The organism is Phycicoccus avicenniae (assembly GCF_018139485.1).
In the GTDB taxonomy this organism is placed as follows: domain Bacteria; phylum Actinomycetota; class Actinomycetes; order Actinomycetales; family Dermatophilaceae; genus Phycicoccus; species Phycicoccus avicenniae.
Map to the genome: position 1 here is coordinate 113,041 of NZ_JAGSNF010000004.1, position 115,343 is coordinate 228,383.

A 115,343-nucleotide genomic window follows, 5' to 3' on the forward strand; every position below is an offset into this window, starting at 1 on the left:
TTCGTGCGGCCGGCGTCGTCCTGGTACTCCTGCTCGCCGGTGGCGAGGCCGGTGAAGTTCTTCACCGTCTTGGGCGCCTCGTTGGGGAAGAGCTCGACGACGATCGGGCCGTGGTTCGTGTGCAGCGTTGCCTTCATGTCCCGATCCTCTCACGCAGGGCTGGACGGTCCCTGTGGAGCCCGCGCGCGGGACACACCGTGGACGGATGCCGCCCCGACGTGTGCCCAGCAGGCAAAACAGGGCAGGATGGGGTGAGACGACCAGCCAAGGAGGACACGTGTTCCGCAACAAGAGCAGGACCGACCAGGCGAAGGACGCCGTCGTCGACGCCCGTTCCCGCGTCAGCGATGCCTCGCACGGGGCGGCCGCCGAGGCTCGTGGGCGGGCCAAGGACCTGCGGAAGCAGAGCGACGACCTGCGCAAGCAGAGCCGCAAGCAGGCCAAGCACCTGCGCAAGCAGGCGGAGTCCGAGTACGCCCACGCCCGCAAGTCCGGCAAGAAGCTGTCGAAGCAGGCGCAGTCGGAGTACGACGACGTCCGCAAGCAGGCCGCCGGGTACGCCGGTGCCGCGAAGGGCGCCGCCCAGGACTACGCCGACGTCGCCCGCAAGAAGGCGCACGAGGCCGCCGACGAGATCACCCCGCGCGTCGAGCACGCCCGGGACGCGTTCATGGAGGACGTCGTCCCGAAGATCGCCGCCGCCGTCGCGACCGCCGTCGCCGGTGCCGCGACGATGCGCGACCAGGCCACCGAGGCCGCCGAGCGCGCCCCCGACGCCTACGCCGTCCTCAAGGGCGATGCCACCGTGAAGCAGAAGAAGGGCAAGGGCCGCTGGGTCCTCGTCCTCGGGGCCGTCGCCGCGGGTGCCGCCGTCTACGCCTACCGCAAGAGCACCGAGCGTCCCGACCCGTGGGCGAGCGCTGGCTCCTACTCCCCGCCGTCCTCGGCGTCGACGCGGGTCAGCGAGACCGTCGACTCCGCGAAGGCCAAGGCCGGGGAGCTCAAGGACAAGGCCGCCGAGGCCGCGACCTCCGCCAAGGAGACCGCGTCGGCCAAGGCGACCGAGGCCAAGGCCGCCGCGTCGACGAAGGTCGAGGAGGCCAAGGGCGCCGCGGGCGCGGAGACCGACAAGGGCACCGCGACGTGGACCGACGCCACCGACAAGGCCGACGAGGTCCCGTCGACCTCCGGAACCTCGGAGGGCTCGGACCTGTCGACGCCGTCGATCGACGAGGGCTCGAACACCGCTGTCGACGAGAGCGACAAGCCCCAGAACTGACCGGTCGCCTTCCGGGCTTCCTGTCGAGCAGCGAACGCCGGTCGTCCTTCGGGACGGCCGGCGTTCGTGTGTCCGGGCTGCCGGGTGGGGCGGCCCGGAGCGGTGGCTGCTCCTACTCCTCGAAGCCCTTCGTCGGGTTGCACGCGTCACCGGGGGAGGGCAGGATCGCGCCCTTGACCTCCTGGGGACCCACCCCGAGCTGCTTCTTGATGAGGACGAGGAAGGTACCGTGGGACTGGGTCCTCGTCGGCTCCTCCTCGGTGATCTCGTCGTTGAGACCGGAGTACTTGCAGATGGAGCTGCCCTTGAGCGGCAGCTCCTGCCCGTTGCCGTTGACCTCGCCCGCCGAGGCGGGTGCGGCGGCGGCGACCGCGAGGGCACCCGCGGCGGCGAGTGCCGCCAGGGCGCGATGTGCTGACATGATCCACTCCTTCTGCGACCCCTGCTCGGAGTGGTTTCGGGACCGCGAGCGAAATCTAGGGCCGGTGGGTCGCGGGTGACCATGGCCCGATCGAGCCATCCGCGAACGGCTCGTGGGGCGAGTGGGACGGGGGTCAGCCGGTGAGCGTCACGAGAAGGACGAGGACGACGACGTTGACGACCGCCGTGAGCCAGAAGACGGTGCGGAACGGCTGCTTCGTCGTCTTGTGGCGGAAGAGCGGGCGGGCGACGAGGCCACCCGGCCAGCCGCCGAGCAGGTCGACGAGGTGCAGCCCGGACTCGGGGATGCGCCGGGTGCGGTCGCGGGCGGCGCGCTTGTCGACGCGATAGAGAGCGAAGGAGACGAGGCCGAGGACGAGGTAGACCGGCGCGACCCACGGGGTGACGCTGCCGGTCGCGACGAGGACGACGAGCACGACGAGGAAGACGCCGGCGACGACGAGCGCCGCCGTGAGACCCGCGCGGTTCCGCCGGCTGCGGCCGAGGAGGCGGGCGTCGGCGGCCTGCGGGCGTCCGCGCTCGTCCGTCGCGGTGAGGAAGGAGATGCGGTTCCCGTCACGCGGGCGCCGGCCGCGGGGGAGGGCGCTGATGTGGACGAAGACCCACTGGCTCCCGTCGTCCGGGACGATGAAGCCGAAGCCACGATCGTCGTTCCACTCCGTGACGACGCCCTCGGTGCGCATGACCCTCCAGTTCGCTGACCTGGGTAGAGGCTAACCCCCTGCACCCTCACCCGCGCCTCGTCAGGTGGTCACGGGTCGGGGTCGTCGTTCGCCCCGGACAGCGGCGCCTCGTGTGCGAAGCTGACGCGTGTCCTCCATGCCGCCCCCACCGCGAGCGTGGTTGCTCATGGCGGCGGGGGACGACCGCGGCCACGGGGGGAACGCCGGGTACGACGACCAGATCGACGCGTACTACTCGTGGGACAGCAACGTCCCGAACCACACGAAGCTCACGGTCGGTGACCCCGTCGCCGTCTGGGACAAACGACGACTTCTCGGCATCTCGGTCATCGAGCAGATCGACCGCCGCCCGGGCATCAAGGCCCTCAGCCGGTGTCCTCGCTGTGGCACGACGCGGATCAGCATCCGCAAGTCGGCCCGGCCGCTGCACCGGTGCATGAAGTGCCATCGGGAGTTCGACGTTCCCGACGTCGAGAGTGTGGAGGTCACCGAGTACGTCGCCCGGTACGACGCGGCGTGGACCTGGCTCACGGGTGTGCTGGGTGCGGACGAGATCAAGGCCGTCGCGGTGAACCCGAAGGAGTTCAACGCCATGCGCCTCCTCGACTGGACGGCCCTCGAGCGCGCGCTGTTGGATCGCGACGTCCCCCGGGCCGTCGGCCGGGTCACCTCCAGGGTCGACATCGCCCACGCCACGGACGACGGCATCGTCGTCGACCTGCCGCATGGACACACGACGGCGTTGGTCCGGGTTCGACGCGGTCAGAGTCGCTTCCGTGAGCAGACGCTGAGGCGGCAGGGCAGCGTCTGCGCGTTCACCGGTGATGCTCCCGACCGCGTTCTCGAGGCCGGCCACCTGTACAGCTACGCCCGACTCGGTGAGCACCACGAACACGGCGGTCTCATGCTGCGGCGGGACGTCCACCGTCTGTTCGACGACGGTCTGCTGTCGGTCGACCCCGACCGTCTCCGGGTGGACGTCGGTGACGATCTGCAGCGATACCCGCAGTACGCGGAGCTGCACCAGCGGACCCTCACGGTCCCCGTGCACGACCGTCAGATCGAGTGGCTCGCTCAACACTGGGCGGAGCATCGCACCTAGGCCGTCCGCGTGGAGCTGACGACACGACGAGGGCCCGGCACACGGCCGGGCCTGATCGATGGTGGAGCCAAGGGGACTCGAACCCCTAACCCCCTGCTTGCAAAGCAGGTGCGCTACCAATTGCGCCATGGCCCCTGGGTGGCCGGCGGGGCATCCTGCCGGCGGTGAAGCGAGGGGAGTCGTCAGCTCCGGGGGGTGTCGGTCGCCTCTGCCCAGAGCCGGTTCTCGGACTGCTTGTCCTTGATCTGCTTCGTCACCGCGAACGCACCCGCGGCCGACGCGACGAGGAGGAGGAGCTTCTTCACGCGGTCACCACCTGGGACGAGGAAAGGGTCGGTTGGTGGGCCTAACAGGACTTGAACCTGTGGCCTCTTCCTTATCAGGGAAGCGCTCTAACCGTCTGAGCTATAGGCCCGTCGCCGACCGGCGTCGCGCCCCCTGTGAGGAGGGCGCGGTGACCGAGGTTACCCGATCCCCGCCCGGCGCCCCAAAACGGCGGCCACACGGCTCCTGGCACCGATCGTGGAGTGCGTGCTGGTGGCGGAACGAGTGCGATCATCCCGGTTGTGGGACCAGAAACCGCACCTGGTGGCAGAAGGGGGGTCGGGTGGCGCCACACGCAGCGGCACGGCATCCGACGGGTACTGCGGGGGCGCCAGGAAGGCCGCGGGGGCTGCCGCAGAGGGACACGCCGCAAGGAGGCCGGGTGGAGGGCTGCCGCAGAAGGAGCGGCGACGGATCAGTCGTCGGTGAGGGTGAGGTGCAGCCCGCCGACGAGGGCGCTCGAGACGTTGTAGAGGAACGCCGCGAGCGTCGCGATCGCCGTGAAGAGGATGACGTCGATGACCCCGATGACGATCGACAGCGACACGACCCGCGTGAAGCCGATGAAGTCGAGGATGTCGAAGCCCTCGCCGCCGTCCTGGATGACGGAGCCGATGACGCCGTTGACCTGGTCGAAGACGCCCATCGCGTCGAGGACGGTCCACAGCACGACCGTCATGACGACCAGCGCGATGCCGAGCGCCACCGACAGCAGGAACGAGACCTTCATCGCCGACCACGGGTCGATCCGCGACACGATGAGTCGCACCCGGCGCGGGGCCGCCTGACGCGGCGCCTGCGGACGGGGAGCCCCGCCGCCCTGACGGGCCGGCGCCGACTCGGGCCGGCGCACCGGGGCGGTCCCACCGGCCTGACGGGCGGGCACGGGGCGCGTCGCGTCCTGGCCCTCCTGCCGTGCCGCGGGGCGCCGGTCCTCGCGCGACGGCTGGGTGGCGGTGCGGGCGGCGCCCTGCGGGGCGTCGGCGCGACCGCCGGAGGACGACCCGGTGCGGGCGGACGGACGCAGGGGGCGGCCGGCGCTGTCAGCGGTGCTCACGGGGTCCTCCTCGGTCAGACATCGTCATCCGACGGTACGGCATCCCCGGCGTCCGCTGCGACATCGCCACCACCGGTCTCGGTGTCCCCGCCCGTCACGCCGCCGTCCGCGTCGACCGCGGTGCCGGCGATCGCGTCGGGGTCGACCCCGGCCTCGACGAGCGCCTCGTCGACCGCCTCCTCGACGGCCTTCTCGGGGTTGCGGGCGACGGCCTTGACCTTGTCGCCCTTGCCCGGCTTGACGAGGATGACGCCCTGAGTGTTGCGGCCCTTGGGGGCGATCTCCTCGGTCGAGGACCGCACGATGTTGCCCTTCTCGAAGACGACGAGCAGCTCGTCGCCACCGAGGGTCGTCAGCGCCCCGGCGAGGTCGCCGTTCCGCTCGGTGATCTTCGCGACGGCGACACCGAGCGTCGCCCGCCCCTTGGCGTTCCACTCCGAGGCGTTGGTGCGCTTGGCCATGCCGTTCTCGAAGACGACGAAGACGTCCGGCTCGGTGCCGTCGCGCAGCACCGACATCGACAGCAGCTCGTCGTCGCCGCGGAACTTCATCCCGGTGACGCCGCTCGTCCCCCGTCCCATCGGCCGCAGCTGCGCGTCGTCGGCGTGGAAGCGCACCGACATCCCCTTCCGGGACACGAGCAGCAGGTCGTCCTCGGCCGCGACGAGCCCGACGCCGACGAGCTCGTCCTCGTCGCGGAGGTTGATCGCGATGAGGCCGCCCGTGCGAGGGCTGTCGTACTCGGTGAGGCGGGTCTTCTTCACGAGTCCGCCGCGGGTGGCGAGCACGAGGTACGGCGCGTCCTCGTAGGTGCGCAGCGCGAGGACCTGGGCGATCTCCTCGCCCGGCTGGAACGCCATGATGTTCGCGACGTGCTGGCCCTTGGAGTCGCGGCCGGCGTCCGGCAGCTCGTAGGCCTTCGCACGGTAGACCCGCCCGAGGGTGGTGAAGAACAGCAGCCAGTGGTGCGAGGTCGTCGCGAAGAAGTGCTCGACCATGTCCTCGCCCCGCAGCGTCGCCCCGCGCACCCCCTTGCCGCCCGGCTTCTGCGCCCGGTACAGGTCGACCCGGGTGCGCTTGGCGTACCCGCCCCGGGTGATCGTCACGACGACGTCCTCCTCGGGGATGAGGTCCTCCATCGACATGTCGCCGTCGCCCGGCATGATCGTCGTCCGCCGCTCGTCGCCGTACTTGTCGACGATGGCGCCGAGCTCGGAGGAGACGAGGTCCCGCTGGCGCTGCGGCGTCGCGAGGATGTCCTGATAGTCCTCGATCTGCGCCTGCAGCTCGTCGTGGTCGTCGATGATCTTCTGCCGCTCCAGGGCCGCGAGCCGCCGCAGCTGCATGTCGAGGATGGCCTGCGCCTGGATCTCGTCGATCTCGAGCAGGTCCATGAGGCCGGTGCGGGCCTCGTCGACGGTCGGGGACCGGCGGATGAGCGCGATGACCTCGTCGAGCGCGTCGAGCGCCTTGAGCAGGCCGCGCAGGATGTGGATGCGCTCCTCGGCCTTGCGCAGCCGGTACTCGGTGCGCCGGCGGATGACCTCGATCTGGTGCTCGACCCAGTACTTGACGAACGCGTCGATCGGCAGGGTGCGCGGCACCCCGTCGACGAGAGCGAGCATGTTCGCGCCGAACGTCGTCTGCAGCTGGGTGTGCTTGTAGAGGTTGTTGAGGACGACCTTGGCGATCGCGTCGCGCTTGAGGACGATGACGAGCCGCTGGCCGGTGCGGCCCGAGGTCTCGTCCCGGATGTCGGCGATGCCGGCGAGCCGGCCGTCCTTGACGTGCTCGGCGATCTTCTGCGCCAGCGAGTCCGGGTTGACCTGGTACGGCAGCTCCGTGACGACGAGGCACTGCCGGCCCTGGATCTCCTCGACCTCGACGACCGAGCGCATCATGATCGAGCCGCGGCCCGTGCGGTAGGCGTCCTCGATCCCCTGATGGCCCATGACGAGGGCGCCCGTCGGGAAGTCGGGGCCCTTGATCCGCTGCATCACCGCGGTGAGGGTCTCCTCGCGGGAGGCGTCGGGGTTGCGCAGCACCCACTCGGCGGCCTCGGCGACCTCGCGCAGGTTGTGCGGCGGGATCTGGGTCGCCATGCCGACGGCGATGCCGGCGCTGCCGTTGACGAGGAGGTTCGGGAACCGGGCCGGCAGGACCGTCGGCTCGAGGGTCTTGCCGTCGTAGTTCGGGGCGAAGTCGACGGTCTCCTCGTCGATGTCCCGGACCATCTCCATCGACAGCGGGGCCATCCGGCACTCGGTGTACCGGGGGGCCGCGGCCGGGTCGTCACCGGGGGAGCCGAAGTTCCCCTGGCCCTGGACGAGCGGGTAGCGCATCGACCAGTCCTGGACGAGCCGGACGAGGGCGTCGTAGATCGCCGTGTCGCCGTGCGGGTGGTACTGGCCCATGACGTCACCGACGACGCGGGAGCACTTGTTGAAGCCGCGGTCGGGCCGGTAGCCGCCGTCGTACATCGCGTAGAGGACACGGCGGTGCACGGGCTTGAGGCCGTCCCGGACGTCCGGCAGCGCGCGGGAGACGATGACGGACATCGCGTACTCGATGTACGAGCGCTGCATCTCGGCGTTGAGGTCGATCGGCTCCGAGCGGTCGGTCTCGACGGGCTGGTCAGTCATGCGGGTCCTTGCCGGGAGGGATGGTCAGGAGGTCGGGGGCGACGCGGACGACGTCGGGCGTCGACGTCAGATGTCGAGGAACCGGACGTCGCGGGCGTTGCGCTGGATGAACCCGCGCCGGGACTCGACGTCCTCGCCCATGAGGACGCTGAAGATCTCGTCGGCGGCGGCGGCGTCGTCGAGGGTGACCTGGAGGAGCACCCGCTGGTCGGGGTCCATCGTCGTCTCCCAGAGCTCGGAGTAGTCCATCTCTCCGAGGCCCTTGTAGCGCTGCACCGGGTTGTCCTTCGGCAGCCGCCAGCCCTTGCTCTGCCCCTCGGCGACGAGCGCGTCCCGTTCCCGGTCGGTGAAGGCGAACTCGTGCGGGTTGTTGCTCCACTTGATCCGGTACAGCGGCGGCTGGGCGAGGTAGACGTACCCGGCCTCGATCATCGGCTTCATGAACCGGAAGAGCAGCGTGAGCAGCAGGGTCCGGATGTGCATGCCGTCGACGTCGGCGTCGGCCATGAGGACGATCTTGTGGTAGCGGGCCTTCTCGATGTCGAAGTCCTCACCGATGCCGGTGCCGAAGGCCGAGATGAGCGCCTGGACCTCGGTGTTGGCGAGCGCCTTGTCCAGGCGGGCCCGCTCGACGTTGAGGATCTTGCCGCGGATCGGGAGGATCGCCTGGGTGTAGGGGTTGCGCCCCCGCACCGCCGACCCACCGGCCGAGTCGCCCTCGACGATGAAGACCTCGGAGACCGCCGGGTCCTTGGCCTGGCAGTCGCGCAGCTTGCCGGGCAGGCCGCCGGACTCGAGCACCCGCTTGCGGGTGGCCTCGCGGGCCTTGCGGGCGGCCAGCCGAGCGGTCGCCGCCTGGATCGCCTTGCGGACGATCTCCTTGCCCTCGGTGGGGTGGCTGTCGAGCCACCCGCCGAACTCCTCGGTCATCGCCCGCTGGACGAACCCCTTGACCTCGGAGTTGCCGAGCTTGGTCTTGGTCTGCCCCTCGAACTGCGGCTCGCCGAGCTTGACCGAGATGACGGCGGTGAGGCCCTCGCGGACGTCGTCGCCGGTGAGGTTGTCGTCCTTGTCCTTGAGGAGGTTGTTCTTGCGCGCGAAGTCGTTGACGAGCTTGGTCAGCGCCGCGCGGAAGCCCTCCTCGTGGGTGCCGCCCTCGTGGGTGTTGATCGTGTTGGCGTAGGTGTGCACCGACTCGCTGTACGAGGTGGTCCACTGCATCGCCAGCTCGAGCGAGAGCGCCCGCTCGACGTCCTCGGTGTCGATCGAGATGACCTCGGCGTGGACGGGGTCCGAGCGCTTGGAGGTGTTGAGGTGGTTGACGTAGTCGACGAGCCCGTCGTCGTAGCGGTAGCTGACCTTCTTCGCCGTCGTCGTCCGGGTCTCGCCCGAGGTGTCGTCGGTCGCCTCGACCTGCTCGGTCTGGTCGACGTCGTCGAGGTCGATCTCGTCCGCGTCGGTCTGCGGCACCCGCTCGTCGACGAGGGTGATCGTCAGGCCCTTGTTGAGGAAGGCGTACTGCTGGAAGCGCGAACGGAGCGTCTCGTAGTCGTAGGACGTCGTCTCGAAGATGTCCGGGCTGGCCCAGAACGTGATCGTCGTACCCGTCTCCTCGGTCGCCTCCTCCCGGGTGAGCGGACCGGTGGGGACACCGCCGGCGAACCCCATCCGGTGGGCGTGGCCCTTCTGCCGGACGCACACGTCGAGCCGGGTGGACAGGGCGTTGACGACGGAGGAGCCGACACCGTGCAGCCCGCCGGACACCTTGTACCCGCCGCCGCCGAACTTCCCGCCGGCGTGCAGCTGGGTGAGGACGAGCTCGACGGCGCTCACGCCCTCGGTCGGGTGGATGTCCGTGGGGATGCCGCGCCCGTTGTCCTTGACCCGCACGGCGCCGTCGGCCATGAGCGTGACGTCGATGGTGTCGGCGTAGCCGGCGAGTGCCTCGTCCACCGCGTTGTCGACGATCTCCCAGACGAGGTGGTGCAGGCCGCGCTCACCGGTCGAGCCGATGTACATGCCCGGTCGCTTGCGCACGGCCTCCAGGCCCTCGAGCACCGTGATCGACCCGGCGTCGTACTCGGGCCCGGCCGCCGGGGGGACCGGCACCTGTGCGGGCACGTCGGGGGTCTGGTCGGGCTGGTCCGCCACGGGTCTCCTTCGATGGGCAGGCCGACGGTCCTCGGGGGACGGACGGCGCACGGCACATGTCTGCGGGCGACGACGCCCACGCGCATGGTGACCCGTGCATCCTATCTCCCCGGGACGACACCAGACACGCTGGGAGGCCCGTGGCGGCCGTTTTCCGGGCTGATCTCGTCCGTCCACGGGCCCCCTCACGCACCAGGGCCCGTCAGCGGCCCAGAACGGCGATGAGCGGGTCGCCGAGGAGCCGGTCAGCCCTAGGCGGTCGCCGGCCCGGCGACCGCGGCCGTGACGAGCGCGCCGACGGCGTCCGCGAGGACCCCGGTGCGCTCCGGACCGACGTCCGCCCGGCCGAGGAGCATCGCGACGACGTGCAGCGCCCGCAGCGCGTCCGCGGCGCCGACGGCGTCCGGCACGGCCAGCAGCCGCGCGACCGCCGGGTGGAGCGCGTTGAGGACGAGGCCGGAGGTCGTGCCGTCGGCGGCCGGCTCGTGCGGCCACCACAGCGCCGGCCGGGTCTCCGGCCGGAAGGAGGCGACCTCCACGGCGACCCCGGGCAGGTGGGCGGAGGCGACCTCGACGAGGCGCCGCGCGCCGGCGGCGTCCTCGACGGGCGTGGGGTCGGCGATGCCTACGACGTCGGCCGGCCCCAGGGCCCGGAAGACCCGCCCGTCGGGGTCGAGCGCCGCGACGATCGCGGCGTCGTGCGGTCCGCTCGCGTCGAGGACGAGGCGGCCCGCGTGCACCGCGACGTCGACCATCGCGGCGTAGAGGTCGGCGTCGGTGACGTAGGGGACGGGGTCGCCGGCCGCGACGAGGGCGTCGAGCGTGCGGTCCCCCTGCGTCGTGCGGAACGGCATCGTCGAGCGCAGCAGGTCGCGCATGTCCTCGCCCTGGGCGGCCAGCGCCTTGAGGCCGTCGGCGTGCAGGCGCATCACCGCCTCGTAGGCGTCGGGTCGCAGGCCCTGGACCATGATGAGCTCGCCGAGCAGCACCTTCCCGAGCCGCTCGCGGACGATGTCGAGCGACCCGGTCTCCTGGAACGCCTCGCGGGAGGCGGTGAGCGGCAGGTCCCCACCGTCGATGACCGCCCGGCAGAAGAAGGCCCAGCCGGGCAGGACGTGGCTGTCGCTGTCCGCGACGAGCATCCCGCGCGAGTAGAGCCGGTCACCCGTCCGGTGCCCCGGCATCGCCGTGTACGGCAGGACGAAGCCGATGCCGCGCACGTCGAGGAGGGAGGAGTCGAGGGGGACGATGCCGAGCGGCTCGAAGCCGAGACGCTCGCGGCACCAGCGCAGCTGGTCCTCGACCGGCAGGTCCCACGGCGGGGTGACGCGCGAGACGAGCCGGTCGTCGACGAGGACGTCGACCGGCAGGTGCTCGACGAACGCCGCGGCGAGGTCGTGGACCGTCGGTGCGAGGCACCAGCCGGCACCCTCGGGACGGGGGTGGACGCGGACCTCGGTGCCGGGCCCCTCGAGCGGGGTGCTCGCCTCGCTGATCGAGAAGGTGCCGTCGGAGCGACCGACCCACGCGATCGTCGGGGCGTGCGGGTCCTTCGCCGAGCGGGACCGCAGCTCGACGGTGTCGCCGACGAGGAAGCAGGAGAGCAGCCCGATGCCGAACTGGCCGAGCAGCTGGCGCCGCGCGCCGGCGAAGTCGCCCCGCTTGCTCGAGCCGCCGATCGTCGCGAGCAGGTCGCGCATCTCGTCGGCGGTGAGCCCGACGCCGTCGTCGTGGACGACGAGCGGCTCGGCGCCCCGGGCCGAGGTGACCCGGACGGCGCCGGCGAACCCCGGCTCGAGGCGGGCCCGCGCCTCGAGGGCGTCGGTCGCGTTCTGGAGCAGCTCGCGCAGGAAGACGCGGGGGCTGCTGTAGAGGTGGTGGCTCAGGACGTCGACGATGCCGCGCAGGTCGACGTGGAACTGCTCGCGGGCCGCGGCGTCGGCGGCCGGCGCGGGGTCCGGTCCGCCCGCGGCGACCGGCCTGCCGGCACCACGGTCGGCACCGCGGCGTGCCGACGGCAGGAGCGCCTCGGGTTCGGGCCCCGGCTCGGTCGTTCGGTCCGCGTTGCGCTGTCGCACGGTGAGCCTCCGTGGTCGCTGTCTAGCCTCGTGCCATGGCCTGGTGGAGAACGACCGACGAGCCCGCCCGTCCGGCGGACGAGGTCCCCGGCGACGGCGAGTGGGCCGCCGGAGGCGGTCCCGAGCCTGCCGCAGGGGTGCAGGCGCCCGCTCCCGGACGGCCGGAGGTCGGCCCTTCGACGGGCGACGACGGTCCGAACGGGCGATCCGTCGAGGGGAGCGCGACGGCGACCCGCTTCGAGCGGGTGCTCGCGTCCGCCCTCGAGGCGGCGACGGCGATCGAGGGCGCACTCGGCGCCGCGGTCGTCGACAGCAGCCTCGGGATGGCGCTCGCGACGGCGGGCGACCCCCCGGGGATCGACCTCGACGTCGCCGCGGCCGGTAACTCCGCACTCGTCGCGGCCAAGCAGCGGACGATGGCCGACCTCGGACTCACGGACCGGATCGAGGACGTCCTCGTGACGCTCGGGACGCAGTACCACGTGATCCGGATGTCGGACGCCCATCCCGGGCTGTTCCTCTACCTCGTCCTCGACCGCTCCCGCGCCAACCTCGCGGCCGCGCGCTTCGAGCTCGGTCGGATCGAGCGCCGGATCCTCTCCCGGCCCTGATCCCGCCGGTCGGCTCAGTCCCGGCGCACCGTGCGGTCGAGGAGGCCGCGCACCTCGGGGGTGAGGCCCGACTCGGGCAGGTCGACCGCGAGGGGTGGGGCGTCGCACGCGACGGTCCAGCAGAAGCCGTCCCGCACGGGGTCCGGGGTCCGGGCGGCCTCGGCGATGCGCCGCAGCCGGCCGGCCGCGAGGAGCGAGCGCCAGTGGTGGGCGTCGTCGACCGGCAGCTCGGTGAGGTCGACCGTGCGCTCGCGGACCGTCCCGGCGACGCCCCCGGTGCGCCGGACACGCACCGTCGTCGGGTCGGCGTCGCCGGGCTCCTCGTCCGCGACCGGCGGGTCGGCCTGCGCCCCGTCGGCGGCAGCCCCGCCGTCCTCGTCGCCCGGGAGCACGCCGACCCCGGTCCACGCGGAGCGCACCGCCGCGACGACGGGGGAGTCCTCGCCGTACCGGGCGGAGGCCGCGGCGAGCGTGAGCCCCGCGAAGGTGGCGAAGTCGCAGTCGGCGCGGATGTCCCCGACGACGGTGTCGTACCAGACCTGGCCCGCGACCTCCCAGGCGTTGCCGCCGAGCGCGACGGCGAGGTCGTGGAACGCCTTGTTCGGGATCCCCGAGTTGATGTGCACGCCGCCGTTGTCCGCGGTCGTCGCGACGTAGTCGCGCATGTGCGCCGGCTGCGGGTCGGTGCCGAGCCGCGGGTCGTCGTAGGCCGTCCCGGGGGCCTTCATCGAGCGCAGCGCCACGCCCTGCACCCCCGGGGCGAGCAGGTCGGCCCCGACGAGCCAGTCCGCCTCGTCGGCGGACTGCCCCAGGTGGTGCTGGACGACGAGCACGCCGAACACGTCCGACACCGACTCGTTGAGGGCCCCGGACTGGCCCTGGTAGTTCAGCCCCGACGTGTACTGCGTGACGCCGTGCGCGAGCTCGTGGGCGATGACGTCGAGGCTGCGGGTGAAGGGGAGGAAGACGACGCCGTCCCCGTCGCCGAAGACCATCTGCCGGCCGTCCCAGAACGCGTTGTCGTAGTCCTGCCCGTAGTGCACGGTCGCGAGGAGCGGCAGGCCCTTGCCGTCGAGGGACGTGCGCGCGTACTCCTCCTGCCACATCGCCCACGTGGCACCGAGCCCGTCGTAGGCCTGGTCGACCTGCTCGTCCCCGCTCGGTCCGTCGCCCTCGGCCCGCACCCCGGTCCCCGGGAGGTCGGTCCCGCCGCCGGCGTCGTGCACCGAGCGCACGGGGCCCGCAGCGGTTCCCGGTGCGAGGTCCGGCACCGCCCCCGCCCGAGCGTCGACCGTCGGGTCCGGACGGACCTCGGCGGTGACCCGACCCCGGCGCAGCAGCTCGTCGACGCGTAGGGTCTCGCGCGCCGACCCGGCGGCCCGGGGCTCGTCCGACGCCGCGAGCGCGGAGAGCAGGTACGGCGGGACGATCGAGCAGTGCGGCGAGGACGTCATGACCCCACGATGCCCGCCGCCACCGACACCGGCGACCGGAGCGGCGGACGTCAGCGCACGATCTGCGCCGGCTGCTCGCCCGTGTCGGCGAGCGCCGCGAGGCCGACGGCCAGGGCGGCCCGGTCCTCCTCCGACATCCGGTCCAGGGCGGTCTGTAGTGCCTGCTCGCGGTGGTCCATGAGCATCCGCATCATCCGGCAGCCCTGGTCCGTCAGCGCCAGCTCGACCCGTCTCCGGTCCCCCGAGGACGGGACCCGCCGCACGAGACCGGCGCCGATGATCCGGTCGACCGTGCGGCTCGCGGAGGACACCGCCACCCCGGAGCTGCGCGCGATGGTGGACACCGTCGACCCGGGAGTGCTCGCGACGACGATGAGGGCCCGCAGCTGCATCCAGGTCACCCCGTCGGACCGCACGACGTCGCTGAACCCCTGGGCCGCCAGCGCCGTGAACCAGCTCATCCCCCGCAGGACGGTGCCGAGCTCGTCGTCCGCGTCTCCCACCACCGCCGCCATGGGGCCATCGTCCTGGGAATAGGCGTCGAAGGGCAACCGTTGCCTCCGTGCAACTTGTTCAGTGGACCCGTGAGGAGCAGGGATGTCCGACGTCGTCGTCGTGACCGAAGACCACGGGGGGTGGGCCGCAGGGTGTGCACGTGCCTTCGCGGACCAGGGGGACGTCGTCGTCGTGCTCGGGTCGGACCCGGGCAGACTGGCGGCGCTGACCGAGCCGAGCGTCACCGGGACACCCGTGGTGGTGCTCAGGTGCGACATCACCGACCCCGACGACCTCGAGCAGGTCGTCGACCAGATCGAGACCGAGCACGGCCCCATCGCCGTGTGGGTCAACGCGGCGCGGCACCCCGTGCCGCTGCCGTTCGACGACCTCGCGCCGCACGACGTGCGCCGCGCCACCGAGGTCGGTTACCTGTCGGCCGTCTACGGCACGATGTCGGCGGTGGAGCGGATGCGTGAGCGCGACCATGGCGTCGTCGTCCACCTCGTCCTCGACGGGGACGGGACGGGGGTCCCCGCCGCGACGGCCGGTGTCGACCTGGCGCTGCGCGGCTTCCACGCGTCCTTGATCGGCGAGCTCGCCGCCGACGGCTGCGGGGTCCGGTCGGCGGTGGTCGGCCTGTCCGGGACCGAGACCGTCACGGACCTCTCCGGCGTCGTCACCGCGGCGCACCTGCGGTCCGCCTGAGGCGCCCCGCGTCGGTGGCTCCGTCCCCGCTCAGCGGCGCAGCGCCGCAGCCATCCGCTGCTGCGCGAGCGGGGAGTGGAAGAGGTCGCCGCTGATCCGGGCCATGACGTCCCCGTCGGACTCGAGGTCGGCGAGCAGGCCGGCGGTGAGGATCCCCTTCGCGACGACGAGGCCCTGACGGGCCCCCGCCCGCAGGTCCTCGAGCACCGCGTGGACGGCACCGTCCATCCCCGCCTCGTCGACGACATGGGTCACGAGCCCGGCCTCGCGCGCCTCGGCGCTCGTCACGGTCCGGCCGCTGAGGAACCAGTCCGCGACGGCCCGGGGGGCGAGCCGGTGCCGCAGCGTGATGCCCACGGCCGCGGCGGCCAGCCCGAGCCGGACCTCGGTGAGGGCGAACGAGACGTCGTCGCGGCAGACGACGACGTCGGCGCTCGCGACGAGGCCGAGTCCGCCGGCGCGCACGGGTCCGTCGAGCCGCACGACGACCGGGACCGGCAGCGCGACGAGCCGGCGCTGGACGTCGATGATGCGGCGCGCCGTCTCGGTCATGTCGACCCGGGCCGCCTCCTTGAGGTCGGCGCCCGCGCAGAACACCCGCTGCGAGGAGCGGAGCAGGACGGCCTGGACGGTGTCGTCCTCGGCGAGCTCCTCGAGCCGCGTCGTGAGGTCGGCGAGCAGCCGCCGGGACAGCGCGTTGCGGTTGGCCGGGGAGTCGAGCACGAGGACGGCGACCCGGTCCTCGTCGTGCCGGGTGACGAGGGGGGCGTCGGGCTCGGGGGTCGGTACGTCGTCGCTCACGCCGGCGACCCTAGTCCGCGCGGCCCAGCGCCGACAGCGCGGCGCCGGCGGCCTGCGCGACGAGCCGGTCGTCCGCCTCGTCGCCGGCGTCCACGCGGTGCGACAGGACGGCGAGGACCACGGGGTCGCCCCCCTCGGGCCACACGACGCCGATGTCGTTGCGGACGCCGTGGCTGCCGGTCCCGGACCTCGTCGCGGCCTGCCAGCCGCCCGGCAGCCCGGCGCGGATGAGGGTGTCGCCCGTCCGCGAGGCGGCGAGCCACGCCATGAGCCGGTCGCGCTCCGGGGCCTCGAGGGCCTCGCCGACGGTGTACGAGGCGACGGTCGTCGCGAGCGCCCGCGGGGTGCTGGTGTCCCGCTCCTCGTCGGGGTCCCAGTCGGCGAGCGCCGGCTCGGGGCGGGAGACGTCGGTCGTCTCGTCCCCGACGGCCGCGAGCGTCTCCTCGAGGCCGTCCGGTCCGCCGACCACCTCGAGGAGGATGTTGGCGGCGGTGTTGTCGCCCTCGACGAGGCTCGCCTCGATGACGTCGCCGAGGGGCATCGTCCGGCCGGCCCGGGGACCGGTGACGGGGGCGTGGTCGAGCACGTCGGAGTAGGCGACACGGACCTCGCTGCGCAGTCCGGTGACCTTGAGCAGGTCCAGGGCGGCCGCGGCCAGCGGCGCCTTGATCGTCGACGCGTGGGCGAACCGCTCGTCGGCCCGCCACACCACCTCCCGGCCGGTGGCGGTGTCGAGGGCGTAGAGGCCGAGCCGGGCGTCGAACTCCTCCTCCAGTCCCTCCCACGCCGCGGTGTCCGCGGGCACCGGGTCGGCGTCCGCTGCCTCGGGGAACGGCGCGGTCGTCGCCGGTGCGCTGCTCGCCGCGGACCCCAGGACGGCCGGTGCCGGTGCGGCGGCGTCCGACCCGGCGCCGCAGCCGGCGACGGCCAGCGTGACGGCGCAGCAGGCGACGAGGGCTCGCGGGCGGAGCGACGGTCGCGGCATCGGAGGTCCTGGGGTGGGTCGGCGGCAGGGACGTCGAGGGGTGTCGATCCTGCCCTGTCCGCCCGCCGGCCGGTGCATCGGGTCCCGGTCGGCGCCGTCAGTCCCGCGGCGAGACGCGGAAGACCGGGAAACCGGGTGCGGCGACGGCGAGGTCGGCGTCGGAGGCGTCCTTCGTCAGCCCGTCGACGAACCGGCCGACCTCCCAGCCCCATCGCCGCAGGTAGACCCGCAGGACCGGCGGACGGGACGAGGTCTCGACCTCGGTGAGACGGACCCGCTCGACCCGACGTCCGACCCGCAGCTCGGCGGCGCCGTCCGCGGCCCGGACGTTGCGGACCCACTCGGTCTCCCCGCGGGGGGAGACGAGGTAGCGCTGGCCGTCGAGGTCGAGGAGGTTGACGGGGGTGCTGCGCGGGACCCCCGACCGCCGACCGACCACGGTGAGGACCCGGGATCCGGCGAGGCTCACCCCGGCCTCGGTGAGCCGGCGGACGGCGGCGTTGAACCGTCGGTCCATCGCGGCGGGACGGACGTAGCGGGTGGTGGCCATCGGCGCTCCTCGGTTTGTGAGAGCAGTGCTCTCTTTCCTGGTGGGACGAGTGTGCGCCCGGGTCGTCCGCATGTCAAGAGCACTGCTCTCGTTTCGTGCGAGGATGGTCGCGTGAGCCCCACCCGAGCCGAGCACCGCGCCGCCGTCGAGCGGCGGATCCTCGAGGTGTCGCGGAGGCACCTCGTCACCGACGGACCCGCCGCACTGTCGCTGCGCGCGGTCGCCCGCGACCTGGGGATGGTCTCCTCCGCGGTCTACCGGTACGTCGCGAGCCGCGACGACCTGCTGACCCTCCTCCTCGTCGACGCCTACACCGACCTCGGCGACGTCGTGGACGCCGCCCTCGCCGACGCCGCCGACCGGCCATGGGACGAGCGGGTCGTCGTCGCGGCGGTGGCCTTCCACGGGTGGGGCCACCGGGACCCGTCGCGGTACGCCCTGCTCCACGGCAGTCCGGTCCCGGGCTACGCGGCTCCGCCGGAGCGCACGATGCAGCCGGGTACCCGAGTGCCGTTGGCGCTGAGCCGGCTCGTCGCGGAGGGGGTCGCCACCGGCGAGGTCACGGAGGACGGGGGACCGGCCGTCAGCGACCCCGGTCTCGCGGCCGAGCTCGGTCGAGCCGCCGACGAGCTGGGGCTCGACGCGGGGCCGGGTGTCGTCGCCCGCGCCCTGCTCCTGTGGGCCGGGGTCGTCGGCTCGACGAGCCTCGAGGTCTTCGGCCAGTACGGACCGGACGCATTCGCCCGGCCGGGTGCGCTCGTCGAGCACCAGGTGCGCGTCCTCCTCGACGTCGTCCGGGACCGCCCGGGCCGGACGTCATGACCTGGCGGCCCCGCCCGGCGTGAGGTGTCGGGCGGTCCGGATCAGCCGTAGGTGTCGCGCGGGCCGCGGCCGTCCTGGGCCCGGTGCCGGCCGCGGGACCAGCTCGGGGCGCTCGGCCCGACGACCTTCAGCTGCTGGACCGTGCCCTCGCCCACCTCCTCCGCGAGCCGGCCCATGAGGCTGGACTCGAGCAGGCGCAGCTGGGTCGCCCACGCCGTCGAGTCGGCACGGACGGTGAGGACGCCGTCGACGAAGTCGGTCGGGTGGGAGTGCGACGCGATGTCCGGGCCGACGATGGCCGGCCACCGGCCGATGACCGAGCCGACGGCGACGTCCGCGGCCCAGCCCCGCTCGGTGACGAACCGGTCGATCTGGTCGCCGAGGAGCTGGGGGTCCCGTCCGCCCCGGGCTGCGCCTCGACGTCCGTCCGGGAGGTCCTTCGTCCGCCGCCGGGGCTTGAGCCCGGGCCGCAGCCCCTTGGCCTTCGCGGCCGCGCGGGCCCGGGCGAGCGCCTCGGCCGGTGCGAGGGTGCCGTCCTCGCCGTCACCCGTCGGCACGTCGTCACCGACCGGGGCGCCGTCACCCGTCGACGACGTGTCCTCGCCCGGGTCCTCGGCGTCAGACGGAGGCATCGTCGGGCTCCGTGCCCTGGTCGGGCTCCGCGCTCGCGTCCGGCGGACCGCCGACGGCCCCGAGCGTCACCGGGACCGTCCGACCGGTGAGGGACTCCGGGACGTCCTCGGGGACCGCAGCGGTGACGAGCACCTGCTCGCAGTCGGCGACCATCGCCGCGAGCCGCTCGCGGCGGCCGGAGTCGAGCTCGGCGAACACGTCGTCGAGGACGAGCACGGGGTCGTCACCGAGGTCGGTCCGCAGCAGCTGGAAGGCCGCGATCCGCATCCCGAGGGCGAACGACCACGACTCGCCGTGGCTCGCGTAGCCCTTGGCCGGGAGGTCGCCGAGGGAGAGGACGACGTCGTCGCGGTGCGGCCCGACGAGACACTGCCCGCGCTCGACCTCCTGGTCCCGGACCTCGCCGAGCGAGGTGATGACCTCCTCGTGCAGCTCGGCGACCTCGGGGACCTCGGCGGCGGCGATCCGGGCGCTCGTCGCCTCGCGCAGCGATGACCGGTAGGCGACCCGGGCGTCGGACTGACCGGCGCTCACCGCGTCGTAGGCGCTCGTGAGGAACGGCGCGAGGTCGCGCAGCAACCGCAGCCGGGCGTAGAGGAGCTGGGACCCGACCCCGGCGAGCTGGGCGTCCCACACCTCGAGGGTGTGCAGCGCCGAGGCCGTCTCGGCCGCGGGGTCGACGGCGTCGGCGCCGGGTCGACGGCGACCACGACCCCGCCGGGAGAGGTAGGGCTGGGCCGACTTCAGGAGGGCGGAGCGCTGCTTGACGATCCGGTCGTACTCCTGCCGGACCCCGGCCCAGCGGGGCTGCCGCGCGACGAGCAGGTCGTCGAGGAACCGTCGCCGCTCGCCGGGGTCGCCCTTGACGAGGGCGAGGTCCTCCGGCGCGAAGAGCACGGTCCGCAGCGACCCGAGGACCTCACGGGGCCGGACGGGGGAGCGGTTGAGGCGGGCCCGGTTCGCCCGCCCCGGCGTGATCTCCAGCTCGACGAGGGTCTCGCGGCCCTCCCGGACGACGGCTCCGCGCACGACGGCCCGTTCCGCCCCGAAGCGCACGAGCGGCGCGTCGGTCGCGACCCGGTGGCTGGAGAGCGACGCGAGGTAGCCGATCGCCTCGACGAGGTTGGTCTTGCCCTGCCCGTTGAGGCCGACGAGCGTCGTCACCCCGGGCTCGAGCGGCAGCTCGGCGGTCGGGTAGCTGCGGAAGTCGGCGACCGACAGGTGCCGGACGTGCACCCCGGGTGTCAGCCCTTCTTCGTCGTGCGCTTCGCGGCGGCCTTCGTGCCACCGGTCTTCTTCGCACCGCCGCTGCGGGTCGCCGCCTTCTTCGTCGTGCCCGAGCCCGTGCGGCCGGGGGAGGCCGGGCCCGCCGTGCTCGCCTGCGCCGACTTCTTCGCGGCGGTCCTCTTCGACGGGGCCTTCTCCTTGCGGGCGGCCTTCTTCGTCGCCGCGTCGGCGCTCGCGACACCGGCCTTGGCCTCGGCGCGCAGCTTCTGCCCCTCGGCGACGGTCATCACCTGGTGGCCGCCGAAGCCGCCGCGCAGCGCCGCGACGGCCTGCATCGTCGGCGAGACCTCCTGACGGGAGGCGAACCGGGAGAAGAGCGAGGCGGTGATGACGGGCATCGGCACCGCGAGCTCGATGGCCTCCTCGACGGTCCACCGACCCTCGCCGGAGTCGGAGGTGTAGTCCGAGACGTCGTCGAGGGTGGGGTTCTCCTCGAGGGCGTCGACCATGAGGTCGAGCAGCCAGGAGCGCACGACGGTGCCGCGGCTCCACGCCTTGAAGGCGCCCGGGACGTCGTCGACGATGTCCTTCTTCATGAGGAGCTCGAAGCCCTCGGCGTACGCGGCCATGAGGCCGTACTCGATGCCGTTGTGGACCATCTTCGTGTAGTGGCCGGCGCCGACCTTGCCGGCGTGGACGAAGCCCTCGTCCCGCGGGCCCTCGGGGCGCAGCGCGTCGAAGATCGGCATCGCCTTGCGGACGTTGGTCTTCGTGCCGCCGGCCATGAGGCCGTAGCCGTTCTCGAGGCCCCAGATGCCGCCGGAGACGCCGCAGTCGACGTAGCCGACGCCCTGCTCCTTGAGGATCCGCTCGTTCTCCGCGTCGTCGGTCCACTTGCTGTTGCCGCCGTCGATGACGAGGTCACCCGTGTCGAGGAGGTCGGCGAGGGCGGCGACGGTGTCCCGGGTCGGCTTGCCGTGCGGCACCATGACCCAGACGACGCGGGGGCCGCTCAGCTGCTTCACCATGTCGGCGAGGCTGCTCGCGTCCGAGACCTGTGCGTTGCGGTCGTACCCGACGACCTCGTGTCCCGCGCGGCGGAGCCGCTCGCGCATGTTGCCGCCCATCTTCCCCAGGCCGACGAGTCCCAGCTGCATCCGATGCTCCTTGGTGTGCGTGTGGCGTGCGTCTCGCTCACCGGCAGGCTATCGGTGCCACCGGGGGCCGGCGCCAGGGCCGCCCGTCGGGGAGGGCGCCCGGCGCCGGGTCAGGAGGCGTAACGGACCGGCATGATGACGTAGCGGTACGAGGTGTCGGCCTCGCCGTCCTGCTCCTTCTGACCGGAGAGCACCGCCGGCCGCGAGGCCTGGGTGAAGGAGATCCGCGACCAGTCCGTGCCCACCTGGCCCAGCCCGTCGAGCAGGTAGGTCGGGTTGAAGGCGATCTCGATCTCGGGACCGGTGAGCGCGCACTCGACGGCCTCGGAGGCCTGGGCGTCGTCACCGGTGCCCGCCTCGATGGCGACCTGGCCGTCGCCGAACCGCAGCCGCACCGGAGTGTTGCGCTCGGCGACGAGCGCGACGCGCTTGACCGCCTCGACGAGCTCGTCGGTGCGCACCACGGCCTCGGTGTCGGACGTCGTCGGGAAGATCGAGGCGACCTTCGGGTACTCGCCGTCGAGCAGCCGGGTCGTCGTGCGGCGCCGCCCGGCCTCGAACCCGGCGAGGCCGTCGCCCCCGGCCGTGGCCCCCAGCGCGACGTCGATCGAGCCGCTCGCGCCGAGGCTGCGGGCGGTCTCGGAGAGGGTGCGGGCCGGCACGAGGACGACGTGGCTCGCGTCGGTGGCGGTCGGGCTCCACGTGATCTCGCGCATCGCGAGCCGGTACCGGTCGGTGGCGAGGAGGGTCATCTTGTCGCCGTCGACCTCGACCCGGACGCCGGTGAGGATGGGGAGGGTGTCCCCGCGGTCGGCCGCGACCGAGACCTGCGCGACGGCCTGCGTGAAGACGTGGCCGTCGACCGAGCCGGTGGGCTCGGGGGCGGTCGGCAGGGTGGGGTAGTCGTCGGCGGGCATCCGCAGGAGGCTGAAGCGGGAGGCGCCGCACGTGACCTGGACCTTGGACCCGTCGGCGACGACGTCGATCGGGCGGTTCGGCAGGTTGCGCGAGATGTCGGCGAGCAGGCGTCCGAGCACGAGGACGGTGCCGGCCTCGGTGACGTCGGCGGCGACGGTGACGCGTGCGGAGACCTCGTAGTCGAAGGCGCTGAGGGTGAGGGTGCCGTCGTCGGACGCCTCGAGGAGGATCCCGGCGAGGACCGGGACGGGCGGGCGCGCCGGCAGACCACGGGCCACCCAGGTGACGGCCTCGGCGAGGACGTCGCGCTCGACGCGGAACTTCACGGCTGACCGCCTTTTCCGGCGCGGCCCGTCCGCGCCTCACGTGTGGTGCTGGTGCTCCCCCGCCGCGGGCCGACCGGCCCGGCACAGGGAGGAATGACATTAGTGCACGCCGGGACGCGGCGACACCTGACCGGGAGCACTCCTCGGGGAGGTCTGTCGGTGGCCGGTGACAGGGTCGGAAGGCGGTCGGGGTCAGGGGGCTCCACAGGGTCGTGGTCGGGGTGGATCGATGCCGGGAGAGGACTCATCGCAGTGGTAGGAGCTGTGGAGACTGTGGACGACGGGACGTCCGCGCAGGTCGCGGGCCGCACGAGGGCTGTGGGTGGAGCGTGGGGCAGCCGGTGGAGGAGGGAGCGACGGTGTTGACGGCCATCGGCGGTTCACATCGCGTCCACCGCGGGTCCGTCGGTCGTCCACGTGTCGGGGCGGGTTGTCCACAGTCGTCCACAGGGGGTTGTGGACAGCGGTCTCGTGGGCCGGCCGTCGACGCGGAGGGACGGGGGTTTTCCACAGGGTCCGTACCCAGGGGTGGACGACGGGGGCCCGGACGCTCGTCGGGGGTCCCGGAGGGCGGGGTCCAGGGAGGACGCAGCCTCGTCGCTGTCGAAGGTTCGACGGAGGTTGTACACCGGGTGGGGACAACCTGTGGACGACGGCGTGGACGAGGACGGTGCTCCTGGGGAGGAGGTCAGCTCGACTGCTGCTTGATCCGGTTCGTCAGCTCGGTCACCTGGTTGTAGATCGCGCGGCGCTCGGCCATGAGCTGGCGGATCTTCTTCTCGGCGTGCATGACGGTCGTGTGGTCCCGTCCGCCGAACTGCTGCCCGATCTTCGGCAGCGACATCTCGGTGAGCTCGCGACACAGGTACATCGCGATCTGGCGCGCCGTGACGAGCACCCGGGAGCGGGACTGGCCCTGGAGGTCCTCGATCGTCAGCCCGAAGTAGGCCGCGGTCTGGGCGATGATCGTCGCCGGCGTCACCTGGCTGCCGGCGTCGTCGGGGATGAGGTCGCGCAGGACGATCTCGGCGAGGCTCATGTCGACCGGCTGACGGTTGAGGCTCGCGAACGCCGTGACCCGGATGAGGGCGCCCTCGAGCTCGCGGATGTTCGTCGAGATCCGCGAGGCGATGAACTCGTGGACGTCCTCGGGGACCGACAGCCGCTCCTGGATCGCCTTCTTGCGCAGGATCGCGATCCGGGTCTCGAGGTCCGGCGGCTGGACGTCGGTGAGCAGGCCCATCTCGAACCGGCTGCGCATCCGGGCCTCGAAGCCGGTGAGCAGCTTCGGCGGCACGTCGCTCGTGATGACGACCTGCTTGCCGGCGTTGTGCAGGGTGTTGAAGGTGTGGAAGAACTCCTCCTGCGTCTGCACCTTGCCCTGCAGGAACTGGATGTCGTCGATGAGCAGGACGTCGACGTCGCGGTACCGCCGCTGGAAGTTCGCCGCCTTGTCGTCGCGGATGCTGTTGATGAAGTCGTTCGTGAACTCCTCCGAGTTCACGTACCGCACCTTGACCCCGCCGAACAGCGCGCGGGCGTAGTGGCCGATCGCGTGGAGCAGGTGGGTCTTGCCGAGCCCGGAGTCCCCGTAGACGAAGAGCGGGTTGTAGGCCTTCGCGGGTGCCTCGGCGACGGCGACGGCGGCCGCGTGGGCGAACCGGTTGGACGCGCCGATGACGAAGGTGTCGAAGGTGTACTTCGGGTTGAGCCGGGTCAGCTCGACCTGCTCGGGGACGACCGCCCCCGGGCGGGGGCGCCGCATGCCCGGGACCTCGACGAGGTCGGGTCCCCCGGTGTCGTCCTGGTCCGTCGGGGGCGGTGGTGCCGACGAGGACGCGGGCTGCGCCACCACGGTGAGGTCGGGGATGCCGGTGTCGCCGTCGTCGTCGAGGGCGAGGTCGTGGATGGCCTGGCGCCGGTCGGCGGCGCGCTCGGCGTGACCGTCGTCCGGCAGGGGGCCGCCGGTCGTCGGGGCGGGGAGGTCGGCGGTGGCCTGGGCGTCGGCGAGCGTCGGGTCGACGGTGACCGCCAGCCGGACCTCCCGCCCGACCCGGGCACTGAGGCTCTGCGTCACCCGGTCCCGCAGGCGGGTCTCGACCTGGTCCTTCGTGAAGTCGTTGGGGACCGCGATGAGGGCGGTGTCGTCGAGCAGGCCGACGAGCCGGGCGAGCGAGAGGAACGCGCGCTGCTGCGCCTGGATCCCGTCGTCGTCGAGCGCCTCGAGCGTCGTCTGCCACAGCTCGGCCATGGTGCGGTCCGGCACGTCGTCCCCGTTCCTCGTCTCGGTGTGGTCTCGTCCTCCGGCGACTCCGGCGCGAGCCGTCCACACCGTTGTCCACAGGCTGTGGGTACGTGACGGTAGCCCGGACGGGGGGTCGGCGTCGACCGCGGCCCCCCGGCGTGGCGTTCCCACCATCGACGACGTCCCGTGCGATGGTAGAGGGTCGTGCGCGTCGGCGGGCGGGGACCGTCGGGTTTGGCCGCCGTGCTCACGCTCGGGTACCTTTGTGCGGTCGTCGGCTGTTTTCGCCTGCCCTTGACGCGCCGTTCCTCCCGCGGCCGCGGCACGGGCCCTCGATGACAGCCGACGAGGCTCCCCGACCACCGGGTCCATCAGGGCCCATCAGTGCGAAAGAGACGACTGTGAGCAAGCGGACCTTCCAGCCGAACAACCGCAAGCGTGCCAAGGTGCACGGCTTCCGTCTGCGGATGCGCACCCGTGCGGGCCGCGCGATCCTCGCCGGCCGCCGCCGCAAGGGTCGCGCCAAGCTCTCGGCCTGAGGGCGGTCGTGCTGCCGGCGCCGCACCGGCTCCGGGACCGCGCCGACTTCGCCACCACCGTGCGGGGTCGGAACGGGGCTCGAGCCGGGTCGCGCCTGCTCGTCGTCCACGCGGCTCGAACCGACGCGCGTGCGGGATGCCCGCCGCGCGTCGGTTTTGTCGTGTCCCGGGCGGTCGGTGGTGCCGTCGTCCGCAACCGGGTCAAGCGGCGGCTGCGGGCTCTCGCTGCTGCGAGGGTGCGGGCCCTGCCGTCCGGGGTCGACCTCGTCGTCCGCGCGAACCCCGCCGCGGCCGACGCCGTCTCGTCCCAGCTCGAGGCCGTCCTGGATCCGTTGTGGCACAAGGTGATCGGTCGGCTGGAGCCGGGGACGTGAGCGTCGGCCGGCTCGTGGCCCTCCCGCTGCTCTGGCTCGTGCGCGGGTACCAGCGCTTCGTCAGCCCGCTGCGTCCCCCGACGTGCCGATACTACCCGTCGTGCAGCAACTACGCGGTCACCGCGATCGAGCGCTTCGGTCCCCTGCGGGGTCCGTGGATGGCGCTCCGGCGACTGTTCCGGTGCCACCCGTGGACCCCGGGGGGTGTGGACCACGTGCCGGACCGTGACCCCACGACCGGTCGACCGGTCCCGGGGACGACCGGACCCAAGCCCTACCGAGGAACTCCCACCGACGCCGAGACGTCGCACCACTGACCCGCCCCGTCACCGCCGGTGACATCCCGAGGCCGGCCCCACCGGCGCAGCGAAGGACATCATGGTCGACCTGTTCAACAGCATCATGGCCCCGATCGAGTGGCTCGTGGCCACGATCATGTACGGCTTCCACGCCGTCCTCACGGAGCTCGGGATGCCCGAGGCCAGCGGGTGGACCTGGACGCTGTCGATCGTCGGGCTCGTGCTCGTCATGCGCGCGGCGATGATCCCGCTGTTCGTCCGGCAGATCAACGCCTCGCGCAAGCTGCAAATGATCCAGCCCGAGATCCAGAAGATCCAGAAGAAGTACAAGGGCAAGTCGGATCCGGAGTCCCGCCAGGCGATGACCCAGGAGACGATGGAGCTGTACAAGAAGGAGGGCACCAACCCCTTCTCCTCGTGCCTCCCCATCCTCGTGCAGTCGCCGTTCTTCTTCGGCCTGTTCCGGGTGCTCAACGGCCTCGACGAGATGGCGAGCGGTCAGCGCGAGGCGATCGGCCCGCTGAGCCGTGAGCTCGCGGCGCAGGCCGAGTCCGCGGACATCTTCGGGGCCCAGCTCTCCGACACGTTCATGGGCACGTTCGACGCGGGGTTCCCCGGGAACAGCATCTGGCAGGTGCGCGTCGTCACCGTCGTCCTGGTCATCCTCATGTCGGCGACGACCTTCCTCACCCAGCGCCAGCTGATGACGAAGAACATGCCGCAGTCGGCCCTCGACAGCCCCTTCGCCAAGCAGCAGAAGATGCTGCTCTACGTCTTCCCGATCATCTTCGCCGTGTCCGGCGTCAACTTCCCGATCGGTGTCCTCATCTACTGGTTCACGACGAACGTGTGGTCGATGACCCAGCAGTTCTACGTCATCCGCCGGATGCCGGCCCCCGGGTCCGCGGCCGAGAAGGCCTACCACGAGCGGCTCCGTCGCAAGGGCAAGCCCGTCCCCGGCGAGGCCGAGAAGGCCGAGGCGGAGGCCGAGGAGGCCGCGCGCCCCACGGGCCAGCGAGTCCAGCCGAAGTCGAAGAAGCGGGCCAAGAACAGCGCAGCCAAGCCGGCGGCGACCGGTGACGCCCCCGCTGCAGAGGCTGTGGCGTCGGACGAGCCCTCCTCGGGGGCGACGACCGCAGCCGACGACGCCTCCGCGGCCGGTGGTGGTTCCGCGAACGGCACGCGTCCGGCGGCCACCGGGACGAACGGGTCCGGACCCGGCCGGCAGACGCCGAAGAAGAAGTCCAAGAAGCAGAACCAGCGGTCCCGCCGCTGAGCGGTGACCGATCGACCTCCAGGACCCCGAGACAGGGAGTGGCATGACCGACCAGCGCAGTGACGAGCAGACGACGACGGACCGCGAGGAGGTTCTCGCGCAGACGGGCGCCGCACAGACGCCCGCCGCCGTGGGGAGCGACGAAGGCACCTCGACCACCCCCGGCGGCGCGGCGGACGCGACCGAGGAGGTCATGTCCGGCGCCGCATCCGGCGCGGGCGAGGAGAGGCGGAGCGAGGAGACCGAGGGCCTCACGGCGGGTACCGCCGACGCCGACCGGGCGGCCGGGTCCGGCACCCGTCGCGCGCAGCTCGAGCGCGAGGGTGAGATCGCCGCGGACTTCATCGAGACGCTCCTCGACATCTGCGACCTCGACGGGGACCTGGACGTCGACATCGACGGGGACCGGGCGGCTGTCTCCCTTGTCGACAGCGACGAGGGTCGCGTCCCGCGCCGTCTCGTCGGTGGGGACGGAGAGGTGCTCGACGCGCTCCAGGAGCTCACCCGTCTGGCGGTGAAGTCCCAGACCGGGGAGCGCAGCCGGCTCATGCTCGACATCGCCGGTCACCGCGCCGATGTCCGGGCCGGCCTCGTCAAGCTGGCCAAGGACGCGATCTCGGAGGTGCGATCGTCCGGCAGCGCGACGTCGCTGTCGCCGATGACCGCCTTCGAGCGCAAGGTCGTCCACGACGAGGTGCTCGCCGCCGGACTCGTGTCGGAGTCCGAGGGCAGCGAGCCCCGGCGGTACGTCGTCATCAGCCCCGCCTGACGTTTCACGTGGAACACGACGGGCCGGACGGCCCCGACTCTCGGCCCGCGGCCGCACCTCCGGGTGCGGCCGCGGTCTTCGGTGTGCGCCTGCCCCTGGCGGAGGCGTTCGTCGACGTCCTCGTCGACACCGGCGTGAGCCACGGGCTCATCGGGCCTCGTGAGGTGCCGAGGATCTGGGAGCGGCACGTCCTGAACTGCGCCGTCGTCCAGGACGCGTTCCCCGCGGGAGCCCGGGTCGTCGACGTCGGGTCGGGTGCGGGGCTCCCCGGTCTCGCGCTCGCGGTCGCACGACCGGACCTCGAGATGCACTTGGTCGAGCCCATGCTGCGGCGGACATCCTGGTTGCAGACCACCGTGGAACGGCTCGGACTCCAGGAGCAGGTCACGGTGCACCGGGGCCGCGCCGAGGACCTCGCCGGGGTGGTGTCTGCGCCGTGGGTCACGGCACGTGCGGTGGCCCGGCTCGACAAACTCGCCCGGTGGTGCGTGCCGCTCGTGTCGCCCGGGGGGACGATGGTGGCGATGAAGGGCCGGTCCGCCGAGGAGGAGCTCGCCGAGTGCCGCACGGCCCTCGGCCGTGTCGGGGTCGTCGACGCGCGGGTCACCGGGCACGGGGCCGGAATCCTCGAGGAAGCCGTCCTGACGGTCGACCTCACGGTCGGCGACCGGTCATCGCAGTCGAGGGGCGGAAGCGCGTCCGACCGCCGCCCGGGTCGACGTCGACGCGGCTGAGCGCTGTTCTCGGGACGCGGTGACGAGGCCGGGCTCACCCGCTCGCGCCGGCCGCCATCCTCCCCGGCTCTCCGCGGAGGCGATCTCGGTCGCGGGGCCGCGCAGGTGCCAACGGTGGCGGCGACGGTGTGGGCTCTGTCAGCACTGTGCCGTGTTTCACGTGAAACACGGGGCCCGAGCGTTTCACGTGAAACGGTCGTCCATTGCGGTAGCGCTCGTCGATGGCTGGGTGGCTGGTCCGCTCGTTGTCGCTCCTCGCCGTGCCCCCGAGCCACCCGACCGCAGTACCGTCCTCCGCCGTGACCGGGCGTGGGTCGTGCCCTGACCGGACCGGTCCTCAGGCCACCGGTCGTGACCAACGGGGGGCGTCGAGGGTGCGCGTCTGCGGCACGGGAAGAGTGGCCTCTCGGTCGGTCAGGTCCGACGTCACCGCGCCCATGCCCCGACCGTCGGCCTGGGACGGGTGACGACGTCACCGGCCGGGTCGCCCGGCGGCCGGGACCGACGCGGACCGACTGTCGGGTGCGGCACGGTCCCGACCCTGGCGCACCGAGGAGGATTCCGAGACCAGAGCCGGGGGGCGGGCCCGAGCCGCCGGCGTCGGCCCGGGGGGCGTCGGTCGACGGCCCGGCCGAACCGGTGCGCCGGGACGTCATCAACGAGCCGGGTCGGCGGCCTGCACTCGAGGGCGCCCGGCTCGATGCAGCCGGCATGGGACCGCGGCGTCGAAGCGTCGAGCACCGGGACGTCGTACTCGGACCAGGGCCACCCAGGGGGACATCACGCGCGGGGACAGCGGGTTCGGGGACGCCAGACCGGGGGACGCCGGAACCAGGGTGACGTGAGGGGCCCTGACCCGGGCACTGTCCTCCGGGCGGGGTGCAGGCTGTCCCGATCTCGTCGATGGCGACGACGCCGAGCTCGGGGCAGACGCTGCGGACGGCGAGCCGCACTCGTCCAAGGCCACGGTGCTGGACGCGCCAGGACCCGAAGGCCCCCGGTTGGACGCCACCGACGGACGCGACCGACCGACGCCACCGACGAGAGCACCGACCGCGACGGAGAGGAGGACGGGTCTCTCCTGACGACCCCGACGGAGGACCGGCCGGGGTAGCCGGCGTCCTCGCTCGGCGGCCTGCCCACGTCGAGGGGTGCGGCGTTGTCCACAGGTTGTCCACCGATCACCACGGCGCGATCACATGACCGGCGTCACCCCTCACACCGCATGACGGCGCGGAAGTCCACACCGGTAGCGCCGCGTCGACGTCGCCTCGGCCGTGCGTCGTCCACCGCCTGTCCACAGGGGCACGGCCCGCTTTGGCGTGTCGGTCTCTCGTGATGTTGGATGGGCGCGGTCGTGAAGAGGAGGTCCCTGTGGGTGGACGACTGACGGACGGGAGCGCCCCTCCGGTGGCGGACGGGTTGGGCTTCCCCCGGCCTCCGGGTCGCACGGACGAGACGCTGGGATGGCCACGGTCCGTTTCACGTGAAACGGGTCCCGCGCCGGACGAGTCCACGCCGACCCCCACGGCGGACGCGGTGGCAGCAGGCCCGTCGCCCGCGACGGCCGCCGACGTCGCCGCGGACGTCATCGACCCCCATGACCCCCTTTCCGCGGATGCCCGGGTCGCTCGCGCCCCGGACGTGGCGCAGGGCGCCCCTGTTTCACGTGAAACGACCCCTGAGGTCACCGCAGAGGCCCTGCGGCGTAGCCTGTCCGAGGCGGCCCGGGAGGAGTCGCCGACGCACGACGACACCGAGGAGCGAGCCGCCATCGCCGCATCCATCCCGGGAGCAGACGACCTCACGCCGCTCGCCCAGGCGGTCGCCGCCGACGCGCGCAAGCGGATCACGCTTGCCGGACGCGTCGTCCCCCGCCCCCCGTCGACCCGCGTGCTCACCGTGGCGAACCAGAAGGGTGGCGTCGGCAAGACGACGACGACGGTCAACATCGCCGCGGCGCTCGCCCAGGCCGGCTCGACCGTCCTCGTCATCGACCTCGACCCGCAGGGCAACGCGAGTACCGCCCTCGGCATCGAGCACCACTCCGAGGTCCCGAGCATCTACGACGTCCTCGTCGACGGTGATGCCCTGTCGGAGGTCGTCCAGGCGTGCCCCGACATCGACGGTCTCTGGTGCGCGCCGGCGACCATCGACCTCGCCGGCGCCGAGATCGAGCTCGTCTCCCTCGTGGCGCGGGAGACCCGCCTGCAGAAGGCGGTCGACGCCTACGTGTCCGAGCGTCGGGCGGCCGGTGAGCCGGTCGACTACATCCTCCTCGACTGTCCGCCGAGCCTCGGGCTGCTCACCGTCAACGCCTTCGTCGCTGCGAGTGAGGTGTTCATCCCGATCCAGTGCGAGTACTACGCCCTCGAGGGCCTCTCGCAGCTGCTCAAGAACATCGAGCTCATCCGCAGCCACCTCAACCCGCGGCTGCACGTCTCGACGATCCTGCTCACGATGCACGACGCCCGGACGCGGTTGTCCGCACAGGTCGCGGAAGAGGTCCGCACCCACTTCTCGGAGCAGACCCTCGACGCGACCGTCCCCCGGTCGGTCCGGATCTCCGAGGCGCCGAGCCACGGCCAGACCGTCATGACCTACGACCCGAACAGCAGTGGAGCCCTGTCCTACCTCGCGGCGGCGGTCGAGATGGCCGAGCGCGGGGCGGCGACAGCGCAGGAGGAGAGCTGATGGCGGAGAAGCGCCGCGCCCTGGGACGGGGGCTCGGAGCCCTCATCCCCGCCCAGCCGACGACCGACCGTCCGGTCGACGTCTTCTTCAAGGACCGGGACGTCCCGACGGTCGACCCGGGCCAGGTACCGTCCGCACCCGGCGACGGCCCGGGACGCGACGGGGCGGCGGTCCCCGCGGAGGCCTCCGACGAGGGCGCGGCCGACGAGCAGCTGCAGCCCGTCCCCGGCGCCGCCTTCGCGGAGCTCCCGCTCGACGCGATCCGCCCGAACCCGCGCCAGCCGCGCACGGTGTTCGACGAGGACGAGCTCGCCGAGCTCGTCCACTCGATCCGCGAGATCGGTGTGCTCCAGCCGATCGTCGTCCGCCCGGCGCCCGGTGCGGGACCGGACGACACGGTCCGCTACGAGCTCATCATGGGTGAGCGCCGGTGGCGCGCCAGCCGCGAGGCCGGCAAGGAGCGCGTGCCGGCCATCGTGCGCTCGACGGACGAGGACGACCTGCTCCGGGACGCCCTCCTGGAGAACCTCCACCGCAGCCAGCTGAACCCCCTCGAGGAGGCGGCCGCCTACCAGCAGCTGCTCGACGACTTCGGCTGCACCCAGGAAGAGCTCGCCGGCCGGATCGGACGCTCGCGGCCGCAGATCTCCAACACCCTCCGCCTGCTCCGGCTGCCGCCCGTCGTGGCCCGACGGGTCGCCGCGGGCGTCCTGAGCGCCGGGCACGCCCGTGCGCTCCTCGGCCTGTCCGATCCGGCGGCGATGGAGCGGATGGCGCAGCGGATCGTCGCCGAGGGCCTCTCCGTGCGCTCGGTCGAGGAGCTCGTCACCCTCGGGGAGGGCGACGGACCCGGCACCCGGCGACCGGCACCCCGGGCCGGGGGCCGGCGGCCGCAGCTGGACGACCTCGCCGCCGACCTCTCCGACCGGCTCGAGACCCGGGTGCGCATCGCCCTCGGGCAGCGCAAGGGACGCCTCACCGTGGAGTTCGCCTCGGTCGAGGACCTCAACCGGATCCTCGACGCGATGCACCTGCGGGGGGACGCACCCGCCGAGTGACCGGCGACGGTTCCCGTCACGTCCGGGCGTGCACGAGCCCCGGAGACCGCAGCACACGGAACGGCCCGGGCCCCTCGAGGGGCCCGGGCCGTCCGGCGTCGGTGCGGCTCAGCCGATGAAGGGCTCGAGCTCGCGGAGCAGCTTCGGCTTCGGCTGGGCGCCCATGATCGTCTTGACGATCTCGCCGCCCTGGTAGACGTGCATCGTCGGGATGCTCGTGATGCCGAACTTGCCCGTCGTGCCCGGGTTCTCGTCGGTGTTGAGCTTGACGATCGTCAGCTTGTCACCGTGGTCGCGGTTGATCTCCTCGAGCACGGGGGCGACGGCGCGGCACGGACCGCACCACTCGGCCCAGAAGTCGACGAGGACCGGCTTGTCGCTCTGGAGGACGTCGGCGTCGAACGTCGCGTCGGTCGTGCTCGTGATGTCTGCCATGGGGGGTTCCTTTCGGTGGGGCTGGGGAGGAGGGACGGGGGAGGGGACCGGCGGGAGGGCCGGGGTCAGTGCGCGAGGAAGCGCTCGGCGTCGAGCGCCGCCGCGCACCCCGAGCCGGCGGCGGTGATGGCCTGGCGGTAGGTGTGGTCGACGAGGTCGCCGCAGGCGAACACGCCCGGTACGTTGGTCACCGAGGTGCGTCCCTCGGTGAGGACGTACCCCTCGGCGTCGAGGTCGACGACGCCCTTGACGAGCTCGTTGCGGGGGTCGTGCCCGATCGCGATGAACAGACCGGTCACCGGAACCTCCCGTGTGTCACCGGTCACGGTGTCCCGCAACGTGATTCCCGAGATCTTCTCCTCACCGTGGATGGCGTCGACGGCGCTGTTCCACGCGAACCGGATCTTGTCGTTCGCCCGGGCGCGCTCGGCCATGATCCGGCTGGCACGCAGCTCGTCCCGGCGTACGACGACGGTGACGGACCGGGCGAACTTCGTGAGGAAGGTCGCCTCCTCCATCGCCGAGTCGCCACCGCCCACGACCGCGATGTCCTGGTCCCGGAAGAAGAACCCGTCGCACGTGGCGCACCACGAGACCCCGTGGCCGCTGAGCCGCTTCTCGTCCGGGAGCCCGAGCTCGCGGTAGGCGGACCCCATCGCGAGGATGACCGCGTGGGCACGGAACTCCTCGCCGCCCCCGGTGCGGACCAGCTTGACGTCGCCCTCGAGCTCGACGTGCTCGACGTCGTCGGTGAGGATCTCGGCGCCGAACCGCTCCGCCTGGCCGCGCATGTTCATCATGAGGTCGGGGCCCATGATGCCGTCGGTGAAGCCGGGGAAGTTCTCGACCTCGGTGGTGTTCATGAGCGCGCCGCCGGCGGTCACCGACCCCTCGATGACGAGGGGCTCGAGGTTCGCCCGGGCGGCGTACACCGCGGCGGTCCAGCCGGCGGGGCCGGAGCCGATGATGATGACGTTGCGGACGTCGGTGGTCACGAACACATCCCCTTGTGGTGCAGGTGGGTGGGAACCGCTACATGCGGTGATCTGTCGAACAGATCCTAGGGCCGCCGTGTTCCACGCGGGCAGCGGCCCGCCGACGGGCACGCCACCGTCGGGACGTCGTCGCTGGTCAGCACACCGTGACCGGCGCGGGGCCTCGGAGCAGCGGCAGGGGTCAGCGGACCGTCACCGGCCCGGCGATGACGTCCGACGCGTCGGCGTCCTCACCTCCGCACGTCGCCGGCACCGCCCAGGCCGTCCGCGTCCCGTCCTCGGCCGTCGCGACGACGAGGGCCGCGTCCCGGGTCGTGCCGACGGCGGTGAGCCGGACGACGAGGGCGTCGGAGGCCGGGACACCGAGAGCGCTCGCGCAGGCGCGGGCCCGGGCGGGGTCGGCGAGGGCGTCGCCGTCGTCCGCGTCGTCGGCCCCGGCCTCGGGGAAGGTGTCGTACGGCGGGACGGCGAGCAGCGCCACGGCCGAGGCGATCCCGTCGGACGGGACCGTTCCCTCCGAGCCGACGACCCGCACCCGCGAGGCCTCGTCGGCCGCGACGAGCCGCACGGTCGTCCCGGGGGCCACGCCCTGGGGACCCTCGTCGGGTCCGGTCCCGGCGGAGGGGTCGCCGGCCGACTCCTCGGACCGCCGGTCCCCCTCCTGGGTGCCCAGGTCCTCGGCAGAGCCCTCGTCCGCCGCGCTGTCGGCACCGCCGCTGTCGCTCATGCCGAGCGAGGCCGAGACCCCGCCGGACTGGAACGCCTGGAGGGCGACGCCGCCGACACCGACCGCGACGACCGCCGCGGCGGCGACACCGGCGACCCGCACGGCCGTCCGGCGGTGCAGTGGGACGACGGGTGCCAGGTGTCCACGACCGTCCGTCGAGGTGTCCGCGGAGGCCGGCTCGTCCGAGGTCTCCCACGGGGGGACCTGGGCGGCGACCGCGGCCTCGATCCGCGCGACGAGGTCGTCGGGCATGGGGCCGGGGTCGGGAAGCCCCCCGAGCAGGGCACGCATCCCCGTGGGGTCGTGCTCGATCGGGTCGCCGTCGTCGTGGCGCTGGCTCACGAGATGCTCCGGGGCGGGTCAGGAGGGGTGGTCGGGGACAGCAGGTAGGACGTCACGGCACGTCCTGGGGTTCCGTCGCGGCCGGGCCGTCGCCCGCCTCCGCTGAGGGTGGTCTCAGGACGGCGGCGAGGGCCTCGCGGCCCCGGAAGCAGCGGGACTTGACCGTCCCCTCGGCGACCCCGAGGACGACGGCGGCCTCGGCGACGGGCAGCCCGTGCATGTCGACGAGGACGAGCGCGGTCCGCTGGGCCTCGGGCAGCCGCGCGAGGGCCTCGCGGACGACGATGGCGGTCTCGGTCGACCCGTGGTGGTCGTGCCGGTCCGGCAGGTCGACCTCGCCGAGGTCGCCCGCGCGGCGGACCTTCGTCTTCTCCCGGCGGAGCCGGTCCAGACACGCGTTGACGACGATCCGGTGCAGCCACGTGGTGACCGCGGCGTCGCCGCGGTAGGCGTCGGCCCGGCGGAACGCGGAGACGAAGGCCTCCTGGACCGCGTCCGCCGCGAGCTCGCGGTCCCCGCACGTGCGCACGGCCACGGCGTACATCCGGTCCCGGTGCCGACGGAAGAGCTCGCCGAAGGCCACCCCGTCGTCGCCGGCGACGTGCTGGGCGAGCAGCGCCCGGTCGTCGAGCTCCGCGAGCCCGGCGGAGTCGGTCACGGCGGCACCCATCAGCCGGTGACGACGACCTCGTCGAGCCAGGCGCGTCGGTCACCCTCGGAGTCCGGGTAGAGCCCGGTGTACCAGACGATGACGTACTGGCCGCTCACGTCGTCGGGCACCTCGAAGGACACCTCGCCGTCGACCTCGGTCTGCTCCTCACCGACCTGGGTGGCTCCCTCGAGGTCGGGGTCGGCCGCGACGTACACCTCGACGTCGACCGGCTGGGGGATCGTGAGGCGGACCTCCTGCGGCTTGCGGTTGGGCCCGAGGTCGACGATGAGGCCGAGCCCGTCCTTGAGGCCGCCGAAGTTCTCGGCCCGGTAGTTCTCGGAGTACCAGCCGTCGGAGGTGTCGCCGTCGTACGTGCTGGCGGTGAGGTTGTTGTTCTCGGCGCCGTCGCCCTGCGGGTCGTAGGCCGTGACCTTGAGGATGGCGAGCGGCTCCGGGGCCGCCTCGCCACCGTCTCCCTCTCCCTCGCCGGAGGCGTCCTCGGACGGCTCACCGGTGGGGCTCTGGGAGGCGGACGGCGTCGGGTCCCCGACGCCGTCGAACCCGGCGAGGTCGGTGCGGGAACCGATCTGCCGGACGCCGTAGAAGCCGATGACGAGGGCGAGGACGAGGAACGCGGCGACGATGCCCAGCGCCAGCCGGGAGTCGTCGCGGCTCAGCCGCTCGGCGGGCACGAGCGGCGCGAGGTCCTCGTCGTCCTCGTAGGGGTCGTAGTCCGGGTCGTCCGGGCGTGCGGGCGCGGTGGCGGGGCGGCCGGTGGGCTCCCGGACGGTGTCGGGGGAGAGGTCGGAGACCCGGTCGACGGCGCGCTTCGCGGCGTGGCTGACCCGCGTGCCGACCGTCCCGAGGGCGGTGACGAGCGCGGTGCCGGCCGCCTCGGCGCGCTCGGAGGCGCCCGCGAGGGTCGCGCCGACCCCGGCCGACGCCGTCCCCCGGGCCAGGGCGTCGCCGGGCCCGTCGTCGTCACGGCGGGCGACGTCGCGCCCGCCGACGGGGACGAGCTCACGGGTCCCGGAGTCGTGCTCGTCGGGACTCCCGGAAGCGCCGTCCTGGTCGGAGCGGTCGTCCCCGGGCGCAGCGTCGCCGGGCGCGGTGGACCCGTCGGCGGAGGCGTCCACCGCGGGGTCGTTGCGTTCCGAATCGTCGTGTTCCGGGTCGTCGTGCTCGGGGTCCTGCTGGTCGGTGTCCTCGTCCCAGCCGGGACCGGAGGCGAGCCAGGCCGGTGGCTCGGGCCGCTCGGCGTCGTCCGGGCCGGCCTCGTGCGTGGGGGCGTCCGCCCGCGGGTCGCCGGCCGAGGCGGGACGGTAGGGCTCCTCGTCCTGGGGGGTCGCACCCGACGGCTCGGCCGGGGAGAACGCCGGCGAGGGGTCCGCGTCGGACCCACGACCGGACCGGCCCCGGTCCGTGGTGGCAGCAGAGCCCGCGGCAGCAGCAGCGCCACCAACAGCACCGGCAGCCGCGGCACCTGCCGCACCTCCGGCGGCGCCCGCGGCGCCCGCGGCGCCACCACCTGCGCCGGCAGCCCGGGCCCCACGGGCGGACGAGCCGTCACGGACGGGTCCGTCCGGACCCACCGGCTCGGCGGTCGGCCCGGGCGGCGCGGCGCGCTGCGGGACGACCGGCTTGCCGACGACCTGGCGGGACGGCCACGGCGCGACCTGACGGGCGTAGTCACCCGGGCTCGTCGGTCCCTGGTCGTCGTTGAGGGTGAGGCGGCAGATCGCGTCGAGGTCGCGCGGGACGCCCGATCCGATCTCGGACGGCGACGCGACGCCACCGGGCACCCGCGGGGCGGGGCCGAGCCCGGACCCGCCCGCACCGAGCGGCCACAGGCCGGTGAGCCCGGCGTAGGCGAGGGCCACGACGCCCACGGCGTCCCGTCGGGAGGCCTCGTCGGGGTCGAGCCCGTCCTCGCCCGCGCGCACGCCGGCGACCTCGAGGCCACGGAGGCGGATCTCGCCGTCGGGGGTGCGCAGCACGTCCGAGGGGGTGAGGTCGAGGTGGTGCATGCCCCGCCGCCGGGCGGAGTCGAGCGCGGTCGCGACCTCGCCGGTGATGCGGCGGACCTCGTCGCCGGGGACCCCGCCGGTCTCGACGAGCTCGGTGAGGGTGCGGGCCTCGCCGAGCTCCTCCTCGACGACGTAGGCGACGTCGTCGTCGCGACCGACGTCGAGGATGCGGACGAGGACCGGGTGGCCGACCGAGGCGGCACGGCGGGCGGCGTCGAGGAAGGAGTCGGCGCGGTGGTCGTCGGTGCCGATCGCCAGGAGCGAGACCGAGCGGCCGAGGGTGGAGTCGTCCGCGCTCCACCGTTCGACGCCGTGGTCGTCGGTGAGGCGGCGGCGCACGGCGTACCGTCCGCCGAGGACGGTGCCGGGTCCCACACCCTTCACCGCGGCTCCTTCCGGTCGAGGTCGCGGGCTCCCGGGCACGAGGACGCCCGGGACGTCCCATCGTAGACCGGGCGGGAGGGCCCCGCCCTCCGCGGCTCAGCCGCGTCGGGCCAGGTGCAGGCGACGTGCCACGGGGCGCACGAACTCGCCCACCTCGCGGACGCCGAGCAGGTGGGCGGCCGTCCACGTGACCGCGAGCTGGAGCACCCCGGCGGCGCCGAGGAGCAGCCCGCCGCCGAGGAGCGCCGACCACCCGCGGTCGGCGACGAGGACCGGGAAGAGGGCGTGGACGGCGAGCCCGATGAGGACCGCGCCGACGACCGCCGGCACCCCGACCCGCACGTAGACCGACGCCGCCCCGCGAAGCCCGAGGTGGCCGTGCTGGCGCTGGAGGACGAGGAACCCGACGAGCGCCCCGACGGCGTAGGCCAGCGTCTGGCCGAAGGCGAGCACCGTCGCCGTCCGGGTCGGCGGGAGGGTGGCCGCGACGAGCGCGACGACCGTCGAGGTCCCGGTGACGACGCACTGCGTCCGGAAGGACCAGAAGGTCTGTTGCTGGGCGTAGAAGACGCGGTCGTTGAGGTAGAGCCAGCCGAGCGGGACGACCCCGCCGAAGAGCCCGACGAGGACCGTCGCGACGGCCCGGGTCTGGTCGAGGGAGTTGTCGAAGAAGAACGTCGCGGTGACGACGGGGACCGTCGCGAGGACGAGCGCGACGACGGGCAGGAGGATGACCGACGGCAGCCGCAGCCCCTGGCGGTGGTAGCGGACGACGGTCGCGTGGTCGCCGTCGCTCGCCGCCTGGGACAGCCGGGTGTAGAGCGCCGTGACGAGCGAGACGGTGACGAGGCCGTGCGGCAGCATCGTCATGAGCAGGGCCGGCGCGAAGGACGCCATGCCGGCGGTCGTGACCCCCGCCTCGGCGCCGAGGTCGGAGGCCCGGGTCAGCACCCGGTTCGTCACGACGAAGCCGAGCTGGATGACGACGACCGACCCGAAGCTCCACCGCGCGACCTTCGAGACCTCGCCGAAGCCGTGACCCCGCAGGCCCCACCGGGGGCGGTACCGGAAGCCCATCCGGCGCAGCGGGACGACGAGGGCGACGGCCTGGACCGCGATCGAGAGGGTCGCCGTCCCCGCGAGGATCGCGATCATCTCGGGGGTCCACGCCCCGGGGTCGGCCTGGAGCGGCAGGCCCGCCTCGCGGAACCACAGCAGACCGGCGAGCGCGATGACGTTGGCGAGCGCGGGCGCCCACGTGAAGGCGGCGAACCGGCCGTGGGCGTTGAGCACCTGGCCGAAGATCGTGAAGAGGCCGTAGAAGAGGACCTGGGGGATGCAGACGAACGCGAAGATCGTCGCGAGCCGGGTCGCGACGGCGTCGTCGGTGTCGAAGTAGACCCGGACCCACACGGGTGCGAGGACGGTGAGGACGACCGTCGCGACGACGAACAGGGCGATGGCGACGGTGATGAGCCGGTTGACGAAGTCCTCGCCGCCGTCCGGCCGGGCGCGGGCCCGGACGATCTGGGGGACGAGGACGGCGTTGAGGGTGCCGCCGGCGAGGAGGAGGTAGAAGGAGTTCGGCAGGGTGTTCGCGACGGTGAACGCGTCCGCGGCGAGCCCGGCCGTGCCGATGACCGAGCCGAGGAGGGCGGCCCGCAGCAGCCCGGCGACACGGCTGACGAGCGTCCCCGCCGCCATCACCGCCCCGGAGCGCCCGACGCTCTGGGCCGGCGCGCTCACCCGGCGTCCCCGGCGAGACGCTGCCAGGCGAGCCGGGCGATGCGGCGCTCGTTGGGGAAGGTGAGGTGTCGGTGGGCCTCGTCGAGCGCGAACCAGGCGACGTCGATGGCCTCGTGGTCGGGGTCCTTCTCGATCGTCAGGTACCCGCCGGTGGCTTCCAGGAGGTAGTGGTGCACGTACTTGTGGATCCTCCGGTCGCCCGCGGCGAACCAGTAGTCGATGGTCCCGAGCTCGATGAGGACCCGGCCCTCGATGCCGGTCTCCTCGGCGACCTCGCGGGCCGCGGTCTCGGGGAGGGTCTCGTCGCCCTCGATGTGCCCCTTCGGCAGGCACCACTCAACGCGTCCGGCCCGGTTGCGCCGGGCGATGACGGCGATCCGGGCCCGGCCCTCGTGGACGTCGACGACGACGCCGCCGGCGCTGCGCTCCTCCACGGCCGGGAGCCGCCGGGCGGGGGCCCCGGTCGGATCGGCTGCGGCGTGGCTCATCTCGACACTGTAACGACCGGGGTCGCCGGGACCGGTCCCTCCGGAGGGGCCGGCACCGGACCGTCCCGGGGTGCTCGCCCGCGCCCCTAGGCTTGTCCCTCGTGTCGACCGCTCCGCCTCCGGCCGCGCTGCTGCGCCAGGCCGTCGCCCAGCTCGCCCCCGTCCTGACCGTGCTCACCGACCTCGGCGAGCGCTTCGCGGCGGACGGGCACGACCTCGCGCTCGTCGGCGGTCCGGTGCGCGACGCCTTCCTCGGCCGGACCTCGAACGACCTCGACCTCACGACGTCCGCGCGCCCCGACGACATCGAGCCGATCCTCCAGGACTGGGGCAACGCGACGTGGGACATGGGCCGGCAGTTCGGCACCATCGGCGCCCGGCGCGGCGGGACCGTCGTCGAGGTGACGACCTACCGGGCCGACGCCTACGACGGGACGACCCGCAAGCCGGTCGTCGCCTTCGGTGACTCGCTCGAGGAGGACCTGGTCCGCCGGGACTTCGCCGTCAACGCGATGGCCCTGCGGGTCCCGGACCTCGCCTTCGTCGACCCGCACGGGGGGCTCGCCGACCTCGAGCAGCGCGTCCTGCGCACCCCGTCCTCGCCCGAGGTCTCCTTCGGCGACGACCCGCTGCGGATGATGCGGGCGGCCCGGTTCGTCGCCCAGCTGGGGTTCGTGCCGGCGCCCGAGGTGCTCGGGGCGATGACGGAGATGGCGGGCTCCATCGACATCGTCTCGGCCGAGCGGGTCCGCGACGAGCTGTCCAAGCTGCTCCTCGGCGACCACCCCCGGGCCGGCCTCGAGCTGCTCGTCGCCTCCGGCCTCGCCGATCGCGTCCTGCCCGAGCTCCCGGCGCTCCGGCTCGAGATCGACGAGCACCACCGGCACAAGGACGTCTACGACCACTCGATGATCGTCCTCGAGCAGGCGATCGACCTCGAGGGTCCGGCCGACGGCCCGCCGGAGTCGGTGCCGGGACCGGACCTCGTCCTGCGGCTCGCCGCCATCCTCCACGACGTCGGCAAGCCGGCGACCCGGCGCTTCGAGGACGGCGGCGGGGTGTCCTTCCACCACCACGAGGTCGTCGGGGCCAAGCTCGCGGCGAAGCGGATGAAGGCGCTGCGCTTCGACAAGGAGACGACGAAGCGGGTGGCCCGGCTCGTCGAGCTGCACCTGCGCTTCCACGGCTACGGCGACGGGCAGTGGACCGACTCGGCCGTGCGCCGCTACGTCACCGACGCCGGGGACCTCCTGCCCCGCCTGCACCGGCTGACCCGGGCCGACTGCACGACCCGGAACGTGCGCAAGGCGCGCCGGCTCGCCGCGGCGTACGAGGACCTCGAGGTCCGGATCGACCGCCTGCTCGCCGAGGAGGAGCTCAAGGCCGTCCGCCCGGAGCTCGACGGGAACGAGATCGCCGAGGCCCTCGGCATCCGCCCGGGTCCGGTGCTCGGCCGCGCGTACAAGCACCTGCTCGCCGTCCGACTCGACGAGGGCCCTCTCGGCAAGGACGCCGCGCGCGAGCGACTCCTCGCCTGGTGGTCGCAGCAGCCCGAGTCCCGCGACGGCTGACCCGGGCGCCGGTCGCCCGGGCCTCCGACACCGGCGTGTCGCGCACGGAACCGCGACGCGCCGACGTTCGTTAGTCTGTCCCGCGTGTCCGAGGAGCAGCCGAGGACGGACCGCCCGGTCGCGGTAGGGGGACAGGGGCACGCCGTCGCCCAGCCCAGCCGTCGGCCGGCAATCGCGTCGGCCCGCCGCTGGCCGACGAGCGCGCTCTGCCTCCTCGACGCCGCCGTCCTCGTCGTCGTCATCGTCGTCCTCGCCCTCGCGCGCTACGACCTCGAGACGGCCGAGATCAACCGGCAGGGCCTGGGCACCGCCCTCGGGCTCGCCGTCGCGGTGCACGTCGTCACCTACCTCCTGCTCGTCGCCCGCCGCACCCGGTGGGGCAGCCAGGACGAGGTCGTCGGGCTCGGCGTGGTCACCGCCTTCCTCGTCGCCTCCCTCACCGCGGTGTCGGTCTCGACGACGCCCGCCCTGCTGCCCGCGACCGTGGCGCTCGCCGCGCCGCTCTGCGCCTTCTCGGGATGGCTCGCCCTGCGCTACCTCGCCCGGCAGTACCACCGCAGCCGTCGGCGCCGGGGCCGCTCGGACGCACGCCGCGCGATCGTCGTCGGCGCCGGCTGGGGCGGCCAGCGCGCCGTCGCGATGATGCTCGACGACTCCGCCAGCACCCTCATGCCGGTCGCCATCGTCGACGACGACCGCCGCAAGCAGAGCCACTCCGTGAGCGGGGTCCGGGTGCAGGGCCTCGTGCGCGACCTGCCCCGGATCGCGGCCCGCACCGAGGCCGAGGTCGTCCTCCTCGCCGTCCCCAGCGCCCCGCCCGGGTTCGTCGAGCAGGTCGTCGACCTCGCCGAGGTCGCCGAGTGCGAGCTGCTCGTCCTGCCCTCCTTCGACGAGATCGTCGGCGCCCGCGACGAGGAGCGTCGTGAGCCGGGCTCCGACCTCGACCCCCGGCCCACCTCCCGGATCGAGCTCTCGGCCCGCCAGCCGTTCCGCTCCGTCAACCTCGAGGACCTCCTCGGACGGGGCGCGGTCCACATCGACGAGGCCGGCATCGAGGGGTACCTGCGCGACCAAGTCGTCCTCGTCACCGGTGCCGGCGGCTCCATCGGCTCCCAGCTGTGCCGCGAGATCGCCGCCTTCGCGCCGGCGCGGCTCGTCGTCACCGACCGGGACGACAGCCTCCTCCACGCGACCCAGCTCTCGCTCGACGGGCGCGGGCTGCTCGACTCCGAGGACCTCGTCCTCGGCGACCTGCGCGACCGGTCCTTCGTCCGCGCCCTCGTGCGGCGGTACCGGCCGGACGTCGTCTTCCACGCGGCGGCCGTCAAGCACCTCACCCTCGCCGAGCGCTTCCCCGGCGAGGCCTTCCTCACGAACGTCGCCGCCACCTCGGACCTGCTCACCGAGTGCGTCGACGGCGGCGTCGAGCGGTTCGTCAACATCTCCACCGACAAGGCGGCCGACCCGCGCAGCGTCCTCGGCTACAGCAAGCGGATCACCGAGCGGCTCACCGCGACGCTGGGCACCGCGGCGGCGCCCGGGACGCGATACATCTCGGTCCGCTTCGGCAACGTCCTCGGCTCGCGCGGCTCCGCGCTCGCGACCTTCGCCACCCAGCTCTCGGCCGGGCTCCCGCTCACCATCACCTCGCCCGAGATGACCCGCTACTTCATGACGGTCCACGAGGCGACCCAGCTGGTGCTCCAGGCGGGGGTGCACGGACGGACCGGCGAAGGGCTCATCCTCGACATGGGCACGCCGCACAACATCGAGGACCTCGCCCGGCGCTTCGCGGCGCTCCAGGGCTACCCCGAGCCGACGATCCGCTACACGGGCGTGCGGCCGGGGGAGAAGCTCGAGGAGCGTGTGCTCGCCGAGTCCGAGCCCGACGAGCGGCCCTACCACCCGCTCGTCAGCCACGTCACGGTCCCGGTCCTGCACCCCGGGTGCCTCGACGAGATCGACCGCACCCGCGACGAGGTCCTCGCCGGGTCCGGGGAGGCGCTGGTGGCCTCGGTCCTGCCGTCGCTGGCGGCCTCGCCCGCGCCCGCGGTCCACCGCGACCGGACCGTGACCAGCGGTCGCCCGTGACGGGGGTGTTCCCGGGAGTCGTCGCGGTCGCCGTCTCGCTCGTCACCTCCGTCCTGCTCGTGCGGCTGCTGCTGCCCGTCCTCGTGCGCCGCGGGGTGCTCGACGTCCCGGTGTCCCGGTCGATGCACGCCGACCCCGTCCCCCGGGGCGGTGGGCTCGCCGTCGTCGGCGGGGCCCTGGCCGGGGTCGTCGCCGCCGTGCTCGTCGCGACGGTGACGGGGTCCCCGACGCCCGTCGCGGGGCTCGCCGCGCTGGTCCCGGTCGTCCTGCTCGCCGGTGTCGGCCTCGTCGACGACCTGCGCTCGCTCGGCACCGGGGTCCGGCTGCTCGCCCAGGTCGCCGTCGGGCTGGGGGTCGGTCTCGTCCTCGCGGCCGGCGTGCCGGCTGTCGCCTGGTCCTGGGTGCCGATCGTCGTCCTCGCGACGGTGCTCCTCGTCAACGTCACGAACTTCATGGACGGCGCGAACGGCGTCGTGAGCGGGCACGCCGTCGTCGCCGGCGGCTGGCTCGCCGTCGTCGCCGTCACGGCGGGCGTGCCCGGTGCCGCGGTCCTCACCCTCGCCGTCGCCGGAGCGGCCGCGGGGTTCCTGCCGGCGAACCTCCCCGTCGCACGGGTCTTCCTCGGTGACGTCGGCTCCTACGCCCTCGGGGCGACCTGGGCCGTCGTCGGCACCTGGCTCGTCGTCGAGGGCGCCCCCGTCGAGACGGTCCTCGCGCCCCTCGCGCTCCTCCTCGCCGACGCCGGGGTCACCCTGCTGCGCCGTCTCGCGGCGGGGGACCCGGTCACGGCCCCGCACCGGATGCACGTGTACCAGCGGCTCGTCCGGGGTGGCTGGTCGCACGCCCGGGTCGCCGCGCTCGTGGTGTCGGGGACCCTCCTGTGCTCGCTCGTCACCCTGCCGGGGGTGCTCGGCGCGGCCCCGGCGCTCCGGCTCGGGTCCGTCGCCCTCGTCCTCGTCGTGTGCGCCGCCTACCTCGCGCTCGTCGCGACCGTCGGTCCCGCGGCCCGCTGGGTCGCGGCGCGGGAGGCGAGCCGGTGAGGGTCCTGCTGCTCACGCACTACTACGCCCCCGAGGTGGGCGCCCCGCAGCACCGCTGGTCGGCGCTGGCCCGGGTGCTCACCGGCCTCGGCCACGAGCTCCACGTCCTCGCCCCGCCGCCGCACTACCCGGGGGGTCGCGTGCTGCCGGCGCACGCACACCTGCGCCCGGGGACCACGGCGACGGGGGAGCACGGGGAGACGGTGCACCGGGTCGCCTTCCGCCCCCACACCGGGGCCATCGGCGGACGGGTCGCCGACGAGGTCGTCGTCGCCGCCGACGTCGTCCGGCGTGGCCGGTCGGCCGTCTTGCCCCGGCCGGACGTCGTCGTCGCGACCGCGCCGCCGCTGCCGATGCTCGGAGCGGGCGGCCGGCTCGCGCGCCGGCTCGGGGTGCCGTTCGTCGCCGAGCTGCGCGACGCCTGGCCGGACCTGCTCGACGTCGCGGACCAGTGGTCCGGCGAGGAGCCCTCGCGGCTGCGGCGCGGCCTGCACGGCGTCTCGCGCAGGGCGCGCGGCGGCGTCGCGAGCGTCCTGACCCGCCAGCAGCGTCGGGCCGACGCCGTCGTCGTGACGACCGACACCTTCGCGGAGGTGCTCCGGGGTCGCGACGTGCCCACCGTCCACGTCGTCCGGAACGCCGCCCACGGGGTCTCCGGCTACGCCGAGCACGTCCCGCGGGTCCCGACGGCCGAGCTGCGGGTCCTGCACGCCGGGACCATGGGGCGATCGCAAGGGCTCGGCACGGCGGTGCGGGCCGCCGCGCTCGCCGCCGACCGCGGCGTCCCGGTCCGGCTGCGGCTCGTCGGCGCGGGCGCCGAGCGGGACCGGCTGGCCCGGCTCGCCGCCGAGCTGCGGGCGCCGGTCGACGTCGTCGGGCCGGTGCCGCACGCGACGATGGGGGAGCACTACGCCTGGGCCGACACCGCCCTCGTCACCCTGCGGGCGTGGCCCGCGCTGGAGTGGACCGTGCCGTCGAAGCTCTACGAGGTCATGGGCCTCGGCATCCACGTCACGGCGGCCGTCGGCGGGGAGGCCGCGGAGATCGTCGCCGGGCGCGAGGCGGGCACCGTCTCGGCCCCGGAGGACGTGGCCGGCCTGGCCGACGCGTGGGAGCGGCTGGCCGCCGACCGCGAGCTGCTGCGGGTGCCGGCCACGGGACGGGCCTGGGCCGCCGAGCACGCCGGCACCGACGCCCTCGGGCGCGCGTACGCCGACCTCCTCGAGGCGGTGGTCGCGGGTGCCCGCTGACCGCGCCGACGTCCGCGGCCTCGTCCGCAACCTCGCGATGCTCGCCTCCGTCGGGCGGGAACGGCTGCGCGACGACCCCGTGCGCTCCGGGGTCCTCGCCGTCCGCCGGGTGCCGCTCGTCGTGCGTCGCCCCCTGGCCCGCGCGCTGGTCGGCGCGGGCCGACGCAGCGGACGTCCGGCGCTGCACGCCCTCGGCCTCGTCGTCGCGGACCGGCCGGGCGAGGCCGTCCCGCTGCTCACGGGACGTCCGGTGCGAGGCCGGCTCGGGACCGAGCTCGCCGTCGAGCTCGGGCTCCCGCTGCCGGCGGACGCCGACCCCCGGCTGGCGGCCCGGCGCCGCTGGCACCTCGGGGACATGGGGGGTGCCGTCGCGCTCGCCGGGTCCTCCGACGCCCGCGCGGGGAGGCGCCAGGCCGAGCGCCTCGCGTCCGAACGGCTCGTCCACACCCCGGGTCACCGGCTCGCCGTGCCGACCCTCGAGGGATCCGCAGGGCCGCGTCCGCCCGTGACCCGGGCGCCGGGCGGCCCGTCCGTCCTCCACCTCCTGACGAACTCCCTCCCCTGGACCCAGTCCGGCTACGCGCTGCGCTCGCACGCCGTGCTGCGCGCCCAGCGGGACGTCGGCGTCGACGCCCGGGCGGTGACCCGCGTCGGGTACCCCGTGACCGTCGGTCTGCCGTGGGCGGCCGACCGGGACGTCGTCGACGGCGTGCCCTACCACCGGCTGCTGCCCCCTCGGCTCGCCCGGCTCCCGGAGCAACGGCTCGAGCAGACCGCGGCGGAGGTGGCCCGTCTGGCCCGCACGCAGCACGCCGACGTCCTCCACACGACGACGCACTTCGTCAACGGCCTCGTCGTCGAGGCCGCCGCCCACGCGCTCGGGCGTCCGTGGGTCTACGAGATGCGCGGGCAGCTCGAACGCACGTGGGTCGCGGGCCATCCGGCCGCCGAGCGGGACGACGCCGCCGCGAGCGAGCGCTACCGGTCCTGGAAGGAGCGCGAGGTCGAGATGGCCCGCGCCGCGGACCACGTCGTCGTGCTCTCGGAGGTGCTGCGCCGGCACGTCGTCGGTGCGGGGGTGGCCCCGGACCGGGTCACCGTCGTGCCGAACGCCGTCGACGCGGCGCTGCTGACCCTCCCCGACGACGGGCCGGAGGCCGCCCGACAGGCCCTCGGGCTTCCGGAGGACGGGCTGTGGGTCGGCACCGTCTCCTCGCTCGTCGGGTACGAGGGCCTCGACGTGCTCCTCGAGGCGGTCGCCCTCCTGCGGGCGGACGGGCTCGACGTGCGCTGCGCCCTCGTCGGGGACGGGGTGGCGCGGCCCGGTCTCGAGCGACTCGCCGACGACCTCGGCATCGCCGACCACGTCGTCCTCCCCGGCCGGGTCGACCGGTCGGTCGCCCCCGACTGGCACCGGGCGCTCGACGTCTTCGCGGTCCCGCGCCGTGACACCGAGGTCGCGCGCACCGTCACCCCGCTCAAGCCGGTCGAGGCGATGGCCCTCGGACGGCCGGTCGTCGCGAGCGACCTGCCGGCCCTCGCCGAGGTCGTCGGCCACGACGACGGCGCGGGACTGCTCGCACGGGCGGACGACCCGCGCGACCTGGCGGATAGACTCCGAGCGCTGTCCGCCGACCCCGCCCTGCGGGCCGACCTCGCGGGTCGCGGCCGACGGGTCGCCGCCGCCCGCACCTGGCAGGCGATGGCAGACAGGTACCTGGCCGTCTACGAGAGCGTGGGGAGCACCCGGTGAGCACCACCAAGACCCCGCCCTCCCTCCGCGTCGAGGACGTCGACATCAGCCGGATGCGTCCCGTCGGCCGCCGCCCCGGGCTCTTCTCGTACGTGCGGCAGCTGTGGGGGCGCCGGCACTTCGTGTGGGCCGACTCCCGGGCGCGGGCGTTCACGGGCACGAAGGACACGGTCCTCGGGCGCTTCTGGCTCGTCGGCCGGCCGCTCCTCGACGGGCTCACCTTCTACCTCATCTTCGGGCTGCTCCTCGGGGTCTCGCGCGGCATCGAGAACTACGTCGGCTTCCTCCTCATCGGGGTCTTCCTCTTCGGCTGGAGCTCGCAGTCGCTGAACGGCGGCGCCAACGTCCTGTCGTCCGGCAAGAACCTCATCCGCGGCTTCGCCTTCCCCCGGGCCGCGATCCCGCTCTCGCTCGCGCTCCGCGAGACGATGTCGATGGGCCCGCGGCTGCTCGTGATGGTCGCGATGATCCTCGTGATCCCGCCGCACGCGCAGGTCAGCGTCTACTGGCTGATCTTCCCGCTCGTCCTCGTCCTCCAGGGCCTGTTCAACGTGGGGGTCGTCCTCTACGCGGCGCGGCTCACGCACGCCGTGCCGGACCTGCGGCTCGTCCTCGGGTTCTTCTCCCGGTTGTGGCTCTACGGGTCGGGGGTCATGTACTCCATCGACCGTTTCGTCGAGCACCCGACCGTGCTCGCGATCGCCCAGCTCAACCCCGTCTACTGCGTCCTCGAGATCAGCCGTGACCTGCTGCTCTATGCCCGGATGCCGGACCTCACGCTGTGGATGACCCTCCTCGCCTGGGCCGTGGCCACGCCGCTGCTCGGCTTCCTCTACTTCTGGCAGGGAGAGGAGGAGTACGGCCGTGAGTGACCTCGCGCAGGACACCCCCGACACGACGTCGGCCCCCGCCGACGTGCCGGTCGGCGACCCGACGGTCAGCGTGCGCCGGCTGTCGGTGCACTACCGGGTGCCGAGCGGCGAGGACGACGGCAGCGGCCAGGCCCCCGGGCGGCTGCGCCGCCGGCTCGGGATGACCGGCACGGTGACCGTCCGGGCCGTCGACGACGTCTCGTTCGTCGCGCGCGCCGGCGAGGCCATCGGCGTCGTCGGCCAGAACGGGTCGGGCAAGTCCACCCTGCTGCGCGTCATCGCCGGGCTCGAGACCGCGACGCACGGGGACGTCCTCGCCACGTCGACGCCGATGTTCCTCGGGGTCAACGCCGCGCTCATGCCCGAGCTGTCCGGGCTGCAGAACGTCCGGCTCGGCCTCCTCGCGATGGGGCGCACGCCGGCGGAGGCCGACGAGATCGTCCCCGACGTGCTGCACGTCGCCGGTATCGGCAACGCCGTCCACCGCCCGATGAAGACGTACTCCTCCGGCATGGGCGCCCGCCTGCGGTTCGCCATCGCCGCCTCGGCCCGCCCGGAGATCCTCCTCATCGACGAGGCGCTCGCGACCGGTGACGCGGCCTCGAAGGAGCGCAGCGAGGAGCGGATGGCCCAGATCCGGCAGCAGGCGGGCACGATCTTCCTCGTCTCGCACGCCGCGCAGACCATCGAGGAGATGTGCACCCGGGCCATCTGGCTGCACGACGGCGAGCTCGTCCTCGACGGGCCCGCCGAGGAGACGGCGCGGGCCTACCGCTGGTGGGCGTGGAACGTCGCCAAGGGGGAGCACGAGATCGCCGCCGACGTCCTCGAGAGGTGCCGCGCCCGGCTGCGCGCCACCCTCGTGCGGCACGAGGACCAGACCGGCCGGCACATCGCCCGGCACTCGACCTGAAAGGCACCATGTCCCGTCGCATCATGACCATCTACGGCACCCGGCCCGAGGCGATCAAGGTCGCCCCGGTCATCCGGGGGCTCGAGGCCCACCCGGACCTCGAGTCGGTCACCGTCGTCACCGGGCAGCACCGCGAGATGCTCGACCAGGTCAACGAGATCTTCGGGATCACCCCGGACCACGACCTCGACGTCTTCGCGCACGGCCAGACCCTCAACGGGCTCATGGCGAAGGTCTTCGACCGGCTCGACCCGGTCCTCGTCGCCGAGCGGCCGGACGCCGTCGTCGTCCAGGGGGACACCTCGACGGTGGCCGCCGCGTCGATCGCGGCGTTCTACCGGCAGATCCCCGTCGTCCACGTCGAGGCGGGCCTGCGCAGCGGCGACATCCACTCCCCGTTCCCGGAGGAGGCCAACCGGAAGCTGACGTCGCAGACGACCGCGCTGCACCTCGCGCCGACCCCGACCTCGCGGGCGAACCTCGAGCGGGAGGCGGTGGACCCGGCCGGCATCGCCGTCACGGGGAACACCGTCATCGACGCCCTCCTGCACACCGTCGGTCAGGACGTGCCGCTCACGGACCCGCGGCTGCAGGCCGTCGAGGACGCCGACCGTCCCGTCCTGCTCGTCACGACCCATCGGCGGGAGAACTGGGGCGGGGCGATGGAGGGTGTCGGCCGGGCCCTCGCCCGGGTCGCGAAGACCTACCCCGAGCACGTCCTCGTCCTGCCGGCGCACCGGAACCCCATCGTGCGCGAGGCCGTGCTCCCGGCGCTCGAGGGGCTGGAGAACGTCGTCGTCACCGAGCCGCTCGCCTACGGCGAGTTCACCCGCGTCATGGCGCGCGCGAGCATCGTCCTCACCGACTCCGGCGGCGTCCAGGAGGAGGCGCCCTCGCTCGGCAAGCCGGTGCTCGTCATGCGCGAGAACACCGAGCGTCCCGAGGCCGTCGACGCCGGGACCGTCCGTCTCATCGGCACGGGCGAGGACCGTATCGTCGAGGAGATGTCCCGCCTGCTCGACGACCCCGCCGCGTACGCCGCGATGGCCAATGCCGTGAACCCGTACGGCGACGGGCGGGCCGCGGAACGCTCGGTGGCCGCGATCGCGGAGATGTTCGGGCTGGGGGAGCGGCTCCCGGACTTCGGGAGCTGACGGGCGTGCCTCTCGAGGACGGCCCGGTGAAGGTCCTCATCTACGGCAGCTGCGTCTCGCGGGACACCTTCGAGCTCCTCCCACGTGACAGGTATGCGCTCCTGGACTACGTCGCGAGACAGAGCCTGATCAGCGCCTTCTCCCCGGTCGACACGCAGGCGCTCTACCCCTTCGAGGCGGACTCCGCCTTCCAGCGCAGGATGCTCCACAACGACTGGCGCGCCAGTCTCGCGTCCACGGTCGAGTCCACGGCCGGAGACGTCGACGTGCTGCTCTGGGACCTGTGCGACGAGCGGCTGGGTGTCCGACACCTTCCATCGGGGGGTTACGTCACACGGTCGGTGGACCTGGTGTCCACCGGTGTCGACGCGCGTCTCCGGGACGAGGCCGAGCTCCTCGACCTGGGGTCGTCCCGCCACCGACGCCTCTGGTGGGAAGGGCTCGGTACCTTTCGCGACCTCCTCGAGCGCACGCACCTGCTGGAGAAGACCGTGCTCGTCGCCCCTCCGTGGGCGGCGCGGACCGTGACCGGCGAGCCGTCCCCGACCAGCTTCGGCAGGTCGGCCGACGAGGCCAACGAGCTCTTCGACGAGTACCACCGGTGGGCCGTCGAGGGACTCGGATGTCCCGTCGTCTCCCTGGCCCCCGACGACGCCCGGAGCGACTCCACACACCGTTGGGGCCTCGCGCCCTTCCACTACGCACGGGAGAACTACGTCTCCCTGGCGACGCAGATCGACGCCGTCGCGTCTGCCCGCAGCGGACGGACGTCCACGGGGGTGTGACGACGTGGCGTTCGGGAGCGCAGACGCACGGACCGGGCTCCTCCAGCCGTCGTAGGTGCCCTTCCTCTAGGGTGGTGCGTCGTCCGGGGGGTGTGCCGAGTGACGACCCCATCCACCACGAGACCCGAAGGCTGACGGGAACCCCACGTGCCCGAGACGACGACCGCGCTGGACCCTTCGCACCCTGGCTCCCCCACCCTGCTCGACTCCACGCGTGCGGCCGAGCCGTTGGGTGACACGGACGGCCGTGCCGACGTCCTGCTCGTGGCCAACACCTACCCCAGCGACCAGGCCCTGTACCGCAACGCGTTCCTCCACCGCAGGGTGCGGGCCTACCTGGAGGCGGGGATCGACGTCGAGGTGTACTACCTCCACCCACCGGTGACCGAGAGCTACCGCTACGTCTTCGACGGCGTGCGCGTCACCGTGGGCGGTCCTACGCACTACGAGGAGCGCATCGCACACCACCGCTACCGAGCGATCCTCGTGCACTTCGCGAACGAGCACATGATCCGACCCGTCGTCGAGCACCAGCCGGAGACCCCCGTCATCGTGTGGGTGCACGGCTTCGAGGCCGAGGCGTGGCACCGCCGGTGGTTCAACTTCACCGACGGCTCCACGCAGATCCGGGAGGCCCTGGCGAAGAAGGACGACTACCACGTGGCGCAGCTGCGTCTCATGGGGTGGCTGATGTCCACGACGGAGCTGGACGTCCGGGTCGTGCACGTCTCGGACTGGTTCCGTCGCACCATCGTCGAGCCGGACACCGGCATGCCGACGCGTCGTCCGTACGTCATCCCCAACATCGTGGACGGAGACTTCTTCCCCTACCGCGAGAAGGAGACGGACGACAGGTTGCACGTCCTGTCCATCCGGCCCTTCGCCTCCCACAAGTACGCCAACGACCAGACGGTGGCGGCCATCCTCGAGCTCTCCACACGCCCCTTCTTCGACCGGCTGCGCTTCACCCTGCGTGGCGAGGGACCGATGTTCGCCGAGACGGTGTCTCCGCTGAGGAACCTCCCGACGGTGTCCGTGGAGGAGGGATTCCTGCGCCAGGACGAGATCGCCGCGCTGCACGCCTCGCACGGGATCTTCCTCGCGCCGACGCGCTTCGACTCCCAGGGGGTGTCGATGTGCGAGGCGATGGCGAGCGGACTCGTGCCCGTGTCCACGGCCATCGCCGCGATCCCCGAGTTCGTCGAGGACCGGGAGAGCGGGCTGTTGGCCGCCCCTGAGGACCCAGTCGGGCTGGCCGACCGGATCGAGATGCTCTACTACAACACCGAGCTGTTCCACCGCCTGTCGGCGGCGGCCGCACGCCGGGTCCGTGATCAGTGCGGCGCGGAGGCGACGGTGGGCCGGGAGATCGAGATGATCGGACGGACCCGGTGACCGGCGAGGACTCGGTCGACTGGCGGTCGGCTTACGCGTACCTCGAGCTCGAGCTCGAGTCGGTCCTCGCGCAGGTGGCCGACCGCCTCGAGCGCCTGGAGGCCGCAGGCGACTCGGTCGTCGCGCACGTGCGTGCGGTCACGTTGAGGCAGCGCGAGTCCGGAGACCTCGAGAGTGTCGTCGTCGCCGACGGGACCGACCTCTCCTACGACTTCAGCGTCTACCGGGACGACGTCCTCGTCCGCGAGCAGCGGCGAGGGGCCTCGAACACCTTCGTGTGGGCGCCGAGCAGGTCCGGGACCTACCGCGTCCACGGCGTGGCGAGCAGCGGGGCCGGCGGGGCCGACAGTGCGACCTCGGTGGACCTGTCCGTCACGGTCGAGGGGCGGTGATCGGCGTGTCCAGCCGGCCGTTCCGGGTCCTCCTCTCCGCCCATGTCGACCTCAACGTCATCGACGGCTCCGCCTTCTTCGTCTCCGGGGTCGCGTCGCTGCTCACCAGCGCCCCCGGCATGGCGGTGCACGTCGTCACGGCGACACCGATCCGACGTCCGGTCGTCATCCACGAGATGCTGACCAACGACCGGGTCACCGTCACCGACCCCTTCAGGGACCAGACGCTCGCGGCACGGGTCCCCGAGTTCGCGGGAGCGACCCGCATGGACGAGTCGATGGCGGCGCGCGTGCTCGCGCACTACCTCGACCAGGGGCACTACGACGCCGTCGTGGTGCGGAGTACCGAGGTCGCGCACGCCCTCTCCGAGCTGAGGCAGGACCTCGGTCGGCGGCTCTGCGTCTACGTCACGGGGGTGGTGGCGTCCGACAGTGAGGTCGACCCCGTCGTCGCTCACCGGCTTATGACCCTCCTGCACCGGGACGCGACGCTGCTCTGCCAGACACCCGAGATGCGCGACCACCTCGTCCGGGTCCTCGATGTTGACGACGCCGCCGGCACGGTCGCGCTCCTGAGCCCGGCCGTGCCGGCGGAGGACGACGTCGCACTCCCGCGGTCGGGAGGACCGCTGGTCCTCGCGTACACCGGGAAGTTCGCCCCCGCCTGGCACACGGTCGAGATGCTGGCCGGTTTCAAGGAGGCATCGTCGGCGGGTGCCGACCTGCGCCTCGTCGTCGCCGGGGACCACTTCAAGCGACCCCCTGAGTGGCCGTCGTTCGGCGACGAGGTGCGCTACCTCCTCGGTTCGCACCCGGGCATCTCGTGGGTCGGCGCCGTCACCCGGTCGGACGCCCGGGCCCTCGTCGCGGGCTCCGACGTCGGGATCGGCTGGCGTCACGCATCTCTCGACTCCAGCCTCGAGCTGTCGACGAAGCTGCTCGAGCACGGTGTCCTCGGACGGCCGTGCATCATCAACCCGACGCCGATGCACCGGAGGATGTTCGGGTCCGACTATCCCCTGTTCGCCGCCTCGACCACGCAGTTCGTCGAGCTGTTGGGGCGGATGGACCGTGACCGTTCGATGGTCGAGGACGCCGCGGAGACGGCCATGGCCGTCGCGGCGGACTACACCTACGAGCGCGTCTTCCGGGCGCTCTTCCCGACCCTGCTCGCGGCGTCGGGGATCGCCGACGACCGCGGCGAAGGGCTCTCCGAGGACATCGCGGCGCTGTGCGCGTCGGACGACAGGATCATCAGGCGGGGTCACCGATCGGTCGCCTGGCTCGCCGACCGCGCCGACGGCGCCCGCATCCTGCGCGAGTTCAGCCGCGGGTCCGAGGTGCACGACGTCGAACGGCTGGGTCCCTTCGTGCGTTTCTCGCCGGGAAGCCGCGAGGGGTCACAGCATTCCGCGGACCGCGAGCACGACGCGCTCGAGCTTCTCGAGGGCCTGCTCGGCGGGGGCGGGGGAGCGGCGGATGCCGAGCTCCGGTCGGCGCACCTGACGGTCGCCCACGACATCGGCGGCAGGGTTCGGCTGGCCGAGTCGGTGCCGGCCGCGGCACCGGACGAGCCCGGTGCCGCGGCGGCCGGCATGCTGCGCCGCCGGGAGACCGAGCTTGCCCAGGTCAGTGCCCGGTACGACGCCCTCGCGAACACGCGCCTCGGGCGCCTCCAGAGAGGTTACTGGCGGCTGCGCCGACGTCTTCGCCGACGCTGAGGACGACCCTGCTCGGACGCTCGGCGCCGCGAAGATCGTCCGAACGTCCGGGACCCCCACGAGCGCGGTGTGCGGACCGGAGACCTGACATACCGTGGGCGCTTGCCGCGGTGGATCCCCTGCCCGCCGCGGACCTGCCGATATCGGAGTCCCGCATGACGGTCACCCCTGCCCGCCGTACGCTCTCGTCCCTCACCGCCCTCGTCGTCCTGCTGGTCGTCGCGTTGACCCTGCCGAGCGCGCACGCCGACGCGCCGGTCGTCACCGGCTCGGAGACCGACCTGGGGGTACAGATCCCCGGGCAGCTGACCGGCCTCCGGTCGGAGGACTCGGACCAGGGCACCGTCGACGGGCGCCATCTGACCTTCTTCGTCAACAACGGGGGCTCGGGGAACAAGGCGCGATTCTTCGCGATGGACCTCGCGGGGAAGATGGTCGCCGAGATCCACGTCCCCCAGGGGACTGACGTCAAGGCGCTCGCGTACTCACCGGGGACCAAGAGCGTCTTCCTCGCTGCGAACAGCGCGACGTACGCCTTCGTCTACGAGTGGGACGGCGAGAGGCTGACGAAGGTCGGTTCGATCGCGAACCAGGCCGTCGTCCGGATCGCCGCCGCGGCGGACGGCGCCGTCTACCTGGGGACCTACGCCCCGTCGAACGGGCGCCTCTTCCGGTACCGAGGCGGGACCCTCTCCGACCTGGGACAGCCGATGTCGGGGGAGTCCTACGTCCGCTCCCTGGCGGTCGACTCCGCCAACGTGTGGGTGTCGAACTACCGGTCGTCCGCCGCGAAGCTCGTCCGGGTCAACCGGAGCACGGGGGCGAGGACGACGATCGCGACGCCGGCCGCGTTCTCCTCCCAGTGGTCGGCCTTCCACATGACACGGGCGGGGGACTACCTGTTCCTCCGTATGGTCAACGAGCCGCGACTGTTCGCCTACGACACCGTCAGGAACAGGTTCGAGTCCTTCGACGACCAGGTGGCGAGGGACCGAGCGGTGCCGGAGACACCGAATGTCAGGCCCTACATCGACGGCATCTCCCCGTACGGCATCTCCCCACTCATGGAAGGACGCTACGTCTACTTCCAGCGGTCGGGTGCCGGCATCATGCGCGTCGACCTCGAGGACGGCCTCAAGGCGATCCGGGTGGACAAGTGGCACGGCTCGGACAACACGAACCCGTGGCCCTCGGCCTCCGTCCCCGGCCCCGTCTCGTACGCCTGGCTGTCCGGGGTCGCGGGTCGCTCCGGCCACTCGCTCGTGACCACGACGATCGACGCCAAGGTGTACGTCAACACGCCGGGCCAGTCCGCTCCCGTCGTCATGACGCTGCCGGCGCGGGACGCACCGTCGCTCATCAACCGTCTCGGCACCGACGAGCGGGGCAACGTCCTGGCCGGAGGCTTCGACCTGCCAGAGGGCGTCGGCAGCTACTCACCGTCGTCCGGGGCCACGACGATCCTGAACGGTCCGCAGATGGAGGGCTTCGGCAGCTTCGGGTCCTCCACCGTGATGGGCGGGTACACCGGCAACTCCTCGTCGTCGGCGCCGCTCTACGTCCACACCGGGACGGGCCAGCCGACGCTCAGGACGTACATCAACAACAGCCAGGAGCGCCCGGTCGCGATGGTCCAGGTCGGTCAGCGGATGGCCATCGGGACGGTGCCGATCAAGAACCAGCTCGGCGGCGCGCTCAGCCTCTGGAACCCCTCGACGAACGCCCTCACGGTGAAGCGGAACCTCATCCCGGACCACAGCATCATCTCGCTGGCATCCCAGGGAGACCTCGTCGTGGGAGGGTCGTCGAACACCGGGGGTACGGGATCCACGCCCGCCGGCACGGTCGGCAAGATCTTCACCTACGACACGGGCTCGGGTGCCCTGAAGACCTTCACGCCCCCGGGGGCCTCGTCCGCGACGTACTCGTGGGTCGCTGCGATCACACCGGACCCGACCCAGACGAACCACTACTGGGCGCTGTCCACGGGATACCTCATCCAGTTCAAGGTCTCCTCCACCGGCAGCATCACCCTGACCCGGAACCTGGGAGCGTTCCCCAACACCTCCTCACCCACGGGCAAGGAGCTCGGGATCGCCATCGTCGACGGCACGCTGTTCGCGACGGTCGGTCAGGGACTGTCCGCCATCAACCCGGTCACCGGGGAGCAGACCGTCCTCGCGTCGAAGACGGCTACGGGTCCCGTCTCGGGACTGGTCAAGGTCGGAGCGTCCTCGCTGTACTACGCGCGTGGCGCGCGACTCTACGAGTACCGCGTCGGCAGCGCCACGTCGACGGCGTCGCTCGCCGCCCCGGTCGTCACCTCCCCGGACGTCTCTGCGCCGGTGGCCCCCGGCTCGATCGCCTTCGCCGGGACCGGGACCAAGAACTCCACGGTGGAGGTGTCCGACGGGTCCCGCACACGGTCGGCCCTCGTCCGGGACGACGGGACGTGGGAGCTGGCCGGCATGGACTTCCCCAGCGGGAGCCATGACCTCACGTTCACGGCCACGATGTCCGGTTTCGCGCCGAGGACGACGACCGTAACGCTCACCGTCTCGACGACGACCGGCGACCGGTGCTCGTTCGCGAAACCCGTCCCGACGAACATCGCGGTCGGTGGGTACAACCCGCCGAACAAGGACTACGCGTTCGAAGGCACCGGAACCCCCGGGACGCTCGTGACGATGGAGAGCGGGAGCAGGACACGCACCGCGACGGTCCGTGACGACGGCACCTGGTCGATGAACCCCGTCTGGTTCGGCTGGTGGTCGGGCATGGTGCCCTTCACCGCGTCGCGCGAGGGATGTGCGAGCCGGACGAACGAGGTCACGGCGTGGTTCGTCGAGAAGCCCTCGTACCACGTCCCGACGTTGCTCATCAGTCACACGGAGAGTGACTGGTACAGCGGCGGCGACATCGCGTTCAAGGGCAAAGGCACGCCCGGCGCCCTGGTCACCTTCCTCATCGGGAACCAGACGCGTTTCGCGGCCGTGAGCAGCACCGGCCGGTGGACGATGCGTGCCGTTGCGGTGTCCGACGCTCCGGTGTCCTTCCAGCTCCTCTCGGAGCTCCCCGGGTACGCCGACCAGACGGCGTCCTTCGACGTCCACTTCGGCGAGGCACCGACGTCCGTGGCCGCACCGCTCGTGACGAGCCACAGCCAGGGCAGCACCGTCCGGGCCGGTGACGTGGTCTTCAGCGGGAAGGGCACCCCGCGGACGAAGATCTCGCTCACCACGTCGGGTCGGACCGTGACCACCTACGTCCGTGAGAGCGGGCGGTGGGACCTCCCGTCCCTGCCGCTCGGCACGGGCACCACGACGCTGCGCTTCACCGCCTCGTCGCCCAACCTCTACCCCGCCTCCAGCGCCCTGACGGTGTCGGCCACGCCGTGAGGTGACGAGCGCTCGCCACCTCCAACAGATCCGTGGCAAGTTCGTAGATGTGTAGGGTGCCGGGCGAGCGCACCAAGAAAGACTGGCGCGGACCTCCAGCGGTTCGTTCGAAATGGGATGCTGCCAAGGGTTCCGTACAGGCGCTGGTGCGAAACCTAGGAACGTAGCGCGACAGGTGAGGAGAGACGTGACTGACATGGGCACCGACGAGTCGCCGATGCGCGAAATCGATGCCTCCCCCGACCTCGCCTCCTGGCTCACCGATGCGGTGGACGGGCTTGTCGCAACAGGGCTAGCGGTACCAGCGTATGAGGTCATCAGCGAGCTCGGTGTAGCGCAGTACTTGCCGGTCGCCAGTCTGCGGCGCCTATTTTCGTTGCTTCGGCGTCAGGGCTTTCTGTACCGCGCACAGCGCTTGGCGCGGTTCCTCGACACGTATGAGGACCGATCCGGGGATTTGCTTGCTGCCATCACTGCGGAACTGGCGGTGCTGCAAGGTTCTGTGCGCCCAGAGGTCACACCATCTGCGTCCCCCTACATCGCCCGCGAGAGCCAAGTACTGAACGTTGTCGGCACGTCGCTGCCACTCGTGGACTCGACGTTCACTCGACGAACGCATGCCGTGGCGCAACAGCTGTCCAAGTTCAGCCTCGACGTTGCGGTCGTGACGCAGATGGGCAACCACCAGCCGGACGGGTACACCGTGGAGGTGTTCGACGGGGTCAGTTATCACCGTCTCCCCGGGGCCGAGCGCAAGGACCTGGCGTTCGATAAGTGGCTCGCCGCGTTCAGTCAGCGGTTGGCCGCAGTTGTCCGCAAAGTCCGACCTTCAGTGGTCGTCGCTTCGTCTGATTTCGTCAATGGGATCGCGGCTGAGGCTGTGTGTCGCACCTACGACATTCCCTTCGTCTACGACGTTCGGGGCCTATGGGAAGACTCCTGGCTTCACCGGCAGCGGGCGGAGTACGGGTGGACCGAGGAGCAAGTCCCGGCACGTTGGGGACTCCCGGAGGCGTGGACGATGCGCCGTGAGCGCGAGTTGCAGGTCGTCGACGCTTCCGACGCCATCGTTGCAGGCAGCGAAATGATCGGTCGAAAGCTTCTCGATCTCGGTGTCGACGCCGAGCGGCTCACCATCATCACGCACCCTGAGGATGACGCTCTGCGATGGCTGGAGGTTTTCGAGGCACTCGGCGCGCTGGAAGCAGGCGCTGCCGAGATTGCACAAGCGGCTCGGCAACCGGTGGATTTTGCTCCCGCCCGAGAACTGGTTCGCGAGAGCCGCCGCTTGCCCCTTGAACGGTTCGCGGAGGCGGGCGGCTTCGGAACGACCCAGAGCATCCGCGATGAGGGGTGGCAGCTGGGAAGCCTCGCCCCGGTGGTCATCACCAGTCCCTTCGACTGGTCGAACGCGTGCCTCGAAAACCGGTCCCAAGCCTTCAGCCTCCATGCCTGGGACTTCATGGTTCCATTCCTGAAGGCGTGGGATCGCGACAGGGATAAGGATTCTCTGAGGTGGTCACTCGATCGCGCCGTCGACTGGGCCAAGACCTTCAATATCGGCGACGGCAGCGGCACCATGGTGTGGTACGACATGGCGATCGGACTCCGTGCACCGCGCTTGGCCTACCTCCTGCAAGAGGCGATCATCGAAGGCGAGCCAGACGACGTGGTTGAGCCGCTGGTCAACGCCGTGGCTAGGCACCAACAGGAGATTTTTGCCGGGAGAGCCTTCAACGCCCGAACCAATCACGGGTTCTACACCGCAGCGGGACAGCTCGCTTTCGCGCGCCGCTTGTCCGTCCTACCAGCGATGGACGTGCTGACTCGCCAAGGGCAAGCACGTCTAGGCACCGTTCTGGCCACGCAGTTCGCAGACGATGGTGGCCACCTTGAGCACTCTCCCGGCTACCACCGGATGCTTTTGGGTTCGTTTCGGGATGCCTCGGAGGACGGTCTCCTCACGGATGTCGAGACGGAGAAGCGTCTCGCGCGCGCGGAGGAGGTGATGGGATGGTTCATTCAGCCGAACGGGCGGATGGTTCAGATCGGCGACACGGCAGCCAAGACCGTCGTGGGTAGCGATCGCGCTGCACGGGCAGCTCACACCCAGTTCCTTGCCAGTGGTGGACGCGCCGGCAAGCCCAATGAGGAGGAGTTGGTGGTTCTCCCTACGTCTGGGTATGCAGTTGTCCGGTCACCCCAGCCGAAAGGGCGGGACGATCATCGTCGATCCGGTTATCTCACCCTCGTTGCGGCCTTTCACTCCCGAGCCCACAAACATTGCGACGACCTGTCACTTACCTGGTTCGACGAAGAACAGGAACTCGTCATCGACTCCGGACGCTACGGCTACCTCGACCCTCTTCCCGCGGACTCGCCGGATCGCAAGAGAGGCTTCTTCTACGGCCGTCCGGAGCGGCAATACGTAGAGGGGACCGTCGCGCATAACACCGTCCAGAGGGACAACGCCGATCACGAGCGCCGCGAGCGGCAGCCGTATGGCTCGGGGATCTTGTCTGGGTCGGAGAGGGACGGCTACTTCCGGTTGCACGGCAAGGTCCCGCATCACGGGTGGACACATGAGCGCGTTGTGACGTTTCTCCCCGGTCAGTGGCTGCATGTGGAGGACAGCGTCGTGGGTCAAGAACAACACGACTTCACCCTCTGGTGGAACTTCGCCGAGACGCTAGAGGATGGACGCCTCGCCGACGAGGTCTTGTCCTTCACTACGGCGGCCTCCGGACGTGCACTTCACGTCCGGTCGCTGAGCGATAACGAGATTGTGCCGCTCGTCCAGGGCCAGCAGGATCCCTGGCGGGGCTGGCGGGCGGCGATGGACTACGAGTTCACGCCAGTCTGGTCGCTCGGATACCGAGTGCGGCAGGCGACTACCCACACGTTCCGTACGCTCATGAGCCTAGGACGGCCCTTGGACGCCAAGCCACGTTCGCCCTTCGACTCCTGAGGTGCTCCGTCCAGCCGAGGGGCTCGATGCGCTGGCTGCTCCTGCATCGCGCACCGGCCCACTCACAGATCAACGTGGTGCGCGCGCCTCGGATTGGCAGGGCGCGCGAGACCAATAATGGGGGTCAAGCACGGAGCGTGCGCCCAGTACTCGCGACCGCGAGGTCCCGCTCGCACGCTTCGGCCGCCCGTGTCACGTCATCCAGGTACGCGTCGAAGGTCGACTCCCACAAGAACCTCTGAAGGAGAATCTCCTGCCGCGCAGTGCCTTCCCCCCGTTCCACCAGGGTGAGTGCTTCTTGTATAGCGGAGCCATCGAAGGATTCGGAAAATTCCAGCCGCCCCGCCACGTGCTCTCTGACAGGTCGCCAATCTAGATTTTGCCACATATAAGGTATCGCCCGGCGCGCAGCGCTCGGCTTGTAAAATGGGACTTCTGCCCATTTCGGCATTGCATACCGCAGAATTCGACGGTGCGCTTCCCCGTACTCAAGAGGGTTTCCTAGGCGGTGAGCGGCAAATGCGAGAACACTCGGTGAGAAGAAGGGCGCGATGGTATTGGGCGTCGCGTAGGTGACGGACCAATTCGGCATTTTGTCGAAATTGTAGATCAGGTCCAGCACCTGTGGCGCCGTCTTAAGACCGAGGTCCTGTGCCCGCGGAAAGTATGAAAGCAGATCATCTTTTACACGCTCCTTGGCGATGCTAGAGGCTCCCAAAGCAACCGACACCATGGTTGAGAGTTTGTCCATCGCTGCTCCGGCGGGCGCGTCCCTCAAACGTTCCTGCCACGTCCCGAGCAGGTTTCCACCGGCCATAAATTCGCCCCCTAACCCATTGAAGACGGGAGATCTGCGAGCAGAGAATCCACGGAAGTCACCAGCTCGGTAACCGGAAGGGGCTAAGTACCGCCCCTCCCAGGCTGTGTGCTGAGACAACAGTCGCGTCGCAAATTCCGCGCCGAGACCCGAGGGATCCTTCCGGGGCTGGACCTCATGGCCCACCGGGACGTCGAGCAAGGACACCAGGATGTTCGCTGTTTCCACTTCGCCGTGATCCGTAGCGACGGTTCGCAACTGTCGCACCGCTCCGCTACGGATCCCGACAGCCGCGACCACGCGAGAGTCCTTCCCTCCGCTCAAGTCGGCGGTAGCCGACAGGGGCCAGCGCTGCGCCGTCCTCATAAACGATTCCATGTCCAGAACGTTGGCCTCGGGTGTCGGTTCCGGCGTGGATATCACGTGGTCGAACCATTGTGCGGCGCGAGTCTCTACGCGGCTTCGCCCGCGCAGTCCGCGCGATTGCGCGTATACATGCGATCCGCCCGGCAATTGGCGACCCTGACCTAGCTGTGTGTGACCAGTAGTGGCCCAACCCAAGGTAGCCATACCGCTCCATGCCATCAGATTCTTTTCTGGGCGCTTTCCCATGAAGATGTGAGCCAACCCCGGACGAGTCGACCACACCTCAGCTTCCGGGAAATCGAAGTGAAAGAGACGAACGAGCCCAAGAACGTCATTGATGATTTGAAGTTCTCCTGCACGCCAACGGGCAACTGCAAAGGGCGCCCCCACGTTCGAGGCGTTCAGTGTCCCCGAGAAGAGCCCTTCACCGAGACTCCACTCGTCGACGCCACTGTCCGACTCCGCCGCAAGGCTTGGAACGTGCAGCCACGCAATCCCAGAGGATTCGCGTTGCAGATATGGAGTCCAAGCCACAGCGTGGTCTTCCGGTTGCCACCCTATGAAACCAGTGACCCGGTCCCCGACCTCAGTTCGGGTGTAGCCCTTGGGGTAAAGGGCGCGAAGATGATTTTCTGCGTGCTCAACACGAGTAGAGAATCTGTCCTGCGTCTCGGCTTCACGGAAGGCATAAGCAATGAAAGCGGCAGAATTTGACATGATTCCTTCCGAGATTGGTCTGTCAGTGATTCGCTGGCGTGGTCTGTTAATGTGGTCGGCAAATGCCGGTTGGCCCAACATTGTTGGCCGTGTCGTTTGGGTACGAGACATTGTCGTACGACAGGCTTGTCGCCAATCGATGCCCGATGGTCTGGTTAGCGATCCGTACTCGGGTTCGTGCTGCTCGCTGAGTGCGAAGGGTGAGGGATGTCGAGTCCTAGGGAGCGGTACACATCGACGTATGCCGAGGCGTTCTTGTCCCAGGTGCGTTCACGGCGTGTCCACGCCGCACCCTTGTTGGACAATTCGGCCATGCGGGCAGGGTCTGCCAGTAGGGCCGCGATAGTCGTCGCTAGGTGTCGTACGTCGTCGGCTCGGAAGAGCTCTGCCGCGCCACTCGCGTTCGCGATTTCAGCAAGGGCCGAGACATCCGAGAAGACACAAGCCCGACCGCTGGACATGGCTTCGTAGGGCTTGAGGGGTGTCACCAGCTCTGTCACAGCCGCACGCTTGCGCGGGACGACAAAAAGATCGATAGCGCCGTAGTACTCAAGCACTTGGTCATGCGGAACCCGGCCGGTGAAGGTGACATTGGTCAGACCGAGGGTTTGAGAAAGGACGCGCAGGTTGGGCAGCTCCGCTCCGTCGCCGACGATCAGTAGTTGAACGGGACTCTCAGGCATGCAATGGACGTGGCGCGAGAGCTCGTCGGCGTAGTGGGTGAGGGCATCGTCGTCGAGTTCAGGATGGTTGAGTCCTAGCCGCTCCGCCAACGTGTGTGAAGATTCAGGCGCGTCATCCTCCCCGTCTGATCCCCTGAGGACGGCAGCGACCACCTCGACGTCCGACATCGCGCGAACGAGGGTGTCGATTCCTTCGTACTCCACAATCGAGGAAATGTATCCGACCACGCGCGCGCTTGACGAGAATCCGAGCGCCTCACGCAGGGCGGGATTCGCTTCAAGGACAGGAAAGTCGTCCACGTCTACGGCATTGGGCACGATTGCGATTTCCGGCAATGAAAGATCAAAGCGGTCGGCAACATCTAACATGTGTGAACGCATCACCTGCGCCAATGTGACGACCGCTGAGGAGGCGCTCCGCATGCGCGCCTCCTGCTCAAGGCGCAGCCGGTAGACATCGGGCAGACCGAATCGCTCCTCGACAACGCCGAGATCCCCCCAGCCCTCCGCCTTGGCTGTACGTGAGAGCCAACTTTCTTCCCAAAACCCTCGGGTCTCATTGATCATCGGGATGCCGTAGTGAGTGGCCACTGGGTGTGCAATCACGGCGTTGATGAAGTCCGAGTGGACGTGCAGGGCAGCTGGTCGCACCATTGAGACCACTTCGGCCAAGGCGATGACGTTGGCCTCAACCCACGCGTTCCAGGTTACGGCGCCTCGCACGGGGCCCCGGAGAGAGAAGTAACGGACTCCGCTGTGCACATACGTCTCCGTGCGTTCGCTTGCTCGCCCGGACGCCCCGGCCTGAGCTACAACAACGGGTGTGACTCCTGTTCTTGCCTGTGCCTCGACGGTGTACTGCGTACGCAGCGTGTACCCGGACTGTCGATCGGGCAGGGCACTGCCGACGACGTGCATGACCGTGCTCGAATTGCTTGCGCCCTCAAGAGCCGGCATCGAGACGTCCGGCCGCACGCGCCCGTGGTAGAGCTCAAGCTCCGAGGCCATCAGCGCGGCTGTGTGGACGTCATCGGGCTTGCCGAAGCGGTCCGCGATGCTTTGCATGACCTGTGCCGACACGCTGAGGTAGCCGAGCTGCCGCAACCGCTTCATCAACTGGCGCGACTCGGTGAGGCTGAGGCCGTCGACGAGATCGGGGTGCGCTCGCAGATGCCGGATCGTGTCTAGAGGGGAACTGCGGGCCACCGCACCGCGCACCTGGTTCAGTGCCTGCCGCTGGCTGACTAGGTTGTTCAGGGGGAGCCCGAGGTGTTCACCGATGTCCGCGAACGACTCGGTCAGCTCATGCACATCATCACTCAGGCCGGGGTGGGGCTCGCGCGCTGTTCGCTCGAGATCACTGAGTCGGGTAGTGAGCTGTTCTATGCGTTGTTCGCCGACAGGGCGCTGAACCATCTCGGCGAGCTGGACGTCGACCAAGTCCAGACGCCTACCGAGCTCATAGAGGTGGGGGTCCGCGGGCGGATGCAGGGCGTAGTCGGTGAATTGGCTGTCAAGCACAGCGAGCGTCGCGTCCATTTCGGCGAGGCGGGCGTCGAGAAGCTCCAGCGCATCAGCTGACGCGGCAGTCGCGGTCAGGGTGGCGAGGCGTCGTTGCACGTTCGCGACCCGCGTAGCCTGGCCGTTCGCCCGCCGTCGGTAGTCCCGCGCGAGCACCCAAAGGATCACCGCAGTCGCGGTAAGGGCGATGAGCGCGGCAACACCGAGAGCCGCGAAGTCATTGCCCCGCTCGACTCCGATGGAGAGAAGGAGCACTACGATCGCTCCGTAGCTGGAGGCTGTGGCCGCGCACGCGATTGCAAACAATTTTCGCTGCCTCGTTGTCATGCCTCTTCTCCTATGAGGAAGGGGAGCACGTGGAGTTTTGGTAACGGTGGCGTGGCGGGCCAGTACACGATTTGTTCGTGGTCGTGTGAAGTCAGCCGAATCAGCGCCAGACGCCGCGGGTGTCGATGACAGCCTTCTCGGCCAGCCGCTCGCGGGGCACGTTCTTGAACTCCTTGTGGTCGACGAGGAGCACAACGATGTCGGCTTCGCGCAGGGCCTCCTCGACCGTCGCGAGCCGGACGTTGTCGAAGGCCGACAGGGACGCGGGCAGCGCCTCGACGTTCGGCTCGACGGCGAGGACGCGGGCGTCGCCGTGGCGCTGGGCCAGCTTGACGGTGATGTCGAGGGCCGGCGACTCACGCAGGTCGTCGATGTCCGGCTTGAACGCGAGGCCGAGCGCGGCGATGACCGGCTCCTTGAACCGGTCGGCGCGCTCGGCGACCTTGGTGAGGACGACCTCGGGCTTGTGGTCGTTCACCTCGCGGGCCGTGCGGATGAGCCGCGCCTCGTCGGGCACGGCGCTCACGATGAACCACGGGTCGACGGCGATGCAGTGCCCGCCGACGCCCGGGCCGGGCTGGAGGATGTTGACGCGGGGGTGCTTGTTCGCGAGCTCGATGAGCTCGAAGACGTCGATGCCGAGCTTCTCGGCGATGATCGACAGCTCGTTGGCGAAGGCGATGTTGACGTCCCGGAACGAGTTCTCGGTGAGCTTGGCCATCTCGGCCGTCGTCGCGTCCGTGAGGTGCAGCGCGGCCCGGCAGAACACCTGGTAGAGGTCGCGGGCGTGCTCGGCCGCCTCGGGGGTGAGGCCGCCGATGATGCGGTCGTTCGTGACGAGCTCGATCATGACCCGACCCGGCAGCACCCGCTCCGGGCAGTGTGCGACGTGGACGACGGGTCGGTTGCCCGAGCCGTCGAGCGACAGGTCCGGACGGGCCTCCATGACCCGGGCGGCCATGTGCTCGGTCGTGCCCGGGGGCGAGGTCGACTCGAGGATGAGCAGCTCGCCGCCGCGCAGCTGCGGGATGATCGCGTCGGTCGCGGCGTCGATGTACGACAGGTCGGCGGCGTGGCCGTCCTTGAACGGCGTCGGCACGGCGACGATGTAGACGTCGGCGTGCGGGGTGTCCTTGCGCGCCGAGAGCCGGCCCTGGCTCACCGCGCCGGCGACGTGGGTCGCGAGGTCCGGCTCGACGAAGGGCACCTCGCCCCGGTTCACCGCGTCGACGTGGCGGTCGCTGACGTCCACGCCGGTCACCGTCACCCCGTTCGTCGCGAGGATGGCCGCCGTCGGCAGCCCGATGTACCCGAGCCCGATGACGGCGACGGTGTCGATCTCCATGTGGTGTGTTCCCCTTGCTCAGCTCATGACGTGGCTCTCGAGGAGCCCGAACCCGACGACCCTGGAGTTCGCCAACAGCTCGGCGGCCCCTGCCTCCCAGGTGTGCGACCCCGCAGTATGCCGCATCTGGACGAACCCGAAGCGGTCCGCCGCGTACACCCTGCCACCCCCGTCGACGACGTCCCGGAGGAACCCCGTGTCCTCGCCGCGGGACACCGCGTCGAACGGGTGCGCCCGGGCGACCTCCCGCGCGGTGACCATCGTCGGTCCCATGACGAGGTCGGTGTAGCGGTGCTCGCGCTCCGGGAAGCGCAGCACGGTCGCGTCGTGGGACTCCAGGTACATGTGGTGCGCCTGCTTCCCGACGACGTCGGCGCCGGAGTAGTCCAGCGCGTACAGCTGGTCGGACAGGTAGTGCGGCCCGTAGAGGTCGTCGTCGTCGACCTTCGCGACGACCTCGCCGTCGGCGGCGTCGACGAGGGCGTTGAGGCACGTCCCGAGCGGGTCCGACGCGGGGGCGTGCAGCCGCACGAGGTCGATCCCGAGGTCCGCGGCGAGGTCCGCGACGTCGTCGCCGACCTCGAAGCCGTGGCCGAGGAGCAGCACCTGGAGGTCGACGTCCTCCTGCCGGCCCAGCTGGCGCAGGACGTGCTCGACCTGGTGCGGGCGGTTCGTCGAGACGAGGGCGCTCACCGACGGCCGGCGCACGCGGGCCGCGTCGAGCCCGGCGGCGGAGAGCACCGTGTCGACCCGGTGGCCATAGGTGTGGCCGGACCAGATGCGTCGTTGGGCGCGGTGGACGGTGCGGTCCCGCAGCTCGGCGCTGCGCACGAGCGCCCGGAGCGTCCACTCCGCCTCGTCGGGGGCGGCGACCTGGAGCACCTCGTCCTCGGCGAAGAACCCACCGATGGCCTCGCTCGGCGTCGACACGACCGGCGTCCCGCAGGCACTCGCCTCGAAGATCCGACGGGCGCACATGCTCGGCGACCCGACGACCGAGTTGACGTTGAGGACGACCTTGTAGGCCCGCTGCGCCGTGAGCATCCGTGCGTAGTCGAGGGAACCGACGACGCGGTCGTCGAGCGGCGCCGGGAACTGGTAGCGCTCGTCCCCGCCGAGGTAGCGCGAGTAGATCTCGAGCCCGGTGTCCATCCGCCCGGACACCCGGTCCGCGGCCCCGAGCAGCAGGTCCATCTGCTCGCGCCGCTCCGGATGGCGGTGCGCGAAGTACATCCCGGCGAAGACGACGTCCCGGCTCTGGTGGTCGGCGGTCGGCAGCCGCACCGGGTTGTGGACCGCCGGCTGCGCCGCGAAGGGCAGCACCCCGACGCGGTCGTGCCCGAGGTCCCGGCGGTAGTCCTCGAGCCGGTTCTCGTCGGTCGTGAAGACGTGGTCGAACAGCCGCGCGGTGTCGAGGAAGTCCCCGTAGTGGACCGGGTCCTCCTTGTTCCAGAAGACCGTCGGGACGCCGGCCTCGCGGCACCACGCCACGAGGTCCCGCAGCTCCCCGTCCGGCGCGGACGGTCCGGTCAGCCGGTACTGCCAGGCGTCGCCGTTGCCGTGCCACGCCGACTCGACGAAGAGGAGGTCGAGCGGGCGCGGCTGCTCCACCTGGTCCCGCCAGCGCGACGGCACGAGCCGCACCTGGTCCCACTCGAACCGGTAGGCGAGCGTCGAGAAGTCGTCGAGGACCACGCCGACCCGCAGGTCGGGGCGCCGGGGGGCCCGGTCCGGCAGCGGCCAGGGGTCGACCTCGACCCCGTCCGGTCCCACGCGCACCGTCCCCGCGGGGCGGTCCAGGCCCCGTCGTCGGAGGTGCCGACGGACCTGTCCGACACCGCCGTGCCGCAGGTGCCACAGCGCACGGCGCAGGTCTCGGGTCCGGCTGCCCGTCCCGGGCACGACGCTCACCTCGCTCGACGTGGGTCGGCGGGTGTCCCCCACCGCGGCTGCCGGTCAACGTACCCGACCCCGGGGGTGACCCGTCGGCGTCGACCGGCGTGGCCCGCCCGCGGCCCGTCGCACCACCGAGGAACTCCTGAGAGGTGTCCGTCCGGTCCGACCGACCCGTGACGGCGGTCTTTGGCACAATGACGCCCGTGCATCGGTTCCGGGGGACAGACGTCGGTCTCGGCGTCCTCGTCATGGCGATCAACATCGCGTTGGTCGTCGGCGTCGTGTACTTCACGACCGCCCGCACTCCGGACGAGACCCAGGCAGCCCCGTCACCCTCCCCCTCGTCGACCCCCAGCGGGAGCGCGTCGACGAGCCCCTCGCCCAGCCCCACGCCCACACCGAGCGACGTCGACGTCGCGGGGCTGTTCGCCGAGGACGAGCCCCTGACGATGGCGGTGCTCGGGGACCAGACCGGCGACGGTCCGGGCGAGTGGGTCGGCCAGCTCGCGGGCCTCCTGGCCCAGGAGCGGGAGGTCGAGCTCTCGGTGCTCTCCCCCGCCGACCCCACGATCTACGAGGACCCGGTGACGACCGGCTCCGGTGGCGGCACGGTCACGATCCGCAACGGCAGCCGCGCCGGCACCACCGCGCGCTACGCCGCGAGCCGGGTGCAGTTCCTCGTCCGCGACGAGCCCGACGTCGTCGTCCTCAACTACGGCCGCAACGACGACGCCGACTCCGTCGCCGAGGGCCTGGACCGCACGGCGGAGGCGGTCCGGGACGAGTGGCCGGACGCGACCGTGCTCGTCACCGTGCAGCCGCCCACGTTCGACGACGCCAACGAGGCCGTCCGCGAGGCGACGGCCGACTGGGCCGAGGCGGAGGACCTCCCGACGCTCGACATCGCCGCGGTCTTCGAGGGGACCGGCGCGCCGAACGCCTACATCTCCTCCCGCGACCCGTCCGTCATGTCGACGACCGGGGACCAGCTGTGGGGGCAGGCGGCCTACGCCCTCCTCACCGGCGGCGACCTGCCCGTCGTCGAGCAGGAGGCCCCGGCGCCGGAGCCCGAGGTCGCCCCGGAAACCGGGACGACGACGGGTCAGGACACGACCGGCGGCACGACCGGTGGCGGAGGGACCACCGGCGGCGGCACGACCGGTGGTGGTGGGGGGACCGATCCCGACCCCGAGCCCACGACCGCCGAGCCGACGCCCGAGCCCACCGCGCCGCGGCCGGACCCGACCCCGCCGCCGACGACGGAGCCGCCGACCCCGCCCCAGGAGTGCCTCATCGACCCAGAGAGCTGCGACTGACCGGACCTCGTCCGGACGCCCGGCGGGTGCCGGGGGGTGCCGGATCGCCGGGTCAGCCCTCGCGCTTGACCGCGGAGATCTCGAACTCGAGGGTGATGCGCTCCGAGACGAGGACCCCGCCGGAGTCCAGCGGCATGTTCCACTCGAGACCGAAGTCGCGCCGGTTCACCTTGCGGGTGCCCTCGAAGCCGGCGCGCAGCACGCCGAACGCGTCCTTCTCGACGCCCGCCAAGGCGATCGGGATGGACAGCGTCTGGGTGACGTCCTTGATCGTGAGGTCGCCGGTGACGAGGTAGGCGTCGTCCTCGATCTCCTCCACGCGGGTGCTGTGGAAGGTGATGTCCGGGTACTTCTCGACGTCGAAGAAGTCCGGGCTGCGCAGGTGCTCGTCGCGCTGCGGGGTGCGGGTGTCGACGCTGGCCGCCTTGAGCACGATCTCGACCGTCGACTTCTCCATCGTGTCGAGGTCGGCGTGCAGGTGTCCGCTGATGTCGTTGAAGGACCCGCGCACCGTCGTGATCATCGCGTGCCGGGCGGAGAACCCGATCCGCGTGTGGGTGGGGTCGAGGTCCCAGTCACCGCTGAGGGTGGGTGCCGTGTCGGCCATGCCTGTCTCCGATCGGTCCTGGCACACGGCGGATGCGCGCCGGGCACTCTGACGAGCGAGTGTGGCAGAGCCCGACTGCGGCGGACGAGGGTTTCGCGCACATCGCACCCGACCGGACGACGCCCCCGACGGACTCCGTGCCGCTCCGGGACGACCCCCGGGGAGCGCTCCCCATCGTGGCGGGCGGCTCGGCGGGTCTAGGCTCCGGGGACCACCGTCGTCGCTCCAGGGGGAACCCCGTCGTGCCCGTCCTCGCCCATCCCGGACCGAGCTCGCCGCCGCCGCCGCGGGTCCGGCTGGACGCCGACGACACGTGGAGCGCCCTCCCGGCCGAGGACGGCCTGCTGCGCGCCGAGGCCCCGGGTAGCGCGAGCGACCCGGTGGCCGTCGCCGTCCGGCACCACGTCGGACCCGCCGCCCTGGGCTCGGACGACCTGGCGGGGACCCTCGCGGGGCGCGCCGCCTCCGGAGCAGGGCGGGAGGACGGCCAGGTCGAGGAGCCGTTCGTCGTCGAGCTCGGCGGTCGGGACTGGCACGCCCGCAACGTGTCCTGGGTCGATGCCGGCACCGATGTCGTCGAGGTCGTCCTCGTCACGAGCCTCGGCGGCGACGACGTCGCGAGCCGTCACCTCGTCGCGATCGGACGGGTGCGCGGCGCGGGGCTGGACGCGGACTACGACGTCCTCCAGTCGGTGCTCGAGACGCTCGTCGTGGAGACGGACGGATGACCCGCTCGGGCCGGGTGCTCCGCGGGAGCTCCCTCCTCGTGCAGTCCGGCGCCGCCACCGACGTGGGGCGGGTGCGCGACCACAACGAGGACTCCCTCCTCGCGGGCGCGCGGGTGTTCGCGGTGGCGGACGGCATGGGCGGTCACGCCGGCGGTGAGGTCGCCTCACGGCTGGTGGTCGAGGCGCTGCAGCGGCTCGAGGACGCCCCGGCGACGCGACCCGAGGACGTCACGGCGGCCCTCCACGCGGCCAACCGGTCGATCCAGGACGCCGTGCGGGCCGATCCCGCCCTCCGCGGGATGGGGACGACGGCCACCGGGGTGACCCTCGTGGAGACCGGCGGCAGCGAGCACTGGGTCGTCTTCAACGTCGGGGACTCGCGGGTCTACCGGCTCGCCGGGAACCGGATGCAGCAGATCACCCGTGACCACTCCGAGGTGCGAGAGCTCGTCGACGCCGGCCTGCTCGACCCGGCGGACGCGGCGTCGCACCCGCTGCGCAACGTCATCACGAGGTCGCTCGGCACCGACCCGGCTCCCGACCCCGACGTCTGGGTCCTCGCCCCGACGCCGGGGGAGCGGTTCGTCGTGTGCAGCGACGGCCTGTCGGGCGAGCTCGACGACCGCGACGTCATGCTGCTGGCCCGGCGTCACGCCGACCCCCAGGAGGCGGCCGACGAGCTCGTCGCGGCGGCCGTGCGGGCCGGGGGGCGCGACAACGTGTCGGTCGTCGTCGTGGCGGTCTCCGCTGACGGCGAGGTGGACGAGGACACCGAGCCGCGGTCCGGGCTGCGACCCTGACCTCGCGGGCGGGCGTCGCGGCTCAGGCCGTCGGGACGGAGTCGAGCACCTCGTAGCCCCCCGAGCCGTCGTCCCGCCAGGTCCGCACGAGGACGTCGACGGCGTCGAGCACCCACGGCCGCCCCTCGTGGGCGTCGAGGGCGGCGACGAGCCGCTCGAGGTAGGGCAGGCCGGTGCGGTCCGTGACGAGCCCGAGGGGCAGGACGGGCCGGAAGGACCGGCGGTCGACGAAGAACCCGAGCTCGGCGACGACGGGCGGCAGGGCCCGGCTCACCGCGAAGGTCCCGTCGACGTCCCCGTCGAGCCGCAGGCCCACCGTCGGGTCGTCGTTCTCGAGCGCCCACGCCCCGGCGAGCCGGACCTCGGGGGTCCCGGTGCCGACGAGACGCTCGCGCAGGTACTCGCAGAGGCCGTTCGCGCTCGGCGTCGTGAGGTTGCCCAGTCGCACCATCGGCATGACGAGCTCGTCCACCGGTGTCGCGGCCAGCTCGTCGGCGCCCCGGGGCACGCCGTCCCGCACGGCGACGGCGGCGGCGAGCACGTCGTCCGGGGGCCGGATGCCGAGCGACACGTTCATGGACACCTCCGTGGGGACCGCGGGACGCCCGATGGTCCCACGACCCCTCCCCGAGGAGCGGCGGGGATGGGCACACCGGCCCTCGCGTGTCGGACGCGCCAGTACCCTGGGCACGGACGGGCCCGGTGGTCCGGGAACCGCGACACGTGGACGACGACGGACGGGAGGGGACTCGGTGACGACGGTCCGCAGCGCGGCGCACCCCGGTTTCGTGGAGGTCACCGCCCCCGGGCTCACGGCGGTCGTCGAGGTCCCCGACCGTCATCGCGAGGCCCTGACGGCCGCGGCCCAGGACGGCCTCGTCGCCCTCCTGGACCTCCTGTGCTCCCGCGGCCTCGTCGTCATGCCGGCCTTCGCCGTCGTCGAGACGTCCGAGGGCCGGGCCCGCGCGGTCGTCCGCGGCGGCTGCCGGGTCCTCGTCGACGGCGGCGACGCCGTGACCTCGCAGGACCGGACCCCGTGGCGCGACGTGGACCTCGAGCCCGGCGGTGTGCTCACCGTCGCCGCCCCCGAGCCCGAGGTGCCGCGGGGCTGGCGCCGTCCGGCCCGTCTGCGCGGTGGCGAGTCCGCCGCCGTTGCTGCGGCGACGGGCGCGGCGGCGGTGACCGATGGCGTGGACGACGAGCCGCCGGAGCCGAGCGGGTCCCGGCCCGAGCCGGTCGAGCAGGAGCCCACTGAGGCGGAAGCCGTCACCGCGGAGCCGGAGCCCGAGGAGCTGGTGCCCGAAGAGGGGCTCGACGTGCAGCCGGACGAGGGCTCCGTCGAGCCCGTCGCCGTCGAGCCCGCTGACGCGGAGGCGCCGGTCGCCGAGGCCGCGGACGACGCCGAGGCCGCGCCGCAGCCCGACCTCACCCTCCCGCCGCCCGAGGACTCGGCCGGCGCCCCACCCGTCGAGCGGGTCCCGGCCACCCCGCCCCCGGAGCGCTCCATCATCGACTCGGTCCCTTGGCGCCGGTCCGGGGACGACGCCGAGGACCGGGCCGCCGTGCCGCCGCCGCCGACCTCCACGCCGGAGCCGGTGCGGACGGCCGCCCTGCCCGTGCTCGAGGACCCGGACGCGTCGGCCCGGCCCGGGCCCGACCCGACCCGGACCCCCCGACCGGACCCGACCCCCGAGGCCGCCCCCGAGCCGGAGCCCAGCGGGGAGGCGTCTGCCCCCGAGGTGACGACCGCCCGCGCCGACCTGCCCCGCAGTGACGAGGACCTCGACCGTCCGGTCGTCCTCGCCGTCCTGTGCCCCGCGGGGCACCACTCGCCGCCGCACGCCGGCCGGTGCCGCACGTGCGGGCGCGAGATCCCCCCGCAGCAACCCGTCCCCGTCCCCCGGCCGCCGCTCGGCGTCCTGCGGATCAGCACCGGTGGGGTCGTCCCGCTGGACCGCGGTGTCCTGCTCGGGCGGGCGCCGCGGGTCAACGAGGAGCTGCCCCCGGCGCAGCGGCCGCACCTCGTGCGCGTCGGTGGCGTCGACCGCGACATCAGCCGCAACCACGCCGAGGTCGTCATCGAGGGGTGGCACGTCCTCGTGCGCGACCTCGGCTCGACGAACGGCACGACCGTCGCGCTGCCCGGCGAGGACCCGGTGCGGCTGCGTCCCACCGAGGACCACGGGATCGAGCCCGGCACCGTCGTCACCCTCGCCGACGAGGTCTCGCTGACCTTCGAGGTCGACGGGTGAGCACCGGCGCCCCCGAGATCCCCGGGGCGGAGTTCGTCCGGCCGCTCGGCTCCGGCGGCTACGCCGACGTCTACCTCTACGAGCAGCAGTCGCCGCGGATGAACGTCGCGGTCAAGGTGCTCAAGCGCCAGGGCCTCACGACGGCGATCCGGCGACAGTTCGTCGACGAGGCGAACACGATGGCGCAGCTCGCCGACCACCCCTTCATCGTCCAGGTCTTCCGCTCGGACCAGACGGCCGACGGCGGCGCCTACCTCGTCATGAAGTACTACCCGCCGCCGAACCTCGCGCAGCGGGCCCGGGCGGAGCGGATCTCCGTCGAGGAGGTGCTGCGCACCGGCATCCAGCTCGCCTCGGCGGTCGAGACGGCGCACCGGGCGGGCATCGTCCACCGCGACATCAAGCCCGCGAACGTCCTCATGAGCCAGTACGGCCAGCCAGGCCTCACCGACTTCGGGATCGCCGGACGGGGCGGGCACGCCGAGGACGTCGACGAGGACGTCGGTGTCTCCGTCCCGTGGTCGGCCCCGGAGGTGCTGTACGGGCAGAGCAACGGGGACGCCCGCAGCGACGTGTACTCCCTCGCCGCGACGCTGTGGCACGTCCTCGTCGGCCGCTCGCCGTTCGAGCAGCCGGGCGGGGACAACTCGGCGTACGCCCTCATGCCGCGGATCCGGGCGACGCCGGTGCCCGCGACCGGTCGTGCCGACGTCCCGGTGAGCCTCGAGCGGCTGCTCGCGCACGCGATGGCGAAGAACCCCGACGCCCGTCCGCAGACCGCGCTGGACCTGGCCCGCGCCCTCCAGGCCGTCGAGCAGGAGCAGCGCTTCGCCCGCACCTCGGTCGTCGTCCTCGACGAGGGCGGCAACGCCGCGGTGTCGGCGCTGCCCGGGGCGGGAGGGAGCGAGGACCACGACCGCACGAGCGTGCGAGCCGTCGCGGTGACCCCGAGGCCGGAGGCCGAGACCCGGGATGCGGGGCCGACGGACGCGCGCCGCGACGACGAGGACGCGCCGGCGACCATCGGCGGAGGAGTCGTCCTCGCCGTCGTCGCGGGGCTCGTCGCCGTGACCGCCGGGGTCCTCGTGTGGGCGCTCGGTGGGGACGACGACACCCCCGAGGCCCCGGTGGCGAACCCCACGGTGACCCGGACGGCGCCGCCGAGCCGGGCCGTCGACTACCCGGAGCAGCCGGCCATCGACGCCAGGACGAGCGAGGGGGCGGTGACCTTCTCGTGGAACTACGTCGGGGCCGCCGACGGCGACTTCTTCCAGCTGCGGGTCGCCGGGGACGAGGCCTCCGTCGAGGAGGCCCCCGTCGTCACGGTGACCGACGAGCGCCGCTACACGGCGGCCGTCGACCCCGGGGAGACGGTGTGCGCCCAGGTCGCGGTGTCCCGGGACAGCGGCATCACCTCGCCGCCGTCGTCGGTCCGCTGCGAGGTCGCGCCGTGACGTCGTCGTCGAACGCCGTGCCCGCGCCCGCGGGCCAGGACCCCCGGGGGGACGCATGGGAGTGACCGTCGAGTTCTGTGGCGAGCCGTTCGTCGCGCCGGAGGACCGGCCGCTGACGATCGGCCGCGTCGCCGACGTCGAGATCGACGACAACCCCTACCTGCACCGGGTCTTCCTCCAGGTGCACCACGAGCACGGGCTGTGGTGGCTGACGAACGTCGGGTCCACGCTCACCGCGACGGTCGCCGACCGCAAGGGGCTCTTCCAGGCCTGGCTCTCCCCGGGGGCGCGGATCCCGTTGGCGCTCGAGGCGTTCACGGTCTGGTTCACCGCCGGCCCGACGACCTACGACTTCGACGTCCTCGTGGAGGACACCCCCTTCGTGTCGGTCGAGACGGCGGCGGACCCCGAGCCCGAGGACTCCGTCGCCGAGACGACGGTCGGCCGGGTGTCGATGACCCCGGACCAGAAGCTGCTCGTCGTGGCACTCTGCGAGTCGTTCCTGCGCACGACGTACGCCGGTGGCGGCCAGATCCCGTCGTCCGCCGACGCCGCCGGCCGGTTGGGCTGGACGACGACGAAGTTCAACCGCAAGCTCGACAACGTGTGCCAGAAGCTCGCCGACGCCGGCACCCGCGGTCTGCACGGCGGACCGGGCAAGCTCGCGTCCAACCGCAAGCAGCGGCTCGTCGAGCACGCCCTGTCGACCCGGATGGTCACCGAGGCCGACCTCGCCCTCCTCCCCGACGACTGACGCCGGACGCCGGTGCCTCGATCGAGGTGTCCCCGCGCGAGGATCCGTGCGGTGATACCTCGACCCGACGGCTGCCGATGGGGCTCGAGGTGCTGCGGCGCGGGTTCCCGTGCGCTGACACCTCGACCCACCGGCAGAAGGTCCGTCGTCCGCCGGGCGGGGCCTCCGCCGCTCTGCGGTGGGCGGGGAGTGCTCCCCTCCCGTTGCGGCCCGCAGCCCGGTGTCCCGCGGTTACCCTGATCCGGCAGGCCCGCCCGGGGAGGTTCGGCGGGCCGACACCCCTGACCCGCACCACTTCCGAGGAGACCTGACGTGCGACCGGACCCGGCTCGGCGCGGTGGCAGGGCCGCGTCCGGTGCGCGTCGCCGGGTCGCGAGCCTCGTCACCGTCGTCCTCGTCGCCTCCGGTCTCGGCTACGCCGCCGTCGCGAGCCAGGGCACGACCGTCCACGAGACCGAGCTCGACGACGCGGGTGTCTGGGTCAGCTCCGGGGTGCAGGCGAAGTTCGCCAAGGCCAACGTCCCCGTCGGCCAGCTCGACACCGGTGTCGCGACGGACGTCCCGACCGGCAGCGGGCTCGACGTCCTCCAGGACGGGGCGAGCGTCCTCGGCCTCTCGACGGGCACCGGCTCCCTCTTCCCCATCGACGTCCGCACCTCGACCGCCGCCGACGCCGTGGCGACCGTCGAGCCGGGCGCCGGCGACGACACCGTGTTCGCCCCCCGCAACGTCGACCTGCGGGGCGGCACCGTCGCGATGCTCGCGCGCGAGAGCGGCGAGCTCTTCGCCCAGCGTGTCGACCCCCGGACCGGGACGGACTCCTTCGGCGGCCTGGCCGTCGGCGCCGAGCCGGTCGCCGAGATCGGCGGCGCCGGCGCGGTGACGGTCGGGCTCGACGGTGCCGTGCGCGCGGTGTCGGGCGAGGACGGCACGGTGACGACGCTGACCCCGACGACGGCCGGCTTCGGCGCCCCCACCGTCGTCGAGACCGCGCTGCGAACCGCCGTCCCGGACATCACCGTCGTCGGCTCGACGTGGGTCGCCTACGACGCCGCGACGGACACCCTCTTCACCGAGGACCGGCCCGACGGGTTCCCGGCGCAGGCGCTCGCCGGCGACGGGGACACGCTCGCGGCGCTCCAGCAGCCGGGCCCGGACGCCGAGGCGGTCGTCCTGCAGACCGTGGGCCGGGCCGTGCCCGTCCCGCTGGGCGACGGGGACCGGGTCGGGGGCGTCGTCGTCGGCGAGCAGGTCGACCGCGTGCCGGGAGCGACCCTCGTGAGCCGCCCGGTCGTGCTCGACGGGTGCCTCCACGCGGCGTGGGCCGAGCAGGGGCAGGTCTTCTACGGCGCGAACTGCGGACGCGTCGAGCCGCAGCCGACGGCCACCCTCCCCGCGGAGGGGTCCGAGCCGACGCGCGACGGCGTGGCCTTCCGGGTCAACCGCGGCCTCGTCGTCCTCAACGACCTCGACAACGGCGGCGTCTGGGACCTCACCGACCAGCCGGTGAAGATCGACGACTGGGACGCCCTCACCCCGCCGACGCAGCAGGACGACGACAACGAGAAGGAGGACGAGAACCTCCTCGACGAGGCCGTCCTCGAGCAACCGCCGACCGCCGAGCCGGACGAGACGACCGTGCGGCCGGGCCGCACGAGCAAGCTGCACGTCCTGGACAACGACACCGATGTCGCCGGGTCGGTCCTCTCGATCGACCAGCGCGACGTGTCGGCCCCGACGATGGAGGGGGTCACCGCCACCGTCTCGGCCGACGGCCAGGCGGTCGACGTGTCGGTGCCCGAGGGCACCGAGGGGCAGTCGTTCGAGTTCCGGTACAAGGTGAACAACGGCGCGACCGTCTCGGAGCAGGACGCCCGGGTCGCGGTCCGCATCGTCCCGGACGAGGTCAACGGCCCGCCCCGGCTGCGGCCCGGCGCAGAGCTCACCGCCGCCGACTACCCCGTCATCGCCGGCAAGCGGCTGTCCGTGCCGGTCCTCGCGGACTGGCGCGACCCGGAGAACGACATCCTCGCCGCGCGCGCCGACCGCGAGGGAAGCGTCGTCGACGGTGCGGGCCGGGTCACCCTCACCGCCCCCACCGAGACCGGGCTCCAGCCGGTCGCCTACGTCGTCACCGACGGGCGGGGCGGCTCCACCGAGGGCACCGTGCGCGCCCGCGTGCTCGAGGCCGGCGGCGAGGACGACTTCGTCCCGCCGACGACGCAGCCGGACGCGGTCCGCGGGGTCGTCGGCAAGCCGCTCCAGGTCGACCCGCTCGGCAACGACATCGCCGGCGCCGACCCCGCGGAGCCCGACGCCTCGCTGGCCCTGCGCTCGGAGGTCCGGCCGGTCGGGCCGCTCCAGGTCGACACCGACCTCGCCACCGGCACCGTGACCGTGACCGGCAGCGCCCCCGGCACCTACGAGCTCGGCTACTCGGCGGTGACCGGCGCCGGCGCCGCCCCCGGCCGGATCCGGGTCGACATCGTGGAGCCGCCCGAGGGGGCCCCACCGGTCTCGGTGCCCGACAGCGCGACGCTCAACGACCAAGCTCCGGCGATGGTCGACGTCCTCGCGAACGACTACTCGCCGCGCGGTGACGTCCTCGTCACGGCGTCCGTCGAGTCCGACGGCGGCTCGGAGTGGATCCAGCCCTCGATCTACCAGGGACGCTGGGTCCGCCTCGAGGCCCGCGAGCCCACCCCGACCGGCGCGGACCGCCGGGGCACGGTCCGCTACACCGTGAGCGACGGCTCGCAGCGGGTCACCGGTGAGGTGTCGGTCCTGCAGCAGGCCGCCCTCGAGGACGCCGTCCCGATCGTCGAGGACGACGAGGCCGTCGTCCGCGAGGGCGACACGGTCTCGGTGCCCGTCCTCGACAACGACACGATGGCCGACGGCATCCCGCTGCGCCTCGACCCGGGCAGCGTGCGGGTCGTCAGCGAGGACGACGAGCAGCGGGCCTTCGCCAGCGGCAACGTCATCCGCTACGTCCCCGAGCACACCGGCCTCGTCACCGACCGGTTCGTGACGATCGAGTACGCCGCGTACGCCGAGGGGTTCAAGGAGCGCGCGCAGTCGGCCCGGGTCCGGGTCCAGGTGACGCCCCTGCCAAGCGCCCAGCGGGTCAACCAGGCCCCCGTCGCCCGCAGCTTCACCGCCACCGTCACGGCGGGCGACCCGCTGACGATGACCGTGCCGACCTTCGGGGTCGACGCCGACGGCGACTCGGTGACCGTCACCGGGGTGGTCGGCGCCGAGGGCGGGCCCGTCGACCTCACCCACGGACGGGTCGTCGGCATCGGCCCGACGACGATCCGCTACGAGGCCTTCCCGCTCGCGGCGGGCACCGAGGTCATCACGTACGAGGTGCGCGACCGGTTCGGCGCGACGAGCCGGGCCTACGTCCGGGTCGGCGTCGTCCAGCCCGGCGACCCGCAGCCCCCGGTCGCCGTGCCCGACGAGGTCTTCGCCGCGCCGGGCAAGACGGTGACGGTGCGCCCGCTCGCCAACGACCTCATCGCCCGCGGCGACGTCGTCGAGGTCGAGACCGACACCCTCAACTCGGCCGAGACGATGGAGCAGTGGGACGTCGACGAGGACCACGTCGTGACGACCGAGGTCCCCGACGACACGACGCGGTTGCACCAGATGGTCTACGGGATCGGCAACGGCCTCTTCGACCCCTCCCGCGCGAGCATCCTCGTCCGCCCGGTGCCCGGCTACGAGAACCCGCCGGTCGCGAACGACGACGTCGCCGCGTTCGAGGCCGGCGAGACCTCGGCGCTCGTCGACGTCCTCGCCAACGACACCGACGTCGACTCCGACCCCGCGACGCTGCGGGTCGTCGACGTGCTCTCGCCGGACGCCGCCCTCGACCCCGCGACGGGTCAGGTGCGCGTGCAGGTCCTGGACCGTCCGTACTCCGTGCCGTACGTCATCGAGGACGAGGACGGCCTGCGGGCGATGGCCCTCGTCCACGTGCCGACCGGGGCGGACGGACAGCCCTTCGTCGTCCCGGGGACGCTCGTCGAGATGGACCAGGACTCCAGCGAGACCGTCGCCCTCAACGACCACGTCCGCTCGCCGCGCGACCGCCCCGTCTCGGTGACGGCCGCCGACACCGTGTCGGCCTCGCCGGCCGAGAACCTCGAGGTGACCCTCACCGACAACCAGACCCTCGAGCTCACCTCGAGCAACGGGTACGTCGGCCCGGCGGCGGTCATGCTCGAGGTCACCGACCAGACCGAGCTCGACCAGACCGACGTCGGGACGGCCTACGTGTCGATCCCCATGCAGATCGGCCCGAAGGTCCCGCTCCTGCGTTGTCCCGACGGGGCCGTCACCCTCACCGCGGGCGGCCTGCCCCGGCGGGTGGACATCCCGACGTTCTGCCACGCCTGGGTCCCCGTCGGGATGACGCTCGACGACGTCGAGTTCGAGACGAGCTGGACCGAGGAGCCGGACGCCAACCTGTCCGTCGACGGTCCCGGCGGCCGGCTGCTCACCCTGTCCGCCGACGCGGGCGCCCGGTCCTCGACGGGCGCGCTCGCCGTGTCGTCCCCGGGGATGGACGAGGCGTCGGCCATCGCGGTCCGGGTCGTCGGGCGCGGGGACGAGAAGGCGGAGGACGACGGCGGGTCCGAGGACGAGGACGAGTCGCCGCTGCCGCCCGCGAGCGTCCGGCCGATCTCGGTCACCGGGCTCACCGAGGGCGACACCGTCACGGTCGACGTCCGCCCCTACCTCGACTCGCCGCTGCCCGACCCGTCGTGCACCGTCACCGGCGCCGCGGTCGAGTCCGGCGAGGGGATCACCGCGAGCGCCTCCGGGTGCGAGGTCACCCTCACCGCGGGCGAGCGGCCCTCGCTCGAGGCCCGAGTCGGCATCACCGTCGTCGACGGTCCGGACCGCCAGGCGGTGCCGGGGCGGATCGCCGTGACGCTCCTCGGTCGCCCCTCCGTGCCGCAGCAGGTCGGTGCGGTCGCCGACCGCGACGCCGGCGGCCAGGCCCGGGTCTCGTGGCTGCCTCCGGAGTACGACGGCGGGTCGGCGGTCACCGCGTACACGGTCCGCTGGACCGGGGGCGGAACCGGCACGCGACGCTGCTCGGCCTCGCCCTGCACCGTCCAGGGCCTGACGAACGGCGAGGACTACCGCTTCACCGTCGCCGCCGTCAACGGCGTCGGCGAGGGCGAGGAGTCGGCGCCGACCCCCGCCGTCCGACCGGACAAGCTGCCGGAGCGGGTCACCGGCGTCCGGATGGTCGACCGCGGCGACGGCACCCTGACGATCGGCTGGGACGAGCCGGTCAACGAGGGCAGCGCCATCTCGAAGTACGTCGTGCGGCTCATCTCCTCGGACGGGGACACCGTCACCGAGGACGTCCCCGCCTCCACCCGGCGCCGGACCGTCGGCGGCCTCGACAACATGGCCGAGCAGGAGGTCCAGGTCCAGGCGTGGAACGAGCTGGGCGCCGGACCGTTCGGGCCGGCCGTGACGATGCAGTCGGCCGGCACGCCACCGGCGCTGCCCGCCCCGGACATCGCCGCGAGCGGTCCCGGGCCGGCGCGGGACTCGGCGACGCTCACGGTGTCGTGGCAGCAGGGCTCGCCGAACGGGCCGCCGACGAGCGGGTACACCCTCTACCAGTCGGTGGACGGCGGTGGCTGGACGCGGGTGCGCGACACCGCGCCGGACGTGCGGCAGGCCCGCGTCGTCATCCCCTACGACGGCCGGACCTACCGGTACGCCGCGACCCTGACGAACGGCGCGGACATCGAGGGGCCGCGCCGGAACAGCTCGTCGTTCACCTCGGTGGGCCAGCCGTCGAACCCGTCGGTGACGGCCAGGACCCCCGACAGCAACCGCCGCATCCAGCTCGTCGTCGGGGTCGGCCAGCCCCGCGCCGGGGGGTTCACCGCGATCCGCTGGCGGGGCGGCGGCCAGTCGGGCACGTACTCCTGCGGGTGCGCGCCCGGGTCGACGGTGCGCTTCGACGTCGGGCCGTTCGACACCAGCCCGACGAACAACCGGACGATCACCGTGTGGACCGTCAACTCCGGCGGCCAGGAGAGCAACCAGCGCTCGGACAGCGCGACGCCGTACGGCAACACGCTGACGCCGACCGGCTTCAACGGCTCCCGCAGCGGGGACCGGGTCACCTGGTCGTGGAACCTGCCGACGAACGGCCGGACCATCGACCAGGTGCAGCTTCAGGGCGCGGTGTCGGGGACCTACGGCGGCAACAAGACGAGCCAGTCGATCGACCGCGGTCCCGGCACGTACCGGCTGCGGGTGCGGTCGCACTCGGCGGCGGGCTGGTCCGGCTGGACGGCCTACCGCTCGGTCACGGTGCCGAACCCGCCGCCGCCTCCCCCGTCGGACCCGATCACGAACCTGCGGCCGAACGGCCCGACGAACGACTGCGGCAACTGCCGGGACATCCTGTGGAACGCCCCCGGCGTCCCGAACGGCACGTACACGATGCGCTGCTACCGCGGCGGCCGGTCCGACCCCTTCTACACGGGCCAGGCTCGCGTCGAGGGCGGGCGACGGGCGTCCGGCTACTGCGCCCTCGACCCCAACCTCAGCGACCGCGCCCGCATCGTGCTCGCCGGTGGCGGCCGGACCTACGACTCCGGCATGCAGCGCTGGTTCCCGTAGGACGACCGTGCCCCGCCGACCACCACCCCCGAGAGGAACCCACCACCGATGACCGTCACGAGCGACCAGGCCGCCTGGTTCTCCTCCACGTTCGGCGCGATGGTCGCCAACGTCGACAAGGCCGTGCTCGGCAAGGAGCACGTCGTCCGGCTCGCGCTCACGTGCATGCTCTCCGAGGGGCACCTGCTGCTCGAGGACTTCCCCGGCACGGGCAAGACGCAGCTGGCCCGGGCGATGGCGGGCACCGTCAAGGGCAGCAACTCGCGCATCCAGTTCACCCCGGACCTGCTCCCCTCGGACGTCACCGGCGTGACGATCTACGACCCGAACAGCAAGCGGTTCGAGTTCCACGAGGGCCCGGTCTTCGCGACGATCGTCCTCGCCGACGAGATCAACCGGGCCTCGCCGAAGACCCAGTCCGCCCTGCTCGAGGTCATGGAGGAGGGGCACGTGACGGTCGACCGGACCCGGCACTCCGTCGGTGAGCCGTTCATGGTCATCGCGACCCAGAACCCCATCGAGCAGGCCGGCACCTACCGGCTGCCCGAGGCCCAGCTCGACCGGTTCCTCATGAAGACGACGCTCGGCTACCCCGACCACGACGCGACGGTGCGGGTGCTGCGCGAGGCCAAGGTCCGCGACCGGACCCGGGCGCTCGAGCCGGTCGTCACGAGCGACGTCGTCAAGGACATGGCCGACCTCGCCGACGAGGTGCACGTCGACGACGCGATCCTCGACTACGTGTCGCGGATCGCCGAGGAGACCCGGCGGCACGTGAGCATCCGGCTCGGGCTGTCGGTCCGCGGCTGCCTCGCCTACGTCCGGTGCGCCAAGACGTGGGCCATCAGCCAGGGCCGCGACCACGTCGTCCCCGACGACGTCAAGCTCCTCGCCCAGCCGATCCTCGGCCACCGGCTCCTCGTCACCGCCGAAGCCCAGTTCGCGGGCATCACCGAGGCGCAGGTCGTCGACCAGATCCTCGCCGAGGTCGCTCCGCCCACGGAGCGCGTCCCGGCATGACCCCGCACCCCGGCCCCCCCGAGGACGCCGAGTCGACCGTGCGTCGCTCGGACCTCACGCCTGCGCCCGGACGCGCAGCGGAGCGGACGGCGGGGCCTGCGGCAGCGGACGACAGGTCTGCGACGGGGGGTGACGGCAGCGGGGCAGGCGGCCGACGTGCACGGGCCGACGGGTCGGGACGGGGGTCGCGGTCCCGGCGCGGGCGGGGCGTGCGGGTACGGCTGCCGCGCCTGCCCGCCCTCCGGCGCCCCGTCCCGCTCGAGACCCGACGGGGTGACGAGCGACGCGGCACCGTCCCGCGCGGCCGGACCGCACCGGTCGGCGACACCCGCACGATCACCCTGCCCCGGGTCCAGGTGCCGAGCGCCCTCACCGACACCGGCGCCCGCATCCTCGTCCTCACCAGCGAGCGGATCCGCCCGATCGCCGGGCGCACCCGTCCGGTCTGGCACCCCGTCGTCGAGGTGCTGCGGTGGGTCTCCGCGCTCGGCTGGACGGTGCTCGGCGTCGGTGTCCTCGCCTGGTGGCTCACCGCGACCTACGCATGGACCGAGCTGGCGGCCGTCGCGGTCACCTGCGTCGTCCTCGTCGCCGCGTGCGTACTGCTCGCGGTCGGCCGGGCCCGGGTCGAGATCGTCGCCGACGTCGACCCCGCCCGGGTGACGGTCGGCGACCCCGCGACCGGCCGGATCGCCGTGACGAACGTGGCCCGCACCCCGCTCCTGCCGCTGCTCGTCGAGCTGCCGGTCGGACGGACCGCAGCGCGGTTCACCCTCCCGGCGCTCGCGGCGGGGCGCACCCACGAGGAGCTCTTCGTCGTCCCCACCCACCGGCGCGGCGTCGTCGCGGTCGGCCCGGCGACGACGGTCCACGGCGACCCGCTCGGGGTCGTGCGCCGGGTCGTGGAGTGGACCGAGCGCACCGAGCTCGTCGTCCACCCGCGCACCACCGCGCTCGAGAGCCTCGGGGCCGGGCTGCTGCGCGACCTCGAGGGCGAGGTCACGCCCGACCTGTCGATGTCCGACCTCGCCTTCCACGCGCTGCGGGAGTACCAGCCGGGGGACGACCGTCGCTACATCCACTGGCGGTCCTCCGCCAAGCACGGCCGGCTGCTCGTCCGGCAGTTCCTCGACACCCGGCGCTCGCACCTGTCCGTCACCGTCGACACCGACCCCGGCGTCTACGCCGAGGGCCTCGACGGCGTCGAGCTCGGCATCGAGTGCGCGGCCTCGCTCGCCGTGCGCTCGATCCTCGACGAGCAGGACACGACCGTCGTCTGCCACGGCGAGTCGGCGTCCCGGACCACGGTCCCGCTCACCCTCGACGCCCTCGCCCGGGCGGAGGTCGGCGCCCACGACCTCCACACGGCGGTCGGGACGGCGGCCGGTCTCGCTCCCGACGCGAGCGTCGCCGTCCTCGTCACCGGCGTGGACCGGCCCTTCATCCAGGTGCAGCGGACCCTGGACCAGTTCGAGCCCGAGGTCGTCAAGGTCGCCCTCGTCGTCGACGCCGAGGTGCCCGTCGGCGTGCGCCGGCTCGGCCCGATCGTCGTCCTCCACGTCCGCGAGCTCCTCGACCTGCGGCGCGTCCTGTTCGCGGGGGCCCTCGCATGAGCGCCGCCGACCCCACCTCGAACCGCGCGACGGACGCCCCGGGCCTCGCCGACGCCCTGCGCGGCGGCCCCGCGCGACGGCGGACCCGACGCGACCCGGACGCCCCGTCGGTCCTCGCGCGGCTCGTCCCGGACCGGGACGGCCTCGTCGACATCGGGTTCGCGGCGGCGCTCGTGAGCATCGCCCTCGTCGGGATGCGCACCGGCTTCCTCGGCGCCGAGTGGGTGGTCGCCGCGTGGGCCGGCCTCGTCCTCGGCCTGCTCGTCGGGCACGTCGCGGCGACCCTGCGCTGGGCCGCCCTCACCGGCTTCCTCGTCCTCGCCGGCGTCTACTTCCTCCTCGGCGGCCCGCTCGCCGTCCGCGACTCCCTCGTCGCCGGGGTCCTCCCGACCCCGCAGACGGTCGCCGACCTCGCCGTGTGGGGCGTCGAGGGGTGGAAGCGCTGGCTCACCCTCCTGCCCCCGGTCGACGCCCGCGGTCCGGTGCTCGCCCTGCCGTGGCTCGCCGGGCTGCTCGGCGGGGCCCTCACCCTCGGCCTCGCCCGACGGTGGACCTCCGTCCCGCTCACCGCCGTGACGCCGGTCGCCCTGCTCGCGGCGTCCATCGCGTTCGGGACGACCCGTCCGGCCGCCCTGCTCGTGCAGGGCGTCGGGTTCGCGGCGGTGCTCGTCGGGTGGCTCGTCGTCCGCTCGCACCGTCTGCGCGCCCCGCTGCAGAACGGTGCGGGGCGACGTGCTCGCCTGCTCACCGGGGCGGCGCTCGCCGGCGGGGCGCTCCTCGCCGGTGGGCTCGCGACGCCGGTGCTCCCGGGTGCCGGGGACCCGGCGGCCCGCGACGTCGTCCGCACCCGCCTCGTGCCACCGCTCGAGGTCTCGCAGTTCGCGAGCCCCCTGCCGGGCTACCGGCAGTACACCGAGCCGAACGAGGCCGACCTCTACGAGGAGGAGGTGCTGCGCGTCGCCGGGCTGCCCGAGGGTGCCATGGTGCGCTTCGCGACCCTCGACCGCTACGACGGCCTCGTGTGGGGCGCCGCCGACCGCAGCGCCGACGGCGTCCCGTTCCAGCAGGTGGGGTCCCGGATCGCCGAGTCCGGGCCGGGGACCCCGGTCGAGGTGCAGGTCTCGGTGCCCGACGGCGGCTACTCCGGGACGTGGCTGCCCACGGTCGGGGAGCCCACGCGCATCGAGTTCGACGGACCGCGCGCCGACGACCTCGCCGACGCCCTGTGGCTCAACACCGCGACCGACACCGCCGTCGTGCCGGCCGGCCTGCTCGGCGGGGAGACGTACCGGATGAGCGCGATGCTCCCGCCGGCGCCCGCCGAGGAGCTGCCCGAGGACCTCGCCGTCGCGGGCGGGGCCTCGCTCGACGTCGACACCGACTTCCTCGACGCCCGCATCGACGCCTGGACGGCCCGGGCGGAGGGCGGCGCCTGGGGCCGCCTGCGCGCGGTCGCCGCCGCGATGCGCACCGAGGGGACCTACACCGACGGCGGCACCGCCGGGTCGGTCGAGAGCGTCTACCTCCCCGGGCACGCCGTCTCCCGGCTCACCCGCTTCGTCGGCTCGACGAAGCTGGCGGGCAACGACGAGCAGTACGCAGCGACCCTCGCCCTCGTCGGGCAACGGCTCGGCATCCCGACCCGGGTCGTCATGGGCGCCGAGCCACAGGCCGACGGCGTCGTCCGCGGCAAGGACGTCCACGCGTGGGTCGAGGTCCAGCAGGACGACGGGTCGTGGTTCCCGGTCGGCTGGGAGACCTTCGTCCCGAGCCGGGACAAGGCCCCGAGCGAGCAGCAGCTGCGGACCGAGGAGCAGCAGGTGGGCGCCCAGGTGCCGCCGCCCGCCGGGGTCAGCCCGCCGTCGGTGCTCCAGGGCCCCGACCAGGCGCAGAACGCCACCGACGTCGAACGACGGGAGCGCAACCCGCTCGACCCCACGCAGTGGGCGCTGTGGCTCCAGCTCCTCGCCGGCGTCGTCCTCCTGCTGCTGCTCGCGGCCGCGTACGTCGCCGTCGTCCGGTGGCTCAAGGCCCGGCGTCGGCGCCGGCACGCGAGCACGGGTCCCGTCCCCGCGCGGGCGGCCTGGGTCTGGCGCGACCTCGTCGCCGAGGCCCGGGCCGTCGGGGTCGACGTCCCCCGCGGGGTGACGCGCCGCGAGCAGGCCGACCACCTCGACGCCGCGGTCGCGCTCGCCGGGCGTCCCCGCACCCCGGACGGGGAGGCGGCCCGGGGCGTGGCCCTGCCCGACGGCGTCGTCCCGTCGGCGCAGGTCGCCGCGGGCGTCGACGCGGTCGTCTTCGGTCCCGGCGACGGCGACCCGACCCGCACGACGACGCTGTTCGACGACGCCGAGCGGGCGCGCCGCACCCTGCGGTCCGGGACCGGCCGGTGGGCCCGGCTGCGCTCCGACGCCGACCCGCGCCCGCTCCTCGCGCGCACCGAGCGGACCGGTCGGCGCCCCCGGCCGGCGTGGCGGTCCGTCCCCGTCCTCCGGCGCACCTGATCCCAGGGACCACGGTCCGCGCCCCAGCACCCGACCCGCGCGACGACGAACCGGCGTGCGGGCGTGTGCCGCCGGGCAGGTCGTGGCAGGGTTGCCCCGACCGCGCAGGCCAGGGGAGGACCGATGGAGCAGCCGCAGCACGTCGTGCGCCAGGGGCCCAGGACGTGGGTCGTCGTCGCGTTGACCCTCGCCGCCGTGCTCGTCGTGGCGCTCTCGTTCGTCGGGGGTCTCGTCACCGGCATCGCGATCGGCGGCTCCGGCACGGCCGCGCCGGCGCCCGTGCCCGACGGCGACCCCGGCGGCGATCCCGGCGGCGGCTCCGGCGGTGACGCCGGGGGAGGGAGCGGGACGGACGGTTCGATCGACCCGTGCGTCGTCGGCACCTGGCGCACCGTCGAGCAGACCGAGAGCGCCGACACCGAGCAGGGCCGGGTGACGATCTCGGGAGTCACCCGCACGCTGGAGTTCGCCGAGGACGGCACCGAGACCGTCACGTACGACGGCACCCCCGCCACCGTGACGACCGACGCCGGGGCCGGCGAGGCGGTGTTCGAGGGCACGGTCGTCTACCGGGCCTCGACCGCCGGCAGCACGATGTCCTTCGAGCTCGTGTCGGTCGACGGCACGCTCACGGTGTCCGCCGGGGACGGGGAGCCCGAGACCCAGGAGCTCCAGCCCGGCACCGGCGACGTGTCCTACACGTGCAGCGAGGACCGGCTGACCCAGGAGTCGCCCGGCTTCCGCTCCGTCCTCGAGCGCGTCCCCTGAGACCGCCGTGACGCCCCCCGTCCTCGCTGGCCTCGGGCTGGCCCTCGGCGCGGCCCTGGCACCGGTGCTGCGCCGCGTCCTCGACCGCCGTGGGTACCGGTACCCCGACGAGGCCCACCTGCCGCATCGCGACACCCGGTGGGTCCTCCTCGTCCTCCCCGTCGCGCTCGCGCTCGTCCTCGCCGCCCGGGTCCCCACGGACGCCGCCCTCGGCGTCCTGCTCGCCGCCGCCGTCCCCTTCCTCGTCGCCGTCTCGGCCATCGACCTCGACACCCGACGCCTCCCGGACCGCTGGGTCGGGCCGGGGGTGCTCACCGGACTCCTGGGCCTCGTCGTCGTCGCGCTGATCCGCGGCACGCTCGACCCGCTCGTGGCGGGCGTCCTCGGGGCCCTGGCCCTCGGCGGCTTCTACCTCCTCAACGTCGTCGTCGGGGCGAGCATCGGCGCGGGCGACGGCATGGGGCTCGGCGACGCCAAGCTCGCCGTCCTCCTCGGTCTGCTCCTCGGGCCGCTGTCCTGGACCCACGTCGTCGTCGCCACGGTCCTCGCGTTCGTCCTCGCCGGGGTGCAGGCGCTGTGGATGGTCCTCGCCCGGGGGGCGGGACGTCGCTCCAGCCTGGCGTTCGGGCCGCACATGGCGCTCGGGACCGTCCTCGTCCTCGCGGCCCCTGGGGTCGGGGCGCTCGTGGGGGCCGGCCGATGACGGCGCCGGACCGCCCCCGCTTCGGCCCCGGACCGGCCCGCCTGCTCGTCGACGGGCGGGACGTGGCGGCCCTCGCGGTCGCCGACACCCGGGCGAGCCGGAACCGCGGACTGCTCGGGACGAGCGCGGTCGACGGCGCGCTGTGGATCACGAAGTGCCCGACCGTGCACATGGTGGGGATGCGCTACCCCATCGACGTCGCCGTGCTCGACCGCCGCGGTCGGGTGCTGAAGGTCGCCACCCTGCGGCCCTGGACCGGCATGACGTGGCCGCGGCTGCGCGCGTCGGTGACGGTCGAGGCGGCGGCGGGGTCGATGGAGGCCTGGCAGGTCCGCCGCGGGTCGGTGCTCGAGGTCGGCTGAGCGGCCCTGCGGGCGTGGGGTGCCGGGGGTGTCCTGGGGCTCGTGGGGCGCACGGAACGGGTGCGGTGGGGCCCAGGACTCTGGGCCCCACTTTTGGGACCGCAGCCCCACACCCGCGGGCGTCGGCGCGGTTAGCGTGGCCGCATGCACTGCGTGGGGTCCCGGGTCCGGCAGGGCCCGCGGACCGTCCGCGGGCCGGGTCAGCCGAGCCCGCGCCGCAGGCCCCTGGCCCTGGGGTCGAACAGGGCCGCGAGCCCGAGGAGGGCCACCCCGGCCACGACGATCGACAGCGGGTACCGCGAGGGCCCGGCGTTCGTCGGGAGCACCCAGACGACCGCGTCCTGCATGACGGGCCCGTCGCACATCACGCGGTCCGTCGACGCCGTCGGGCCGACGACGGCGACCGGCTCGAGCGAGACCTGGTCGACGACCCGGGTGCCCAGCTGCCGGGGGTCCGCCGGCGAGCGCAGCGGCGCCGACCCCTCCCGAGTGAAGCGGGTGCAGCCGAGCGCCTCCGGGGCGGGCACGGTCCCGTCGCGCAGGGCCGCCGCGAAGACGGTCGAGCCGGCGTCGAACCACGGGGTCGCGCCGACGAGCGTCGTCTCGCCGGGCAGCAGCTGCTGCGGGGTCGGGCGGTCCATCGACCACGCGACGGTCCCGACGCCGATGGCCCCGAGCCCGAGGACGGCGCACACGGCCGCCAGCACGAGCGAGATGCTGTGCGAGCGACGGCTGTTCGTGCGTCGTCGGGGCCGGTGTCTTTTCTTCGCCATTCTCGTCATCGCTGTCAGGGACTGTCGCCCCACGCTATGCTCGCGACGAGCCGCAGGAGGGCGGTTCGTCCCGGGGGAGTCTCAGGAGAGCCTACGGATGTCGCTGTCGTTGTGCGTGCTCGACCCGTCGAGAGCACCGGACTCGGTCCAGATGTGGCGCTTCGGCGAGGACGACGTCCCCGTGAGCGGCCGCCTCGGCGGGCCCGAGGTCGTGGGGCGGCTGCGGCCCTCCCTCCGGGCCGACTCCCGGATCGTCGTCCTGCACCGTCCCGCCGACCACGCGGGCGCGGCCCTCCTCGCGAACGTCGTGTCCGGTGCCCTCCCGGCGGTCCCGGTCACCCGGCTGCCCGTCACCTCCAGCCTGCTCGCCGCGACGGTCATCGCCCTCGAGGCGGCCCACGTCGAGGGGGAGGGCGACCTCGCCCGGCTCGCGCGGATCCCGCAGACCCTCGACGTCACCGTCAGCGGCGCGTGGCTGCGGCGGGTGACCCGGCTCGACGACCCGAGCCCGAGCTTCGGCCAGCACCTGCGCTCGATCTTCCCCTGGGGGCCACGCTTCGTCGCGCGCTGCGGTCCGGACGGCCGCGTCGTCAAGGCCGAGCCCGCCGGCTTCGACGGCTCCGGCACCGGCCGGCTCGTCGTCGGCGCCCCCGAGGGCTCACCCGGCGTCGACCGGCTCGTCGCCTGGTTCGGCTCCGACGCCGTCGTCCACGTGCCGCCGGTCGTCGCCGACGTCCGGGGCGTCTACGGCAACCCCGGGGTCGAGTTCGCCGTCGTCGACGAGTTCCTCGCCGCACCCGGTCCCCGCACGGCCCGCTGTCCCGTCTGCCGTGAGCCGATGCACGCCGACACCTGCCCGTTCTGCCACGTCCGCCCCGACTCTCGCGAGGTACCCGCCGCATGAACCCCCGTCAGCGACGAGGACTCCTGTTCGTCCTCGTCTCGTTCGTCGTCGCCGTCGGCACGTTCTTCGCCGTGTCCGCGTACGTCGCGAACGTCAACACGCAGGTCGGGTCGCGGGTGACCGTCTACCAGGCCCGGGGCGCCATCGAGGCCTACACCCCGCTCGGGCCGGACAACCTCGAGGCCGTCGAGATCCCCGAGCGCTGGGTCCCGGAGTCCTCGGTCCTCACCCTCGACGAGCTCCAGGGGCGGCGGATCGGCTTCCGCCTCAACGAGGGCTCGACGGTGAGCTCGGACATGCTCATCCCGAGCAGCGCCCTGTCCTCCACCGAGCGCGAGGTCGCGATCAACGTCGACGCGGTGACCGGCGTCGCGGGTCGCGTCCGGCCGGGCGACCGGGTCGACATCTACGCCGTCTTCTCCGAGGTGCCGGGGCTCCCGCAGTCCGTGCGGATCCTCGTGCGCGACGTGCGGATCGTCTCGATCGCCGGCGTGCAGACCGTCACCTCGCAGAGCACCGAGGGTGGCACGTTCGAGCAGGACGTCATCCCCGTGACCCTCGCACTCGAGCCCGACCAGGCCCTGTCGGTGACCTTCGCCGCGGAGTTCGCGAGCCAGGTCCGGCTCGTCGCCCTGCCCAACGACGTCGGGACGAACCGCGAGGGCGAGCCCAACGAGTACGACGCCGGCGAGCTCGGCGGCGAGGCCGTCCCGATGAAGGCCAACTGATGCGCATCCTCATCGGCATGTCGAACGGCACGGTCGAGTCCGACCTGCGCTCGCTCCTCGACGAGCTCGACGGCACCGAGGTCGTCGGGGTCGCGCAGTCCTCGTCGATGGTCCTGGACTACGCGTCGCGGATCGACCCGGACGTCGTCATCCTGCACGAACACCTCGGTCCGGAGCCGGTCGCCCAGACGATCCGGGACCTCGGCACCCGGTTCCCCAGCGTCGCCGTGCTCCAGATCTCCGGGGAGCGCACGGACGCCACCGTCATCCGGGCGATGGAGGCCGGGGCCCGCGGCGTCATCGGCCACCCCTTCGCCTTCGACGACCTGTCGGCCAAGATCACCCAGGCGGGTGACTGGGCACGCCACATGAAGAACATCCTCGCCGGCGCCATCGCCCAGGCGAGCTCGGCCCGCGGCAAGGTCCTCGCCTTCGTCGGCGCCAAGGGCGGGGTCGGCACGACGACCCTCGCCCTCCACGTCGCCATCGACCACCTCACGGCCAACCCCGACCGCAGGGTCTGCGTCGTCGACCTCGACCTCGAGAAGGGCGACGTCAGCGCCGTCCTCGAGGTCCGCCAGGCCGTCTCCATCGCCGACCTCGCGAAGGTGCACCAGGACCTGTCGAGCACGACGGTCAACGACGCCATCGTCCAGCACGAGTGCGGCCTCAACCTGCTCCTCAGCCCCGCCGACGTCCGGCACACCGAGATCATCACCGCCGAGGCGCTGCGCCCGATCTTCGCCCTGCTGCGTCGCGAGTTCGACCTCATCGTCGTCGACGGCGGCGGGTCGGTCTCGCCGAGCCAGGCGACCGTCCTCGAGCTCGCCGACGAGGCCGTCGTCGTCACGACGGCCGACGTCCTCGCGGTCCGGGCGATGCGCAAGCGGGTGCTCGCCTGGGAGGCTCTCGGGGTCACCGACGAGCGGGCCCTGCGGGTGCTCGTCAACAAGGTCGACAAGACGAGCATCTTCCCGGCGTCGGCCGTCGAGCAGCTGACGACCGCGAGCGTGCTGGAGAGCACCGTCCCGCTGTCGGTCCGCGCCCTCGAGCCCGCGATGAACGAGCGCGACCCCCGGGCCGTCACCGAGGTCGCGTGGTGGAAGCTCATGACCGCCGTCCGCCGCGACCTCGACCTCGAGACCGCGGCGGTCGAGAAGACCCCCAAGGGAGGACGGATGCGCGGCACCCGGGCCACGACCCCCACGGAGCCGACCCCCGCCGACGAGGCCGCCGCGGTCGCCACCGCCCAGGCGACGGCGGACGCGGCCGACGAGGCGTCCGACGGCGCCGGACCGGACGCGGAGCCTGCCTCGAGGCCGGCCGGCCGTCGCCGGATCCGCGAACGGGGCCAGCTCTCGCTCGAGAACGTCGTCATGCTGCCGTTCGCGCTGCTCATCGCCCTGGCCGCGTGGCAGGTGGTCGTCATCGGGCTCACCTTCGTGATGTCCGGCAACGCGGCGGCCGCCGCGGCGCGCGAGTACTCGGTGAGCGGCAACCGGTCCGCCGCCGAGGCCGAGGCCCGGCGCAGCACGCCGATGGGCTTCGACGACCTCGGCGTCTCGGTCTCCGGGAACGACGTCACCGTCCGGATGCGGATCCCGATGGCCGGACCGCGGAACATCGGCTTCCCCCAGGAGCTCAGCTCGACCCGGGGGATGGTGAGCGAACGATGAGCGCCCGCCGCGAGCGGGGCACCGCCTCGCTGGAGTTCATGGTCCTCGTGCCGTTCCTGCTGCTCGTCGCCTTCCTCGTGTGGCAGCTGGCGATCGGCGGCTGGGCCGCCGTGTCCGCCAACGAGGCCGCCCGCGCCGCCGCCCGGGCCGCGACCCTCGGGGACGACCCCCGGGCCGCGGCCGAGGACGCCCTGCCCGGTCCGCTGCGCGACTTCCGGCTCAGCGGGGGCCGGGCGGGCGACGGCTACAGCTACACCGTCGAGGTCGAGGTCCCGGCGTTCACCGCCATCGGCCTCGACCCCGTCTCGCGGACGGTCGACATGCCGGCAGAGCTCCCGTGAGCAGGTCCTACGGGTCCTTCATCGGCGACGCCGCCGCCGCGAGCCGGCTCGGCGGCGAGGACGAGACCCTCATCGCGACGTTCCGTCGGATGCTCCTGGAGGAGGTCGACCTCGGCGAGCTGAGCAAGCTCGAGCCCGGTCAGCGCCGGGCCCGCCTCGAGCGGGTCATCGCCCACCTCGTCTCCCGTGAGGGCGTCATCCTCTCCACGAGCGAGCGCAACCTGCTCGTCCGCCGGGTCGTCGACGAGGCCGTCGGCCTCGGTGTCCTCGAGCCGATCCTCGCCGACCCCACCGTCAGCGAGATCATGATCAACGGCTACGAGACGATCTTCGTCGAGCGCAGTGGCCGGCTCGAGCAGTGGCCCGGCTCGTTCACGAGCGAGGAGCAGCTGCTCCAGACCATCGACCGCATCGTCTCCACCGTGAACCGGCGCGTCGACGAGTCCAGCCCGATGGCCGACGCGCGGCTGCCCGCCGACGCCCGGATGCCGCGCGGCGCCCGCGTCAACGTCGTCCTCCCGCCGCTGTCGCTCAACGGCCCCACGGTGACGATCCGGCTCTTCCCGACGGCGATCTCCCTCGAGCGGCTCATCGAGTGGGGCTCGGTGAACCGGGACATCGCCGAGCTGCTGCGGGCCTGCGTCGAGGCCCGGCTGAACGTCGTCGTGAGCGGTGGCACCGGCTCGGGCAAGACGACGCTGCTCAACGCGCTCTCCAGCTTCATCGCCCCGAGCGAGCGGATCGTCACCATCGAGGACGCCGCGGAGCTCAGCCTCGACCAGCCGCACACGATCCGGCTCGAGACCCGTCCCCCGAACGTCGAGGGCCGCGGCCAGGTGACGATCCGCGACCTCGTCCGCAACGCGCTGCGCATGCGGCCCGACCGGATCATCGTCGGGGAGTGCCGCGGCGGCGAGGCGCTCGACATGCTCCAGGCGATGAACACCGGTCACGAGGGGTCGCTGACGACGGTCCACGCGAACAGCCCCGACGACGCGCTCGCCCGGCTCGAGACGCTGTCCTCGATGAGCGACGTCGAGGTGCCCTTCCATGCGATCCGCGACCAGGTGAACTCGGCGATCGACGTCATCATCCAGCTCACCCGACAGTCCGACGGCGCGCGCCGCGTCGTCGACGCCAGCTACGTCGCCTCCCGGCGCCAGGAGGAGTTCGACCTCGTGCCCCTCGTGACGTGGGACCCGGTGCACGTCGACGAGGTCGCCCGCACCAAGGGTCGGTTCGTCACCCACGGCGCCCCGCCCGCGCTGCGCCGGAGGATCGTCGAGGCGGGCGCGACCCTCCCGGCCTTCATGGAGGAGCCGTGACCGGGCTCGTCATGATCCTCGGCCCGGTCGTGGCGGTCGTCTTCCTCATGCTCGGGCTGCGTGAGTTCGCCCGGGTCGCCCGGCACCGGCACGCCGCGATCACCGGTGCCGAGAGCGGGATGGAGACCGACGAACCGAGCCTCCTCGAGATCCTCGACGCCTCGTTCTCGCGGACCCGGGTCGGCCGGTGGCTCTCGCGCGAGCTCGACGTCGCCGGCATCGACCGTCGCCCGTCGGTCGTCGCCTTCGGCGGGCTCGCCGTAGCGGTCGCGCTCGTCGTCGCGCTGTGGACCCTCCTCGCGCCGCTGCTCGGCGTCCTCGGGTTCGCCCTCGGGGCGCTCCTCACCCGGATGTTCCTGCGCCGGGCCCGGGAGCGGCGCAAGGAGGCCTTCGTCGGCCAGCTCCCCGAGCTCGCCCGGGTCCTCGCCAACGCGAGCTTCGCCGGCCTGTCCCTGCCGACCGCCCTCGCGGTCGCGGGCGACGAGCTCGCCGAGCCCGCCCGCACCGAGCTCTCCCGGGTCGCCACCCGGCTGCGGTTCGGCGCCCCCCTGACGACCGCGCTCGACGAGCTGAGCGAACGGGTCGGCTCGCGCGAGACCTCCGTCCTCATCTCGACCCTCGTCGTCGCCCAGCGCAGCGGCGGGTCGCTCGTCACCGCGCTGCGCGACATCGCCGAAGCCCTCGACCAGCGCAAGGAGACCCGGCGGGAGGTGAAGACGACCCTGTCCCAGCCGGTCGTCACGTCCTACCTCGTCATCGGCATGGGGTTCGCGATGCTCCTCATGCTCAACGTGATGAACCCCGGGACGGTCGACAAGATGACCCGTGAGCCGCTGGGGCAGGGGGCGCTGGCACTCGCGGCGATGATCTTCGGCGGCGGCTTCTGGGCCATCCGCCGGATGACGAGGTTCGACATATGAGCTGGCTCGTCGGCGCGGTGCCCGGCCTCGTCGCGGCGGTGGCGGTCTACCTGCTCCTGCGCGGCTGGCGGATGCTGCGGACCGACCCCGCGACCGACCTCCACGTCGAGGACCTCGCGCTGCTCCAGGGGTCGACGAAGCGGCGGGCGACCTCCCAGGGGCCGCTCGCGGCGCTGTCCTACCGGCTCGCCCCGGCGGTCCGCCGCTCGATGCCCGCGTCCGCGACGACGTGGCTGCGGCGCCAGATCGACCAGGCCGGTCGTCCCGCCGGGATGGACGTCGACTCCGTCATCGCCCGCGGCGTCATGTGGGCGGTCATCGTCTCCCCGGCCGTCGTCATCTTCGTGCTCCAGGGCCGCATCATCCCGGTCCTGCTCGCGGTGGGCGCGATCCTCGTCATGCCGCTCTCCCGGCTGTCCGCGGTGGCCCGCAAGCGGCGCGAGCAGATCGACCGCGACCTGCCGGACTTCCTCGACGTGCTCGCCGTCACCGTGAGCGCCGGGATCGGGTTCCGCCAGGCCCTCGCCGTCGTCGCGCAGCGCTTCGGCGGACCGCTCTCCGAGGAGATCATGACGACGCTGCACCAGATCGGGACGGGGGCGAGCGTGCGGGCCGCGTTCCGGTCGCTGCGCGAGCGCAACTCCTCGGAGTCGATCGAGGAGTTCGCGACGGCCTACCTCCAGGCCGAGGAGCTCGGCGCGCCGCTCGTCGACACGCTCAACCAGATCGCCGGGGACATGCGGCGGGCGTCGGCGCAGCGGTTCCGGCAGAAGGCGGCCTCGCTCGCGCCCCGGGTCACCCTCCTCACGACGATCGTCATGGTCCCCGGGGCGATGGTCCTGCTCGTCGTCGGCCTCTTCATCGGGTCCGACCTCGACCTGGGGTCCTTCGGTGGGCTCTGACGGCACGGCCGGGTCGCGGCTCGCCCTGCGGGTCGCCCAGGTCGCGCTGCTCGTCCGGCTGGGTCTGCTCCTGCTCCTCCAGGTCGTGTGGCTGCTGCGCGGGGACGGGGTGCTCTCGGTGCCGGTCGTCGTCGCGGCCGTCTTCTCCTACGTCGCGCTGTCGTCCTCGCGGGTGCGGGCCCTCGTCGCCCGGCACCCGATCCTCGTCCTCCTCGACGTCGTCCTCGTCGCGGTCGTCGTCGGCGTCGTCGGGGTCGACACCCCCTTCGTCCTCGCGCTCGCGACCTCGGCCCTCGTCGTCGGTCTGTGGCTGCCGCGGGTCCCCGGGCTGCTCGTCGTCGCCGTGCTCGTCGCCGTCCACCTCACCCTGCTCGCCCGCGAGCCGGTCGACGAGGCGACGGTGACGGCGTTCGTCATCGTCGTCCCCGCGGTCCTCGTCACGCTCTGGCTCCTCGGGGTCGCCATCCAGCGCACGGCCGCGGTGGAGTCCCGCACGCAGGCCGCGCTGCGGGACGCGATGTCGGTGGCCGCCACCTCGCAGGAGCGCGCCCGGATCGCCCGAGAGATGCACGACACGATCGCCAAGTCGCTCCAGTCGATGGCCCTCACGGCCTCCAGCCTGCCCGCGCACCTCGAGCGCCGCCCCGAGGTCGCGACCCAGCGGGCCAAGGAGCTCGAGGCCGACTGCACCGCGGTCATCGGCCAGGTCCGCGAGCTCATGGGCGAGCTGCGGACCGAGTCGGCCCAGGTGCCGTTCTGCGACAGCGTCGCGCAGGTGGTCGACGAGTGGCGCAGCGCGACCGGCCGACGGGTCACCGTCCGGCTCGAGCCGGTCGACGTCACCGACTCCCTCGTGCGCTACGAGCTGCTCATGGCCCTGCGGGAGGCGCTCGACAACGTCCGGCAGCACGCCGGGCGGTGCACGACGCGGGTGTCGCTCGGCGCCGAAGAGGACCGGGTCACCCTGCAGGTGAGCGACGACGGGCGGGGCAGCGAGACCGAGCACGTCGCCGCCTCGCCCGAGCGCGGCCACTTCGGGGTCGCGGGGATGCGGGAGCGGATGGAGCTCGTCGGGGGGTCGTTCGCGCACGACACCGCGCCGGGGCGGGGGACGACAGTGACCTTCGGCGTGCACCGCCGGGGGCTCGTGGAACGGACGACGGAGGTCATGGCCTGATGCCCTACACCGTGTGCATCGTCGACGACAGCGACGTGATGCGTCGGGGGATCCGCTCCCTCGTCGAGACCGACGACGGCCTCGAGATCGTCGCCGAGGCCCGTGACGGGGACGAGGCCGTCGCCGAGGTCGCCCGGACCCGTCCGGACGTCGTCCTCCTCGACGTGCGGATGCCCGCGCGCGACGGGGTGTCGGTCGTCCGCGAGATCTCGCAGACCTCGCACGTCCTCATGCTCACGTTCTCGGACGAGAGCGAGGTGATCCTCGCGGCGCTCGACGAGGGCGCCGTCGGCTACCTCGTGCACGGCACCTTCGACGCCGAGGGCCTCGGGGCGATGGTGCGGGCCGCGGCCCAGGGCATCGGGTCCCTGTCCGGGCCGGCGCTCGCCGCCGTGCGCGGAGGCTCCGGGACGACCCGGTCGGTGGCCCACCGTGGCGCCTTCGAGCTGTCCGAGCGGCAGGCCGAGGTCATGGACCTCGTGGCGGCCGGCAAGGGGAACGGGGCGATCGCCCGCGAGCTCTTCCTGTCGGAGAAGACGGTGAAGAACCACATCAACCAGATCTTCCCCAAGCTCGGCGTCACGACCCGGGCCGAGGCGATCGTCGTGTGGCTCGGCTCCGGGCCCGGGTCGTGACCGGGACCCTTTGGGCCTCGCCTTGGGCCCTCGGGCCCTGGGCGGGCCCCGCCCGTCCCCGTAAGTTCTTCCTCGTCAGGTCGGGGACCGCAGGCCCTCGGAACACAGGGGAAGCACAGACCAAGGAGCACACCATGACCCACTCCATCGCCGCCCGCTACACCAGCCTCGCGCGCCGCCTCCGGGAGCGCGCCGAGTCCGGCCAGAACGGCCTCGAGTACCTCGGCATGGCGCTCGTCGCCGGTGTCGTCATCGCCGCGATCGCGGGTGTCGTCAACAACGGCTCCGTCACCGGCGTCATCCAGGACGCCTGGAACAACATCCTCAAGGGTGGCGGCAGCTGACCGACGTGAGGACGGGGCGAGGGCCGGAGACGGTCCTCGCCCCTCCCGCGGTCCACACGGAGGGGAAGGGCTCGAGCCGATGAGGACGAGACGACAGGAAGCCGGCCAGGCGGTCACCGCCCTGGTCGTCGCGGCGACCCTGCTCGTCGTCGGCGCCGCCCTCGCCCTCGTCTACCGCGGCTCCGCGGCCGCCAGCCAGGCGAGCACGATCCAGTCCGGGGCGGACGCCGCCGCCCTCGCCGGCGCGCAGCGGGTCGCCGACCAGGCGTGGGGCAAGATCCAGGCCTCGCTCAACTCCCGTCGAGGGGAGTGGCACGGCAACGACGGGTTCGGCCGGGCACAGTCCTACGCCTCGCGCAACGACACCCGTCTCACCACCTACTCCTACTTCCCGCTCGCCGACCGGGTCGAGGCCACGGTGACGAGCGACTTCCGGACCGAGACCGGCTCGCCCGAGCGGGCCTCGGCCGTCGCCGAGACCGGTCGCCGGCTCGCGGTCTGCATCGTCGTGACGATCCCCGGGTCGGTGACCGGGTACGAGACGACCGCGACGTGCGGCGACATCACCGTCGACGTCTACGTCGACCCGTCGGGGGGGACCGTCACGCTGCTCACGCCACCCGGCCAGCTGAAGAAGGAGTTCCGGGTCCGCCTCGTCGAGTGACCCGCCACGAACGTCGGAGCCCGGTCCGCCCGCAGGGGGTGTGGGACCGGGCTCCGATGCGTTCGCCGGTCGCTCCCGTCCGGGGCGCAGCCGCCGTCCCGGGAGCGGGTGGTCAGCCCGGCCGGGACACCGGGAGGGTGAGGTTGTCGAACCAGGGGCTCTTGAGCTCGACCTCGTCGACGTCGTCCGGCAGCGGCGGGAAGAGCGCCGACTGCGGACTGCTCTCGGTGCCGTCGGTCAGGCGCAGGACCGGGTTCGACACCGCGCCGGGAACCTCCGTGTCGTCCTCGCCCTGGCGGGAGTAGGTGAGGACCCGGTACTCCGTGTCGTCCACGACCATCCGCGGGTACAGCTCCCAGGACAGGTAGTTGGCGTCCTGCGGGTTGCTGCCCCCACCACCGGTCATCGTCCAGACGAGGAGGGTCGAGGTGGGGGACGCGTCGAGCCGGTAGAAGGTGAAGGTCGCGCCGCGGAAGCTCGACCCGGAGGCTCCGGTCGTCGTCCCGATCTCCTCGAGCGGGGCGGCGCCGTCGACGACCTCGCGGGACCGGTCGACCGGAGCCGTCTCGCTGGGCGACGGCGTCCCGGTGGCGCTGGCGCTCGGGCCGTCGCCCGTGGGAGTGGCGTCGGGCTCGTCGTCCGAGCACCCCGCGAGCAGGCCTGCGGTGAGGGCGGCGACGGCGAGGGCGGCGACACGGTCGCGTCGGAAGGTCATCGTCGCTCCTCAGCTCGGCAGGGTGATCGTCACCCGGCGGTTCAGGGCACGCCCCTCGGCGGTGCCGTTGTCGGCGATCGGCTCGGCCTCGCCCTTGCCCTCGGTGCGCACCGTGATGCCGTCGGGCAGACGCTGCTCGAGCGCGCGACCCACGGCCCGGGCGCGGCGCTGGGAGAGGTCGAGGTTGTAGGAGTCGCTCGCGTTGCTGTCGGTGTGCCCGGTGACGGTGATCGTCCCGCTCGTGCCGGCGGCCTCGATCTGCTCGGCGGCGTCGGCGATGACCGACCGGGCCCGCGAGGTGAGCCGCGCCTCGTCGGTCGCGAAGAGGACCGACGCGTCGAGGTCGAGCTCCTGCTGCTCGCCGTCCTGGGTCGTCGTGACGTCCTCGGACAGGTCCTTGACCCGCGACTGGAGATCGAAGACGGAGCGTGAGTCGTCGGCCTCGGCGACCTCCGCCGCGTCGACGGAGGGCCAGCCGGTGCCGACGGCCGGTGCCGCCTCCTCGACGGTGGGCTCGAGCGGGCCGTCCTCGACCGGGACCCCTTGGACGAGCTGCGAGGCGACGAACACGTCGACGACGTCGACGTCGTCCGGCACCTCGGCGAGGACGACGTGGGCGACGGGCGCGCGCTCCGGGTCCTCCGCGGTCGTCGCGAAGTCGACGATCCCCGTCGAGAGGCATCCCGTCGGCGTCGACGCCGCGAGTGCGCCGTACGCCAGGCCCTGCTCGGCGTCGACGGCCGCGGCGGCGCACAGGGTGTTCGTCCCCTGGGGGAAGACGTAGGTGTTGCCGTTGCCGTACGCCGAGAAGGTGGCGCGGTCGCCGAGGGCGTCCTGCGGCGTTCCCATCGAGTAGTACAGGACGGTGCCGCCGTCGATGCGGCGCAGCCCGTGGACCGAGAGCACGGCGAGGCGGTCGTCGTTGACGTTCCCCACCCAGGTCTGGGCCAGGACGGGGACGTCCTCGACCGTGGGGAGCGGCGGGGCCTCGGTGGCGCCCGCGACGGTCGGCGTCGCCGTGAGGGCCAGGGCGGCCAGCGTCGCGGCAGCGGTTCTCATCGTGGATGTTCCCCCGGGTCGGATGCGGACGGTCACACTGTACCGACGCGGTTGCGGCACCGGGGGTTCCGTCCGCCCGCCCGTCCCGCGCCCGCCACGCACCCCGGGCGGCGCGGGGTCAGGACCGGGTGACGGGCACCGTGACGTCGCCGAACCAGGGAGAGGTCAGGGTGACCGACGTGACGTTCTCCGGAAGGGGCGGGTACATCGCCCCCTGCGGGTTCGGCTCGGCTCGCATCGCCCGCATGTCGACGCACACGCACTGGGTCTCCCCGGTGGGGGTCTCGTAGGTGAGCACGGAGAAGGCCTTCCGCTTGGTGTTGAGCACCGGGAAGCTCTCCCACAGGCGGACGTCGAAGTCGGACCCGGCGCGGACCGTCCGGGGGTGGGTGGCGGACCAGACGAGCAGGGTCGAGCGCTCGTCGCTCTCGAGCCGGAGGATCTCGAAGGTGGCCCCGGAGTAGGACGAGCCCTCCCTCGCCGTCGTCGTCGCGAGCGGCCGGTACTCCGGGGCCTCGACGAAGTCGGCCGTGGGGCCGGCGCTCGTCGGGGTGGGGCTGCGGGCGATCGTCAGCGTCGGGCTGGCGGAGGGGCTCGACGCGGACTCCCCGGAGCAGCCGGCGAGGGCGAGGGCGGCGGCGATCGCGGCCGCGGAGAGACGGGAGGGCACCGGGGTCATCCCTCGGTCGCCGACGGCGAGGGGGACGGGGACGGCGACGACGTGGCGGAGGGGTCCGGTGTCGGCTGGGGCTCGGGGCGGTCCCGCACCGTCGTGACGAGGGCCCGACGGGTGCCGTCCCGGACGGCGTCCACGAGCTGGGTCGTCGGGATCGTCGGCCAGCCGGTGCCGACCGTCGGGGCCGGGTCGTCGACCTCGGGTGTGAGCGGGCCGTCGCCGACGGGGACCCCCCGGACGAAGGCGCTGCCGATGAGGACGTCGACCTCGGTGAGCCGCTTCGGGACCGGGGCGAGGGCGACCCACTGGACGACGGCGCGCTCCGAGAGCCGGAAGCGGTCCTCCGGAGCCACGGGCGGCGGGGCCTTGACGGCCTCGCCCCGCTCGGTGCGCAGGGCCGCGTACGACCGCTTGCCGGGGACGTCGATGACGGCGGCGGTGTCCATGAAGGTGGCGCCGGACGACGCCTGGAGGGTGCCGTAGGTCTCGGGCCCGGTGCCGTAGCGGGTCACGGGGAGCAGCTCGGGGTCCGGGGCCTCGCCGGAGAACCCGACCGAGTAGTAGAGGATCGTCGCCGCCTCGAAGCGCCGGACGCCGTGGACGCTCACCGTCATCGTCGGAGGACGCTCCTCGGTCTCGCCGAGGGCGGCCACGAAGGCCTGCCCGAACACGGGGACGACGTCGTCGGAGGGGACGTCGGCGGGCACCGGTGCGGCGCCCGACAGCGCGAGGCCCACCGCGGCCACGACGCCCCCGAACGCGGCCCGCACAGCTCCTCGCCCCGACACACCGGGGACGATACCCGCCGACCGCGGGGCCGGCCGGGTGAACGGGACCGCGCGCGGGTGAACGGGTGGCGACGGCGGTCAGCCCGCGCCCATGCACCCCGCCCACGGCACCCAGCCGGTGCCGTCGTCGTACTCCGCGTCGGTGAGGGCGGCGCTCGGTAGCGAGAACGCGCCTTCCAGCCCGACCTCCCCGAGGAGCTTCCCCGAGGCATTAGCGCTGATGTCGAGGCTGTCCCCGGTGTCGTAGGTGAGGCGGGTCTGCTGGCCCCGCTCGTCGATCATCGCCGCGAAGTCCTCGGTGGCCGGACGGTCGAGCAGCAGCCCACCCGGGCCTGCGACCGCTGTCGTCGCGGCCTCCGCGAGGTAGTCCTCGAAGAGCTGCCGGTCGGCGTCGCTGTCGAGCGAGACGGTGTCGGTGTAGACCGAGCGCTCCCCGTCCGTGACGACGTTGGTCTCGAACCGGACCGCGGTGGTCTCGCCGTCCGCGTCGGTCTCGACGACCATCCGGGTCGACGCGGTGCCACCGAGCGAGCCGGCCTCGATCGAGATGGCCCCGCTGAGGTCGAGGGTGCCGCTCGCGCCGACGTAGTACGTGCGCCGCCCGTCGGCGTGCACCTCGACGGCGCCGTCCGCGCCGACCGCGGCCTCTAGCTCGCCGCCACCGACCCACGCGGTGATCCCGGCGGACCCGGACGCGCTGAGACCGCCGGAGTAGACGACGCTGTCGGGCTCGCGGGGCTTGTCGACGAAGCCGGTCTGCTCGCCGATCCAGGTGATGGGGCCGGACAGCGGTCCGGTCGTGGAGTCGACGGTGTCGGCGAAGCGGGCGTAGTCGACGAGCGCGGCGAGCTCGTCCTCGCTGCGGACGGTCCAGACCTGTGACTCGGCGGCGTCGAGGTAGGCGCCGCCGCCGGCGTAGAGGTCACTGCCCCACCGGGTGCCGTTGACCTCGAGCCGGGCGTCCCAGCCGACCCCGCCCTCGACGCCCAGCTGGCCCCCGTCGACCATCGCGACCCGGTAGGTCCCGTCGCTCAGCTCCTCGACGACGAGGGCGCGCTCGTTCTTGCCGGACACGACGAAGGCGGCCTTCATGCTCGCCCGGTGGCCGTCCTCGCCGACGACGCACGGCTCGGTCGGCACCTTCGGGTTCGCCAGCTGCGACCCGTCGCCGGAACAGTCGCCCTGCCCGAGGCTCGTGATGGCGCACCAGGCCTGGGAGACGGTGGCCCCCACCGACCCGGTGTTGACCGTGAGCGCGACGGCGACGATGACGACGCCGGCGATGAGCGCGCCCCCGATCTTCTCGAGGGACGCCTGGCCGCTCTCGGCCGCGCGCCGTGCTGGTCCCGCCCCGGTCACCTCGTCCGCCCTTCGCTCGTCCTCGTCCGGTCCCTCCCGGCCGGACGTCGCGATCCTCGCAGCACGGGTGCCGGGGCGGCAGGGCCCAGGGGCCCGGCCTCGGGCCCAGGCGTGGTGCGGAGGTCGGGTCCTCGGGCGGATCCCCGGGGGCGCCCGCTCGGGCATGATGGGCCGGGTGAGGACGACGGGGAGGACGACGGTCCGGGTGGCGTCGCTGCTGGCGGGCACCGTGGCGGTGCTCGTGGCGGCCGCCTGCTCCGGACCCGGGGCGGAGGACGGGACCGGCACGGACCGGCTCGAGAGCATCCGACCGAGCGCCACGGCGAGCGACCTGGCGCCTGCCGCCGCGCCGCCGCCGGGGTTCCGGACGGTGACTGCCGAGGGCTTCACCATCGCGGTGCCCGAGGGGTGGGAGGAGCGGACGACCGCGCCGCAGGAGGGCCCGAGGGGGGAGTCCACGACGACGACCGGCTTCCGGCCCCCCGGCGGGGACACCGAGACCTGGCAGGGTCTGAGCGTCGTCGTCGTCGAGAACGACCCGGTCCCGGTCACCGAGAGCAGCGAGGTGCTCGCCTCGACGAAGCAGGACGTCGCCGGCGCGACCGATGTCACCCGGCGCAGCGTCGAGTGGCCCGGGGCGAGCGAGGCGGTCGTCGTCGACTGGACCGAGGAGGTCCGCTCGACGCCGGTGCGCTACCGCCAGCTCATGCTGCGGGTCGGCGCGTCCACGACGGTGAACGTCGTCGCCCTCACCCGGGAGGACCTCTTCGCCGACGGCGACGCGGCGAGCGCCCTGCGGACGGTCGCGCTGACCCCCGAGGCCGCCTGAGCCCGCGCCGGCGTCGCTCCGGCGTCCGTCGATCCCGCAGGGTCAGCGGCGACGGGGGTCGGAGGCCCGGGCCACGACCCGCATGACGAGGGCGGTCCCGGCGATGAACAGGCTGCCGACGACGAGCGCGACGGAGAACACGAGCGCCTGACGGCCGGGGCTCGTCGCGACCGCGACCGAGGCGAGGCCGTCCCCGGTGCACGTCATCTCACGCCCCGCGAAGGCCTCCGAGACCGGCAGGGCCTCGACGTGCTCGACGCCGTCGACGTCGATGGTGTCGGGGAGCACCGGGGGCACGGCGGAGCCGGACCGGGACAGCTCGCCGAAGGTGCACGTGACCGCCGACCCGGCGAGGTCCGCAGGGGCGACGAAGACCGCGGCGTCCCCGTCGACGTCGTCGCCGAGCGTCACCGGTTCGCCGGGGGCGGCCCGCAGCGCCACCGACGGCGCGGCCGAGAGCGCGACGACTCCGAAGGCCAGACCCGCGAGCAGGACGACGGCCGAGCCGGTGAGCACGAGGGGCCAGAACCGGGCGGACGAGTACGGGAACGACGAGGCCGGCATGGGAGGATCATCCCAGTTCGGACCGACGTCGACCCGAGGGAGCACGGCATGACCACGCGTCACGTGCTGTGGGCCGTCGGGGGCGTCGTGGCGGTGGGTGTCGTCGTGGGGATCCTCGGGACCGTCGGGGTGGTCGCCGGCTCGAGCGCGCTGAGCGTGGGGTCGGCCGTCGTGCTGCGGACGGTGCTCTCCCTGCTGGGCCTGGGCTTCGTCGTCGTCGTCCTCGCGCGACGGGGGCCGTGGGACCGGCCGCTCCCGCTCGTCGGTGTCGCTGCGGGCGGGCTGCTCCTCGACCCTCTCCTGTGGTCGGCGACGGCCGAGGCCGGGGGACCGCTCTTCGGCGTGGCCCTCACGGGTTCCACGGTCGCCGGCCTCCTGCTCGACGTCGTCGTGTGGCTCGGGCTCGCCGCCGGGACCGCGCTCGTCGGGCTGCGCGGCCACGACGAGGACCCCCGCCGGCTGCGCTGACCGGACCCCCGCCGGCCGCCGGGCGGACCGGCCCGGCTGTCGGGGAGGGGGACCCGGGCCCGGGACCAGGCCCCTGGGCCCTGGGGCCGGACCCTCCCGCGCCGGTAGCGTCGGCCACGTCCGTCGAGCCGTCCCGGGGGGAGACCCGTCATCATGACCCAGCGAGGGGGAGCGCGGTCCGCGTGGCACGAGCGGGGGGCCACGGCCGCCGAGTACATCGGCATCGCGCTCATCGTGGGCGTCGTCGTCGCGGGGGTGGCGCTCGTCGTGAACTCGACGTCGGCCACGGAGCAGGTCCAGCGGGCCTGGTGCATGGTCACCGGCGGGTCCGACTGCGGCGCCGGTGGCGGGGACGGGGACGGGCAGGCGGCGGCCGAGGACGACGCCCCCGAGGACTCCGACTTCGAGCCGGACAAGTGCACGATCCAGCAGACCGGCGACAGCTACAGCTCGGTCATCAAGATCGGGTTCGTCGAGATCGGCGAGAACGCCGGGTTCGTCGTCACCGAGTACAGCGACGGGACCGTGACGATGACCGCCTCCAACGGCGGCGAGATCGGTGCCACCGGTGGCTTCGGGGCCGACGCGGCCTTCGGCCAGCTCGAGGCGGGGGCGTCGGTCGACTTCGGCGGCGGCGTCGAGTTCGACTACGGCAGCACGTGGCAGTTCGAGTCGATGGACCAGGCCGAGCAGTTCCGCGACCAGCTCGACGACTACCTCTACGACCAGTGGGCGCTCACCCACCCCGCGTGCGCCATGGGGGTCTGCATGCCGCGGCCACTGCTCGGCGCCGACCCGCCGCCGGTGCCGTCGACGAGCTTCGGCGGCATCGCGCTCACCGGTGACGTCACGGGCGAGCTCGGCATCTCGACGACGACGGGCACGGCGCCGCTCACCCAGGCGGCGATGACCCAGCAGGGGGTCACCGCGCAGCTGGGCGGAAGCGCGCAGTGGACGGTGACGAACGACAACAAGGGCACGCCGGACGACGCCGAGGACGACACGCGGACCTACGTCACCGACCTGTCGCTCAACGCCGAGCTCACCGGGCAGATCGCGCTCGCGACGGGGGGCACGGGGTCGATGGCCGGGATGTCGCTCTCGATCACCCGCAACTCCGACAACGTCATCACCGAGGTCCAGATCGTCTCCACGAGCGAGGTGAGCTCCAGCGGGGGCGGGTCCGCCGACGGCGAGGTGACCCAGGGCTCGGGCGACAACCAGAACAGCGCCGGCGGCGGCATCACCGGCGGGACGACGGACGGCGACGTCGTCGTCACCGAGACGACGCTCCAGCTGGACCCGGAGGACGCCGCGAGCCAGCAGATCGTCACGGACTGGCTCGGCGGCACCGGGAACTACGCGTACCCCGGCCTCATCTCCCTCAACGCCGTCGACCCGTCGCAGGCCGACCCGGACGACCCGTTCGCGATGCTCATGCACAACAACGCGACCTCGAGCACGGTCGCCTACGACCAGGTCACCGACGCGCAGGGCTTCGCGCTCAACGTGAAGTTCGGCCTGGCGTTCGGGGCGGACTTCACGATGGAGTCCGAGGAGACGACGGCGACCGAGGCGGCCTACCTCGGGGCGCCGCAGCCGGACGGCACGAGGCCGGCCGTGCCCTACGAGGCCTGCGTGGAATGATCGGCACCGGATCGCGACGCGGGAGGACACGATGACGACGATGCGCACGGTGGCGGCGCTCCTGGCGGGGCTGGGGCTCGCCGTGACGACCGGCTGCTCGGGGGGCACGGCCGGGTACAGCGAGGTCGAGGTCGGGCACCTGACCCTCGAGCGGCCCGAGTCCTGGTCGGAGGAGCCGGCCACGGGCGAGCTGTGGACCCAGCGGTACGTCGGCGACGGCATGGAGCTGCAGGTCTCCGGGGAGTTCAGCACCGACCCCACGGCATCGGCCGCCTACAGCCGTCTCGACCTGCCCGCGACGGTGCAGCTCGAGGGATACGAGGGCAGCGGGGTCGACAACGCGACGGTCGAGGGCGCCGACACCGCCGTCCGCAGCGACTTCACCTACACCGAGGACGGCACCCCGCACCAGGGCGTGTGGGTGATCGCGGGCCAGTGGCCGTCGCCGTCGACCGCGGCCATCGCGATCACCGGGGAGACCCTCGACGCGACCGTCGTCGACCAGATCATCGCCTCGCTCCGGTTCAGCAGGACCGGCGGCGGCTCGTGAGCCCTCGCCCGGTCCTCCTCGCGGCGGTCGTCGACGTCGCGGTCGTCCTGCTCCTGCAGTCCCTCGTGCTCGCGCTGCCGATCGTCTCGGCCCCGGTCGGTGCCCTCGTCGGTGCCGGGGTGCTCGTCGCGCTCGTCCGCCCGGTGGGGCGGGACGCCGTCCTCGCGGCCGCGGGCGTCGGCGTCCTCGGGGCCTTCGCCTCGCTCGCCGGCCTCGCGGCGCAGGGCGTCCCGGTCCTGTCCCCGACCTACCTCGTCGGCTGGGTCGTGACGCTCGTCGTCTCCGGCGCGGTCGGTGCCGGGGTCCTGTGGACGGTCGGCCGCACCGCCCGTCCCGGCCTGCGCTGAGCGCCGACGCACGACGACGCGGGCGGCCCCTCGAAGGGAACCGCCCGCGTCGTCGTGTCGCGTGCTACGGCGCAGGACTCGTCGTGATCACGACCGGTACCGCGCCGTAGGTCGCGAGTCCGGGGGCGCTCAGCGCTCCTCGTCGCCGGTGATGAAGGCCTCGAGGCGGGTGCGGCCGACCTCGTCCGGGCGCTGCTCCGGCGGGGACTTCATGAGGTAGGACGACGCCGAGAGCAGCGCGCCGCCGATGCCGCGGTCCTTGGCGATCTTCGCCGCGCGGATGGCGTCGATGATGATGCCGGCCGAGTTCGGGGAGTCCCAGACCTCCAGCTTGTACTCGAGGTTGAGCGGGACGTCGCCGAAGGCGCGACCCTCGAGGCGGACGTAGGCCCACTTGCGGTCGTCGAGCCACGCGACGTAGTCGGACGGGCCGATGTGGACGTTGCGGTCCTCGGTCTTGCCCGCGAGCTCGCCGGTGAGGTTGCTCGTCACGGCCTGGGTCTTGGAGATCTTCTTCGACTCCAGGCGCTCGCGCTCGAGCATGTTCTTGAAGTCCATGTTGCCGCCGACGTTGAGCTGGTAGGTGCGGTCCAGCTGGACGCCGCGGTCCTCGAAGAGCTTCGCCATGACGCGGTGCGTGATCGTCGCGCCGACCTGGGACTTGATGTCGTCGCCGATGATCGGGACGCCCGCGGCCTCGAACTTCGCGGCCCACTCGGGGTCGGAGGCGATGAAGACCGGGAGGGCGTTGACGAAGGCGACGCCGGCGTCGATGGCGCACTGGGCGTAGAACTTGTCGGCCTGCTCCGAGCCCACCGGGAGGTAGGAGACGAGGACGTCGACCTGCGCGTCGCGGAGGGCGCCGACGACGTCGACCGGCTCGGCCGGGGACTCGTCGATCGTCTGCGCGTAGTACTTGCCGATGCCGTCGAGGGTGTGGCCGCGCTGGACGGTGACCCCGGTCGTCGGGACGTCGGCGATCTTGATCGTGTTGTTCTCGGAGGCGTTGATCGCCTCGCCGAGGTCCTTGCCGACCTTCTTGTCGTCGACGTCGAACGCGGCGACGAACTCGACGTCGCGGACGTGGTACTGCCCGAAGACGACGTGCATGAGGCCCGGCACGGTCGTGGCCGGGTCGGCGTCCCGGTAGTAGTGGACGCCCTGGACGAGCGAGGACGCGCAGTTGCCGACGCCGACGATGGCGACGCGGATGGAACCCATGGTCTTTCTCCTACGGAGGTCGGTGGGTGGACGGGTGGACGGCCGACGGGGCGGGTGCCCCGCCGCCCTACGGCTGGGGGCCGGGGTCGGTGGGGTGGCGCCGCTCGGCGTCGATGAGCTCGGAGAGCCACCGCACCTCGCGCTCGGTCCGGTCCTCACCGTGCTGCTGGAGGGCCGCGGTGTACGCGTCCATCCGTTCCCGGCGGGCCGTGGAGACCTGCCGGACGTTGTCGAGCCGCTCCTCGAGCCGGGAGCGCCGGCCCTCGAGGATGCGGAGCCGCACCTCGCGCTCGGTGCGCGCGAAGAAGGCGAACCGGACGTCGAAGCCGTCGTCGTCGTACGCCGAGGCGTCGGTGCGGGCGACGAGGTCGGCGAAGTGCTCCTTGCCGGCCGCGGTGAGCTCGTAGACGACCCGAGCGCGCTTGCCGCTGCCCGCGGTGTCCTCGGCCTCGGCGATCAGGCCCCGCGTGAGCAGGGACTTCAGAGCCGGGTAGAGCGTGCCGTAGGACAGCGCCCGGAACGGCCCGAGCGCGAGGTCGAGCCGGCGACGCAGGTCGTAGCCGTGGGTCGGCCCCTCGTGGAGCAGGCCGAGGACGGCGAACTCGAGCAGCTGGGCGCGGCGCGACACCATCGGGCTCCCTCCGTCCTCACGCGCGATGACCGGTCCGGTCGATGTATCGCTCGTGAACGTAGCACAGATATATCGTGTCGATACATCGACGGTCCCGCCGCCGGTCAGGGACGTGCCGCGCCGCCCGTATGGAGCGCACGCCCAGGATCGGCCGCCATACTTGCTCCTCGGACGCGACACCCTCGCGTCCGTCCGTTCGCCCCGACACCCCCGGAAGCCGATGACGACTCGTAAGCCCCGTACCCGCGCCGAGGCCAAGCGCGCCACGAACGGCCGACGCACCCGCAGCGGCGGGGACGGCACGTCCACCCGCCGGACCTGGGCCAGGCGTGGCCTGTGGGCCGGCCTCGTCGCCGCCGTGCTCGGCGTCGTCGGGCTCGGCATCGCCTACGCCCTCACCGACGTCCCCGAGCCGAACGAGATGGTCACCGCCCAGGCGAGCGTCGTGTACTACGCCGACGGCGAGACCGAGATGGCGCGGCTGTCCGAGGACGGGGGCAACCGCGAGTCGGTGCCGCTGTCGGAGATCAGCGAGGACATGCAGCACGCGATCCTCGCCGCCGAGGACCGCAACTTCTACGAGAACAGCGGCATCAGCCCCACGGGCATCGCCCGGGCCGTGTGGGTCGCCGTCAAGGGCGGGGAGGCGACCCAGGGCGGCTCGACGATCACCCAGCAGTACGTGAAGAACTACTTCCTCACCCAGGACCGCACGATCACCCGCAAGGCCCGCGAGATCCTCATCTCGCTCAAGGTGGACCGGCAGCTGTCCAAGGACGAGATCCTCGAGAACTACCTCAACACGATCTACTACGGCCGCGGCGCCTACGGCATCGAGACCGCCGCGGAGGCCTACTTCGGCGTCACGGCGGCCGAGCTGACCCCGGCCCAGTCGGCGGTCCTCGCCTCGGTGATCCGCGGACCGTCGCTCTACGACCCCCGGCTCGGCGAGGAGCAGCAGCAGAACGTCGAGACGCGCAGCAGCTACATCCTCGACGCGATGGTCGACCAGGGGTGGCTGGACTCGGGGCAGCGTGCCGACGCGACCTTCCCGGAGGTCGCCGCGTACCGCCAGCGCCAGTTCACCGGGACGAACGGCTACGCCGTCGACCTCATCAAGACCGAGCTGGTCGACAAGCACCGGCTCACCGAGTCCGACATCCAGCGTGGCGGCCTGCGGATCGTGTCGACGATCGAGAAGCCGAAGCAGGACGCGGCGGTCGCGGCGGTGGACGAGCAGCGGCCCGAGGGGCACGACGACATCCACGAGGGCCTGGTGTCCATCGAGCCCGGCGACGGTGCCGTGCGTGCCCTCTACGGCGGCCGCGACTTCTCCGAGCGCCAGCTCAACGACGCGACGCAGGCGACGATGCAGGCCGGCTCGACGTTCAAGATCTTCTCGCTCATCGCAGCGCTGCAGAGCGGCGACGTGAACCTGCGGTCCACGTTCGACGGGTCGAGCCCGCAGTTCCTCGAGGAGTTCGCGGACCCGGGTGCCGACTCCGAGAACGCCCGCGAGGGTCGGGTGAAGAACTTCGGCGACGAGTCCTTCGGGTACATCTCGGTCCTCGACGCGACGCGCAGCTCGGTCAACACGGCCTACGCGCACATGAACATCGAGGCCGGCCCCGAGAACACGATGCAGGCCGCCGAGGACGCCGGGGTGCGCTCGGAGCTGCAGGCCAACCTGTCGAACGTCCTCGGCACGGACTACGTCACCGTCATGGACATGGCCAACGCCTACGCGACCATCGCGGCGCAGGGGGTGCGGGCCGAGCCCTACCTCGTCAGCGAGATCCGCTTCCTCGACGACTCCCTCCCGACGATCGAGGCCGAGCCGCAGACCCAGCGGGTCTTCGAGGAGGACCTCATGGCGGACGTCATCACCGCGATGCAGGAGCCGGTCCAGGGCGGCACCGCCCGCTACGTCGGCGAGAACCTCGGCCGGCCGGCCGCGGGCAAGACCGGCACCTCCGAGAGCTTCCGCTCCGCGTGGTTCGACGGCTACGTGCCGCAGCTCGCGACCGCGGTCGGGATGTACCGGTCCGACCCGGAGAGCGGCGACGAGCTGCGGATGGAGGACCTCGAGAACGCCGGGAGCATCACCGGCGGGTCCTACCCCGCGCGGATCTGGACCGAGTACATGAAGGTCGCCCTCGAGGGGACCGAGGTCCAGGAGTTCCCGGAGGCGGCCTACATCAACGAGGACGCCGCGCCCCCGCCCCCACCCCCGGCGCCCGAGCCCGAGCCGGAGCCGGAGCCCTCGCAGGAGCCGACGCCGACCGAGGAGCCGACGCCGACCGAGGAGCCGGAGCCGACCCCGACGCCGGAGCCGACGGAGCCGGAGCCCACCCCGGAGCCCTCGCCGTCGCTCACCGTGCCGCCGCCTCCGACCGACGGGCCACCGACGCCGTCGCCGCAGGCGTCCCCGCCCGAGAGCGGCTGACGCCCGCGCGCCGATGAGGACCGGGTCGGGGGTGCCACCACGGCTCCCTGCAGGGGCGAGCACCCCGGCCGGGGGGCGTCGTGGCGCGTCCGCCCCGCCGCGGGCGCGCGGGCCGGCGGCGCTCGCGCCGGTCGTCCTCCTCCTCTCGCTGCCGCTCGTCGTCGCCGCCTTGCGCCAGGCGGCGTGCGCCTCCGGGGGGTGGGAGGGGCGCGAGCCGGTGTGGCGCCAGTGCGCGTCGCCCCTGTTCGCCTCGCTCGTCGGCGACGGCGCCGGTCGTGGCCTCACGGCGTTGCTCGCCGGCCGGGTCCCGCTCGAGGTCCCGCCCGTGCCCGCGGTCGTCACGACGACGCTGGCGAGCCTCGCGCCCGGGCCGGGCCTGCCGCAGCAACGCGGCGTGCTGCTCCTCTGGCTGGCCGTCGCCGCCCTCCTGCTCGCCGGGCTCGTCGTCCTCGTCGGCACCGTCCACGGTCATCCGGAGGCCGACCCGGTCGCCCTCGCCCTGTCACCGGTCCTCGCCCTCACGGTCCTGCTGTCCGCCGACCTCGTGCCGGTCACCCTCGCCGTCGCCGCCGTGTGGGCCTGGTCGCGTCGCCGCCCCGAGCTCGCCGGCGTGCTCGTCGCGCTCGCCGTGCTGGGCGGCCGCCCGGCCCTCGTCGTCCTCCTCGCCCTCGTCCTCACCCCGCCCCCGCGGGTCCGTACCCCCGTCCGCCGTCTGCTCACGGCGGGTGGGGCCACCGGTCTCCTCGTCCTCGGTCCCATCGTCGCGCTCGACCTCGGGCTCGTGACCCGCCCCCTCGTCGCGTGGTGGACCGTCGGGGCGGCGAGCGGGTCGCCGTGGTTCGTCCCGACGCTGGCCGGGCACCCGGTCCGGCCGTGGCACGCGGCGCTGCTGTCGGTCGGGGGG

98 protein-coding genes and 2 tRNA genes (2 of these 100 only partly in view) are annotated in these 115,343 nt (G+C 72.9%); 58 read left to right on the forward strand and 42 right to left on the reverse strand.

Going from position 1 to position 115,343, the window contains the following annotated elements; translation table 11 throughout:
- A protein-coding gene (locus tag KC207_RS04555) for a peptidylprolyl isomerase (RefSeq protein WP_211601723.1) crosses the window boundary here: on the reverse strand, positions 1 to 137 show its beginning. 385 nt of this gene lie to the left of the window's left edge; only the first 137 of its 522 coding nucleotides appear in the window; it begins with the start codon at positions 135 to 137; its stop codon lies off the left edge, out of view.
- 140 nt (positions 138 to 277) lie between these two features.
- On the opposite strand from KC207_RS04555, the gene KC207_RS04560 reads away from it, so the two are divergent.
- Positions 278 to 1,279 carry a hypothetical protein gene (locus tag KC207_RS04560; protein ID WP_211601724.1) on the forward strand — a complete coding sequence of 334 codons (1,002 nt, stop codon included), beginning with the start codon at positions 278 to 280 and terminating at the stop codon, positions 1,277 to 1,279.
- A gap of 112 nt (positions 1,280 to 1,391) precedes the next feature.
- Here the strand turns inward: KC207_RS04560 and KC207_RS04565 are convergent, their stop codons facing one another.
- Positions 1,392 to 1,700 carry a hypothetical protein gene (locus tag KC207_RS04565; protein WP_211601725.1) on the reverse strand — a complete coding sequence of 103 codons (309 nt, stop codon included), beginning with the start codon at positions 1,698 to 1,700 and terminating at the stop codon, positions 1,392 to 1,394.
- 133 nt (positions 1,701 to 1,833) lie between these two features.
- The gene (locus KC207_RS17015) at positions 1,834 to 2,403 is read right to left on the reverse strand and encodes a DUF1294 domain-containing protein (protein ID WP_282958951.1); all 570 of its coding nucleotides are present in this window, start codon (positions 2,401 to 2,403) and stop codon (positions 1,834 to 1,836) included.
- 166 nt (positions 2,404 to 2,569) lie between these two features.
- On the opposite strand from KC207_RS17015, the gene KC207_RS04580 reads away from it, so the two are divergent.
- Positions 2,570 to 3,505 carry an HNH endonuclease signature motif containing protein gene (locus KC207_RS04580; protein WP_211601726.1) on the forward strand — a complete coding sequence of 312 codons (936 nt, stop codon included), beginning with the start codon at positions 2,570 to 2,572 and terminating at the stop codon, positions 3,503 to 3,505.
- Positions 3,506 to 3,564: 59 nt separating this feature from the next.
- Here KC207_RS04580 and KC207_RS04585 read toward each other — a convergent pair.
- The 7 genes from KC207_RS04585 to KC207_RS04615 form a co-directional block, all read right to left on the reverse strand.
- Positions 3,565 to 3,640, reverse strand: a tRNA-Ala gene (locus KC207_RS04585).
- A 47-nt stretch (positions 3,641 to 3,687) separates the two neighbouring features.
- Positions 3,688 to 3,810 carry a DLW-39 family protein gene (locus tag KC207_RS04590; RefSeq protein WP_211601727.1) on the reverse strand — a complete coding sequence of 41 codons (123 nt, stop codon included), beginning with the start codon at positions 3,808 to 3,810 and terminating at the stop codon, positions 3,688 to 3,690.
- Between the two features lie 33 nt (positions 3,811 to 3,843).
- Positions 3,844 to 3,920: transfer RNA gene (locus KC207_RS04595), tRNA-Ile, on the reverse strand.
- Positions 3,921 to 4,244: 324 nt separating this feature from the next.
- The gene (locus tag KC207_RS04600; protein ID WP_249138558.1) at positions 4,245 to 4,886 is read right to left on the reverse strand and encodes a DUF3566 domain-containing protein; all 642 of its coding nucleotides are present in this window, start codon (positions 4,884 to 4,886) and stop codon (positions 4,245 to 4,247) included.
- Positions 4,887 to 4,900: 14 nt separating this feature from the next.
- Entirely contained in the window at positions 4,901 to 7,528 is a 2,628-nt protein-coding gene (gene gyrA, locus KC207_RS04605) for a DNA gyrase subunit A (protein ID WP_211601728.1), read from the reverse strand.
- Between the two features lie 66 nt (positions 7,529 to 7,594).
- A complete protein-coding gene (gene gyrB, locus KC207_RS04610) occupies positions 7,595 to 9,649 on the reverse strand; it encodes a DNA topoisomerase (ATP-hydrolyzing) subunit B (RefSeq protein ID WP_249138576.1) in 2,055 nt (684 codons plus the stop codon).
- A 281-nt stretch (positions 9,650 to 9,930) separates the two neighbouring features.
- Complete coding sequence (locus tag KC207_RS04615; RefSeq protein ID WP_211601730.1) at positions 9,931 to 11,757, reverse strand: ATP-binding protein; 1,827 nt, start codon at positions 11,755 to 11,757, stop codon at positions 9,931 to 9,933.
- 35 nt (positions 11,758 to 11,792) lie between these two features.
- Here KC207_RS04615 and KC207_RS16855 point away from each other — a divergent pair, with 35 nt between their 5' ends.
- Positions 11,793 to 12,368, forward strand: a complete 576-nt coding sequence (locus KC207_RS16855; RefSeq protein ID WP_249138559.1) for a roadblock/LC7 domain-containing protein — start codon at positions 11,793 to 11,795, stop codon at positions 12,366 to 12,368.
- A gap of 14 nt (positions 12,369 to 12,382) precedes the next feature.
- Here the strand turns inward: KC207_RS16855 and KC207_RS04625 are convergent, their stop codons facing one another.
- Together KC207_RS04625 and KC207_RS04630 are read right to left on the reverse strand one after the other, a co-directional pair.
- Positions 12,383 to 13,822 (reverse strand): protealysin inhibitor emfourin, encoded by a 1,440-nt coding sequence (locus KC207_RS04625; protein WP_211601731.1) that lies wholly within the window; start codon positions 13,820 to 13,822, stop codon positions 12,383 to 12,385.
- Positions 13,823 to 13,872: 50 nt separating this feature from the next.
- Positions 13,873 to 14,337, reverse strand: a complete 465-nt coding sequence (locus tag KC207_RS04630; RefSeq protein ID WP_211601732.1) for a MarR family winged helix-turn-helix transcriptional regulator — start codon at positions 14,335 to 14,337, stop codon at positions 13,873 to 13,875.
- Positions 14,338 to 14,419: 82 nt separating this feature from the next.
- On the opposite strand from KC207_RS04630, the gene KC207_RS04635 reads away from it, so the two are divergent.
- On the forward strand, positions 14,420 to 15,025 hold the full coding sequence (locus KC207_RS04635) for an SDR family NAD(P)-dependent oxidoreductase (RefSeq protein ID WP_211601733.1): 606 nt from the start codon (positions 14,420 to 14,422) through the stop codon (positions 15,023 to 15,025).
- Positions 15,026 to 15,055: 30 nt separating this feature from the next.
- Here the strand turns inward: KC207_RS04635 and KC207_RS04640 are convergent, their stop codons facing one another.
- The 3 genes from KC207_RS04640 to KC207_RS04650 all read right to left on the reverse strand — a co-directional run bounded on the left by KC207_RS04640 (position 15,056) and on the right by KC207_RS04650 (position 17,361).
- The gene (locus KC207_RS04640) at positions 15,056 to 15,826 is read right to left on the reverse strand and encodes an enoyl-CoA hydratase-related protein (RefSeq protein WP_211601734.1); all 771 of its coding nucleotides are present in this window, start codon (positions 15,824 to 15,826) and stop codon (positions 15,056 to 15,058) included.
- Positions 15,827 to 15,836: 10 nt separating this feature from the next.
- Positions 15,837 to 16,811: a class A beta-lactamase gene (bla, locus tag KC207_RS04645; RefSeq protein ID WP_211601735.1), complete on the reverse strand. Its 975-nt coding sequence runs from the start codon at positions 16,809 to 16,811 to the stop codon at positions 15,837 to 15,839.
- 97 nt (positions 16,812 to 16,908) lie between these two features.
- A complete protein-coding gene (locus KC207_RS04650) occupies positions 16,909 to 17,361 on the reverse strand; it encodes a nitroreductase/quinone reductase family protein (RefSeq protein ID WP_211601736.1) in 453 nt (150 codons plus the stop codon).
- Positions 17,362 to 17,472: 111 nt separating this feature from the next.
- On the opposite strand from KC207_RS04650, the gene KC207_RS04655 reads away from it, so the two are divergent.
- Complete coding sequence (locus tag KC207_RS04655) at positions 17,473 to 18,183, forward strand: TetR/AcrR family transcriptional regulator (RefSeq protein WP_211601737.1); 711 nt, start codon at positions 17,473 to 17,475, stop codon at positions 18,181 to 18,183.
- 41 nt (positions 18,184 to 18,224) lie between these two features.
- Here KC207_RS04655 and KC207_RS04660 read toward each other — a convergent pair whose 3' ends face one another.
- The 5 genes from KC207_RS04660 to dnaA form a co-directional block, all read right to left on the reverse strand.
- Complete coding sequence (locus KC207_RS04660) at positions 18,225 to 18,815, reverse strand: DciA family protein (RefSeq protein WP_211601738.1); 591 nt, start codon at positions 18,813 to 18,815, stop codon at positions 18,225 to 18,227.
- Positions 18,802 to 20,052, reverse strand: a complete 1,251-nt coding sequence (gene recF, locus KC207_RS04665) for a DNA replication/repair protein RecF (RefSeq protein ID WP_211601739.1) — start codon at positions 20,050 to 20,052, stop codon at positions 18,802 to 18,804. The genes KC207_RS04660 and recF overlap by 14 nt, the downstream gene beginning before the upstream one ends.
- An 8-nt stretch (positions 20,053 to 20,060) precedes the next feature.
- Positions 20,061 to 21,200, reverse strand: coding sequence for a phosphogluconate dehydrogenase (NAD(+)-dependent, decarboxylating) (gene gnd / locus KC207_RS04670; protein WP_211601740.1), 1,140 nt, complete (start codon positions 21,198 to 21,200; stop codon positions 20,061 to 20,063).
- Between the two features lie 110 nt (positions 21,201 to 21,310).
- Positions 21,311 to 22,444, reverse strand: a complete 1,134-nt coding sequence (dnaN, locus tag KC207_RS04675; RefSeq protein ID WP_211601741.1) for a DNA polymerase III subunit beta — start codon at positions 22,442 to 22,444, stop codon at positions 21,311 to 21,313.
- A gap of 688 nt (positions 22,445 to 23,132) precedes the next feature.
- The gene (gene dnaA, locus KC207_RS04680; RefSeq protein ID WP_211601902.1) at positions 23,133 to 24,695 is read right to left on the reverse strand and encodes a chromosomal replication initiator protein DnaA; all 1,563 of its coding nucleotides are present in this window, start codon (positions 24,693 to 24,695) and stop codon (positions 23,133 to 23,135) included.
- A gap of 395 nt (positions 24,696 to 25,090) precedes the next feature.
- On the opposite strand from dnaA, the gene rpmH reads away from it, so the two are divergent.
- The 8 genes from rpmH to KC207_RS04720 all read left to right on the forward strand — a co-directional run bounded on the left by rpmH (position 25,091) and on the right by KC207_RS04720 (position 32,432).
- Positions 25,091 to 25,228 (forward strand): 50S ribosomal protein L34, encoded by a 138-nt coding sequence (rpmH, locus tag KC207_RS04685; RefSeq protein ID WP_211601742.1) that lies wholly within the window; start codon positions 25,091 to 25,093, stop codon positions 25,226 to 25,228.
- A gap of 59 nt (positions 25,229 to 25,287) precedes the next feature.
- The gene (gene rnpA, locus KC207_RS04690; RefSeq protein WP_437179123.1) at positions 25,288 to 25,602 is read left to right on the forward strand and encodes a ribonuclease P protein component; all 315 of its coding nucleotides are present in this window, start codon (positions 25,288 to 25,290) and stop codon (positions 25,600 to 25,602) included.
- Positions 25,599 to 25,919, forward strand: coding sequence for a membrane protein insertion efficiency factor YidD (yidD, locus tag KC207_RS04695; RefSeq protein ID WP_211601744.1), 321 nt, complete (start codon positions 25,599 to 25,601; stop codon positions 25,917 to 25,919). Before rnpA ends, yidD begins: the two co-directional genes overlap by 4 nt.
- A 61-nt stretch (positions 25,920 to 25,980) precedes the next feature.
- Positions 25,981 to 27,177, forward strand: a complete 1,197-nt coding sequence (yidC, locus tag KC207_RS04700; RefSeq protein ID WP_211601745.1) for a membrane protein insertase YidC — start codon at positions 25,981 to 25,983, stop codon at positions 27,175 to 27,177.
- A gap of 43 nt (positions 27,178 to 27,220) precedes the next feature.
- Positions 27,221 to 27,946: a Jag family protein gene (locus KC207_RS04705; protein WP_211601746.1), complete on the forward strand. Its 726-nt coding sequence runs from the start codon at positions 27,221 to 27,223 to the stop codon at positions 27,944 to 27,946.
- 83 nt (positions 27,947 to 28,029) lie between these two features.
- A complete protein-coding gene (gene rsmG, locus KC207_RS04710; RefSeq protein WP_249138560.1) occupies positions 28,030 to 28,680 on the forward strand; it encodes a 16S rRNA (guanine(527)-N(7))-methyltransferase RsmG in 651 nt (216 codons plus the stop codon).
- 1,539 nt (positions 28,681 to 30,219) lie between these two features.
- On the forward strand, positions 30,220 to 31,374 hold the full coding sequence (locus tag KC207_RS04715; RefSeq protein WP_282958952.1) for a ParA family protein: 1,155 nt from the start codon (positions 30,220 to 30,222) through the stop codon (positions 31,372 to 31,374).
- A complete protein-coding gene (locus KC207_RS04720) occupies positions 31,374 to 32,432 on the forward strand; it encodes a ParB/RepB/Spo0J family partition protein (protein WP_211601748.1) in 1,059 nt (352 codons plus the stop codon). The genes KC207_RS04715 and KC207_RS04720 overlap by 1 nt, the downstream gene beginning before the upstream one ends.
- 108 nt (positions 32,433 to 32,540) lie before the next feature.
- Here KC207_RS04720 and trxA read toward each other — a convergent pair whose 3' ends face one another.
- The 7 genes from trxA to KC207_RS04755 all read right to left on the reverse strand — a co-directional run bounded on the left by trxA (position 32,541) and on the right by KC207_RS04755 (position 40,228).
- Positions 32,541 to 32,867 (reverse strand): thioredoxin, encoded by a 327-nt coding sequence (gene trxA / locus KC207_RS04725; RefSeq protein WP_211601749.1) that lies wholly within the window; start codon positions 32,865 to 32,867, stop codon positions 32,541 to 32,543.
- Between the two features lie 65 nt (positions 32,868 to 32,932).
- A complete protein-coding gene (gene trxB, locus KC207_RS04730; RefSeq protein ID WP_211601750.1) occupies positions 32,933 to 33,862 on the reverse strand; it encodes a thioredoxin-disulfide reductase in 930 nt (309 codons plus the stop codon).
- A 181-nt stretch (positions 33,863 to 34,043) separates the two neighbouring features.
- Positions 34,044 to 34,931 (reverse strand): RsmA family anti-sigma factor, encoded by an 888-nt coding sequence (locus tag KC207_RS04735; protein WP_211601751.1) that lies wholly within the window; start codon positions 34,929 to 34,931, stop codon positions 34,044 to 34,046.
- A 52-nt stretch (positions 34,932 to 34,983) separates the two neighbouring features.
- Entirely contained in the window at positions 34,984 to 35,589 is a 606-nt protein-coding gene (gene sigM / locus KC207_RS04740; protein WP_437179119.1) for an RNA polymerase sigma factor SigM, read from the reverse strand.
- Positions 35,590 to 35,600: 11 nt separating this feature from the next.
- Positions 35,601 to 37,994, reverse strand: a complete 2,394-nt coding sequence (locus KC207_RS04745) for a protein kinase family protein (RefSeq protein WP_211601753.1) — start codon at positions 37,992 to 37,994, stop codon at positions 35,601 to 35,603.
- A gap of 96 nt (positions 37,995 to 38,090) precedes the next feature.
- Positions 38,091 to 39,740, reverse strand: a complete 1,650-nt coding sequence (gene murJ / locus KC207_RS04750; RefSeq protein WP_211601754.1) for a murein biosynthesis integral membrane protein MurJ — start codon at positions 39,738 to 39,740, stop codon at positions 38,091 to 38,093.
- Positions 39,737 to 40,228 (reverse strand): NUDIX hydrolase, encoded by a 492-nt coding sequence (locus KC207_RS04755; protein WP_211601755.1) that lies wholly within the window; start codon positions 40,226 to 40,228, stop codon positions 39,737 to 39,739. The genes murJ and KC207_RS04755 overlap by 4 nt, the downstream gene beginning before the upstream one ends.
- Positions 40,229 to 40,329: 101 nt before the next feature.
- Here KC207_RS04755 and KC207_RS04760 point away from each other — a divergent pair, with 101 nt between their 5' ends.
- The 14 genes from KC207_RS04760 (at position 40,330) to KC207_RS04825 (ending at position 61,531) form a co-directional block, all read left to right on the forward strand.
- On the forward strand, positions 40,330 to 41,799 hold the full coding sequence (locus KC207_RS04760; protein ID WP_249138561.1) for a CCA tRNA nucleotidyltransferase: 1,470 nt from the start codon (positions 40,330 to 40,332) through the stop codon (positions 41,797 to 41,799).
- An 84-nt stretch (positions 41,800 to 41,883) separates the two neighbouring features.
- Complete coding sequence (locus KC207_RS04765) at positions 41,884 to 43,890, forward strand: polysaccharide biosynthesis protein (RefSeq protein ID WP_211601756.1); 2,007 nt, start codon at positions 41,884 to 41,886, stop codon at positions 43,888 to 43,890.
- Positions 43,887 to 44,930 carry an MraY family glycosyltransferase gene (locus KC207_RS04770; RefSeq protein ID WP_211601757.1) on the forward strand — a complete coding sequence of 348 codons (1,044 nt, stop codon included), beginning with the start codon at positions 43,887 to 43,889 and terminating at the stop codon, positions 44,928 to 44,930. Before KC207_RS04765 ends, KC207_RS04770 begins: the two co-directional genes overlap by 4 nt.
- Positions 44,927 to 46,180, forward strand: a complete 1,254-nt coding sequence (locus KC207_RS04775; protein ID WP_211601758.1) for a glycosyltransferase family 4 protein — start codon at positions 44,927 to 44,929, stop codon at positions 46,178 to 46,180. The genes KC207_RS04770 and KC207_RS04775 overlap by 4 nt, the downstream gene beginning before the upstream one ends.
- Positions 46,170 to 47,933 carry a glycosyltransferase family 4 protein gene (locus tag KC207_RS04780; RefSeq protein WP_249138562.1) on the forward strand — a complete coding sequence of 588 codons (1,764 nt, stop codon included), beginning with the start codon at positions 46,170 to 46,172 and terminating at the stop codon, positions 47,931 to 47,933. Before KC207_RS04775 ends, KC207_RS04780 begins: the two co-directional genes overlap by 11 nt.
- Positions 47,930 to 48,805 (forward strand): ABC transporter permease, encoded by an 876-nt coding sequence (locus tag KC207_RS04785; RefSeq protein WP_249138563.1) that lies wholly within the window; start codon positions 47,930 to 47,932, stop codon positions 48,803 to 48,805. The genes KC207_RS04780 and KC207_RS04785 overlap by 4 nt, the downstream gene beginning before the upstream one ends.
- Positions 48,798 to 49,718 carry an ABC transporter ATP-binding protein gene (locus KC207_RS04790; protein WP_211601759.1) on the forward strand — a complete coding sequence of 307 codons (921 nt, stop codon included), beginning with the start codon at positions 48,798 to 48,800 and terminating at the stop codon, positions 49,716 to 49,718. The genes KC207_RS04785 and KC207_RS04790 overlap by 8 nt, the downstream gene beginning before the upstream one ends.
- Positions 49,719 to 49,741: 23 nt before the next feature.
- Positions 49,742 to 50,872: a non-hydrolyzing UDP-N-acetylglucosamine 2-epimerase gene (gene wecB / locus KC207_RS04795; RefSeq protein ID WP_282958953.1), complete on the forward strand. Its 1,131-nt coding sequence runs from the start codon at positions 49,742 to 49,744 to the stop codon at positions 50,870 to 50,872.
- A gap of 26 nt (positions 50,873 to 50,898) precedes the next feature.
- On the forward strand, positions 50,899 to 51,657 hold the full coding sequence (locus KC207_RS04800; protein ID WP_211601761.1) for a DUF6270 domain-containing protein: 759 nt from the start codon (positions 50,899 to 50,901) through the stop codon (positions 51,655 to 51,657).
- A gap of 147 nt (positions 51,658 to 51,804) precedes the next feature.
- Complete coding sequence (locus KC207_RS04805; protein WP_211601762.1) at positions 51,805 to 53,052, forward strand: glycosyltransferase family 4 protein; 1,248 nt, start codon at positions 51,805 to 51,807, stop codon at positions 53,050 to 53,052.
- On the forward strand, positions 53,049 to 53,444 hold the full coding sequence (locus KC207_RS04810) for a hypothetical protein (RefSeq protein ID WP_211601763.1): 396 nt from the start codon (positions 53,049 to 53,051) through the stop codon (positions 53,442 to 53,444). The genes KC207_RS04805 and KC207_RS04810 overlap by 4 nt, the downstream gene beginning before the upstream one ends.
- Complete coding sequence (locus KC207_RS04815; RefSeq protein WP_211601764.1) at positions 53,441 to 55,165, forward strand: glycosyltransferase family protein; 1,725 nt, start codon at positions 53,441 to 53,443, stop codon at positions 55,163 to 55,165. The genes KC207_RS04810 and KC207_RS04815 overlap by 4 nt, the downstream gene beginning before the upstream one ends.
- 155 nt (positions 55,166 to 55,320) lie before the next feature.
- Positions 55,321 to 58,563 (forward strand): hypothetical protein, encoded by a 3,243-nt coding sequence (locus KC207_RS04820; protein ID WP_211601765.1) that lies wholly within the window; start codon positions 55,321 to 55,323, stop codon positions 58,561 to 58,563.
- 196 nt (positions 58,564 to 58,759) lie between these two features.
- Complete coding sequence (locus KC207_RS04825) at positions 58,760 to 61,531, forward strand: heparinase II/III domain-containing protein (RefSeq protein ID WP_211601766.1); 2,772 nt, start codon at positions 58,760 to 58,762, stop codon at positions 61,529 to 61,531.
- Positions 61,532 to 61,655: 124 nt separating this feature from the next.
- On the opposite strand, the gene KC207_RS04830 is transcribed toward KC207_RS04825, so the two are convergent.
- The 4 genes from KC207_RS04830 to KC207_RS04845 form a co-directional block, all read right to left on the reverse strand.
- Positions 61,656 to 62,348 carry a hypothetical protein gene (locus KC207_RS04830; protein WP_211601767.1) on the reverse strand — a complete coding sequence of 231 codons (693 nt, stop codon included), beginning with the start codon at positions 62,346 to 62,348 and terminating at the stop codon, positions 61,656 to 61,658.
- Positions 62,349 to 63,586: 1,238 nt separating this feature from the next.
- Positions 63,587 to 65,962: a glycosyltransferase family 4 protein gene (locus KC207_RS04835; RefSeq protein WP_211601768.1), complete on the reverse strand. Its 2,376-nt coding sequence runs from the start codon at positions 65,960 to 65,962 to the stop codon at positions 63,587 to 63,589.
- Between the two features lie 100 nt (positions 65,963 to 66,062).
- Complete coding sequence (gene wecC, locus KC207_RS04840) at positions 66,063 to 67,307, reverse strand: UDP-N-acetyl-D-mannosamine dehydrogenase (RefSeq protein WP_211601769.1); 1,245 nt, start codon at positions 67,305 to 67,307, stop codon at positions 66,063 to 66,065.
- A gap of 18 nt (positions 67,308 to 67,325) precedes the next feature.
- Positions 67,326 to 69,218: a glycosyltransferase family protein gene (locus tag KC207_RS04845; RefSeq protein WP_249138564.1), complete on the reverse strand. Its 1,893-nt coding sequence runs from the start codon at positions 69,216 to 69,218 to the stop codon at positions 67,326 to 67,328.
- 188 nt (positions 69,219 to 69,406) lie between these two features.
- On the opposite strand from KC207_RS04845, the gene KC207_RS04850 reads away from it, so the two are divergent.
- Positions 69,407 to 70,519: an SGNH/GDSL hydrolase family protein gene (locus KC207_RS04850; protein ID WP_211601770.1), complete on the forward strand. Its 1,113-nt coding sequence runs from the start codon at positions 69,407 to 69,409 to the stop codon at positions 70,517 to 70,519.
- Positions 70,520 to 70,571: 52 nt separating this feature from the next.
- Here KC207_RS04850 and KC207_RS04855 read toward each other — a convergent pair whose 3' ends face one another.
- Positions 70,572 to 71,126, reverse strand: coding sequence for a YceI family protein (locus KC207_RS04855; protein WP_211601771.1), 555 nt, complete (start codon positions 71,124 to 71,126; stop codon positions 70,572 to 70,574).
- Between the two features lie 242 nt (positions 71,127 to 71,368).
- Here KC207_RS04855 and KC207_RS04860 point away from each other — a divergent pair, with 242 nt between their 5' ends.
- Positions 71,369 to 71,854: a hypothetical protein gene (locus tag KC207_RS04860; protein ID WP_211601772.1), complete on the forward strand. Its 486-nt coding sequence runs from the start codon at positions 71,369 to 71,371 to the stop codon at positions 71,852 to 71,854.
- Positions 71,851 to 72,654, forward strand: a complete 804-nt coding sequence (locus tag KC207_RS04865) for a PP2C family protein-serine/threonine phosphatase (RefSeq protein WP_211601773.1) — start codon at positions 71,851 to 71,853, stop codon at positions 72,652 to 72,654. Before KC207_RS04860 ends, KC207_RS04865 begins: the two co-directional genes overlap by 4 nt.
- Before the next feature lie 22 nt (positions 72,655 to 72,676).
- Here the strand turns inward: KC207_RS04865 and KC207_RS04870 are convergent, their stop codons facing one another.
- Positions 72,677 to 73,231, reverse strand: a complete 555-nt coding sequence (locus tag KC207_RS04870) for a 2'-5' RNA ligase family protein (protein ID WP_211601774.1) — start codon at positions 73,229 to 73,231, stop codon at positions 72,677 to 72,679.
- A gap of 175 nt (positions 73,232 to 73,406) precedes the next feature.
- Between KC207_RS04870 and KC207_RS04875 the strand changes: the two genes are divergently transcribed.
- The 10 genes from KC207_RS04875 (at position 73,407) to KC207_RS04920 (ending at position 90,750) form a co-directional block, all read left to right on the forward strand.
- The gene (locus tag KC207_RS04875; protein ID WP_211601775.1) at positions 73,407 to 74,906 is read left to right on the forward strand and encodes an FHA domain-containing protein; all 1,500 of its coding nucleotides are present in this window, start codon (positions 73,407 to 73,409) and stop codon (positions 74,904 to 74,906) included.
- Positions 74,903 to 76,360 (forward strand): serine/threonine-protein kinase, encoded by a 1,458-nt coding sequence (locus tag KC207_RS04880; protein WP_211601776.1) that lies wholly within the window; start codon positions 74,903 to 74,905, stop codon positions 76,358 to 76,360. Before KC207_RS04875 ends, KC207_RS04880 begins: the two co-directional genes overlap by 4 nt.
- A gap of 55 nt (positions 76,361 to 76,415) precedes the next feature.
- On the forward strand, positions 76,416 to 77,114 hold the full coding sequence (locus KC207_RS04885) for an FHA domain-containing protein (protein WP_211601777.1): 699 nt from the start codon (positions 76,416 to 76,418) through the stop codon (positions 77,112 to 77,114).
- Between the two features lie 312 nt (positions 77,115 to 77,426).
- A complete protein-coding gene (locus tag KC207_RS04890) occupies positions 77,427 to 83,780 on the forward strand; it encodes an Ig-like domain-containing protein (protein WP_211601778.1) in 6,354 nt (2,117 codons plus the stop codon).
- 48 nt (positions 83,781 to 83,828) lie between these two features.
- Positions 83,829 to 84,800: an AAA family ATPase gene (locus KC207_RS04895; protein ID WP_211601779.1), complete on the forward strand. Its 972-nt coding sequence runs from the start codon at positions 83,829 to 83,831 to the stop codon at positions 84,798 to 84,800.
- A 209-nt stretch (positions 84,801 to 85,009) separates the two neighbouring features.
- On the forward strand, positions 85,010 to 86,413 hold the full coding sequence (locus KC207_RS04900) for a DUF58 domain-containing protein (protein ID WP_249138565.1): 1,404 nt from the start codon (positions 85,010 to 85,012) through the stop codon (positions 86,411 to 86,413).
- Complete coding sequence (locus KC207_RS04905) at positions 86,410 to 88,917, forward strand: transglutaminase-like domain-containing protein (RefSeq protein ID WP_211601781.1); 2,508 nt, start codon at positions 86,410 to 86,412, stop codon at positions 88,915 to 88,917. Before KC207_RS04900 ends, KC207_RS04905 begins: the two co-directional genes overlap by 4 nt.
- Positions 88,918 to 89,040: 123 nt before the next feature.
- Positions 89,041 to 89,685: a hypothetical protein gene (locus KC207_RS04910; protein WP_211601782.1), complete on the forward strand. Its 645-nt coding sequence runs from the start codon at positions 89,041 to 89,043 to the stop codon at positions 89,683 to 89,685.
- A gap of 7 nt (positions 89,686 to 89,692) precedes the next feature.
- Positions 89,693 to 90,388 (forward strand): prepilin peptidase, encoded by a 696-nt coding sequence (locus KC207_RS04915; protein ID WP_211601783.1) that lies wholly within the window; start codon positions 89,693 to 89,695, stop codon positions 90,386 to 90,388.
- On the forward strand, positions 90,385 to 90,750 hold the full coding sequence (locus KC207_RS04920) for a DUF192 domain-containing protein (protein WP_211601784.1): 366 nt from the start codon (positions 90,385 to 90,387) through the stop codon (positions 90,748 to 90,750). The genes KC207_RS04915 and KC207_RS04920 overlap by 4 nt, the downstream gene beginning before the upstream one ends.
- Before the next feature lie 200 nt (positions 90,751 to 90,950).
- On the opposite strand, the gene KC207_RS04925 is transcribed toward KC207_RS04920, so the two are convergent.
- On the reverse strand, positions 90,951 to 91,523 hold the full coding sequence (locus KC207_RS04925; RefSeq protein WP_211601785.1) for a hypothetical protein: 573 nt from the start codon (positions 91,521 to 91,523) through the stop codon (positions 90,951 to 90,953).
- Between the two features lie 97 nt (positions 91,524 to 91,620).
- Here KC207_RS04925 and KC207_RS04930 point away from each other — a divergent pair, with 97 nt between their 5' ends.
- From KC207_RS04930 to KC207_RS04980, 11 genes are all read left to right on the forward strand, one after another.
- Complete coding sequence (locus tag KC207_RS04930) at positions 91,621 to 92,427, forward strand: hypothetical protein (RefSeq protein ID WP_211601786.1); 807 nt, start codon at positions 91,621 to 91,623, stop codon at positions 92,425 to 92,427.
- On the forward strand, positions 92,424 to 93,155 hold the full coding sequence (gene cpaB / locus KC207_RS04935) for a Flp pilus assembly protein CpaB (RefSeq protein WP_211601787.1): 732 nt from the start codon (positions 92,424 to 92,426) through the stop codon (positions 93,153 to 93,155). Before KC207_RS04930 ends, cpaB begins: the two co-directional genes overlap by 4 nt.
- Positions 93,155 to 94,831, forward strand: a complete 1,677-nt coding sequence (locus tag KC207_RS04940; protein ID WP_211601788.1) for an AAA family ATPase — start codon at positions 93,155 to 93,157, stop codon at positions 94,829 to 94,831. The genes cpaB and KC207_RS04940 overlap by 1 nt, the downstream gene beginning before the upstream one ends.
- On the forward strand, positions 94,828 to 95,172 hold the full coding sequence (locus tag KC207_RS04945; RefSeq protein WP_211601789.1) for a TadE/TadG family type IV pilus assembly protein: 345 nt from the start codon (positions 94,828 to 94,830) through the stop codon (positions 95,170 to 95,172). Before KC207_RS04940 ends, KC207_RS04945 begins: the two co-directional genes overlap by 4 nt.
- Entirely contained in the window at positions 95,169 to 96,497 is a 1,329-nt protein-coding gene (locus KC207_RS04950) for a TadA family conjugal transfer-associated ATPase (protein ID WP_249138566.1), read from the forward strand. Before KC207_RS04945 ends, KC207_RS04950 begins: the two co-directional genes overlap by 4 nt.
- Complete coding sequence (locus KC207_RS04955; RefSeq protein WP_211601790.1) at positions 96,494 to 97,417, forward strand: type II secretion system F family protein; 924 nt, start codon at positions 96,494 to 96,496, stop codon at positions 97,415 to 97,417. The genes KC207_RS04950 and KC207_RS04955 overlap by 4 nt, the downstream gene beginning before the upstream one ends.
- Complete coding sequence (locus tag KC207_RS04960) at positions 97,414 to 98,319, forward strand: type II secretion system F family protein (protein WP_211601791.1); 906 nt, start codon at positions 97,414 to 97,416, stop codon at positions 98,317 to 98,319. The genes KC207_RS04955 and KC207_RS04960 overlap by 4 nt, the downstream gene beginning before the upstream one ends.
- Positions 98,309 to 99,496, forward strand: a complete 1,188-nt coding sequence (locus tag KC207_RS04965; RefSeq protein WP_211601792.1) for a sensor histidine kinase — start codon at positions 98,309 to 98,311, stop codon at positions 99,494 to 99,496. Before KC207_RS04960 ends, KC207_RS04965 begins: the two co-directional genes overlap by 11 nt.
- Positions 99,496 to 100,131, forward strand: a complete 636-nt coding sequence (locus KC207_RS04970) for a response regulator (RefSeq protein ID WP_211601793.1) — start codon at positions 99,496 to 99,498, stop codon at positions 100,129 to 100,131. The genes KC207_RS04965 and KC207_RS04970 overlap by 1 nt, the downstream gene beginning before the upstream one ends.
- A 134-nt stretch (positions 100,132 to 100,265) precedes the next feature.
- Positions 100,266 to 100,475 (forward strand): hypothetical protein, encoded by a 210-nt coding sequence (locus tag KC207_RS04975; RefSeq protein ID WP_211601794.1) that lies wholly within the window; start codon positions 100,266 to 100,268, stop codon positions 100,473 to 100,475.
- Between the two features lie 79 nt (positions 100,476 to 100,554).
- Positions 100,555 to 101,139: a hypothetical protein gene (locus tag KC207_RS04980; protein ID WP_211601795.1), complete on the forward strand. Its 585-nt coding sequence runs from the start codon at positions 100,555 to 100,557 to the stop codon at positions 101,137 to 101,139.
- Between the two features lie 112 nt (positions 101,140 to 101,251).
- On the opposite strand, the gene KC207_RS04985 is transcribed toward KC207_RS04980, so the two are convergent.
- The 5 genes from KC207_RS04985 to KC207_RS05005 all read right to left on the reverse strand — a co-directional run bounded on the left by KC207_RS04985 (position 101,252) and on the right by KC207_RS05005 (position 105,736).
- Complete coding sequence (locus KC207_RS04985) at positions 101,252 to 101,854, reverse strand: hypothetical protein (protein ID WP_211601796.1); 603 nt, start codon at positions 101,852 to 101,854, stop codon at positions 101,252 to 101,254.
- 9 nt (positions 101,855 to 101,863) lie between these two features.
- Complete coding sequence (locus tag KC207_RS04990) at positions 101,864 to 102,913, reverse strand: OmpA family protein (RefSeq protein ID WP_211601797.1); 1,050 nt, start codon at positions 102,911 to 102,913, stop codon at positions 101,864 to 101,866.
- 118 nt (positions 102,914 to 103,031) lie between these two features.
- A complete protein-coding gene (locus tag KC207_RS04995) occupies positions 103,032 to 103,583 on the reverse strand; it encodes a hypothetical protein (RefSeq protein WP_211601798.1) in 552 nt (183 codons plus the stop codon).
- 5 nt (positions 103,584 to 103,588) lie between these two features.
- Entirely contained in the window at positions 103,589 to 104,377 is a 789-nt protein-coding gene (locus KC207_RS05000) for a hypothetical protein (RefSeq protein WP_211601799.1), read from the reverse strand.
- Between the two features lie 78 nt (positions 104,378 to 104,455).
- Positions 104,456 to 105,736 carry a hypothetical protein gene (locus KC207_RS05005; RefSeq protein ID WP_211601800.1) on the reverse strand — a complete coding sequence of 427 codons (1,281 nt, stop codon included), beginning with the start codon at positions 105,734 to 105,736 and terminating at the stop codon, positions 104,456 to 104,458.
- 175 nt (positions 105,737 to 105,911) lie between these two features.
- On the opposite strand from KC207_RS05005, the gene KC207_RS05010 reads away from it, so the two are divergent.
- A complete protein-coding gene (locus KC207_RS05010; protein WP_211601801.1) occupies positions 105,912 to 106,565 on the forward strand; it encodes a hypothetical protein in 654 nt (217 codons plus the stop codon).
- A gap of 42 nt (positions 106,566 to 106,607) precedes the next feature.
- On the opposite strand, the gene KC207_RS05015 is transcribed toward KC207_RS05010, so the two are convergent.
- The gene (locus KC207_RS05015; protein WP_211601802.1) at positions 106,608 to 107,129 is read right to left on the reverse strand and encodes a hypothetical protein; all 522 of its coding nucleotides are present in this window, start codon (positions 107,127 to 107,129) and stop codon (positions 106,608 to 106,610) included.
- Between the two features lie 48 nt (positions 107,130 to 107,177).
- Between KC207_RS05015 and KC207_RS05020 the strand changes: the two genes are divergently transcribed.
- From KC207_RS05020 to KC207_RS05035, 4 genes are all read left to right on the forward strand, one after another.
- Positions 107,178 to 107,597 carry a hypothetical protein gene (locus KC207_RS05020; RefSeq protein ID WP_211601803.1) on the forward strand — a complete coding sequence of 140 codons (420 nt, stop codon included), beginning with the start codon at positions 107,178 to 107,180 and terminating at the stop codon, positions 107,595 to 107,597.
- A 153-nt stretch (positions 107,598 to 107,750) separates the two neighbouring features.
- Positions 107,751 to 109,244: a hypothetical protein gene (locus KC207_RS05025; RefSeq protein WP_211601804.1), complete on the forward strand. Its 1,494-nt coding sequence runs from the start codon at positions 107,751 to 107,753 to the stop codon at positions 109,242 to 109,244.
- A gap of 31 nt (positions 109,245 to 109,275) precedes the next feature.
- Positions 109,276 to 109,794 (forward strand): hypothetical protein, encoded by a 519-nt coding sequence (locus KC207_RS05030; protein ID WP_211601805.1) that lies wholly within the window; start codon positions 109,276 to 109,278, stop codon positions 109,792 to 109,794.
- A complete protein-coding gene (locus tag KC207_RS05035) occupies positions 109,791 to 110,141 on the forward strand; it encodes a hypothetical protein (RefSeq protein ID WP_211601806.1) in 351 nt (116 codons plus the stop codon). Before KC207_RS05030 ends, KC207_RS05035 begins: the two co-directional genes overlap by 4 nt.
- Before the next feature lie 129 nt (positions 110,142 to 110,270).
- Here the strand turns inward: KC207_RS05035 and KC207_RS05040 are convergent, their stop codons facing one another.
- Positions 110,271 to 111,362 carry an inositol-3-phosphate synthase gene (locus KC207_RS05040; RefSeq protein ID WP_211601807.1) on the reverse strand — a complete coding sequence of 364 codons (1,092 nt, stop codon included), beginning with the start codon at positions 111,360 to 111,362 and terminating at the stop codon, positions 110,271 to 110,273.
- A 67-nt stretch (positions 111,363 to 111,429) separates the two neighbouring features.
- Positions 111,430 to 111,993, reverse strand: coding sequence for a PadR family transcriptional regulator (locus tag KC207_RS05045; RefSeq protein ID WP_437179120.1), 564 nt, complete (start codon positions 111,991 to 111,993; stop codon positions 111,430 to 111,432).
- Between the two features lie 220 nt (positions 111,994 to 112,213).
- On the opposite strand from KC207_RS05045, the gene KC207_RS05050 reads away from it, so the two are divergent.
- Together KC207_RS05050 and KC207_RS05055 are read left to right on the forward strand one after the other, a co-directional pair.
- Entirely contained in the window at positions 112,214 to 114,439 is a 2,226-nt protein-coding gene (locus tag KC207_RS05050) for a transglycosylase domain-containing protein (protein ID WP_211601808.1), read from the forward strand.
- A 31-nt stretch (positions 114,440 to 114,470) separates the two neighbouring features.
- On the forward strand, positions 114,471 to 115,343 hold the 5' portion of the coding sequence (locus tag KC207_RS05055; protein WP_211601809.1) for a glycosyltransferase family protein. Its footprint extends 462 nt past the window's final position; the window shows 873 of its 1,335 coding nt (coding positions 1-873); its start codon is at positions 114,471 to 114,473; the stop codon falls past the right edge of the window.

Coding starts and splice junctions, on each gene's coding strand:
- KC207_RS04905 (WP_211601781.1), top strand. CDS start 86,410: ATGAGCGCCGCCGACCCCACCTCGAACCGCGCGACGGACGCCCCGGGC.
- KC207_RS04625 (WP_211601731.1), bottom strand. CDS start 13,822: ATGACGTCCTCGCCGCACTGCTCGATCGTCCCGCCGTACCTGCTCTCC.
- KC207_RS17015 (WP_282958951.1), bottom strand. CDS start 2,403: ATGCGCACCGAGGGCGTCGTCACGGAGTGGAACGACGATCGTGGCTTC.
- dnaA (WP_211601902.1), bottom strand. CDS start 24,695: ATGGCCGAGCTGTGGCAGACGACGCTCGAGGCGCTCGACGACGACGGG.
- KC207_RS05025 (WP_211601804.1), top strand. CDS start 107,751: ATGACCCAGCGAGGGGGAGCGCGGTCCGCGTGGCACGAGCGGGGGGCC.
- KC207_RS04960 (WP_211601791.1), top strand. CDS start 97,414: ATGAGCTGGCTCGTCGGCGCGGTGCCCGGCCTCGTCGCGGCGGTGGCG.
- KC207_RS04565 (WP_211601725.1), bottom strand. CDS start 1,700: ATGTCAGCACATCGCGCCCTGGCGGCACTCGCCGCCGCGGGTGCCCTC.
- KC207_RS04825 (WP_211601766.1), top strand. CDS start 58,760: ATGGGCACCGACGAGTCGCCGATGCGCGAAATCGATGCCTCCCCCGAC.
- KC207_RS04635 (WP_211601733.1), top strand. CDS start 14,420: ATGTCCGACGTCGTCGTCGTGACCGAAGACCACGGGGGGTGGGCCGCA.
- KC207_RS04720 (WP_211601748.1), top strand. CDS start 31,374: ATGGCGGAGAAGCGCCGCGCCCTGGGACGGGGGCTCGGAGCCCTCATC.
- KC207_RS05050 (WP_211601808.1), top strand. CDS start 112,214: ATGACGACTCGTAAGCCCCGTACCCGCGCCGAGGCCAAGCGCGCCACG.
- KC207_RS05040 (WP_211601807.1), bottom strand. CDS start 111,362: ATGGGTTCCATCCGCGTCGCCATCGTCGGCGTCGGCAACTGCGCGTCC.
- KC207_RS04870 (WP_211601774.1), bottom strand. CDS start 73,231: ATGAACGTGTCGCTCGGCATCCGGCCCCCGGACGACGTGCTCGCCGCC.
- KC207_RS04820 (WP_211601765.1), top strand. CDS start 55,321: ATGACGGTCACCCCTGCCCGCCGTACGCTCTCGTCCCTCACCGCCCTC.
- KC207_RS05045 (WP_437179120.1), bottom strand. CDS start 111,993: ATGGTGTCGCGCCGCGCCCAGCTGCTCGAGTTCGCCGTCCTCGGCCTG.
- KC207_RS04925 (WP_211601785.1), bottom strand. CDS start 91,523: ATGGCGAAGAAAAGACACCGGCCCCGACGACGCACGAACAGCCGTCGC.
- KC207_RS04580 (WP_211601726.1), top strand. CDS start 2,570: ATGGCGGCGGGGGACGACCGCGGCCACGGGGGGAACGCCGGGTACGAC.
- wecC (WP_211601769.1), bottom strand. CDS start 67,307: ATGGAGATCGACACCGTCGCCGTCATCGGGCTCGGGTACATCGGGCTG.
- KC207_RS05030 (WP_211601805.1), top strand. CDS start 109,276: ATGACGACGATGCGCACGGTGGCGGCGCTCCTGGCGGGGCTGGGGCTC.
- wecB (WP_282958953.1), top strand. CDS start 49,742: ATGACCATCTACGGCACCCGGCCCGAGGCGATCAAGGTCGCCCCGGTC.
- KC207_RS04830 (WP_211601767.1), bottom strand. CDS start 62,348: ATGGCCGGTGGAAACCTGCTCGGGACGTGGCAGGAACGTTTGAGGGAC.
- KC207_RS04835 (WP_211601768.1), bottom strand. CDS start 65,962: ATGACAACGAGGCAGCGAAAATTGTTTGCAATCGCGTGCGCGGCCACA.
- KC207_RS04985 (WP_211601796.1), bottom strand. CDS start 101,854: ATGACCTTCCGACGCGACCGTGTCGCCGCCCTCGCCGTCGCCGCCCTC.
- KC207_RS04980 (WP_211601795.1), top strand. CDS start 100,555: ATGAGGACGAGACGACAGGAAGCCGGCCAGGCGGTCACCGCCCTGGTC.
- KC207_RS04990 (WP_211601797.1), bottom strand. CDS start 102,913: ATGAGAACCGCTGCCGCGACGCTGGCCGCCCTGGCCCTCACGGCGACG.
- KC207_RS05015 (WP_211601802.1), bottom strand. CDS start 107,129: ATGCCGGCCTCGTCGTTCCCGTACTCGTCCGCCCGGTTCTGGCCCCTC.
- KC207_RS04910 (WP_211601782.1), top strand. CDS start 89,041: ATGGAGCAGCCGCAGCACGTCGTGCGCCAGGGGCCCAGGACGTGGGTC.
- gnd (WP_211601740.1), bottom strand. CDS start 21,200: ATGCAGCTGGGACTCGTCGGCCTGGGGAAGATGGGCGGCAACATGCGC.
- KC207_RS04975 (WP_211601794.1), top strand. CDS start 100,266: ATGACCCACTCCATCGCCGCCCGCTACACCAGCCTCGCGCGCCGCCTC.
- KC207_RS04945 (WP_211601789.1), top strand. CDS start 94,828: ATGAGCGCCCGCCGCGAGCGGGGCACCGCCTCGCTGGAGTTCATGGTC.
- KC207_RS04940 (WP_211601788.1), top strand. CDS start 93,155: ATGCGCATCCTCATCGGCATGTCGAACGGCACGGTCGAGTCCGACCTG.
- KC207_RS05020 (WP_211601803.1), top strand. CDS start 107,178: ATGACCACGCGTCACGTGCTGTGGGCCGTCGGGGGCGTCGTGGCGGTG.
- KC207_RS04650 (WP_211601736.1), bottom strand. CDS start 17,361: ATGGCCACCACCCGCTACGTCCGTCCCGCCGCGATGGACCGACGGTTC.
- KC207_RS04895 (WP_211601779.1), top strand. CDS start 83,829: ATGACCGTCACGAGCGACCAGGCCGCCTGGTTCTCCTCCACGTTCGGC.
- KC207_RS04865 (WP_211601773.1), top strand. CDS start 71,851: ATGACCCGCTCGGGCCGGGTGCTCCGCGGGAGCTCCCTCCTCGTGCAG.
- yidC (WP_211601745.1), top strand. CDS start 25,981: ATGGTCGACCTGTTCAACAGCATCATGGCCCCGATCGAGTGGCTCGTG.
- KC207_RS04970 (WP_211601793.1), top strand. CDS start 99,496: ATGCCCTACACCGTGTGCATCGTCGACGACAGCGACGTGATGCGTCGG.
- KC207_RS04930 (WP_211601786.1), top strand. CDS start 91,621: ATGTCGCTGTCGTTGTGCGTGCTCGACCCGTCGAGAGCACCGGACTCG.
- KC207_RS04855 (WP_211601771.1), bottom strand. CDS start 71,126: ATGGCCGACACGGCACCCACCCTCAGCGGTGACTGGGACCTCGACCCC.
- KC207_RS16855 (WP_249138559.1), top strand. CDS start 11,793: ATGGCCTGGTGGAGAACGACCGACGAGCCCGCCCGTCCGGCGGACGAG.
- KC207_RS04705 (WP_211601746.1), top strand. CDS start 27,221: ATGACCGACCAGCGCAGTGACGAGCAGACGACGACGGACCGCGAGGAG.
- KC207_RS04630 (WP_211601732.1), bottom strand. CDS start 14,337: ATGGCGGCGGTGGTGGGAGACGCGGACGACGAGCTCGGCACCGTCCTG.
- KC207_RS04920 (WP_211601784.1), top strand. CDS start 90,385: ATGACGGCGCCGGACCGCCCCCGCTTCGGCCCCGGACCGGCCCGCCTG.
- gyrA (WP_211601728.1), bottom strand. CDS start 7,528: ATGACTGACCAGCCCGTCGAGACCGACCGCTCGGAGCCGATCGACCTC.
- cpaB (WP_211601787.1), top strand. CDS start 92,424: ATGAACCCCCGTCAGCGACGAGGACTCCTGTTCGTCCTCGTCTCGTTC.
- KC207_RS04885 (WP_211601777.1), top strand. CDS start 76,416: ATGGGAGTGACCGTCGAGTTCTGTGGCGAGCCGTTCGTCGCGCCGGAG.
- bla (WP_211601735.1), bottom strand. CDS start 16,811: ATGCCGCGACCGTCGCTCCGCCCGCGAGCCCTCGTCGCCTGCTGCGCC.
- trxA (WP_211601749.1), bottom strand. CDS start 32,867: ATGGCAGACATCACGAGCACGACCGACGCGACGTTCGACGCCGACGTC.
- KC207_RS04755 (WP_211601755.1), bottom strand. CDS start 40,228: ATGAGCCACGCCGCAGCCGATCCGACCGGGGCCCCCGCCCGGCGGCTC.
- KC207_RS04660 (WP_211601738.1), bottom strand. CDS start 18,815: ATGCCTCCGTCTGACGCCGAGGACCCGGGCGAGGACACGTCGTCGACG.